Below are 115,343 nucleotides of genomic sequence, written 5' to 3'. Positions count from 1 at the left end.
GCGTATTCGCCGCGAGCCCTGTCGAGCCTCCCAGGGTGAGCGTCGGGAAGTAAGCGGCTTTTGCTACGCCAATCTGCGCGTTGGCGGCGGCCATGTTGCGCTCGGCGGCGGCTACATCGGGGCGGCGCTCCAGGATGGCCGACGGAATCTCCAGCGGGATGTCCGGTATGGTCGGCAATTCATAGAAGTTGGTTGCCTTTTGGGTCGGCAGGGAGAATTCTGCCGGCGGCTTGCCGATCAGCACCGCAATGGCGTGCTCTAGCTGGGCTCGCGAGACCTCCGCGTCAAGCAGGAGCGCCTGCGCCTGCTTGAGCTGTGTTTGCGCGGAAAGCACATCGGAGCGCTGTGCCACGCCCACCGCGTACTGGTTTTCCGTGAGCTTCAGGAAACGCTCGTAATCGGCCACGGTGCGTTGCAGCACGGCCTTTTGGGTGTCCGTGACCAACAGTTGAAAGTAGTCCTGCGCGAGTGTCGCCTGCGCAGAGAGCAGGGCTGCGGCGAGGTTTCCGGCGCTGGCTTCGGCACTGGCCTTGTTTGCCTCGACATTGCGGCGGATGCTGCCCCACAGGTCCAGCTCCCAGCTTGCGTTGAGCGACAGGCTCTGCGAGTTGAGCAGGCTTGGGTTGCCGACTGACAGGCTGCCGTCCGGGTTGACGGTGGTGCGCACTGAGCGGCTGCGCGTGGCCGAGGCACTCGCTCCTAAGGTCGGAAAGAAGGATGCCTGCGCTGACTGCACCAGCGCCTGCGCCTGGCGATATTGCGCCTCAGCCACCGCGATGTTCTGGTTGGCGGCGGCCACCTGTTCTTCTAGAGCGTTCAGTTGTGGGTCGTTGAAAATCTCCCACCATTTGCCGCGGGCGATGGCGTCGCTCGGGTTGGCGACCTTCCAGTCGCCGGCTTCCTTGTACTGCTGAGGCACCTCGGTGTCGGGGCGCTGGTAGTCGGGGCCGACCGCGCAGGCGGTCAGCAGTGCGCAGGCAGCCAGCGCCGTCGCGCTCAACAACGTGCGCGGCAGCAGGCGGGGTGTGCGGTGGGCTTGATTGCCTCTTTTCATCATGTCGAGCTTCCTTGCGAACCCAAAGAGGGCAACGGTGTGTCTTTCGTGCGGCCGGCGCGGCGCAGGCGCAGGCGGTCCAGCGCCAGGTAGACCACTGGCGTGGTGTAGAGCGTCAGGATCTGGCTGACCAACAGGCCGCCGACGATGGAAATACCCAGCGGCGTGCGCAGTTCGGCACCGTCGCCGTGGCCGAGTGCGAGCGGCAGGGCGCCAAGCAGTGCCGCCATCGTTGTCATCAGGATCGGCCGGAAGCGCAGTACGCAGGCGTGGAAGATGGCATCAGCCGGGCTCATGCCCTGGCTGCGCTCGGCCTCCAGCGCAAAGTCGATCATCATGATCGCGTTCTTCTTGACGATGCCGATCAGCAGGATCACGCCAATCAACGCAATGATCGAGAAGTCCGTATCGGTAATGATCAACGCCAACAGCGCCCCCACGCCGGCCGACGGCAGCGTCGACAGAATCGTGATCGGGTGCACGTAGCTCTCGTACAGAATGCCCAGCACGATGTAGATCGTGATGAGCGCGAACAGGATCAGCACCGGCTGGCTGGAGAGCGAATCCTGGAACGCCTTGGCGGTGCCCTGGAAACTGCCGTGCACGGAGGTCGGCACGCCGATGCGGTTCATGGTGTCCTGAATCTCCTGCGTGGCAGTGGACAGCGACGCTCCAGGCGCGAGGTTGAACGAGATGGTGCTGGCTGCAAACTGCCCTTGGTGGTTGACCGCCAGCGCCGTGTTGGTTGGCTCGTAGTGCGAGAAGGTGGACAGCGGCACCTGCGCGCCGGACGACGTGATGACGTAGATGTCGCGCAGGCCTTCAGGGTTTTGCCAGTACTGTGGCGCCGCTTCCATCACCACCCGGTACTGGTTGAGCGGGTTGTAGATGGTGGACACCTGGCGTTGGCCGAATGCGTCGTTCAGCGCATTGTCGATATCGGCGGGGTTGATGCCTAGCGATTTGGCCTTGTCGCGGTCGATCACGAGCGTGGTTTGCAGGCCCTTGTCCTGCGTATCGGTGTTGACATCCACCAGCGACTTGGCCTGCATGAGCGCCTGCTTGATCTTCGGATCCCATTCGCGCAGCTCATTGAGGTCGTCCGCCTGCAGCGTGTACTGGTACTGCGCATTGCTGGCTCGGCCCCCCACGCGAATGTCCTGCACCGATTGCAGGAACAGCGTGGCACCCGGCTCCTGCGCAAGTTTGCCGCGCAACCGGTTGATGACTTGGTCGGCCGACAATTTGCGCTCGGCCAGTGGCTTGAGTTGAAGGAACATCTGCCCGGTGTTGCGCTGGCTGCCGCCGGTGAAGCCCACCACGTTTTCCACGGCCGGGTCTTGCCGCACGATGGTGATGAAGTCCGTCAGCTTGGTGCGCATGGCCTGGAACGAGATCGCCTGGTCAGCCTGGATGAAACCGATAACGCGGCCCGTGTCCTGCTGCGGGAAGAAGCCCTTCGGCACGATGATGTACAGATAGACGTTCAGACACACCGTCGCAAACAGGATCAGCAGCGTGAGCCAGCTATGACGCAGCGCCCAGGCCAGTGAGTTGCGATAGATGTCGAGCAGTAGGGTGAAGAAGCCTTCGGTCTTGCGGTGAAACCAACCGTATTCCTCTTCGTTGGCGGGCTTGAGCAAGCGGGCGCACATCATCGGGGTGGTGGTAAGCGACACCACCAGCGACACCAGAATGGCCACCGACAGCGTCACCGCAAACTCGCGGAACAATCGGCCGACAATGCCGCCCATCAGCAGCAGCGGAATGAACACGGCAATCAGCGAGAAGCTCATCGACACGACCGTGAAGCCCACCTCGCGCGCGCCCTTGAGCGCGGCCTGCATGGGCCGCATGCCGTTTTCGATGTGCCGTGAGACGTTTTCCAGCACCACGATGGCATCGTCGACCACGAAGCCGGTCGCCACCGTCAATGCCATGAGCGAGAGGTTGTCGAGGCTGTAGCCGCACAGGTACATCACCCCGAAGGTGCCGATGAGCGATACCGGCACGGCCACACTGGGGATGAGCGTAGCCCGCACGTTGCGCAGGAACAGGAACACCACCATGATCACCAGCGCAATGGACAGCACAAGCGTGCGTTCCACGTCTTTTAGCGAGGCGCGGATGGTGGGGGTGCGGTCCATCATCACGTCCAGGTTGATCTGGGCGGGAATGGTGTTGCGCAGATAGGGCAGCGTCTCGTTAATGGCGTCGACGGTGTCGATGATGTTGGCGCCCGGCTGCCGGCTGATGATGAGCAGCACCGAGGCCTTGCCGTTGGCCGAGCCGTAGTTGCGGATGTCCTGCACGCTGTCGGTCACTTCTGCCACGTCAGACAGTCGTACCGGGGCGCCATTGTTGTAGGCGATGATCAGCGGCTTGTATTCGGCGGCTTTCTTGGCCTGATCATTGGCAAAGATCGTCCACACGCGATCGCCGGATTCCACCATGCCCTTGGGCCGGTTGGCGTTGGTGGAGGTGATGATGGTGCGCACGGTCTCCATCGAGATGCCGTACTTGTTCAACGCGGCCGGGTTCAACTCCACGCGCACCGCCGGCAGCGACGCGCCGCCGATGGTCACCTGGCCCACACCAGTGATTTGCGACAGCTTCTGCGCCAGGATACTTGACGCCGCGTCGTACAGCTCGCCGCGCGACATGGTGTCCGACGTCAGCCCAAGAATCATGATCGGCGCGTCTGCCGGGTTGACCTTGCGGTACGTCGGGTTGCTCGGCAGGCCAGACGGCAGCAGGCTGCGCGACGCGTTGATCGCGGCCTGCACATCGCGTGCCGCGCCGTCGATGTCACGCGACAGATCGAACTGCAGCGTGATGCGTGACGAGCCCAGCGAACTGGACGACGTCATCTCCGTAATGCCGGCGATGCGGCCGAGCGAGCGCTCCAGCGGCGTTGCCACGGTGGCAGCCATTGTCTCGGGGCTGGCGCCGGGCAGCGAAGCACTGACCGAGATGGTTGGAAAATCCACCTGCGGCAGCGGCGATACCGGCAGTAAGCGGAACGCCGCCATGCCCGCCAGCGCCACGCCAATGGTCAGCAGTGCCGTGGCAACCGGCCGTGCGATGAAGGTGGCGGACAGGTTCATGGCTGGCTGCCCGGTTGATCGGCGCCTGGTGTGCCGCGGCTACGGGCGGCCGTGCGGCGCTCTCGCCAGTTGCGCAGGCGCAGTCCCAGGCCGTCGAATGCCAGATAGATGACCGGCGTCGTGAACAGCGTCAGCACTTGGCTGACCAGCAGGCCGCCCACCATGGTGATGCCCAGCGGCTGGCGCAGCTCCGAGCCCACACCCGTGCCGAGCATCAACGGCAGCGCGCCCAGCAGGGCTGCCATGGTCGTCATCAGAATCGGCCGGAAGCGCAGCAGACACGCTTGGTAGATCGCATCGCGCGGCTTCATGCCTTGCTCGCGCTCGGCCTCCAGCGCGAAGTCGATCATCATGATCGCGTTCTTCTTGACGATACCGATCAGCAGGATGATGCCGATGATGCCGATGATGCCCATGTCCTTGCCGGCAATCAGCAAGGACAGCAGCGCACCCACACCGGCCGAGGGCAGCGTCGATAGAATCGTCACCGGGTGAATCGTGCTTTCGTACAGCACGCCCAGCACGATGTACATCGTGATGATGGCGGCCAGGATCAGCCAGAGCTGGTTGGACAGGGCGGCCTGGAATGCCAGGGCCGCACCCTGGAAGCTGGTCGCCATGCTGAGCGGCAGGCCGATTTCCTGCTCGACAGCCTTGATGGTTTCCACAGCCGCGCCCAATGATGCACCCGGCGCCACGTTGAACGAAATGGTGGCGGACGGAAACTGACCCTGATGATTAACCACCAACGAGCCCGGTTGTTCGACCACCGTGGCAAAGGCACCCAGCGGCACCTGCTGCACTGTCGATCCGTTGCTGGATGGCACATGGAGGTCATACAGCGACTGCGGGCCGGCATGCATGCCCGGGTCGTTTTCCAGCACCACGCGGTATTGATTCGACTGCGTGAAGATGGTCGACACCAGGCGTTGGCCGTAGGCGCTGTACAGCGCGCTGTCGACCGCCGCCATCGTGATGCCGTACACCGCTGCCTTGTCGCGGTCCACCTGCACATAGGCGCGCAGGCCGTTGTCCTGCAGGTCGCTCGCCACATCGCGCAGTTCGTGGGTCTGCTTCAGGCGCTCAACCAGCTTGGGCACCCATTTCGACAGGTTTGCCGGGTCCGGGTCTTCCACCGTGAACTGGTATTGCGTGCGGCTGACGCGGTCTTCAATCGTCAGATCCTGCACCGGCTGCATATATAGCGAGATACCGGCTACCTTGGCCAGCTCGGGCTGCAGGCGCTGGATGATTTCGCTCGCATCGGCGTCGCGCTGGTCCTTCGGCTTGAGGTTGATCAGCATGCGGCCGCTGTTGAGCGTGGTGTTCGTGCCATCCACACCAATGAACGACGACAGACTTTCCACCGCCGGGTCTTTCAACACCACTTCGGCCAGCTTCTGCTGGCGCTCGGCCATTGCCGAGAACGAGATCGACTGCGTTGCATCCGAAATACCCTGGATCACGCCCGTGTCCTGCACCGGGAAGAAACCCTTGGGCACCACCACATACAGCACGCCCGTCAGCACCAGCGTGCCAATGGCCACCAGCAGCGTGCTCTTCTGGCGGTCGAGCACCCACTGCAGCATGCGGCCGTAGTGCGCGATGATGTTGTCGAAGAACGCGCCGGCAGCGTGATAGAAGCGGGTCTGCTCCGCTTCGGGAATGTGCTTGAGCAGGCGTGCGCACATCATCGGCGTGAGCGTGAGCGACACCACTGCCGAAATCAGAATCGACACCGCCAGCGTGATGGCGAATTCGCGGAACAACCGGCCCACCACGTCGCCCATGAACAGCAGCGGAATGAGCACCGCAATCAGCGAGAAGGTGAGCGAGATGATGGTGAAGCCGATCTGCTTGGAGCCCTTGAGTGCCGCCTCCATGGGCGGGTCGCCTTCTTCAATGTAGCGGGCGATGTTCTCGATCATGACGATGGCATCGTCCACCACAAAGCCCGTGGCAATCGTGAGCGCCATCAGCGTCAGGTTGTTGATCGAGAACCCGGTCAGGTACATCACGCCAAACGTACCCACCAGAGACAGCGGCACCGCCACGGCAGGAATGACGGTGGCCGGCACGTTGCGCAGGAACAGGAAGATCACCATCACCACCAGCGCCACGGCCAGCATCAGCTCGAACTGCACATCCGAAACGGAGGCACGGATGGTGGTGGTGCGGTCGGTCAGCAGCGCCACATCCACGTTGCCGGGCAGGGTGTCCTTCAACTGTGGCAGCAGGGCCTTGGCGCGGTTCACCACCTCGATCACGTTGGCGCCCGGCTGGCGCTGCACGTTCAGGATGATGGCGGGCGTGGTGTTGGCCCAGGCGGCCAGCTTGCTGTTTTCGGCACCGTCGATGATCTGCGCCACATCGGACAGGCGAATGGGTGCGCCGTTCTTGTAGGCGACGATCATCTTGCTGTACTCAGCGGCGGACTTGAGCTGATCGTTGGCGTCGATGGTGGATGCCCGCATCGGGCCGTCGAAGCTGCCCTTGGCGCCGTTCACGTTGGCCGTGCCGATGGCGGTGCGGATGTCATCGATCGACAGACCCAGCGACGCCAGTGCCGACGTGTTGGCCTGAACGCGCACTGCCGGCCGCTGGCCGCCGCTGATGCTCACCAGGCCAATACCCGGTAATTGCGAAAGCTTTTGCGCGATGCGTGTGTCGACCAGGTCTTCCAGCTTGGGCAACGGCATCGTGTTGGAGGTGATCGCCAGCGTCAGGATCGGCGCATCTGCCGGGTTGACCTTGCTGTAGATCGGCGGCATCGGCAGGTCGGTCGGCAGGAGGTTGCCGGCTGCGTTGATGGCCGCCTGCACTTCCTGCTCGCCAATGTCGAGCGAGAGCGACAGATCAAACTGCAGCGTGATGACCGAGGCGCCGCCCGAGCTGGACGATGTCATCTGCTTCAGGCCTGGCATCTGGCCGAACTGCCGCTCCAGCGGTGCGGTGATGGACGATGTCATCACGTCCGGGCTCGCGCCCGGATACAGCGTTGTCACCTGGATGGTCGGGTAGTCGACCTCGGGCAGCGCAGAGAGCGGCAGCATCCGGTACGCCACCAGGCCCGACAGCAGGATGGCGACCATCAACAGGGTGGTCGCCACGGGCCGGAGGATAAAAATTCGGGAGGGATTCATGCCAGCTCGGAACAGAAGACTTCGTCAGGCGAGTGCGCGAGGCACGGCTTACTGCTTGGCGGCAGGCGCGCTCGCAGCGGGCGCCGAAGCGCCACCCTGGCCACGGCGATGGCGACCACCCTGGTGGGTCTGGCCCGCAGCAGGGGCGCTTGCCGCATTGGCCGCACCAGGTTGGATCACTTCCACAGGCGCACCGTCGCGTAGCTTGTCGGCGCCGTCAATGACTACGCGCTCGCCGGGTTGCAAGCCAGAGGTGACCGAGACGCGCTCGCCTTCGGTCACGCCCAGCTTGACCACACGCAGCGTCACATTGCTGTCCTGGCCGACGATGTAGACAAACGTGCCTTGCGTACCGCGCTGGATGGCGGCGCCCGGCACGATCACCTGGTCGTGCAGCGTATCGACGCGCATGCGCACGTTGACGAACTGGTTGGGGAACAGCGCGGCGTTCTGGTTCGGGAACTGTGCGCGCAGCTTGACCGTGCCAGTGGTGTTGTCGATCTGGTTATCCACCGTCATCAGCGTGCCATGTGCGAGCACCGTGGTCTGCGCGCGGTCCCAGGCGTCCACCGGCAACTTTTCGCCGGACTGCAGGCGTGGCATGACCTTGGGCAGGCTGTCTTCGGGAATGGAGTAGATGACCGTCATCGGGTCGATCTGCGTGATGACGACGATGCCGTTGGTGTCCGACGCGTGCACAATGTTGCCCGGGTCCACTTGGCGCAGACCTACGCGGCCCGACACCGGCGCAGTGATGCGCGTGTAGGACAGTTGCACACGGGCGTTGTCGACGTTGCCCTGGTCCAGTTTGACCGTGCCTTCATACTGGCGCACCAGCGAGGCCTGGGTGTCCACCTGTTGCTTGGAGATGGAATCCTGCGCGGCCAGCGTCTGATAACGCTGCAGGTCAAGCTTGGCGTTCTGCAGCAGAGCTTGGTCGCGGGCAAGCTGGCCCTGTGCCTGCAGCAATTGCGCCTGATAGGTGGCCGGGTCGATTTCAGCCAGCAGGTCGCCGGCCTTTACGTTCTGCCCCTCGGTAAAGTTGACGCGCACAAGCTGACCGTCCACACGGCTCTTGACGGTCACGTTGGCCACGGGCGTCACGTTGCCCAATGCCGAGATCACCACATTGATATCGCCCTTCGTGGCGGTGGCCACCATCACGGGCATCGGCTTGTTGGCCATGGCTGCGCCGCGTCCACCCGAGCCGCCTCGGCCCGCGCCACCGGGGCCGCCGGCGTTGCGGTGCGTCGCGTGCCAGACCGCATAGCCGATCAGCACCAGGATGACGAGCACCACCCAGATCCCCCAGCGACGGCGTTTGCCGCCCTCGCGCGGGGGCGGCAACAGCGTCGGCGAGACGCCATCATGCGTCTCGTGCGTGCCGCGGTCCGCATCTTTATGACCGGCGTTTTTATTGTTGCCGCGTTCAGGGTCCATCGCCTCGGACATGTCGTGCTTCCTGGTTGGATCAATATGGGGACGAGCGCACATGATACCCGGCGCCCATTCCAGTCAGACCGCAGCTTAAAGGCATCGTCTTTGCGCAGAATTAGTCGCGCCGCGGGTTGTATTACGCCAGATTACAAACCTATTCGGCTGTTACCGCGCGAAACAATATGGCGTTAGTGCATCGACGCTTCGCGCGCGTGACAATCGTTATCATGAGCACACTTTCAAGCGTCCCCCTCCAGACATGAGCGGCACCAAGATCCTTGTCGTCGATGACGACGTCGAACTGCGCGACCTGCTGCGCGAATACCTGACCCAGCAGAGCTTTGCTGTCTCGGTGATGCACGACGGCGATGGTCTGGCCGCCCGGCTCGAGCGCGAGCGCCCGGCGCTCGTGGTGCTCGACCTGATGATGCCCAAGGTGGACGGCTTGTCAGCCCTGCGTGATCTGCGCGCCCGCAACGACGACGTGCCAGTCATCCTGCTCACGGCCCGCAGCGACGAGATCGACCGCATCATCGGCCTGGAGATCGGCGCGGATGATTACCTCGGCAAGCCGTTCTCGCCGCGTGAACTGTTGGCGCGCATCAACGCCGTGCTGCGCCGCCGCCAGGCGGTACCGGCTTCTGCACCTGAAGACCGTGACAGCTTCGCCTTCGGCCCGTTCAAGCTCAACTTCCGCATGCGCACGCTGTTCCGTGGCGATCGCGCCCTGTCCATCAGCGACACGGAGTTTGCGCTGCTTAAGCTGCTGATTGCGCATGCCATGCAGGTGCTGACGCGCGAGCACATCGTTGAATTGATGTATGGCCCGGGCAGCGGTGTGTCCGACCGTGGGATCGACGTACAGATCTGGCGACTGCGCCGCGTGCTGGATGAAGATGCCCAGCGCCCGCGCTACATCCAGACCGTGCGCGGCCGCGGCTACACCTTCGTGCCGGACGAGCGGGAAGAGCAGGACGTGCGCGATGAAGTTCAAGGCTAGATTCGACACGCTGTTCGGCCGGTTGGCCGGGCTGATCGTGGTGGTGCTGGTGCTGAGCCATTTTTCGTGGCTCGGCGTGCTGCGCTCCGAACGGCGCGAGCGGCAATACCAGGCGTCGGTCGATCAGATGGCCTTCCAGTTGCAGGCCTTCCAGGCGGTGATGGATGGCCACCTGCGCGCGAAGTTGCCAGACCTAGTGGTCGAAACCAATGAAGCGCCTGCGGGTGATGCGCTATCGGCATCGGACAAATCCGCAGAGCTTGCGCGGCAGCTTGCCCGCCGCCTGCCCGCTGGTACGGAATTGCGACTGGAGGCCGCGGCCACCCCTCGGGTGTTCGTGCGTTTTCCGCAGCGCGACAAATGGATCGCGATGCCGCTCGTTTGGGTGCATGCGCCGCCCACCATCTCGGCCGTGGTGCCGGGGGTGATGGTGGTGCTGGCGATTGCCATTGCGTTTTCATTGTTTGCCGCCTGGCAGATCCAGCGCCCGGTGCGCGCGCTGGCCGAGGCTGCGGGTGCGCTGGCACGGCGCCGCTATGTGGCGCCGCTCAAGGAGCGCGGTCCGTACGAGCTGCGCCAGTTGACCGACCAGTTCAACCACATGGCCGCCGATCTTTCGGCCACCGATGAAGAGCGCAACACCATGCTGGCCGGTATTGCGCATGATTTGAAAACGCCACTCTCGCGCCTGCGCCTGCGTGCTGAGATGCTGGCTGACCAGAAGGCTGGCGCCGGCATCGAGCGCGATGTTGAATCCATGTCGGCCATCGTGGAGCAGTTTCTCGCCTATGCGCAGAGCGGTGATAGCGAGGCGCGTGAGGTGACGGTCGATCGCCATCTGCGTGGGCTGGTGCAGCCGTTTGCCGAGCAAGGCAAGCATGTCGCGTTGGACTTGCACGCGGGGGACCGCTTCCGCCTTAAGCCGACGCACCTGGAGCGCATCGTCGTGAATCTGCTCGACAACGCGTTTGCTTACGGTGCGCAGCCCGTCAACGTCTGCACGGCATCGGATGAGCGCGGCTTTACGCTCACGGTGGAAGACCATGGCGCGGGCATTCCCTCGGCCGATTTTGATCGGGTAATGCGTCCGTTCGTCCGCCTGGACCCGGCGCGCGGCGGCAACGCGCACTGCGGGCTGGGTCTGGCAATTGTCGATCGGCTGGTGCGACATCTTGGCGGCGACCTGTCGATCGGGCCGGCTGCGAGCGACGCCCCGACGCCGGGTTTTCGCGTCACCATGCGGTTTCCCATGCCGGCCGCGGCAGCCTGACCGCCTGACATACGGGCCGGCGGTTTCGTAAGCTATCCTTAGGCGGTCAAGCACGTTTGTTGCGTGCGCAGCACCAGAACCCTCGGGAGGAAACGCATGGATCGCGCAGTCTGTCTCGCCACGGTTGTTGAGGATGCCGGCCAAGGCCGCCGCGCTGCCGTTGTTGCCGCGTTGATACTGGCAACGGGGCTGGCGGCCTGCTCGTCGCCGATGCCACCCTGGCAGCCGCCGCGCACGACCATCCAGCCTGCACCGTCGCCCATGTCGGCCCCTGTCTCGCAGCCGCCGCTCGCGCGACCGGCACCGGTTGTGCCGGCCATGCCGCCTGCCGGCACAGCAACCGAGCCGCCGCGCTCCAATGTCGGCATGGCCAATCCGGCTTCGGAGTATTGCCTGCAGCGTGGTGGGCAGCTTGAGTTTTCCACCCGCGCCAACGGCGCCGAAGTCGGCACCTGCGTGAGCCCTGGCGGAGACGAGTGCGAGGAGTGGGCGTTCCTGCGCGGCAGTTGCACTTGGTAAGACACCGCGCACGCTAAAAAATAGGGCCGCAGATGCGGCCCTTTGCTTTTGCGTTGACGAGGCGTCGCGCGTGCTTACCGGCGCGCCACCACCACCTTGTCGGCGGATTCGGCTACCACTCGCATTGGTACGCCGTCGGCCTGCAGCCTTTGCCACGTCACGCGGCGCATGAAGGCGTAGGCAGGCGGGCCGTCGGTCCAGCGCTTGATCCATTCATCGGTGGTGGCGACCACCTTGTCCGGCTCCAGGCCCGCGCCCATTTCCAGCTCATCAAAACCGGAGACCAGCGTCATCGGGCGGCCCAGGTAATAGATGGCGGTCTGGTCCAGCCACTCAACCGAGTAGAACGGCATTTCGGCGGGAATCGGCCCGACGGCGCGCTGCGTCTTCTCGATGACGTCACGCGCGGACAGCGCATCGCGGAAGATCTCGGTGGCATTGAGCACGCGATCCCAGCAGAACAGCGCGCAGAGCGATAGCACGATCACCGCCAGCGTGTGCCGCTGCCAGCGCAGGGCCATCAGCGCTGCCACCGTGCCGACGGCCAGCATGACCATGACGCTGCGTAGCACCGGCATGGCCTGCGCTACCTGCTCGGCTGGCATCTTGGCGCCCGCCTTGGCTCCAATCAGGGGCACCGCAAACCATAACCCGATGGCAATCAGCAGGTTCACGCCCAGCGCCCACGCGACGGCGCGGGTCGGCATCTTTTCCAGCGCCAGGGCCAGGATGATCGCCAGGGCCGGGAAGGCCGGTACGATGTAGCCCGGCAGCTTGGAGCTTGAGACCGAGAAGAACAGAAAGATCATCGCCGTCCACGCGATCGACCAGCGCATCAGGTCGAACTCCCGGGCGCCAACAAACAGATCGGCCACGCGCCCAATGCGTCTGCCGATTACCGTGAAGAGCAGTGGCGTCCATGGCAGCAACCCAGCGGCACCCACCGCAATGAAGTACCACCACTTGCCACTGCGATGGTGCTCGTTGGTGAGGAAGCGCTGGAAGTGCTCGTGGATGAAGAAGAAATCGAAAAACTCCGGGTTGCGCTGCTGCACGATCACGAACCACGGCACCGTGGCGATCAGGTACAGCGCCAGGCCCGGCAGCCAATGCATCCGGCGGATCAGCGCCCAGTTGCGCGTCATCAGTAGGTAAGCCACGCCGATCAGCCCTGGCAACACCAGCCCGATCAGGCCTTTGGTGAGCGTGGCGCCGGCCAGCGCCAGCCACACCACCAGCATCCAGCCCAGGCGCCCACCGCGCGATGCGCCTGGCCGCTGCGCCAGCGCGAAGCCGCACGCGCCCACGGTCAGGAAGAAGCCCACACCCATGTCGAGCGTGATCACCTGCCCGAACAGCAAGTACAGCAACGAAGAAGCGAGGATCGCCGCCCCCGTTGCTGCCGCGCGTCCGCCGCGATAGACCGCCAGCGTCCACGCCGTCATCAGGATGCCGCCCAGGCCAAACAGGAGCGGCCACAGGCGCGCGCCCCAGGCGTTGATGCCGAACGCCTGGAACGTGGCGGCCGTCGTCCAGTACTGCAGGGGGGGCTTCTCGAAGTATTTGAGGTCGTTCAGGCGCGGCGTCACCCAATCGCCGGAGACCACCATCTCTCGCGGGATCTCCGCATAGCGGCCCTCATCCGGGCGGAACAGGGTGGAGCGCTGGAACAGGTCGTCCGTCCAGAGCGCCAGAAACACGGCGATGAGCGCGACAACAAGCAGCGCCATCCACGGCGAACGAGGGCGGGAAGAAACAAGGCGGGATTCCATGCTGGGGGTAAACTTCGCGGGCACGGTCGGAAAGGCTAGGATTCTAGTCGATGCCGGATTAGCAGATGGTTAGCCTCGGCACGGCATATGGCTTGCATTGGCCAAACACCTTCAAATTTCCCACGCAATACGCATGAGCAAGGCCAAGCTCGACACCTATCTCAACGATCGCCTTGACTGGAACCTGCTGCGTACCTTTCTCGCCATTGCGCGGGAGCGCAGCATCAGCCGTGCAGCGACACGCTTGCACCTGACGCAGCCCGCCGTGAGCCAGGCCCTCAAGCGGCTGGAAGACCAGCTCGGCATGCAACTGATCGACCGCCAGGCCAACCCCATCGAGATCACCCGCGCGGGCGAGGAAGTCCGCCAGATCGCGGAAGAGGTCTACGGCACCATTTCGCGCCTGTCGCAGGCCAGCGGCGAGGGCGGCCACGGGATCGCTGGTATGGTGCGTGTTGCCATCGTCAGTGGGTTGGACTTTCCCGACTACGACGCATTTCTTGGGCGCTTCCACCGCGACTATCCGCGCATCGAACTCGAATGTCAGGAAATGCGCAGCGCCGATGTGGTGCGCAGCCTGGAGTTGCGCACGGCCACGCTGGGCCTCTCACCCAAGCGGGCGCTGCCCAAGAAGATCGAGCACCGGCTGTTTCTGCGCCAGCGCTATGCCCTGTTCTGCGGGCAATACCACCTGCTGTTCGGCAAGACGGATGTGCAGATCGCCGATCTGGCCGGCGAGAAGTTCGTCTCCTTTACCGGCGACAAGATTGGCGATCCGCTTTCCATGCTCACGTTCTTTCGTGATGAGATGGGCCTGACTGGGCCGGTGGTCGGCTCGTCATCAAGCATGTGGGAAGTGCGGCGGCTGATCGTGGCGGGCTTCGGCATCGGCTGCTTGCCCGAGCACGTGGCGCAGGACGACGTGGACCAAGGCCGTCTGCAGCGCTTGCCGCCTGAAGACGGTGTGGCCGATGTCGACATGCACCTGCTGTGGATGGCCGACCGCAAGTTCAGCGCGGCGGAAGCGGCGTTCCTGGAAGCGCTGCACCGGTTTATTGATGCGCGCTATCCGGAGTCGGCAGGTAGTCAGTAACCGCGCGCGACGTCAACGACGTTGGCGAGCGCTTCGCCTTTCATCAGGCGCCGCACGTTCTGCGCGACCTGCAGCCCGATGGTGTCGGAACTGGCAACCGATGCCATGTGCGGTGTGACGATCAAATTGGGTGCGCGCCAGAACGGGTCATCCGCCGGCAGGGGCTCGTTCGGGAACACGTCGACGATGGCGCCGCCTAGGTGGCCACTGTGCAGCGCTTCCAGCAGATCAGCAGCGGCAAGGTGTTCGCCACGTCCCACATGAATCAGCTTGGCGCCCGGTTTGAGGCGCGCGAACGTGCCGGCGTTCAGCAAGCCGCGCGTTGCATCGGTGAGCGGCAACAGGCAGATCAGGATGTCGGTCCCTTCCAGGAACATCGGCAGACCCGCCGCACCGCAATACACGCCAATGCCGGGCAGATCACGCGACTGCCGCGCCCAGCCGCGTACGTTGAAGCCCAGGCGGTGCAATTCTCCGGCCACGTGTGCGCCGATCTCTCCCAAGCCCATCACGCCGACGGTGCAAGCTGATGGATGCTGTTGCTCTGGCCGGAGCCACGTTGCGCAGCGCTGGTTGGCGAGCACGCGATCCAGTTGCCGGTGGAAGTGCAGCACGCCCCAGGTGACGAACTCCGCCATGCCCCGCGCGTGCTGCGGATCGACCACGCGGCACAACGGCACGGCGGGTAGGGTTGGATCAACAAGGATGTTGTCGACGCCGGCTGCGATGCTGTGCACGAGGCGTACGCGCGGCATCGCGGCGATGGCGCCCTGCGGCGGGTTCCAGCAGACGGCGACTTCTGCATCCTGTGCAGCGGGCTCGCCGTGCATGCGCACGTCCAGCTCCGGGGCCGCGCGCAAGATCGAGGGCACCAGGTGCGACATGTCGTAGTCGCGGCTGATGAGGGCGAGGGTGGTCATGGTGATCAACTGCGGTAGTCGGAGCGGGAGGTGTCGATCAGCCGCAGCGCCGCCAGCCAGGCGCGGCGTGCAATGACGGGCGACTCCTCCCGATTGAACTGCGCGGCGGTGCGCTGGCGTACCGCCTCGGGCGGAAAGCGCAGCGGGGTACCGCCGGCCAATGCCTGAATCTGCGCCTGGCAAGCACGTTCCAGAAAATAGATTTCATGGAACGCGTCGGCGGCCGTGTTGCCGCCAGCCAGCAGGCCGTGGTTGCGCAGGATCATCGCCTTGTGCTGACCGAAGTCGTGCACCAGGCGTTCACGCTCGCCCAGGTCCAGCGCAATGCCTTCGTAGTCGTGGTACGCCAGCTTGCCGTAGAACTTGAGCGCATGCTGGCTGATCGGCAACAGGCCATGTTCCTGGGCGGAGACTGCAATGCCCGCCGCCGTATGCGTATGCACCACGAAATGCAGATCGTCGCGCGCAGCGTGGATGGCCGAGTGGATCGTGAAGCCCGCCGCATTGACGGCGTAGTGCTCGGGGTCTGCATCGGCGCGTTCGTCGATGACGTTGCCGTCCAGGTCGATCTTGACGAGGTCCGACGCGCGCATCTCTCCAAACAGCACGCCGTAACGATTGATGAGGAAGGTCGGGCGGCCGTTCTCGTCAGGCAGGCGTGCGGTGATGTGCGTGTCGATCATGTCCGTCATGCGGAAATGGTCAATCAAGCGGTACAGCGCGGCCAGATCGGTGCGGACCTGCCATTCGACATCGGAGAAGGCCGCTGGGCGGCGCGTGTGCAGCGAAACGTGTTGAGCTTCCATGGGAATGCGTATGGAGGTGGACATCAATTCGTGGCGAGCGCGGCCGTTTCTTCCGGCTGCGTGCCGTCGCGATAGCGGCCCAGGCCGACGATGCCGATCAGCGAGATGGCGGACAGCACGGTAAAGAACAGCGCCAGCGGCAGCCATTCCCCCTTGTAGCGCTCAGCCAGCATCGTGCCGATCAGCGGCGTGGTGCCGCCGGCGATCATGGTGCAGACCTGATAGGCGATCGAGATGCCGGAGTAGCGTACGCGCGTCGGGAAGGCCGGGGTCATGAAGCCTGCGATGACGGCGTACACAGCAGAGAGTGTGACCACCGCGAGCGTGATGCCTGCCACCATCGCCACCGGGTTCTGCGTGCTTACCAGCAGGAACATCGGATACGGCGTGAGCATCGAGATGCATGCCGCCCACGTCAGGAAGCGTGTGTCGCCGTAGCGTTGCGCCAGCAGTGCCGACACCGGCTGCGACAGCAATTGCAGGATCGTCACGACGAACAGGCAATCGAGAATCAACGCCTTCGACATGCCCAGGTACGTGGTCACGTACGAAATCATGAAAGTGTTGGTGAAGAAGAAGCCGGCCGAGCCGATGGTGGTGGCCATGGCCGCCAGCACGATCGGGCGCCACGCCGTGCGCAGCACCTCGCCCACCGGGTTCTTGAGCACCTCGTTGTTCTGCTTCATGCGCTCGAACTCGGGCGATTCCTTCACGCCCATGCGGATTGCCACGCCCACGAGCAGCAACACGAAGCTCGCCAGGAACGGCAGGCGCCAGCCCCAGGTGATGAAGCTCTCATGGTCGAGCGACGACACCAGTCGGAACGACAGCAGCGACAGGATCAACCCCACCGGGCTGCCCATCTGCGGGAACGAGGCAAAGAACACGCGCTTGGCCTTGGGCGCATGCTCGCTCGCCATCAGCACTGCGCCGCCCCATTCGCCGCCCACCGCAATGCCTTGCAGCACGCGCAGCAGCACCAGCAGGATCGGCGCCCAGATGCCGATGGTGGCGTAGCCCGGCAGCAGGCCGATGCCCGTGGTGGCAATGCCCATCAGGAACATCGTCACCAGCAGCATCTTCTTGCGGCCGATGCGGTCGCCCAGATGGCCGAACACGGCGCCAGATAGCGGTCGCGCGATGAAGCCCACGAAGAACGTTGCGAACGACGCCATCGTGCTCAGGAAGTGGTTGCTGCTCGGGAAGAACACCTCGCCCAGCACGAGCGCGGCGGCGGTGGCGTAGGTGTAGTAGTCGTAGAACTCGACGGCGGTGCCGATGAAGGCGGCAGTGGCTGCGCGTACCGGTTGGTGCGTTACGGTGGGTGACTGCGATGACTGTGACATGGGGCGTCCTCCTTTATTGGGCGTGCCCGCCGCCACGTCGCCGGCGTTCATGCGCTGGTCTGTGCCGTGGGGGGCGGGGTGTCGGTCGTCAGCCGATGCCGCCATTTATGCGCATCAACGCGGATGCCGGCAAATTCGCATTTTTGATTCCCCGTATTAGCCGCGCTTATGCCCTGAGATCGGGCGCTGTATGCGGCAATAGCGCCATCGCGGTGCAGGCGGCTAGCGATCAACGTGCTTCATGCAGGCTTCGCGCCAGCCGTATTTGTGTAATTTATATGCCGGATAAACATTCGCAATTTGACGCTTCTTCCGCCGCTGCCAGATAAAGATGCCTGGAAGCGCCGAGCCGGTCGGCGCGCAAGCAAAGGAATGGAGACATGTTGAAGGTCAACGGGGCGCGACTGTGGTCGAGCCTGATGGAAATGGCTGCGGTCGGAGCCACGCCCAAGGGCGGCGTGCGGCGTTTGGCGCTCACGGAAGAAGATGCAGCGGGCCGTGCATTGTTTGCGCGCTGGTGCGAAGAGGCCGGAATGACGCTCAGCACCGATCGTGTCGGCAACCTGTTTGCGCGCCGTGCGGGCAAGTCGGCCGATGCGCGACCGGTGGCCAGCGGCAGTCACCTCGACACGCAGCCGGAAGGCGGCCGCTTTGACGGTGTGTATGGCGTGCTGGCTGCGCTGGAGGTCGTGCGCACGCTCAACGACGCGCGAGTCGAGACCACCAAGCCGATTGAGATCGTCGTGTGGACCAACGAGGAAGGCGCGCGCTTCACGCCGGCCATGCTGGGCTCCGCCGCATTTGCCGGTGTGATGCCGCTCGAGCAGGCGCTGACTTCGCGCGATGCGCAGGGCATTTCGGTTGCCGACGCTTTGGCGGCCACCGGCTACGCAGGCGAACGCGCCATCCCCGGCGAGCCGTTCGATGCCTACTTCGAGGCGCATATCGAGCAAGGCCCGATCCTGGAGGAGAACGGTGTGCCGATCGGTGTCGTCACGGGCGGGCAGGCCATCCGCTGGCTCGACGTGCGCGTGCAGGGGCAGGCCGCGCACGCGGGCACGACGCCGATGCGCTTTCGCCGCGACGCACTGTTCGCAGCGGCTGAGATGGCGACTTCGCTGGAAGCGCTGGTCGATGATTTTGCGCCACGCGGTCTGGCCACGGTTGGCGAGATCGGCATCCTCAATGCCTCCCGCAACACCATTGCCGCTGATCTGGCCTTCACGGTGGACCTGCGCCACCACGAAGACGCCCGCATCGCAGAAATGGAAACCGCGCTGCGTGAGCGCTTTGCTGAGATTGCCGAACGTCGTGGCCTGACGGTGCAGATCGACCTGCATTGGGTGAGTCCCGCCACGCCGTTCGATGCCGACTGCGTGAAGGCCGTGGCCGATGCGGTGGCGACGCTCGACTACCCGCACCAGCGCATCGTGAGCGGCGCGGGGCATGACGCCATCCACATCGCCAAGCATTGTCCGACGGCGATGATCTTCATTCCGTGCGTCAACGGCCTGAGCCACAACGAGGCCGAAGACGCGCTGCCCGAAGACGTCACGCGCGGCGCCGACGTGCTGCTGCATGCCGTGCTGGCGCGGGCGAAGTAAAAGTCTCACCGCTTCCGCCATCCTTGTCCGACCCATCAGTAGGGTCGATGCGTTGCAACTTGTTGCGGTAGCATGGCGCCTGCCGACACTTTTGTCGGTTTAGTACGTCTTCAGGGCGGGGTGGAATTCCCCACCGGCGGTATGCGGGCAAGGTGTTTGCGCCCGTGAGCCCGCGAGCGCCCGGTATGCGCTGCGCATATCGGGGTCAGCAGATCCGGTGAGATGCCGGGGCCGACGGTCAGAGTCCGGATGGAAGAAGATGTGCGGAACAACACGCTCCCGCGGTAGGGGCGCGCTCGGGCTTTGCCGAGTGCGGCCGCTGCACGGGCGTGTTTGTCTGCTTGCCCTGGAACGTCTTGTCGCCAATCTCAGCGAGGAGCGTTTCCATGTTGTCCACTCAGCAATCCCCTGTGGTCCACCCGCCCGCATTGCCTACCAGCAATGTGATGCTTGACGCCATCGACGCGCGTTTCGATCCGGCCGACATGCCTGCGCGCATGGCTGCTGCGCTCGATGCCGTGCGGCTTGGCGTGCCCGTCGTCGTGCTCGATGATGCCGACCGCGAGAACGAGGCCGATCTGATCGTTGCCGCAGACAAGCTCACGCAGGCCAGCATGGCCATGCTGATTCGCGAATGCAGCGGCATCGTCTGCCTGTGCCTGACGGCGGAGAAGAGCGCATCGCTCGGCCTGCGCCCGATGGTGGAAGACAACTGCAGCCAGTACGGTACGGCGTTCACCGTGTCGATCGAGGCACGCACGGGCGTGAGCACTGGCGTGTCGGCGGCGGACCGCATCACGACCATCCGTGCAGCGATTGCGCCGGACGCCGATACGCAATCCGTCGTCAGCCCCGGGCATGTGTTCCCGCTGGTGGCGAAGGAGGGTGGGGTGCTCACGCGGCGCGGCCATACCGAAGGCTCGGTCGACCTTGCGCGTCTGGCGAGCTTGCCGCCGGCTGCGGTGCTATGCGAACTGATGCTGCCCGACGGCACCATGGCGCGCCGTGATGACGCGGTGCGCTTTGCCGATCAGCACAACCTGCCGGTGCTGACCATCGAAGACATCGTCCGATATCGGGAGCAGATGGAGCGCGCGGTCAGCTTTGCCTGACGCAATAGCCGGCCGCGCTAGAGAGGTGACGTTGACTACCGCTTGAGCGCGGCTGCTTCCTTGGCGAGCGCCGTGATGCCTGACCAGTCGCTGGCAGCGACCTTGTCCTTGGGTACCATCCACGAGCCGCCCACACACACTACGTTGGGTAGCGCGAGGTAATCGGGCGCGCTCTTGGGCGTAATGCCGCCGGTCGGGCAGAAGCGCACGTCACCGAACGGGCCGTGGATCGACTTGAGCATCGGGATGCCGCCTGCCGCCTCGGCCGGGAAGAACTTCAGCGTGGTCAGGCCGAACTCCAGCGCCAGGATCAGCTCGGACGGTGTCGCAATGCCCGGCAGCCAGTCGAGGCCGGACTTGGCCTGCGCGGCTGCCAGCGCGGGCGTGATACCCGGCGATACAGCAAACACAGCGCCGGCCTCTTTTGCTTGCGCAAAGTGCTCCGGCCGCGTGAGTGTGCCAGCGCCAACGATGGCATCGCTGCCCAGGTCCTTGGCAACCGCGCTGATCACATCCAGCGCTACCGGCGTGCGCATCGTGATCTCGAACGTGCGGATACCGCCCTCGTACAGCGCGCGGCACACCTTGACGCCTTCATCGACGGATTGGAACTGCAGCACCGGAATGACCGGGCCGGCCAGGACGACGGAATCGATACCCACAACGTTCTCCTAGTTCAACGACACAACTAACAAGCTTAGACGACGGTCGACAGCGCCAGAGTCAACAGCAGCGCCACGATCGAGATGATGGTTTCCAGCACAGTCCACGTCTTGAAGGTTTGCGGCACGGTCAGGTTGAAGTACTCCTTCACCAGCCAGAAACCGCCGTCATTCACGTGTGACAGGATCAGCGAACCGGCGCCGGTGGCGAGCACCATCAGCTCCGGCCGGACGGCCGCGCCAGAAGCTGCCGCGATCGGGGCGACGATACCGCAGGCGGTGGTCATGGCCACGGTGGCCGAACCGGTGGCAATACGGATCATCACGGCCACCACCCAACCCAGCAGCAGCGGCGAGAGGCTGGCGTCCATCGCCACACCCACGATCGCCTTCGACACGCCCGAGTCACGCAGGATCTGGCCGAAGCCGCCGCCTGCGCCCACCACCAGCGTGATCGTGGCGATCGGCGCCAGGCACTCGTTGGTGAACTTGAGGATGGTTTCGCGGTTGAAGCCGCGTGCCTTGCCGAAGGTGTAGAAGCTCACGATCGCGGCAATCAGCAGTGCCATGACCGAGTTGCCGGCCAGCTTCAGGATGTCGTTCGCAAGCGTCTTGGGCGCGGCAATCAGATCTGCCCAGCTGCCGATCAGCATCAGCACCACCGGCAGCAGGATCGTGAACAGCGTGATGCCAAAGCCCGGCAGTTCGCGTTTCTGATCAGATTCAACAAACTGCGCGGCCAGCGGGTTGTTCTCATCCGGCTTGACGTAGCGCGAGACCAGCATGGCCCACACCGGACCCGCCAGGATGGCGGTCGGCAGGCCGACGATCAGCGCGTACAGGATGGTCTTGCCGATGTCTGCTTGGTAGGCGGTCACGGCCAGCAGTGCGGCCGGGTGCGGGGGGATCAGGCCGTGCACCACCGACAGGCCCGCCACCATCGGCAGGCCAACCATCAGGATCGGCGTGCCCGTGCGCTTGGCCACGTTGAAGGCAATCGGAATCAGCAGCACGAAACCGACTTCAAAGAACACCGGCAGACCGATGATGAAGGCCACCACCATCATCGCCCAGTGCGCATTCTTCTCGCCAAACGCATTGATGAGCGTCCTGGCGATGCGCTCGGCACCGCCGGATTCCGCCATCATCTTGCCAAGCATGGTCCCTAAGCCCACCACCAGCGCAATGTGGCCAAGCGTATTGCCCACGCCGGTTTCGAACGCCTTGACGATATTGCCCATCGGCATGCCGACCACCACGCCCAGCGCGAGCGAGACGACGATCAGCGTAACGAACGGGTTCAGTTTCTGGACGGCAATCAGGTAGATCAGCGCGACCACCGCCAGCGCGGCGGTCAGCAATAGCGAGTTGCCTTGCATCGGGACCATCGGGTTTCCTCCTCAGGGATATTCACGGCTCTTGTTGTTAAGACGCCCCGTCGTGCAGGGCGCCCCTTTTGAAATGCGCTTGACTTGCGAGTTACGGCTTCTTGTAGGCCACGCAATCCACTTCGACCTTGCAGTCGATCACCATGCTCGACACGACGCAGGCGCGCGCTGGCGGGTTGGCGCCAAAGTATTCCTTGAACACCTTGTTGAACGACTGGAAGTCACGCGGATCATCCAGCCACACGCCGCAGCGCACGACGTGCTCGGGGCCGTAGCCGGCCTCGGCCAGGATGGCGAGCACGTTCTTGATGGTCTGGTGCGATTGCTCAACGATGCCGTTGCCGACCACCTCGCCGTTCACCATGGGCGTCTGGCCCGAGACGAACAGCCAGCCGTCTGCGCCGGCGGCACGGGCAAAGGGGAGATGCTGGCCACCGGTGCCGGTGCCGCCTTCGACGCCAATTCGGGTAATCGTCATAGCTACGTTCCTTTCTTTCAAACAGGTACAGAAATTCAGTGAAGTTCAGCGGAGGCAACTGCCTGCACGCGCGGCCCGCGCTTGAGGAAGCGCCCGGCGCGATTCGGCTGCACGGTGCCCTCGCGGTACGACAGGTGGCCGTTGACCCAAACCGCCGCAATGCCAGCCGCCGGTTGCTGCGGGTCGGTAAAGGTGGCGACATCGCGCACCGTTTCCGGGTCGAACAGCACGAGGTCGGCCCAGTACCCTTCGCGTACTAGGCCGCGTTCGGCCAGGCCGAAGCGCTCGGCGGACTGGCCTGTCATCTTGCGGATGGCGGCCGAGAGGGAGAGCAGCTTGCGCTCGCGGCTGTAATAGCCGAGCACGCGCGGGAAGGCGCCCCACAGGCGCGGATGCGGCTTCGGATCATTCGGCAGACCGTCGGAGCCGATCACCGTGGCGGGGTGCGTGATGATGCGATCCAGGTCTTGCGGCGACATGTTGTGGTAAACGGCGCCCGCCGGCTGCAGGCGGCGGGCGGCGTCCATCAGGTCTGTGCCCCAGGCGGCGGCAATCTCCTTGAGCATCTGTCCGGCCATGCCCGGATGCGGTTCCGACCAGGTGATGAAGATGTCGAATTCGTCCGTCACCTGCTTCAGGTCCAGCGTGGACGAACTGGCGGTGTACGGATAGCAATCACAGCCCACCGGCTGATAGCGCTGCGCGCCTTCGATCGATTCCAGCACCTCACCTGCGCGGCCCCAGTTGGCGGCGCCCGCGCACTTCAAGTGCGAGATCACGATGGGCACGCGCGCATGCTTGCCGATGCGGTAGGCCTCGTCCATCGCGTCGAGGATGGCCGCAAACTCCGTGCGCAGGTGCGTGGTGTAGATGGCGCCGGCTTCGGCCAGCGGTTCGGCCAAGCCCATCACCTCTTCGGTCGTCGACGCAAACGCGTTGGCATAGGCCAAGCCTGTGGACAGACCCAGCGCGCCGTTGTCGAGCGCCTCGCGCAGTTGCGTGCGCATGCCTTCGACTTCATCGGCGGTGGCGGGGCGGTCCAGGCGGTCCAGATGGTTGTTGCGCAGCGCCGTGTGGCCGATCAGCGCGGCCACGTTGACTGCTGGTTGCGCGCGCTCCACGGCTTCTACATACGACGCAAACGTCGAATACGCAAACGCGCTGGCGGGCCCGAGCAGATTCATCGGGTCCGGCGGGTCGCCCTTGAGCGTGGCCGGCGATGCGCTGATGCCGCAGTTGCCGACGATGACCGTGGTGATGCCCTGCGACACCTTGCATAGCATGTCAGGTGTACGGATCACGTTGGTGTCGTCGTGCGTGTGCACGTCGATGAAGCCAGGGGCGAGCACGCGGCCTTCGCCGGCGATTTCCTCGTCGCCCAGCCACGCGGTGGAATCCGACGTGGCGATGGCAGCAATGCGTCCATCGATGATGGCTACGTCAAACAGCGTGGCCTCGGGTTCGTGGCCGCTGCCGTCGACGATGCGGACCTGGCGGATGACGCTGTCGTATTGTTCCATGTACTGCTCCTGCTCAGTCTCCGAGCGGCTGGCGATTGCCGCCGCCGCGATGCGCATCGAGCACGTACTTGATGCGCCGTAAGAGCTCCTTGCTGCGATCGGCCTGTTGCAGCGCAACCTCGGTCGCCAGCAGGTCGATCATCATCATCATGGCGTAGCGCGATGACGACGGCTTGAAGATGAAATCGGTCTCCATGGACTGGATCGGCAGCAAGACATCGGCCAGCGCCGCCACGGGTGAACCGATGGCCGTGATGGCAACGATCTTGGCGCCGTACTCGCGCGCGATGGTCACGCTGTCGATCACCTCCGGCACGTGGCCGGTCACGGAGAACACCACCACCACATCGTCCGGGCTGAGCGTGGCCGCAACCATCCGCTGCAGCATCGAATCATGATAGGTGGTGACTGGCCGTCCCAGGCGGGCAAGGCGGTAGCGCATCTCGTCGGCCATGGTGGTCGAGCCGCCGCCCATGCCGAACACCGCGATCATGCGTGCCTTTGCCAGGGCCTCGGCAGCGTTGCGGAATGCCTCGGGCCGCACCAGGGCGCGGTTGGCTTCCAGCACGTTGGTAATGTCGGCCAGGATGCCGTCTGCGCTGGAGGGCGGGCGGTCTGCGCCGCCATCCAGAAAGCGCTGGCCGACTGCGGCTGCCTGCGCTAGCTTGAGTTTGAGTTCGCGCACGTCGCGGCAACCCATCGCTTTGGCGAATCGGGTGACGCTGGCTTCGCTTACGCCGGCGCGTTCGGCCAGCGTCTGGATGCTGCCGGCAGCCGCTTCGGCAATGTCACCCAGCACCGTCTGCGCGACCTTCTGCTCAGCGGGGCGCAACTCGGCGGCACGCTGAGAGATTCGGGTGACGATGTCCATCGGTTCGCGCATTGGTTCAAGCATGCAGGGCTCCCGGTAGTTGTCCGGATAGCAGCAAACGGAGTGCTTTGGTACTTTGTAACAGGCTGGCCCGGAGAATAATTTCGCCGCTATCATTGTGTCAACCCGATGTTTACCCCCAAAGGAACGCGAGTCGATTCCCATGAGTGATACAAAGTACCAAGGAGACGCCAACGCCGTCGTCAACCCGCTCGATAAGGGTCTGGGTGCGTTGGAAACCGCTTGCGCGCCGGAGCAGATCGCTGCGCAGCGCTGGAACGTATTGAGCGAAGACCTGAACCTGCCGGTGGCGGTGCTTTCGCAATCGCGCCTGGAACACAACCTGGCCTGGATGCAGCGTTTCGTGGGTGAATACGGTGTCAAGCTGGCGCCGCACGGTAAGACAACGATGGCGCCGCGCCTGTTCCAGCGCCAACTGGCGGGCGGCGCGTGGGGCATCACGCTGGCAACGGCGCACCAGACGCGCGTTGCCTACGCGCATGGCGTGCGCCGCGTGCTGATGGCCAACCAGCTGATCGGCAAGCGCAACATGGCTATCCTGGCTGAGCTGCTGGCCGATCCGTCGTTCGAATTCTTCTGTCTGGTGGATGCAGCCGATCAAGTGGATCAGCTCGCCGCTTTCTTTGGCAAGGCGGGCCGCCCGATCCAGGTGTTGATCGAACTGGGCGTGCAGGGCGGTCGTACCGGTGTGCGCGATGAGGCGCAACTGCAATCGGTGCTCGATGCACTCACGCATGCCAATGGCGCTGTCAAGCTGGCGGGCGTGGAAGTGTACGAAGGCGTGATCAAGGAAGAGGCTGACATCCGTGCCTTCCTGCAGCGCGCTGTGAAGGTGATTGGTGATCTGGCCAAGGCCGGCCGCCTGCAACGCACGCCAGCGGTGCTGACCGGTGCCGGTTCGGCCTGGTATGACGTGGTGGCCGAGGAATTTGCCAAGACCGATATCGGCCAGCCGCTGGATGTGGTGCTGCGCCCCGGCTGCTATCTGACGCACGACGTCGGCATCTACAAGGCCGCGCAGGCGCGTATCGACGCCAACAACCCGATCGCGCACAAGATGCGCTCCAGCCTGCTGCCCGCGCTGCAACTGTGGGCTTACGTGCAATCGGTGCCGGAAGGCGAGCGCGCCATCGTGGCGCTCGGCAAGCGTGATGCCGCATTCGATGCCGGTCTGCCGCTGCCGGTGCTGCATTTCCGCCCGGGTGACAAGGCACCGTCAGCCACGCCCGCGCATTGGGAAGTGACCGGCATGATGGATCAGCACGCCTACCTGAAGATCGCCCCCGGCGACGACATCAAGGTCGGCGACATGATCGCCTTCGACATCTCGCACCCGTGCCTGACGTTCGACAAGTGGCGCCAGATCCCCGTCATCGACGATACGTACAACGTCGTTGACGTGGTGCAGACGTACTTCTGATCGGGGCGCGCATATGGCAGACATCCTCGCCTATGGCGAAGCGCTGATCGAGTTCAACCAGGCGGATTCCGGCAGCACGTCGTGGAACTTCGGTTTCGGCGGCGATACATCCAACTTCTGCATTGCCGCGGCGCGGCAGGGCGCACGCACCGGCTACATCAGTGCAGTGGGCGGTGACCGCTTTGGTCAGGCGCTGCGTGCGCTGTGGCAAGCGGAGGGCGTTGATCACACCTACGTGTATACCGATGCGCAGGCGCCCACGGGCCTGTACTTCGTCTCGCACGACGCGCGCGGCCATCATTTCGACTACCTGCGTGCGGGTTCCGCCGCCAGCCGTTTCCAGACGGCGAATCTGCCGCTGCAGGCGATTGCGGCGGCCAAGGCGTTCCACCTGTCGGGGATCAGCCTGGCGATCAGCGATACGGCTTGCGATGCTGGTCTGGCAGCGATGTCGCACGCGCGGGCGTCGGGCGTGCTGGTGTCGTTCGATACCAATCTGCGCTTGCGCCTGTGGCCGCTGGCCCGTGCCCGTGCGGTGATGCGCGAGGCCATGCGCACGTGCGACCTGTGCCTGCCGAGCTGGGATGACGTGACTGTGCTGCTCGACTGTCATGACCGTGATGGCATCGTCGATACGCTGCTTGGCTGGGGTGTCAAGCTGGTGGCGCTCAAGATGGGCGCGGAAGGCTGCTATGTGGCGACGCCCGAGTCGCGCACGCTGGTGCCGCGGCATACGGTTGATGCCATTGATGCGACTGGAGCGGGGGATTGCTTTGGTGGCTCGTTTGTTGCGCGCATCGTGGCGGGGGATTCGCCGATTGAGGCGGCACGTTATGCCAATGTGGCTGCAGCCATTTCGACCACGGGCTATAGCGCTGTTGCGCCGATTCCGCGTGCGGATGCTGTGCGTGCGGCGTTGGCTTTGGGGCAGGCTGCTTAGGTTGATGTTGGTGGTGCGCTGGTGTTTCGTCCCCTGGCGGGGCCGACTCACTTTCTTTGTCTTGCCAAAGAAAGTAAGCAAAGAAAGGCGCGCCCGATGCGGCGACCCCCTCCTTGAATTTCTGTCGCAAGGAGGGGAAGGGGAAAACTCGCTGCGCTCAAACAGTTCCCCTTCCTTTTTCCTCCTTGCGACAGAAATTCAAGGCGCCGCATAGGGCAGGGTACGGCCAAACCGTCTGGTGCCTGTGTTGGCGCTCGTGACCGGCTAAAGAAAAACGCCACCGCGTTGTTTGCGGTGGCGTTTCCTTTTGGGACTTTGCTATTTACTTGGCCGGTACCAGATGCACACGTGACTCCGTGGCTGCCTCTACTGCCTTGCGCGAATACAGCAGCGGGAAGTACTCGCCCTTGAGCCACATCGGCGCGAGGTCGCGGTAGTGCGGGCTGTCGGGGTTGCCGGATTGGCCGGGCAGGTTGACGGCGCGTGAGTTGTCCCAGTTGCCAACATCCACGACCGTGCGGAACGACGGTCCGTTGGTCTGCAGGAAATCGTTCGCGCGGTACGTCGACTGGTTCGGCGTGTAGGCGCTGCCGCCTTCTGGTGTCGGGCCAACGTTGAGCTTGGCGCGCGTGGCCTCGTCGACGATGGCCGCAAACGGGTGCGCGTTCAGGTTGTGATGCAGTGCGCCCCAATTCCACGCCTGTGGGTTCGGGCCCTGGCGCTTGACCATGTCGGCCCAGGCGTCCTTCAGGCTGGCGAGCAGCACGGCGTCACGCTTGGCAGCGGCCTGTTGTGGGTCTTCACCGAATTTGTGTTCGCTGCCTTGCGGGTGTTCCAGCGTGTCGAGCATCACTGCCGTATCGGGGGCGCCCATGGCATCGGCGCCTGCCTTGGTCAATACCGCATTCTTGAACGCGCGGCCCAGGTGGTGCGTGAACCAGACCTCATGCAGCGCAGCCTGTGGAGAGTCCGCCAGCATGGTCGCGTTCCAGCCCTTGAAGAGGTTGAGCGCGGCCTGAGTGTCGGCATCGTTGGACGACAGGGGGTTAAGCAGCGTCATCAGCCGGCGCGCGGGAATCGACACCATGTCATTCTGCAAGCGCATCGAATCTTCAATCGATACCTTGTCGAGCTTGGCCAGGACTTCATCAATGCGTGCGTGGCGCGAGCCGTTGGTCCACTCGAAGCCAAGCTTGCGTTCGCGGTACGGATAGTCGGCCGGCAGGTTCATCTCGTTGGACGAGGTGAAGTAGCCCGACTTCGGGTTGTAGGTGCTGGGCAGTTGGTCGCCGCGCCAGAAGCCGGCCCATTCATAGCGGCCATCGCCGGGCACGGGCAGCAGACCATCCCAGTTCGGGCGGATGGGGGCGAGGCCGCCGGGTACCCATCCGATGTTGCCCTTCGTATCGGCATAGACCTGGTTCTCGGTGGGCGCGCCCCAGTTCAGCATCGATTGCTTGAACTGCGCGAACGTGCGCGCACGCATGTAGCCGACCGAACCGAAGTAGGGTGACATCCCCGGCGAGAGCCATGCCGAACGCACGGCATACGCCCGGTGCTTCTCGGCATCGACGTAGATGACGGGGCCGTGGCGCGTGAAGGTGAGGTCGATGGCGCGGGGCTCACTGCCGCGCACCTTCATGGTTTCGTGCAGCACCTTGAAGGGCTCCCAGCCGCCGTTGTAGCGGTACTCGCTGTTGTTGGCCGGGTTCAACTCATAAACGTAGAGGTCTTCCTGGTCGATGTTGAAGATGGTCAGACCAAAGGCGACGTGCCCGTTATGGCCGATCGACACGGCTGGCAGCGACGGCTCGCCCGCGCCGATGATGTCGAGCGTGGGCGTGCTGACGTGGGCGATGTAGCGCAGGCTCGGCGCGGAGTAGGCGCGGTGCGGGTCGTTGGCCATCACGGCGCGGCCGGTGGTGGATTTGCCTGGCGCGATCACCCAGTTGTTGCTGCCCTCCATGGTCTCTTCGAGGTTGGTGGCAACGGCCATGCGGGTGCTGTCGATGTCGACGCCCTTGAGCGATTCGGGCGTCAGTTTCACGCCCTGCGTGGCGAGCGTGAAGACCTTGAGCAGATCCTTCGGCAGGCATGGGTCCAGGCCCTCTGGCAACTGGGTTTGCCATGCGGGTTGCAGGCCGAAGCGGATGGTGTCGTCGGCCAGGCTGGCCTTGCAGGCCACGTTGGCGCGCGCCACCTCCGATTGCAGGTTGCGCGTGAGGCCGTGGCTGCGGATGCGCACCACGTCTTCCGGGGTCCAGTGCGCAGGCGTGTAGTTCAGCTTGCGGAACTCGAACGGCATCTGCTCCGGGTGCTTGGCCAGCCAATCGACATAGGCGTTGATGCCGGCAACGAAGCGCGTGGCGATGCGCTGCGCATCGGGGCTGTAGTGGTTCCATTCGACCTGCATGTCCCCGCGATAGAGGAACAGCCGCGCGGCGCGATCCTGTTCCACATAGGCGGGGCCGAACACTTCGGAGAGCTGCCCCAGGCCGCGGCGGCGCCACAGGTCGATCTGGAACAGGCGGTCGCGCGCGGCATTGAAGCCTTGCGCGAAGAAGCCGTCGTCTTCGCTCTTGGCATAGATGTGCGGCACGCCCCAATGGTCGATCAGGATGTCGGCGGGCTTGGACAGGCCGGGCACGGCGATGGTCTGCGCGGCGGCTGAGTTGGCCGGTTTGGCCGTGTCCTTGGCGATAGCCTGTGCAGACATGCCGAGCGCAATGGCAGACAACACAACGGGAAGTGAACGGATGGGCATGGCGATGCAGTCTCCTCTCTGAGCCCGGAATGCCAATGCAACCCAAGGTGGGGCGCAGGATTCAGGCGTTCTTATGGGTACAACAGACAGCCGCGCGACGGACGAATGGCGAGCTGATGGGAAGGGCGAGCTGGCCGATCAGTGAAGCTGGGTGGGAACGGCTAGGGGAGAGATGCCCACCGATCGGCGCAGACCCCCAGTATGCGGAGGTGCTCACACTCGCGCCAATGACTTTTGTTCGATCAACCATTCCGTCAAGGCATGGTTGCGCGCAGGTCAGGCCAGTCGGCTAAACCAAGGTCTGCGGGCCGCTCTTACGTACGACGCACGTTGGCGGCCAGCACGTGACCCAGCTCCCCGGGGAAGATCGGCTTGGTGATGACGGATTGGTAGCCGGCCTCCTTGGCCGCTTTCAACCGGATCGGGTCAGCAAATGCGGTGACGGCGATGGCGGGCAGGTCGCTCATGCTGATGCCGTGGACACATAAGGCACGTACCGCACGCACAAGCTCCAACCCGTCCATGCCGGGCATGGCCAGATCGCTGACCAGCGCGTCAAAGGGGGCGTCTGCGGGGGACTGCTCCAGCGCATCAAGTGCCGCTGCGCCATTGGATACGGTAACAACCTCGGCGCCGTAGCGCTCGAGCATCAGCGCAATCACGCCGAGCGATTCGGGGTTGTCGTCCACGGCCAGCACGCGCATGCCGTCCAGCGCCGGGGCCGACGTGCCGGAGACGAAGCCGGGCATGCGCCCAGTCTGTTCGTCCGGCTGCGTGGCATGCAGTGGCAGCGTGACGGCCATCGTGGTGCCGTGATTGGCACCGCTGCTGGCGGCTGTAATGCGCCCGTGATGCAGCTCGACCAGTTGCTTGGCGATCGCCAGCCCCAGCCCCAGCCCACCGTGGCGCCGCGTGTTGGACAGGTCTGCCTGCTGAAAGCGGTCGAAGATATGCGGCAGGAACGCGGGTTCAATGCCGATGCCGGTATCGCGCACCGTCGCTACCACGCCTTCTGGTGCCGGGTGTACCGATAACCGGACGTGTCCACCTTCGGGCGTGAACTTGACGGCGTTGGCCAGCAGATTCCAGAACACCTGCTTCAGGCGCCCCGCATCGCCTTGCAGCATGGGCACGGGCAGGTATTCCGTGTCGATGCTGATCTGTTTCTGGCGCGCCATCGGCTCGATGGTTTCGCGCGCACGTTCCAGCACGTCGGCCAGATCGACTTCTCCAATTTCCAGCGGCACCTTGCCCGACAGGATGGCAGACATATCGAGCAGATCGTCGATCAGGTGGACCTGCGTGCGGGCGCTGCGCTCGATGGCTGCCAGCCCGCGCTTGAACATGGCTTCGTCATACGCACGCATGTTCAGCAACTGCGCCCAGCCCAGCACGGCATTGAGCGGCGTGCGCAGTTCGTGGCTGACAGTGGCAAGGAAGTCGTCTTTCAGGCGGCTGGCGCGCTCGGCTTCCGCACGCGCACGCGATTCGGCTTCGAGCAGCTGCGCGCGGCGGGTTTCGGCCTGGCGGCGTTCGCTGATGTCGATCACGGCGTTGGTCAGGCCGATGATCTCCCCCGTGTCATCACGCAGGGGCATGACCACCACGTCGTAGACCACGCGCTGGGTGTGCCGGCGGCGGAAAGCGAATTCCACCCGCGTGGGCGTACCGCTGGCAATGACGCGCTGGCCGGCTTCTGTCAGGCGTGCGGCGGCACGTCGGCCGAACACTTCGCGCACGGTGCGTCCCATCAGTTGCTCAGGTTGCAGACCGAACACGGGGTTGTGCACCCAGGTGAAGTGCATCGTGTTGTCGACGTCGTAGAGCGAGATGGGCGAGGCCTGCAGTGCTGCCAGCAGGCGCTGTTGCGACACGCGTTGGAGCGTTTCGGCGCGGGCGCGGCGTTCGGCGCCGGCACGCGCCCGACGCAACTGTTCGCACAGCAGGCAGATCAGCAGCGCGCCCGCAGCAAACACGCTCAACTGCACAGGCGTGAGGTTGATGGGCGGCACCGCTTGCAGCTCGACCAATCCGGCAAACAGCAACGCATACGTGGTAATGGCCGCGATGCCTGGCCAGAAGCCGCCGTACCAGGCGGCAATCGTCACCACCGGAAACGCCAAATAAAACGGTAGGCGAATGCCCATGGCCGATTCCAGCATCAGCCGCCCTAACGTGCCCACCGCGGCCGCGCCAATCGCCACCAGCCAGGCAGATGGCCGGATCGCCGGCGCGGCGCGCAGCCCGCTACCGCTGAACGGCCCAGGATCGGCGATCCGCTCGGCCGGCCCGGATGGGCGTGCGGGGCGTGCAAGGTGCCCGGAGCGCGCAGCGCGCGCATCCAGAGGGCGAGAGGGGGAGTGCAGGATGAACTTCACGATCGGGCGCAGCGGCATCGGGCGGCCAAAGGTGACTCAGCATATGAACTGGCCGCCGCTGATGCCATCGGGGTTTCGCTGACATGCCTGCCAGAGGGTGGCCGATTTAGCACTCGATTTCTGCCCGGGCCAGTATTGGCGCGGGTGTGCAGCCTTATCCCCCTGAAGAGGGGGGCGCCGGGTGTGCGGGGTGCGGGTCGCGTAGGCGGTCTCGATTCGTCAGGTCGGGAAACAGGCGCATCCAGACCGCGACCACCAGCAGCGTGCCGATTGCGCCCATCACCACCGAGGGGACCGGCCCCAGCAGCCCAGCCACCATGCCCGACTCGAACTCGCCCAACTGGTTGGACGCACCCACAAAGACCGAGTTGACCGCACTCACGCGCCCGCGCATCGCATCGGGCGTATCGAGTTGCACCAGCGAGGTCCGGATCACCACGCTGATCATGTCCGACGCGCCCAGCACCACAAGCGCCAGCATCGACAGCGGCAGCCAGCGCGAAATTCCGAACACCAGTGTTGCCAGCCCAAAGACCGCCACGGCAGTAAACATCACCCTGCCCACGCGCCGCTCCAGCGGCCGATGCGCGAGAAAGAGCGCCATACCGAGTGCGCCCACTGCCGGCGCAGAGCGCAGCAGCCCCAGCCCCCACGCCTGCGTGCCCAGGATATCGCGCGCATAGATCGGCAGCAGCGCCGTTGCGCCGCCCAGCAGCACCGCGAACAGGTCGAGCGAGATGGCGCCCAGTACCACCGGCCGCCCCTTGATGAAAGCGATGCCCGCGAACAGCGACTGCAGACTCACCGGCGTGCTGACCGGAACCACGCGCTCCATGCGCACAAACGCCAGCAGGACATGCGCAAGCAGAAAGAGCCCGGCTGCCGTGGCATACACCACCGGCGCGCCGGCCACATACAGGAAGCCACCCAGCGCCGGCCCCAGGATGACACCGGTTTGTCCGGCCGAACTGGACAACGCCACGGCGCGTGGCAGTGCTTGCGGCGGCACCAGCGATGGCAGCAACGCCTGCAATGTCGGTGTCTCGAACGCGCGCATTGCGCCGATCACGACCACACACAGGAAGATCGACTGCACGCCGGCGTGCCCGTTGAACGCCATGATCGACAGCGTAATGGCTACCAGTGCCTCGATGGCCTGGCATGCACGCACCACGCGGCGCCGGTCGTAGCGATCGGCGATATGACCTGAGGCCAACACCAGCACTACCGAGGGCAGGAACTGGGCAAGGCCCACCAGTCCGAGCACATAGGCGCTGCGTGTGAGGTCGTAGATCTGCCAGCCGACCGCCACACCGAACATCTGGTAGGCGAAGGTGGTGGACAGCCTCGTGAACCAGAACAGCCGGAAGGCAGGATAGGAGAAGGGCGCGTGCGACAGCGCTGTCGCTGATGGGGCAGGCGCGGAAGACGAGGAAAGGCCGGCGTCGCCAGACACGGTGAATGCGCGCCGGAAACCGGCGATCTGCAAAAGTGATGAACGGGATGCCCGCCATCGTAACGGATCTCGGCCGCCAGTGTCCGGCCGCGCGGGCGCTGGATTGGCGAAACGGCCGGCAAACCATTACAGGCGCTTTCACCATGACCGGCGCCAGCCAACCAAGGAGCATTTGACTGAACTGCGTGCTCAGATGGTCAGCATGACGCTGAGCAGTTGGCGTGCAACGGCCTTGAAGTCGCCCTGCGGTGAATAGGTGGACAGGGATTTGCCCTGATGTTTGACCGTGACGATGCCGTTGCGGGCCGAGTAGGTGGCCTCGATGCGGCGCCCGCCGCGTTCGATATGGAAGGCGACAGTCTCGGCCAGCAGGCGTGAGGTGTCGGAAGACGCGGTCGACGATGCAGACGACGTGCGGCGGAGCGGGGGCGTGGCGATAGCTTGTTGGGCGGGGTGGCGCATTGCGCCTCCTCTAGGGGACACGGGTGAACTACCTAAGGCACGTTCTGTGCCAGCGGCAGGACGCCGTGATGTCATACAAAAGCCGCGCAGGGTACCTGCGCAATATGACAGTTCAAGCAGAGGTCTCGGCTGGGTTTGACGCGCTGCGTCGGTCGGCGTGACAGGCTTTGTCAAATTTGTAAACGCAATTAACCGCCAAGCTTTTGATTTGCCCACCAAAAAATGGGCTGGCAGAGTGCGGCGGCACCAGCCATTCTGGTAAGTGACGTGGCGCACGCTCTGTCGTGGGCGCGTTCTGCGTGCAGTCTGCAGGAGACCTTCTGCACGACACCCAGACCAACATGGAGGCGATATGGGTTCCCATACCTACAAGATGATCGAACTGGTGGGGTCTTCGCCGGAGTCGAGCGATGCGGCCATCCGCAATGCCATCGCCCGGGCCGGCGAGACGCTGAAATACCTTGACTGGTTTGAAGTGCTTGAGACGCGAGGCCACCTGGTGGACGGCAAGATTGCCCACTGGCAGGTGACCATCAAGGTGGGGATGCGGTTGGAGAGCCTGGCGAGCGAGAAACCTGCCGGCAAGAAGAAAGGCAAGTAGGTAAAGAAAAAGGCAGCCCGGAGGCTGCCTTCTTCACGAGGACTGCGCTGCAGGCGTTATTGCGACTGCGAGAAGTCCAGCGCGTTGGTCAAGTCGCCCATCGGCTTGTTGCCGTTGGCCACCAGGCCGTCGTCACGCTGCTTGATGCCCGGCAGCGTCGGCAGGGCAAAGCGGTGCGTGATCAGGCGCAGCACCGAAGCCGTGTCGTACTGAGTGTGGTCAACGAAGCCCTTCTTGGCGAACGGCGAGATGATGATCGCCGGGATACGCGTGCCCGGGCCCCAGCGGTCAGCCTTCGGCACCGTGGCGTGGTCGTAGAAACCGCCGTTTTCGTCATACGTCACCACGATCACCATGTTCTTCCACTGCGGGCTCTTCTGCAGCTGGGCGATCACGTTGGCGATGTGGGCGTCACCGTCGGCCACGTTGGCATAACCGGCGTGCTGGTTCAGGTTGCCCTGCGGCTTGTAGAACGTCACGGCCGGGAGCTTGCCTGCGGCGGCATCTTGCAGGAAGGCGGCGTCGTAATCCTTCAGGTGGGCTGCACGCTCGGCGGTACCGGTGGTGGTGGCGGGGTCGAAGCGCGTGAAGTAGTTGAACGGCTGATGGTGCGGCTGGAACTGGATCGTGCCGCCGTAGATCACGCTGCGCGTGGTGTTGGGTGCGTCGGCCAGCGCGGCGTTCCAGGCGCCAGCGTACCAGGCCCAGTTCACACCCTTGGCGGTCAACAGGTCCCCGATGTTGGTGGTGGACTGCACCGGCATCGTCGAAGCCTTGGTCGGGTCAGCATAGGCAGCGTTGCCGCTGGCCACGCCGTTACCCGACGGCTGGTACGGCGGCTGCATCGTGTTGACTGCGTACGAGTTGCCGTTGCTGTCGATTGGGGTCAGGCTGCCGTCGCCCGGGAAGGTCGGCGAGCCTGCCATCACGGAACTGGCGCTCGGTGCCAGTTGCGGCGTGCCGTTGGCGTCGACGGACGCGATGGTGGCAGGGCTCTTGAAGGCAGGCGAGTTCTTGACGTTCGGGTAGATCGGCGCGCACGCGCAGATCAGGTACTGGTGGTTCAGGAACGAACCACCGAAGGCGCCCATGAAGAAGTTGTCAGCCAGCGTGTATTGCTTGGCGATGTTCCACATGGCCATCTTGCTGCCGTCGTAGTAACCCATCGACAGGCCACCCGCATCAGCAAAAGCGGCGAACTTGTCGTTCTTGCCGCCGTTGATCTGCATCTGGTTCTGATAGAAGCGGTGCCAGAGGTCGCGCGTGATGACGTTCTGGCCGACAACGGTGCCCGAAGTACCGAAGCCAGACGGACTGTCGATCTGGAACATCTGGTTGGGCATGTTGGCGGATTGCGCCTGCGTGACCTGCACGGTTTGCCCGGCAGCGGTCACACCGCCCCAGGTCGGCGGCAGCGTCGGCAGGACGGAGCCGTCGAAGTCCTTCTGTGCAACGGCAGTGCCCGTCGAGGTCGGGTTCACACCCGGAATGCCGTTGGCGCCCGGGAACAAGCCATAAAGGTTGTCAAAGCCGCGGTTTTCCGCGTAGATCACGACGATGGTCTGCACGTTGTTGTTCAGCGCCATGCGCTTGGCAACGCCGTCGCGGATGCCCTTGTTGATGTCGCCGCCGCTGGCCACGGCATCGGCAATCAGCGCGATGGCCTGATCGATTTCAGCCTGCAGAGCCGCCTTGATGTTGGCGTCGCTTTCCTTGTTGTGGTCTTCCAGCAGCTTGTCGATCGTCACGCCCAGGCGCGCGGCCAGGGCTGTCTTGGCAGCGTTGATGTCGCCGCCGTTGCTGTCCATCAGGGCAGCCAGTTCCGTCGAGATTGCGCTGACCACGCCAGCGGCGCCGGCCGGTGCGCGGAACACCAGCGGTTGCGTGATGGCATTGTGGGCACCCGTAGCCGGGTCGTTGCGGAAGGCATCCGTGCCGACTTCCACCGTGATGGCGCCCGTGCCGGCGAGCGTGTACGCGCCGTTGGCATCGGTATAGGTGCTGGCTTCACCCGAATCGCACTTGCCGTTGTTGTTGGCATCGATACAGACCTTGGCATGCTCGAAGTAGCTGCCCGTCACCACGCCCGAAGTGGACTGGGTGGAGGCGCTGTTGTTCGAGTCGCTGCCGCCACAGGCGGACATGCTGGCCGCGACCAGCGCGGTCAGCGGCAGAAGACGGAATGCTCGGCTCATGATTTCCCTGGATTGTTGTGTGGGGGACGAAAGCGAGCCGGAGTCTGGTCTTCCTGTGTGACAAGTTGATGATGAAAACGTTGGCCTGAAGCGAGTCTCGGTCCAATTGACCGTGATAACCATCATCAGGAGGAGCAGGGGCACCACCGAACGTTTGAAGACATTTGCCACCATGAACGTTCTCCAAGGGCTGACGTGACAGACGTTTGACGACATCAAAGTGTCATCGCGCGCATGCTAAGTTGCAAGGCTCCCAATATTTCGTCCATCGCCAATGCGCCGCCTTCTGCCTGTTGCCACGTTTCGCGTGATCGCTGTTTCGGCGCTTGCGCTTGCCGGGTTGGCTGCGTGCGGACGCGGCGAACCGTCCTCGGCGCAGGCGGCGACGGCCGCCTCGGTTCCGTCGGCTTCCCCGCCAGTAGCCAAGCCGGTGGCAGCTTCCGCACCGGCTGCACCGGCCTACGAGAAGGCCTTCTACACGATGATGGCGACACGCCGCCCATCGGTGCCCGCCATGACGGCACTGGGCAAGGCGCTGTTCTTTGATCCAGCACTGTCTGCCTCTGGCAAGCAGGCCTGTGCGAGCTGCCATAGCCCCACGCACGCCTACGGCCCGCCGAACGATCTGTCCGTGCAGTTGGGCGGCGCCGACATGCACAAGACCGGCGTGCGCGCCGCGCCGTCGTTGCGCTACATCCAGAATGTGCCGCCGTTCTCCGAGCACTTCTACGAGAACGACGGCAACGATTCCGAAGACCAGGGCCCGACCGGCGGCTACACCTGGGACGGTCGCGTGTCCTCCACGCACGATCAGGCGCGCATTCCGCTGCTTTCCGCGCACGAGATGGCAAACGGTACGCCGGCTGCCGTGGTTGCCAAGCTGCGCAGCGGCCGCCACGCGCAGATGTTCCGCCAGGTGTTCGGCGACGACATTCTTGACAATGAGGACACCGCCTTCCGCGCCGCGCTGATGGCGCTGGAGGTATTCCAGCAGACGCCGTCGGAGTTCTATCCGTACGACAGCAAGTACGACGCGTTCTTGCGCAAGCAGGTCAAGCTGTCGCCGCAGGAGATGCGCGGCCTGCAAGTCTTTGCCGATCCGGCCAAGGGTAACTGCGCCTCGTGCCACGTGAGCGCCATCAAGCAGGACGGCGCCTTCCCTGCGTTCACCGATTTCGGCCACATTGCCGTGGGCGTGCCGCGCAACCGCGCGCTGCCGGCCAATGCCGATCCGGCGTTCTTTGACCTTGGCCTGTGCGGCCCCGACCGCACCGACCTGAAAGACCGCACCGACTATTGCGGCCGCTTCCGCACGCCGTCACTGCGCAACGTGGCGCTGCGCAAGACGTTCTTCCACAACGGCGCCATCCATACGCTGGAAGACGCCGTGCGTTTCTACGCCCAGCGCGATACCCAACCGCAGAAGTGGTATCCGCGCAAGGCCGACGGCACGGTTGATAAATTCGACGATCTGCCGGTCCAGTATCGCGCCAACGTCAACATGGAGCCGCCCTTCGGTGGCAAGCCAGGCGACAAGCCGGTGCTCTCCGAGGCCGACGTGCGCGACATCGTTGTCTTTCTCAAGACGCTGACCGATGGCTACCGCCCCGTGCAGGCTCAGAAGCCGGCCGGGCGGGCCGCCCGGGTTTCCCACGTGGCGCAGCGTTGAGCGCATAGGCGGTCGGCCCATTTGTTGCGTTCTCTGCCGCAGCGCTGGCCATGCGTGCGCTGCGGTTATCATCGGCAGATTGCGTTTGCGCTGTCACTGAATCTTCCCTATGACCTGGCTTGCTGACCCGTCCATCTGGATTGGCCTGTTCACCCTTGTGGTGCTCGAGATTGTTCTCGGCATCGACAACCTCGTTTTCATCGCCATCCTCGTCAACAAGCTGCCGCCTGCGCAGCGTGATCGTGCCCGGATGATCGGCCTGGGGCTGGCGCTGGGGATGCGGGTGGTGTTGCTCATGGCCATCTCATGGCTGGTCGGGCTCACCAAGCCGCTGCTGACGATCGGGCCGGTGGATCTGTCGGGGCGCTCGATCATCCTGCTGCTGGGCGGGTTCTTCCTGCTGTTCAAGGCCACGTCAGAGCTGCACGAGCGCCTGGATGGCGAGCCTCAGGACGAGAGCCACGGCACCGGCCACGGCAAGTTCTGGAACGTGATCGCACAGGTGGTGATTCTGGATGCGGTGTTCTCCATCGACTCCGTCATCACCGCGGTGGGCATGGTCAATGATCTGCCGGTGATGATTGCCGCCGTGGTGATCGCCATGGGCGCCATGCTGTTTGCGTCGCGTCCGCTGACGAACTTCGTCAACGCGCATCGCACCGTGGTGGTGCTGTGCCTGAGCTTCCTGCTGATGATCGGTTTCAGCCTGGTGGCGGAAGGGCTGGGCTTCCATATTCCGAAGGGCTATCTGTATGCGGCCATCGGTTTCTCGATCCTGATCGAGTTCTTCAACCAGGTGGCCCAGCGCAACACCGTGCGCTACGAGCGCCGCCGTCCGTTGCGTGAGCGCACTGCAGACGCCGTGCTGAGCCTGCTGGGCGACCGTCGCGGTACCCCGGCCGATACCGAGGCCCACGAAACTGCGCCCCATGCGGATCAGCCCGCGCCCGAGGCCGTGTTCCGCCCCGAAGAGCGCAGCATGGTCAGCGGCGTGCTGGATCTGGCCGAGCGCTCGGTGCGTTCGATCATGACGCCGCGCCATGACATCTCGTGGGTGGATCTGGGAGCCGATGCGGCAACCACGCGCAAGCTGTTGCTGGCGGTGCCGCACAACCAGTTTCCGGTCTGCCGAGGCGGGTTGGATGATCTGGTGGGCGTGGCTCGTGCCAAGGACTTGATGGGTGACCTCGACACGCGCGGCACCATTGACGTGGAGCGCTCGGTCAAGCCCGCGCTCAAGGTGTCGGATAACGTCGGCATCCTGCGCCTGATGGATCTGCTCAAGCGTGCGCGCGGGCGCATGCTGCTGGTGATCGATCCCCTGGACGTAGTGCAGGGCGTGGTGACGCCCATCGACGTGCTGGAAGCCATTGCCGGGGAGTTTCCCGACGAAGACGAGCGCCTTGACGTGGAGCAGGCGAGCGAAGGCTGCTGGGAGGTGGCTGGCGAGGCCGACCTGCGCCAGCTCGAAGACGTGCTGCACGTCGACTGGCTGCTCGACGAAGGTGGTGGTGCCACGAGCCTTGGCGGCTACCTGTTCAACCAATGGGATCGTCTGCCCGAGGTGGGCGACACGCTGGTGCGCCACGACCTGCGTTTCGTCATCCTCGAAGCCGGTAGCCGCCGCATCGTGCGCGTGCGCATCGAGCGCATGGAAGAGGTGACGGCGCCCGACGCCGAAGCCTAAGCCACGTATTCCGGCGCCGCCGCACTCAGCAGGCGGGGCGCCGAGACACTCATCCCGGCAGCCGTCAGCGTTGCCGCCAGCGTTTCCAGCAGCGCATACACGTCTGCCGCCGCGTTTGCGTGCATGGCTTCTACCACGATCAATGCGCTCGATGTCTCTGCGCGGACGGCCGAATCGCCGCTCTGGCGGTGGCACCAGCGGCGCGCGTGTGCGTGGTTGGCGCCGTCGGCAAAGATCACCTCATCCGCATCGGGCTGCTCGGTTTCGCCAGCGAAGGTGAGATAGCGCTCGTTACCAGTGGCGCGGCGGACGGTCAGATGCCCGTCGATGGCCATTGCATCAAACACCGCCACCGGAATCGCAAACGCCAGCGAGGCCGCGTTGCAGACGTCGATCAGCGGGTGCAGTTGCGGCAGCGCGTCGTCTTTCCGGAAGCGTCGCAAGAGCGATTCTGCGGCGCAGCGGTATTGCGTGGGTTTTAGCCCCATGCGCGAGAACGCGCGCCGCCACGCCTGGATTTCGGGCAATTCGCCTTCCGGTGTGCCCGCCAACCGGACGCGGGCGACCGATAGCAGCCGGGCGATTTCCGTATCAAAGCGAGCATCCTGCCGGACACCCTTGACGGACAGCACGCCGGGCACGAGTTCGGGAAAGTCTTGCCAGATCTGTGGAGCATGAACGAAGCGCATGGTCAGATGGATTCCTTAGGGCGGGAAGACGTTGGTGCAGATGAACGCGCCAGGGCGAGGCTCAGTACCGCCGCCAGTACGCATGCAATGCCGGTGATTTGCTGAACGCTGACCACCTCACCGAGCAGTACGGCGGCAAAAACGACTGCGGCCACCGGCGCGAGGGCCGTGAAGAGCGCGGCCTCTGCGCCGCTCACGCGTGCCGCCCCTGCATACCAGAGCACGAAGCCGCCGACGGTGGGCACGATGGCGTAGTAGGTAACCGCGGCCAGTGCATGCGTTGCCTGTGTGGAAGCATGCAATTGCCATGGGGTCTCCCACAGGGCTGGAAGCAATGCTGTCAGCAAGCCAAACAGGCTCATCGACGTCGATAACGCCAGCGGCGGCACGGGTGTGCGCAGCCGCTTGTTGAGCAGGATGAACAGCCCTTCACACACCACCGCGCCAATCACCAGCATGTTGCCCGCCAGCGGATGCGCAGCGTCGCTACCGGGTTGGAAAGCGATGGCCAGCACGCCCGTCGTCGCCAGTGCAATCGCCCCCAATACCGCGCGCCCTGGCCGTTCGCCCAGCACCACAATGGCAATGAGCGCAGATACCACCGGCAACGTGCCGATGATGACGCCTGCATCTGCCGCCGACGTATGACGAAGCCCCGAGATCAGCAGCGTCGTGTAGCCCACGCTGCCAGCTGCCGCCTGCAGGAACAACAGACCCCACTCCGTGCGTGAAAGTGCCGGCCAACGCGCACCCGTTAAGTGCATGGCAACGAGAAACAGCGGCAGCGCCATCGCAAAGCGCAACGCCGTGGCGGTGAATGGCGGGAGCCCGGCAGCGATGATCTTGCTGGCCGCAACCGTGCTGCCCACCAGCACCATCGCCAGTGCGAGGTAGAGGCAGCCTTCGAGGCGTCTGGACATGTCGAACCCTGCGTCTGTGAAAGACCGCAGGATGGCGGCGCCCGAAGCGCGCGTCTTGAACGAAATTGCAGGGAAGAGAGCGGCCGGTTACCGCGTCGCCGCCACCATGCCAGGCGATACGCCGTATTTGCGCACGAACTGGCGTGTCATATGGCTCTGGTCGGCAAAACCGCAGGCTGCAGCAGTCTCTGCCAGCGGCAGGCCCTGGGCGATCAGCCGGCGCGCGAGGGCAACGCGCCGCTGCAATTGATAGGCATGCGGCGTGAGGCCCGTGACACGCGCAAAGCCGCGCAACACCTGAAAGCGGCTGAGCCCGGTGTCTTGCGCCAGGTCGAGCAGGGAGACCCCGGTGGCTGGGTCATCGTCGATGCGCATGCGCGCCATGCGGATGGCGTCGGGGGCATCGTTGGCGTGGCTGTTGACGGTGTGCAGCGCATCGGCCAGTACCGATAGCAGCAACTGTTCGCGCAGCAGTGCATCGCATTGCGTGGCGGATGCCGTCATCTGCGTGAACAGCAGGCGCACGCGCCGCGCCAGGTTGGCATCGCGCGCGACCGGGCGGTTGAACTCCATATTGTTCTTGCCGATCTGCAGGTCATGCGCAAGTGTGCCGATCGTGCCCGGGTCGAAGTACAGCATGCGCCAGGCGCGGCCTGCATCGCCGATCGGGGTGCCGTCGTGCACCTCGGCCGGATTGACCATGATGACGTCGCCCGCACCGGCTTCAACCATGCCGCGCCCGCTGAACGACTTCTGTGCACCCCGGTCGACAATGCCGATGCCGAACTGCTCGTGCGTGTGGCGCGGGAACGTATGGCCGGAATCTGCGGCAACGGCCTCCACGCCGTACATGGTGCAGCGGAGCATCGAGAACGCGGGGCGGGCCGGCCGGCTGGGCAAGGCGGGTCTCCTGGGTGCGGGACGAATGCCGCAGGATAGCGTGCTTTGCGGGGGCGGGTGAGCGATGCGACAGATCGCGGCACGTGCGCGCGGCGCCATCTTGAAACGCCGTGGAACGTGTTCTTCTCATTTCGCTCAATTTCTGGTGCCATGCGGTTGTTATCCTCAAGGCATCCCGCCCGGGGTCACCCGGTAAGATGACGTGAAGCCTGACGTCCGGCCATGCGGGAATCGTCCCCGCTGGCGCGGGCGACAGTGTTTGCATCGATCCATGCGTCCGTCTTTCGGCATTACCTCCAAGCTGTTCGTTGTGCTGTTCGCGTTGAGCATCGTCGTGGCGCTTGCCATGGGTGCAGCCGTGCGGTGGCGCTTCGACGCCAACTTTCTTGAGTACGTCAACACACGCGAGGCGGAGCGTATGACCGTGCTCGCCCGCGGCGTTGAAGCGGCTTACGCCGAGCACGGCAACTGGGAATTCCTGCGCAACGATCGTCAGGCGTGGTTCCGCCTGCTGCGCCGTGAAGGTGCCCGTGCCCGTGCCAATGGCATGGGAGGCGAGCACCTCGACCCGCCGCCCGGTCGACACTTTGATCCGCTGCCGCCCGATATGGGGCGTGGCATGCCTGCGCCGCCGGATGTTGCGCGCGCCGGCAGCCTGCCTCCGCATCCGCCAGGCGAGCCGCCGCCGATGCCCCGGTCGCCGATCTGGCTGTTGGATGCCGAGCGCCACGTCATCATTGGCGATGGGCCACCGCTGGGCCCCAACGCAAAATGGCATGAACTCCGTCACAACGATCTGACGATCGGCTGGTTGGCCATGCCGCCGCGCATGCGTGTGCCCGAAGGTGCAGACCAAGCTTTCCTGGGGCAGCAACTGCGGGCGACATGGATCATCGCCGGATTGTCGGTGCTGCTGGCCGCGCTGGTGGCGGTATTGCTTGCGCGTGGGCTGCTTGCGCCAATGCGCCGGCTGACCGACGCCGCCCGCCGCATGGCCGACGGCGACTACGCCACGCGCGTTGATGTGCATTCGCGCGACGAACTTGGCGGGTTGGCGGCAGACTTCAACCACTTGGCGGCATCGCTGGAGGCCAATCAAAAGATGCGCCGCCAGCTCACTGCCGATATCTCGCACGAGCTGCGCACACCGCTGGCCGTGCTGCGCGGTGAACTGGAGGCGATGCAAGACGGCGTGCGTCCGTTGACGGTCACCTCGCTGGCCTCGCTGCAGGCTGAAGTGGCCACGCTCAGCAAGCTCATCGACGATCTGTACGAGTTGTCACTGGCCGACGTGGGGGCGCTGGCCTTCCACATGGAAGCGCTTGATCTGGCCGATGCCGTGTGCAGTGCCGTGCAGGGCTTTACGCCGCGCCTGATGGAGAAGGGCATCGCGTTGCAACTCGATCTGCCGAGCGTGCCTTCGCAAGAGGCCATGGTCAACGGCGATCCGCAGCGCCTGCGTCAGGTCATGCAGAACCTGCTGGAGAACACCCTGCGTTATACCGATGCCGGCGGCACATTGCGCGTGCATGTCCACCAGGACGGCCAGTGGCAACAGATCGACGTGCAGGACAGCGCGCCGGGCGTACCCGAGGCGATGCTGCCGCGCATCTTCGACCGGCTCTTCCGCGCCGACCCTTCTCGCAGTCGTGCGCAGGGCGGCGCAGGGCTGGGCCTGAGCCTGTGTCAGACTATTGTTGCCGCGCATGGTGGCACCATTGAGGCTAGGCCCTCGCCGCTGGGCGGGCTCTGGATCATCATCCGCCTGCCCATTCTTGATCTGCTTGATCCGCTTGCTGACCATGATTCTGATCATTGAAGACGAACCCAAGCTGGCCGCACTGACGATCGATTATCTGCGTGCCGCCCACTATGAAACCGAGTGGTTGGCCGATGGTACGAACGCGGTGCAGCGCGTGCGCGAGGCCATGCCCGAACTGGTGGTGCTCGACCTGATGCTGCCCGGAAAGGACGGTCTGGAAATCTGCCGTGAAGTGCGGACCTTCAGCGAGGTCCCCATCGTCATGGTGACGGCGCGCGTGGAAGAGATCGACCGCCTGCTCGGCCTCGAACTCGGTGCAGATGACTACATCTGCAAGCCCTTCAGCCCGCGTGAACTGGTCGCGCGCATCAAGACCATTCTGCGGCGCGCGCAGCGCGGCGGCGGCCTGCCCGAGAGCGCGCTCGTGATCGACGGCTCCGCGTATTCCGCCACGCTGCGGGGCCAGCGCCTGGATCTCACGCCCGTGGAGTTCCGCCTGCTCGCGGCATTGGCCGGTGCGCCGGGGCGCATCCTCTCGCGCGCAAATCTGCTTGAGCAGATCTACGACGACCACCGCATCGTGACCGACCGCACGGTCGATACGCACGTCAAGAATCTGCGCCGCAAGATGGAGTTGCTGAGCCCCGGCACCGACATGATCCACTCCGTCTACGGTGTGGGGTATCGGCTCGACGCTTGATGTGTTTGATGCGGCTGCATGCCGATTGTGGCGTAACAGGCGTTAAAGAAAACTCCTCTGTTTGCCCACCTTTGGTGCGACACCGATGGCTACAGTGAGCATATGGCTGGCGTGTTCGGCCGATATTCTCATCAGGAGCCTCATCATGATCGCTGTGACTTCCCGCCGCCTGGTTGCCGTTGCTGCCGGGCTTTTCTTGTCTTGTGCTGCGCTGGCCCAGACTGCCGCCCCCGACGCAACACCCATGTCGCCGATGCCTGGGCATGGGCCGGGCATGATGCAGCACGGGCAGGGCCCGATGGGGCCGCACGGTATGGGGCGCCACCACGGTGGCGAGTTCTTCCTGCGTGGCCTGAAGCTGACCGAAGAACAGCGCGACAAGATTTTCGCCATCAAGTATGCGCAGATGCCGCAGGAGCGCGAGCAACACAAGGCCGTCGCACATGCGCGTCGTGACCTGCGTCAGATGGTGATGTCCGGCCAGTACGATGAAGCACGCGTTCGCACGCTGTCCGAAGCGCTGGGCCGCGCGGTTACCCGCGAAGCCCAACTGCGCGCGCAAGCCGGCGCCAAGATCATGCAGGTGCTGACGCCTGAACAGCGCAAGCAAGTCACTGATCGCGAAGCGCGGCGCATGGCCGAGCTTGAGCAGGGCGAAGATGCACCCGCGCAGGAACTGGCGGCAATGTAATCAGGCTTGCCTGTGGGGCTGCCGCCGCTAGCGGTAGACCACCACGGGCACATGCGCGTAGGTCAGCACCTTGCGCGTTTCATTGCCGATCAGCAATCGGCCCATCAAGCTACGGTGCCCGTGCGATGCCATGAAGATGACGTCGCACGCGTGCCGCTTCGCCGCATCCAGAATGCCAAGGTAGGGCTCGGCAAATTGTGAGACATCGCTGTCGAACTGGATGCCTTCTTCCTGGGCGCGCTCGGCAATGCGGTCGATACAGTCTTTCGCGTGGCCTTGCACCTGCTCCATGTAGTGCGCGTGTGGACACTCGCCCACCCCGGCGGAATACGCCATGTTGGGGAATTCTTCGATGCAGGTGTAAGCGGTCAGGCGGCAGCCTGTGGCGCGCGCGAGTTTCAATGCGCCGTCGATTGCCTTGCGGCATTGCTCGGAGCCGTCGGTCGGCAAAAGGATATGGGTAAACATGGTGCTCTCCATGGGGAACCCACTTCCAAACTACTGCACTGCACACGACACCTCTATCGTGGAAAACGCTAGGCCGGGCGCCACTCTTCAGCGGTTGCTGAAATACGGTCGTTCGTTTTTGGTGCGCACGACAGGCGAGCTACTTGCCTTGCCAAGCCTGCCGATAGCGCGAGGGCGACGCCCCGAGTTGAGCGGCAAAGCGCCGGCTGAAATGGCTCGGGCTGGCAAAGCCGCAGCGCTCGGCAATCGTTGCCAGCGACAGGGTGGTCGATCGCAGCAGGTCTTGTGCACGCGCAATGCGCTGCTGCAGAACCCACTCGTGAGGTGCGACTCCAAACGATGCGCGAAACATCCGCGCGAAATGGAATTCCGACAGATTGGCTTCGGCCGCCAGCTCCCCAATCGACAGCAGCGCGTCCAGCTCGGCTTCAATGCGTGCGGAAATGCGGCGGCACACGTGCGGCGCCAGCCCGCCGCGCACCGCCAGCGCACGCGTGCGGCCTTGTGTCTGTACGAGATATGACAGCGTATCGTTGGCCAGCGCGTTGGCACACATACGGTCGTCCAGGTCGGTCCAGTCGAGTTGAGCGATGCGTGCGCACGATTGCGCGAGGCGCGCGTCTTCAATGAAGGTGCGGTCGTGCAGGGTAAACAGGCGCGGCTCGGCGTCGAGCAGACGTACGGCATGCCCGGCCAATGCGTCGGGTGCGAAGTACAGATGGACGAAGCGCATCGGCTGCTCGATCACCCAGGCCGACTCGTGCTCGGCCGGCAGCATGCACACACGGCCCGGCGCGCCAAACAAGTTCGGCAAATCCTGCCGGTGCGTGGTGTAGCCGCCTTGCAGGTACACCGACAGTGTGTGGTGGCCCGGCTGGACGTAGCGCGCCTCGTCGTGCTCGTTGCACCAGATGGCAGCGGTTACGCCATCGCCCAGATTGGCAACGCGCTCCAGCGATGCGCGCGACCCGCGTGCAAGCGTGCCGAAGACGCTGGCGTCTGCGGTCACGCGTGGGTCAGGCGAAGTGGGGTCGAGGGTGGGGCGCACGCGTCGATGTTACCAACGATCGCGCCGCCGGTGAGGGGCGGCCTCGGCCGCTAGCCTGGGCAGAGTTCGTGCGCCACTGCACCCGCCAGGCCCACGCCATCCACGCGCTGCCAGTTGGCGTCGTTGGCGAACTGCTTCTCGATGACGGTCATGGCGCCCTGGTACAACTTGGCACGAGAGACAGAGAACTGCCGGCTGCGGCAGTCGACGGTGTAGAGAAAATCGGCCATGTCGCCGCGGAAGGCGCCGAACATGCGCTGCAATGAACGCATGCCCGCGCGATTGGATGCCTCCACGCGCACCCAGGCACTGACGGGGCCGCTGGGCATGCGCTGGATGCTGCCGGCATCCAGCGACGCATAGCTATCGGGTTGATCGGGCAGCGTGATCCAGCGTTCGGCGCCGATCACGCTGAAGGCGGTCATGGCCAGTGCGGCCAGCATGCCGGCAAGCACACCGCGCGCGATTGCGGTGCTGGTCATCGCGGCTTGGCGTTGCCGGGGACTGGAATGGCGACGGCGTCGGAGTGGCTGCAGGCCATGGTCACGCCGGATTTTTCGAAGTCGACCATCACAGCGCCAGGCTTGTCGGCCCGGCTGGGCGTGCCTGCCAGACTGCCCGAGAGGCGCTGCATGATGGCCTGACAGGTGGGGGCCTTGCCTTCCTTGCCGTTCTTGGCGGTCGTAGTCGAGGTCGGTGCGGGGGGCTCGGCAGCAGCCGGTGCACTGGTGGTAGCTGCGTTGCGCGGCACGCTCGGCTGTGCTGAGGCATGCGCGCGCGGCAGTATCACTAGCGCGGCCAGTGTCGCTACGGCAATCAGCAATCGCGTGGAACGCCGCAACACAGGCGATGCCGACGGCGATCGGGACGTGGGGGAAAGAGACGGCATGACGGTCAAAGCACGGGGGTCAGAATGCGCCTGTAAAGCAATGCGGGCAGGCGGGATCACTGGAGTGTAACGGCACTTCGTGTCGAAACTTGACGCGGCAAACTGCCCCATCGTCCGTCTGAAGGTGATTCACCCTGCGCAAATGATTCACGCAATCGACATAATCGACCGATGTCGAGCCCGGCGCGGAACATTCACGTGCGTGTTTCGACCAACCAATATGCCGGGGAGATTTATATGCACCATCCGTATCACGGTGCGGTGCATCGTAGATCGCCAGCGCACCCAGACGGGGCAAGCAGCAACGGGGTTCGTGCGGTGCCAAAAAAAGGCGCCGAAAAAATGGGGTGGATTATAAAAAGGGATGGAATACCCTGCCTTTTCCGCTCTTTGTTTTTCTGGGCGGGACACTATTATTTAAAGCATGGAAGCGATGCCGGGGCAGCTATGTGCCCGGCGCTTCATGGGTCGGTTCTCCTCTCTGGAACAGATCGACACGGTCCAGAGATTTCAACCCGCGCCTCGTCAACTGAGCGCGGGTTTTTCTTTGGCGATGGTGCCCGCGCTCAGGTGATCGTGCAGAGCGCTCTTCAGTTTTCTGCCGGCTTGCCGTTGTGGATAGGGTCGAAACGTGTGTAGGCTGCGCTTTCCACTGCAGTCGCTGACCAAGCAACCGTATCCCCGATGAACCGTTCCCATCCGGCCGATGCCGGAGCCCTTCCTGTTGCCGCGGAGCTGGCCCCGGAGGTCATGTCACACCCGGCAACGGCACCTGTTACCCCGGCGCAGATCGCAGCCGAAGAGCAGGCTGCGGGCACGGATTTCGATGCGCTGGCGCGCCTGTCGTCCGATGCCGTGCTGCTGACGGTGGAAGGGCGTGTCGTGCGGGCCAATCCTGCCGCTGCGCGTCTGATGAATGCGCAGGCGCCGGAGCAGCTTGAAGGCGCACAGCTTGCCGGGCTGATCCACCCGGATGACGTGGGCCAGGCCGTGCCGCGTCTGGCGCGCATGGTGAGCGGAGGCTTGGGGGCCCAGCCCGTCGAGCACCGCTTGGTGCGGGCCGACTACACCCATGTGCTGGTTGCGAGTGAAGCCGCCGCGTGCGAGCACGAGGGTCAACCGGCTGTGATGCTGGTGCTGCGCGAGGCCGGCTCGCGCCACGCGCTTGAGCGCCACGCCGTACAGGCCCGTGCCGAAGCCTTGCAAGCACGCCGCCTGCTCGCCTCGGAGAACGCTGTGCTAGCGCAACTCGCTTCCAATGCGACGCTGTCGACGGTGCTGCGCCACTTGTGCCTGTACGTCGAGCAGGTCTACCCGAATGCCATGGCGGCGGTGCTGCTGCTGGATGCCGACAAACCGGACGAAAGCCAGACCCTGCGCATCGCTGCTGCGCCCACGTTGCCCGCGGCTTACGCGGCGACGCTGGAGAACTCGCCCGTCGGCCCCGATGCTGGTGCATGCGGCTGCGCGGTCTACCTGGGCAGTGCCGCCCTCATTGGCGATATCGCAACCGACCCGCGCTGGCAGCATGAGCGCACCGCGGCACTGGCTGCGGGCTTTGCGGCGGCCTGGGCGTTGCCGATTCGCTCTTCTCGTGGTGACAAGCTGGGCGCGCTCACGCTGTTCTATCGCCAGCCATGCCTGCCCAGCGAAGAAGAGCTGAATTTCCTCGACGATGTAACCCACCTGGCTGGCGTCGCCATTCAGAAAGACACCATCGAGCGCGGCCTGGCCGAGAGCGAAGAGCGTTATCGCCTGGCGATCTCGCACCTGAACGAGGGCGTGCTGATCCAGAATCTGGATGGCGTGGTGCTGGCAGCCAATGCCAGCGCCGAGCGCATCCTGCGCGTGCGTGCCGGACAACTGGTCGGGCGGAACCGGCTGGACCCACTACAACGCGTGATCGACGAAGATGGCAGCGAGATCGCGCACGATGTCCTGCCTTCGCAGCTCGTGAAGCGCAGTGGCGAGCCGATTTTGGGGCGGGTCTACGGGCTTCTGCTCAAGACCGGCGAGTTGGTATGGATTCGCGAGAACATCATCCCGATCCGTCGCCAGGGCGAGCCGGTGCCCAGCAGCATCATGCTGTCGTTCGCCGATATCACCGACATCAAACGCGCCGAGCAACGCCTGCGCCATCTTGCGGCGCATGACGCGCTGACGGGCCTGACCAACCGCAGCTTCTTTATCTCCCACCTGGAAAACGCCATCGAGCGCGTGCGTGACGAAAGCCGCGAGCTCGCGTTGTTCTTCCTGGATCTGGATCGCTTCAAGAGCGTGAACGACACCGCTGGCCATGCCTGCGGCGACACGCTGCTGCAGAGCGCTGCCGCACGCCTGACCGACTGCATCGGCCCTGGCGACGTGATCGCCCGACTGGGCGGCGACGAGTTCGTCATCCTGATCGAGCAGCGCGTCGAAGGTAAGCGCATTGCGCTGCTGGCCGAGCGTTTGCTGCAAACCATGCGCGAGCCGTTCGATACCGTCAACGGGCGCTATTACCTGGGCGTATCGATTGGCGTGGCGCTGTATCCGCACGACGGCATTTCCGGCTCGGACCTGCTGCGCTCGGCCGATGCGGCCATGTACCGTGCCAAGCAGAATGGCCGCAACCGTGCACAGTTCTACACGGCCGAGCTCAACGCCCGCCTGCAGCGCCGCTACTTGCTGGAGAATGCGCTGCGCGACGCGCGCGAGAACAACGAACTGCAACTCGTCTATCAGCCCAAGTACGACCTGGCCAGCCATCGGATCGTTGGTGCCGAAGCGCTGCTGCGCTGGAACAGCGCCAAGCTGGGTGCCATCTCGCCGGTCGAGTTCATTCCGGTGGCAGAAGAGACCGGCCTGATCGTGCCGATTGGCGAATGGGTGCTGCGCCGTGCATGCGAACAGGCGGTGACGTGGTACGAGGCACTGGGCTACGACTTCCGCATGGCGGTCAACTTGTCAGCGCGTCAGTTCCAGGCCGGTGATGTGGTGCCGATGATCGAGCAGACGCTGGCCGAGACCGGCCTGCCGCCCACCGCGCTGGAAGTGGAAATTACCGAAAGCCTGCTGATGGGCGGTGCAGACGAAGTCCGCCCGATGTTCGACGCGCTCACGGCGCAGGGCATCCGTATTTCCATCGACGATTTCGGCACGGGGTACTCGTCGCTGTCGTACTTGCAGCGTTTCCCGATCAGCAACGTGAAGATCGACCGCTCGTTCATTACGGGCATTCCGCATGATCCGGATTCGGTGGCGCTGACCGAGGCCATCGTCGCCATGGCACGCGCCCTGGGTATGACCGTTACGGCGGAAGGCGTGGAAGACGCCGATCAGGTGGAGTTTCTCGCCAAGGCTGGCTGCCAGGAAATCCAGGGCTACTACATCGGCAAGCCCGTCACGGCGGAAGGCTTTGATCGGCTGCTGCGAGCACACCTTTCAGTGGTGGATGCCGGCGTGCGCGCGGCGCTTGGCTGAGCGCTCGGCTGGCCATCCGGGCTGACTGTTCGCGCCAGCCTTCCTGCCATTCGTCGCAAACTGCTCCCATGTGCGGAATGCGGCGCCTAAGCTGGCGTCATTCCAACAGGGAGACCGCCATGCTCGAATCGATCACCTCCATCGTGTCGCACACGCCCACCTGGGTGTTCGTGGTGTTTGTCGTGCTGATTGCGTTTGGCCTGCGCCAGACGCAGCCCCGCGTGGTGTCGCGCCGTCGCCTGATCGTGCTGCCGCTGGTGGTGGCTGCGTACTCGTTCTACGGTGTGGTGATGGCGAGCCACGGCAGCGCGCTTGCGCTGGCTGCATGGCTGGCCGCCATTGCATCGGCCTTCCTGCTGACGCGCCTGATGCCACCCAGCGGCGCCGTCTCCGAATCGGCCGCCACCGTGCGCGTTCCCGGCAGCTGGGTGCCGATGGTGGTGATCCTGGGCCTGTTCACAGCCCGCTACGCTTACAACGTGATGCTGGCGATGCATCCGGAAGTGTTGCAATCCGCCGGTTTCATGACGCTGTTCAGCGCGTTGTTCGGGTTCCTGGGCGGGCTGCTGCTCTCGCGTTCGGTGCTGATGCATGTGCGGACGCCGCACCTGATGGCGGCTTGAGCTTGCCTCGCCCGACGATGCGCCGATCTGCCCCTGATCGGCGCGATGTGACCCGAATCGGCGTTAACATCCGCATGTTGCAATCTCCATCCACGACGAGACGACATGCTGGAACTCGACGGCACCATCTGGCTGCGCGCCGGTGAAGACAACTGGGGCGGACATGGCCGAATCGAACTGCTGTCCGCCATTGGGCAGACAGGCTCCATCACGGCGGGTGCCAAGGCCGTAGGCCTTTCCTACAAGGCCGCCTGGGACGCCATCGACACCATGAACAACTTGGCCGGCGAGCCGCTTGTGGTACGTACCACGGGTGGCAAGGGTGGCGGCGGTAGCGTGCTCACGCCGCGCGCGCAACGGCTGATCGACAGCTTCCGCATGCTGGAGGCCGAGCACCGCCGCTTTGTTGAACGTCTGGATGCTGCAGCCCAGGCTGCCAGCGAAGACCTGAGCGTGCTGCGCCGCCTGATGCTGCGCACGAGTGCGCGCAATACGCTGTTCGGCACGGTGGAGTCCGTGGCCCCTGGTGCCGTCAACGATGCGGTCACGCTGCGCTTGCCCGGTGGTCAGGCCGTGGTGGCCACCATCACGCAGGAAAGTACGCAGACGCTGGGGCTGGTGCCGGGCGTGCAGGCTGTTGCGCTCATCAAGGCGCCAGCCGTGATGCTGCTGCGCCGAATGGGCGATGGTATGGCCGAGTGGCGGCTCTCTGCGGAAAACCAGTTGCCGTGCGTGGTAACGGAAATTCGCGACGGCGCGGTGCAGGCCGAGGTGCGTTTGCGCCTGCTGGATGCGAACGCTGCGTCTGCGGGAGAAACCGTGCTGGTGGCCATGCTCTCGCGCACGGCGGTAGAAACGCTGGCTCTGGCTGAAGGTGTGGAAGCCGTGGCGGTGTTCGAAGCGTCGAGTGTGATTCTCGGTTTGGCCTGAGCCTCATGGCCGCGCTCAAGACGCTGCTGATCGTCTATCACTCGATGACGGGCGGCACGCGGCAGATGGCGGAAGCCGCGCAGGCCGGCGCCGCCGCGGAGGGCAGTGTTGCGGTACGCCTGCTCCAAGCGACGCAGGCTGGCCCCGGCGACGTGTTGACAGCCGATGGCTACCTCTTTGCCACACCGGAAAACCTGGCCGCCATCAGTGGGCAGCTCAAGGATTTCTTTGACCGCAGCTACTACCCCGTGCTCGACCGCATCAATGGTCGCCCGTACGCTTGCCTGGTCTGCGCTGGCAGCGATGGGCACAACGCTGCGCGGCAGATCGAACGCATCGCCACCGGCTGGCGGCTCAGGCCCGTGGCCGAGCCGATCATCGTCTGTACCCACGCGCAGGCGCCCGAGGCCATCCTGGCCGCCAAGCAGATCGGTGCAGAAGATTTGGAGCGTTGCCGCGCACTGGGCGAAGCCCTGGCGACAGGGCTGGCGCTGGGCGTGTTCTAGGACTGGCGGTTCGCGACCGCCGTCAAGTGCGGATACGGCGACAGTGGCGCCGCCTCGGGCGAGCGCACCGCATCGGCCACGACACGGCCATCGCGCAGTTCGAACACATGGTCGCCGAAGATCTCCACGTCCGCGGGATCGTGCGTGATCATCAGCATCGGTACATCCAGCCGCTGCTGCAGCGCCGATAATTCTGAGCGCATGCGCGTGCGCAATGCCGGGTCCAGCGCGGCAAAGGGCTCGTCGAGCAGCAGCATGGAGGGCCCGGCGATCAGTGCCCGGGCGAGCGCCACGCGTTGTCGCTGTCCACCGGATATCTGCGTTGGGTAGTTGGCGGCGACCGCCTCCAGTTCGAAGGTCTCGATCCACTGCTGCACGCGTGCGTCGTGCTGACCATTCAGGCGGCGAGGCGGATTGAACCACCCGCGCTTGAGCCCAAAGCCGATGTTCTGCGCCACCGTCAGGTAGTTGAAGAGGGCGTAGTCCTGGAAGAGGTAGCCGACGCGGCGCTCCTGCGTGCTGAGGTTGACGCCATCTGCGTGGTTGAACAGCGTGCGGCCATTCAGCACGATGCGGCCCCGGTCAGGCGTCATCAGGCCGGCGATGGCGCGCATGGTGAGGCTCTTGCCGGCGCCAGACGGGCCGTAGAGCACCACGCGTCGGCTGTCGGAGCGCACGGCAATGTCCAGCGAGAACACGCGCGCAGCGCTCGTCAGTGTTTTCTGTATGACGAGATCCACCATCGCAGCGGGATTGGCGCTCATGCCGGTTGCTCCTGCAGGCTGGGTGCGCGGCCTTGCAGCAGACGGCTGGCAACCACCAGCACGACGATGCAAGTGAGCGAGGTGATCAACACCAGCGTGTTGGCCGTGGCATCGTCGCCGGCCTGCACGGCTTCATAGATGGCGACCGACAGCGTCTGCGTGCGGCCAGGCAGGTTGCCGGCAATCATGAGCGTGGCACCAAATTCACCCAGTGCACGCGCGAACGCCAGCAAGACACCGGCTGCAATGCCGCGCGCAGCCAGTGGCAGCGTCACGCGAAAGAACACGGCGGCTTCCGGTAGGCCGAGCACGCGGGCAGCATTCTCCAACTGGTGATCGACGCTTTCAAATGCGGCACGCGCTGACTTCATGACCAGCGGAAACGCGACGACCGTCGAGGCAATGACCGCCCCTTGCCAGGTGAAGACCAGCTGGATGCCCATGCTGTCCAGCCATCCGCCGATCGTGCCACGCCGGCCCAGCAGCACCAGCAGGTAGTAGCCCAGCACGGTGGGTGGCAGCACCAGCGGCAGCGTCAGCACAGAGTCGATCAGGTCACGCAGGCGGCTGCGCGTGCGCGCCAGCGCGTAGGCTGCGGCTACGCCCAGGATGAGGTTGAGGGCGGTTGCCCAGCCCGCCACTTTGAGGGAGAGCAGCAGGGGCGTCCAAACGGAATCGGTCATGCGGATGCGTGGTGTGCCAGGGGGGGGCGTGGAGGGCGAAGGGGCCGGCGGGTGCGTTTAGCGCAATATAGAGTTGGTTATAACGACTGGTCAATCCGTTGCGCTTGATGCCGCACATGAAACGCGGGAAATACCCTTGGCCAGAGACGGAGGCGCAGCGTAGGCACGCAGGGTGGTGCCGGATCCTCAGGTGCGCGCCCGGCTAAACAGCCACGGCTGGCTACGACCAATGTCATGTCGGCGGTTGCCCGGGTTGCGGCGCGCCACGGTATGTGGGTGGGTCATCTGAGCATGGCTCTGCAGTTGCTGTTTGCCAATGTGAGATGACGTTCAATCAAAACAAATTGTCGTTCAATCAAAGGTATTTGAATTCAGACCCCCCGAATGGGTGGGTGCGGCAGGCTGATATCGCTTTTGCATTCCTGTAAAATTCAATCTGTGCTAGCGCATTTGAAATCGCTTGAGAAGTGTGTACATCTGCTTTGGTAGTGCGGTGTGGGCCACTTCATCAATCATGCCATGGCAAGCAATTTAGGCGCATTCGCCATGTTTTGATGGCTAATTAGATATTAAATGCCTTGCGTGGGGTGGTGTAGGTAATTCGGGGGTATCACTTCATTTGGAAGAGCGCGTGGCGATGGAAAGCGGCTCCGCACCACAATAATGAGCGTTGGCATGCTGCAAATATCTTGTGTTGCCCGGAGTTCTTGGGCATACACGGCATTCGCCGTGAGTTGATCAGGATAGCGCCGTATTCCAAGAACGGATGATAAGGAGCCTGGTGTTGGCCGCGTTGCGTGCGCGTGCAGGTTGCTCACGGCGCTGCTGGCAGCGCGCGGTCGGGAATGGCGTGTGGAGCGGCGGCCATCTCTCCTGGTATTGAGTGCGAATTGCGACGAAATGACGCGGGCAGTGCTTTGGGGAATTAAAAGGCGGCAATGCACGCGATTGTGCTTTTTCGGTCGTCGCTGTCAAACAAATATCCTAGTGCTTTCTCAATATGTTGTTTGCTTCATAACTTGATCGGTATCCAGCGGCTGTGAAGAAACGCTAACTGAATAATCAACAATTGTTGGAAAGCCAGTACTCCCCACAGGTTGGTGGAGACGTGTCAGGGGTCTTGGGCTAGTATGCGCATCGCTGTACCCACCGAGACGCGCTGGTGCGCGGGCATGGGGGGGTATGAGAACAAGAAAAATAAGTAATCAAATCAATAAAAAGGTTTAAGCCTTGGGTTGGTGGTCGGACGATGTTGGTCTGTTCTATTGGTGACGGGGAAGGTCATGAAACAACGCACGATGGTGATGCGCAGCGAATCCTGGCAAGGGATTGCTGCGCTCACTTCCATCACACGGAAAGGGACGACGTCCCCTCTGCCAACACACCCGTGCCGCTACGGCACGCGGGCTGACTTCCTGTTCGGCCCGACCTGATTCTCTGCTGACATTTTCCAGGCCCAGGAGCGCTGTGCTCCAGGGTTGACTTGGCGCGCGCCGCTGCGCGCCCGGCGTGGTGTTGCTGCCCTTGGCGCTGCACAGCGGGCTGTACGTGGTCGAGTCAACCGATCGATTGGTGATTGGGCCAAGCATTTCGGATAGGTGATTTAGCGCTACGTGCGCTCGTGGGTGATCTCTGCACGCCCGCACTCAACCTTTCTGCTGAAGTCGTTGTGAGCCGGGTGATGGCCGCTGGCGTTGCATGCGAACGCTGGTGCCCTGTAATGTCGCGCCCCGCTTGGATTGAGAACCGTGGCTGTTTCGCTTCGCGGCCATTGCCGACCGTAGCGATGCATTTGCAAGAGCGAGAGAACGAATCCTGATGTCAACCAAGATCCTTTCCATCTTCGGTACGCGGCCCGAGGCCATCAAGATGGCACCGGTGGTCAAGCAACTCGAGCAGACGCCGGGCGTGGAGTCCATCGTCTGCGTGACGGGGCAACACCGCACCATGTTGTCGCAAGTGCTCGACCTGTTTGGTGTCCAGCCGCATCACGACCTTGCGCTGATGACCGGCAACCAGACACTCAACGGTCTTGCCTCGCGGCTGATTGCCTCGATTGACGAAGTGCTTGCCACTGAGAAGCCGGACCGCGTGCTGGTGCACGGCGATACCACCACTGCCTGTGCCGCCGCGTTGGCCGCGTTCCACCGGCAGATCCCGATCGGGCACGTGGAAGCGGGCCTGCGGACCGGAAACCTCGCGCAGCCATGGCCTGAAGAGATGAACCGCCGCGTGATCGACGTGATGAGCGACCTGATGTTTGCGCCAACCGACAGCTCCAGGATCAATCTGCTGGCGGAGTCGCTGTCGGGGCGCATCATCGTGACGGGCAATACCGTGATCGACGCGCTCTATCTGAGCGCCGCGCGCATCGATGCTGACGCCGCACTGCGTGCGCAACTCGATCAGACGCTGGCGTTTCTCGATCCTCAGCAACCAGTGGTGCTGGTCACCGGCCACCGCCGCGAGAACTTCGGGGCAGGTTTTGCGGAGATCATCGCTGCGCTGGGCGATCTTGCGCGCAGCAATGTCGCGCAGATCGTCTATCCGGTGCACCTCAACCCCAACGTCAGCGGACCGGTTCGGCAGGCACTCAGTGGTGAGTCCAACGTGCACCTGATCGAGCCGCTGGACTACCTGACCTTCGTGCGCTTGATGCAGCGCTCGGCGCTCATCCTCACTGACTCGGGTGGTATCCAGGAAGAGGCGCCTGCGCTGGGCAAGCCGGTGCTGGTGATGCGTGACGTGACGGAGCGTCCGGAGGCGATTGCAGCTGGTACGGTACGCCTGGTCGGTACGCAGCGCGAAACGATTGTGCGGGAAGCGCGCATGGTGCTGGATTACCTGGCAGTCGGCGAGACGTTCGCTGGCCGCTCCAACCCTTATGGCGATGGTCACGCATCGGCCCGCATCGTGGCTGCACTAACGGGGCAGCCGTTCAAGGAATTCAACGCCGACGGCGCTGGGCATCCTCCCATCGCCGTGGCTGCCCCTGAACCCCTGCTGCGGTAACGCACCCTCAATCATTGCGAGACTATCGACGTGAATTCTGAACGCTCTTTTCGCGGCATGACACGCGCTTCGCTGGCAACGTTTGCGGTTGCCATGCTGGTCGCGGGCGGTGCTCAAGCTGCGCCGGACGACGTTGGCGCGGCACTGGCTCAGCTCTCGCAGGGGCATGTCGTGACGCGCAGCCTGTCGCTGGCCGATGTTGGCATGCGCGAGCCGCTGGTGCTGCAGGCGCCGGATGCCATCCGCGAGCTGTACCTGCCGGTGCCCGCCAACCTGCCGATCTCCGATGCAACGCTCCAGCTTGACGGCAGCTACATGCGCGCAGACGGCGGTCGCACCACCATGCTCGTGTCGCTGGACGGCGCACCGGTGCTGGCGCGCGGCTTTACCCAGTTTCAGGGTGATGCGACGGCCAGCCTTGGTGTTGATGGCGGCCCGCGGCCCACGGGCTTCGTCCGTCTGGGGCTACAGTGGTCGTCCGTCATCAACGACACCATCTGTACCGACCAGACCGCCATCGGCAACGTGCTGCGGATCACCCCCACGTCGCGGCTCGTCTATCGCTTTGATCCGGCTGCGGTCAAGGACTTGCGCACCGCGTGGAGCGCATTGCCGACGGCACCGACCGTCGCGCTGAGCGCAAACAAGGTGGCGGCGCCGGCGTACGACGTGAGCTGGCGAACGATCGCGCTGCTCCAGGCAGAGAACAAGCGTCCTGTTGTGCGTGCGTGGCCTGTTGTGGGGGATACGGTTGACCTGACCGGTGTGAGCGTGCCCAAGGCATTGCAGGCGGCGCCGGCATTTGCCGCGCTGGCGGCTGGCGGCCAGCGCAAGCTGACCAACCCGGCGGAGGTGGGCGCGTTCGTGCTGCTGGCGTCGCGCTCGGCATTCGCGCCAGACATCGTGGTGGCGGATGACGCGTTGCGCGCGAGCCTGAAGGCATCGCTGGATGCATTGCGCGCGCAGGTTGCCGCAGTCTCCGCGCCGGGTGCCGAAGCCTTTGACCAATGGCGTGCGCAGACCTGGGCGCCCATCACTGAGCCGTTGGCAGCAGGTGAAGTCCGGCTTGCGCATCTGCCGGGGCAAGTCGTGATCGTGACGGGCGATGTTGGCGGGGTGGCCGCATTGGCTGCGGCATGGCGGCCGATCGATACCTCCAACCGAATCGTGGTGCACCAGTTGGAAGGCGCACCGCACGCGTATGGCGACAAGGTTGCGCTGTCGCTGCTGGGCGGCGAGCCCCGGACGATGGAGGTGCTGGGCCGTGCAACGTGGGATGCCAGCTTTGACCTGAGCACCGTCTCCGGCCAGGGCAAGCTGCCGGGCGAAGTGGTGCTCGACATTGCGGCAGCGCCGTCGGCCAGTGTGAGCGGTCAGGTGGCGTCGGTCTATTTCAACGGCATGCTGATCGGCTCGGAGCTGCTCAACCAGAACGGCCGTGTGCAGCGCATTACGGCGCGCATTCCGCGCTACGCGCTGGGGGCATCGAATCTGTTGCGCGTGCTGTTCCAGCGCCCGCCTGAAGACGGCTGCCGGGCCCGTCTGCAAGGCTATCCGGTGGCCGTACTGCCGAGCAGCCACGTGACGCTGGAAACCGCCAGCCTGGACCCGGACTTTACCGGCATGGTTGCGCGCTTTGCCTCGCAGGCCAACGTGATCGTACCGGCCGCCTATCTGGGGGATGCAGCGGCAACGCTGCCACGCGTTGCACGCCTCGCCAACGCCGCCGGGATCGCACCCACGCGTAGCCAGCTCACAGCGGTTGCGGATAACGAGGCGGCTACGCCCAAAGACACCTTCCTGGCAATCGACGTGCCCCTGCGCGACGAGACCGGCCGTGCCGTGCTGTCAAAAGATCGCCTGACGTTGACGACAGCCTCCGACAAGCTGCTGGCCGATGTTTCGGGCCTGACCAACCTCGGCATCGTCCAGGTGGCGAAGGCGGGCAGTGCGACAGGCGTGGTCTACCGCACGGTCGGGCCGGTGGCGCCGGTATTGCCGGCCACGCTGCGCCTGTCGCGCGGCGACGTGGCGGTGGTGGCCAGTGACGGCATCGCCCGCGTGTTCGACACGCTGCACCCTGGTGAAGTGCTGCCCAGCGATGACGATCGTCCGCGCCTGACCAAGAGCTTCTGGTCGTGGGCAGGGCCGGGCGTCGTGGTGCTGGTGTTCCTGATCCTGCTGGCGGTGGCGGGCTACGCACGCCGGCGTCGTCAGTCCAAGTCGTGACGTTCGAGGTCATCCAATGGTATGCGGGCCACCTGCTGGCCCAGTACTACCACGGGCTGGAGTTGCTGGCCATCGTGGTGGCGGTGCTCATCCTGATTTCGAGTCTCGACGATCTGTTCATCGACGTGTGGTACTGGATACGTGAGGTCTATCGCTTCTTCACGGTCAAGCGCGTGTACACGCCCCTGACGGCCGAGCAGCTCAAGGCCCGTGCCGAACAGCCGATCGCCATCATGGTGCCGGCATGGCTGGAGTACGACGTGATCGCAGCCATGATCGAGAACATGGTGGGCGTGATGGACTACCGCAGCTACATGGTGTTTGTCGGCACGTACCAGAACGACGCGCAAACCATCAATGAAGTGGAGCGCATGCGCCGTCGCTACAAGCAGCTGCGCCGCGTGGAAGTGCCGCACGATGGCCCGACCTGTAAGGCCGACTGCCTGAACTGGGTCATCCAGGCCATCTTCAAGCACGAGCGCGACCACAACATCGAGTTTGCCGGCGTGGTGCTGCATGACAGCGAGGACGTGCTGCATCCGCTGGAGCTGCGCTTCTACAACTACCTGTTGCCGCGCAAGGACATGATCCAGCTGCCGGTGGCATCGCTGGAGCGGAACTGGTTCGAGCTGGTGGCCGGCACCTACATGGATGAATTTGCCGAGTGGCACGGCAAGGACCTCGTGGTGCGCGAGAGCCTGGCAGGTACGGTGCCGTCGGCCGGCGTCGGGACCTGCTTCTCGCGGCGCGCGCTGCTGGCCCTTGCGGCCGAGACAGACAACCAGCCCTTCAATACCGAAAGCCTGACCGAGGACTACGACGTGGGCGCGCGGCTGGGCAAGATGGGCATGCAGTCGATCTTTGCACGCTTTCCTGTGCAGTTCAGCATGCGTCGCAAATCGTGGTTCGGCCTGGGGCCAGAGCGCGAATTCACACTCACCATGCCGCTGTGCGTGCGCGAGTTCTTTCCCGATACCTTCCGCACGGCCTACCGGCAGCGGGCGCGCTGGGCACTGGGCATCGGCCTGCAGGGCTGGAAGCAGACCGGCTGGACGGGCGGGCCGGCCAACCGCTACCTGCTCGCGCGTGACCGCAAGGGCATCGTCACCGCGTTTGTCGGCATTCTGGCCTACGTGCTCATCGTGCAGTTTTTGCTGTTTGCGGTGGCAGACCAGTTTGGATGGATGCCCGAGCTGATTGCCTCGCCGCTGTCGAAATATGAATGGCTGGGCACGCTGCTGTGGTTCAACGCCATCGCGCTGACGCTGCGTGTGGTGCAGCGGGTGTATTTCGTCACGCAGCTCTATGGGTGGGAGCACGGTGTGCTGTCGGTGCCGCGCATGATCGTCGGCAACTTCATCAACTTCATGGCGGTATCGCGGGCCTGGAAGATGTTCCTGACCCATCTGGTGACCGGCAAGCGGCTGGCATGGGACAAGACCATGCACGATTTCCCGTCGGAAGACGGCTTTACCGGCGAGCGTCCGCGGTTGGGCGAACTGCTGGTGACGTGGCAGGCGATCGGGCAGGAGAACCTGGACCAGGCGCTGCAGGACGCGCATGCCCGCCAGGCGCCCCTGGGCCGTGTGCTGATGGCCAAAGGCTGGCTGGACGACGAAACGCTCGCCGAGGCGATTGCCTTCCAGGCGGACCTGGAGCGCGGAGCACTCGACCTGGGGCAACTGCGCGCGCATGCGCATTTGCTACCGCTTGACACTGTGATCCGCCACCGCGTGCTGCCGCAGGGCGAAGACGCTGCCGGACGCCTGGTGGTGCTGGTCGCCAGCCCACTGCAGGACGCGGAGCTTGCGCAGGTGGCAGCCGAACTGCAGCGCGACGTGGTGCAGCGGATCGTGCGTGAAGGCGAAATTGCCATGGGCCTGCGCCAGTTGCGCGGCATGAGCGTGGTTGACGCAGGCGCATTTGCGCCGCATGCCGCTCAGGCAGACGGTACCGCCCCGGCGCGTGGCGTGCCGCTGCTGGGCGATCTGCTGATCGAGCGTGGCCATGTGCTGCGCGAAACATTCGATGCCACGCTGCGCGACTACAGCCCGCATCGCGACGGCCGTATCGGCGACTACATGGTGAGCCGCGGCGTGATCTCGCCCGAGGCACTGGACGACGTGATCAAGGAGCAGCACCGCCTGGGCGGCGTGCTGGCGGCAGCGGCATGAGGCAACCGAACGTGATACCCGCACGCGCATTCCAGCAACGTCTTCCGGCGCGCTTGGTGACGGCCGCGTTGGCGAGCGCACTGTGCGCCCCCACGCTGCTGCATGCCCAAGCGCATGACACCAAGCCCTTGCCATTGGCGGGTGCCGCCTATCGCGTCGCACAGCAGGCCTACGACGCCTGCAAGCGCCGCGCGTACAGCAGTTGCGTCGCACTGGCGCGCGAGGCGATTCGGCAGCGGCCCGACGTCATGTCGCTCCATCTGTTGCTGGCGGACGCACTGGCGGCGCAACGGCAGTATGCGCAAGCCGAGCGCGTGCTCAATGGCGCTACCGCGCGTTTTGGCCCGGACCGGCAGCTTGCCGAACAGCGCAGGCGCGTTGCCGCCTTGCGGGCGCCTGCCAATACGGCCGGGCATGGGCAGGCCAAGGACGAGGAGGGCGGTCCGCTGCTGACCGGCGACGCGCTGGAGGCCGCGCAGAACGCTTATAAGGCATACAACGCCAAGGACTTTGCCGGTGCCGCGCGCTACGCCAACGAAGTCACTGCGCTGCGCCCCGATCTGAAGCGCTTTCGCCTATTGCTGATCGACGCCTCCAGCGCGGCCGGCGATGACGCCGCTGCGTGGAACGCCGATATGGCTGCCGTCCGCCAGTTTGGCGACAGCGAGCCGTTGCGCATCCGCCGCGAGTTCATTGGTGTTGGCCTGGGTATGAAGGTGGCGGAGGAGGCGCTCAACGCGCGCCAGTCGGGCGATACAGCGCGCGCCATCGAGTTGGCACGCCAGGCGGTCGTTTATGCGCCGGCGCGTTTCGACTACCGCTTGCAACTTATCGACGGGCTGCTGGCCACGGGCGATCTGCCTGGCGTAGAGCGGGCCATGGATGACGCCATTGCCTACGACGATACGGAAATCATGGCCTGGACGTTGCGCGGCTATGCACGCGCGGCGCAAGGCAAGTCGGAGGCAGCAAACGCTGACCTTGCGCAGGCGCTCAAGCAAACCGATGCCACCGCCGCGGTGCGGCGTTCGATGCAGACCATCGTTGCCGATATCTGGCTGGCTCAGGGCGAGCCGCAGCGCGTGATCGACATGCTCGGCACTCTCAAGCCGATTGATGACGACACGGATTCGCTCATCACCATGCGCGTGCATAGCGCGCGCCTGCAGCTGAAAACTGTGCAGACAACGGCGCAGGCCGCAACGGCCGCGCCGGCTTCGCCCGCCGAGACGGCCGCACAACGCGTGGCCGTGGCGGCGCGCCCGGTCATCGACTGCGCCAGCAGCGAGTTCGGGTCGGACTGCGATCTGTATCCGGCAGACCCCGGCTTTGTGCCGGCGCAGGCCGCTGCCCGCGCCGCTGAAGCGAAAAACACCAAGGCGGCGCTTGAGTTCGCCCGTCAGGCCGTGGAGGCTGCTCCGCAGGATGCACAGCACCGCGTTGATCTGGTCAACGCGCTGATCGACGCCAAGCAGGAGCGAGCAGCGACAAGCGAATCGAAGGCGATCGTTGACGATGGGCTGCTCGATGCCTTGCCCCCGCTTTCCGCCGCGTACATCGCGCAGCGCGCGGGCGATGACAAGGTTGCCTCCGACCTGTTCGAGCGCGCGGACCAGATCACGCCGTTGTCCGTGGACGAGCGTACGGATGCCGCCTATTCGGCTCTGGCGGCGCGCCGTAACCAGCTTGCCATCGCACATTTGGAACGCGCCATCGATGAGGGTCTGGCGCAGCCGGAGGGCGACGACCCGCCGCCCACGCCGCAGGCGATGCTCGACATGCGCGAAGCGCACGCAGAAGCCACGCGCAACTGGGGCTTTGATGCCACGCTCAGCTACCGTGGCGGCGGTATGCCATCGGGTCCGCTGCTGGCCACCACGCCCGGCGACGCCAACGCCTGGCAGGCGGGCCTGGAGGCGTACTGGCGCCCATTGGGTCCGCTGGGCGATCGGATGTTCGAGGTCTATGCCCGCGCCTTCGAGAGCTTTGGCGTCAAGGGAGGGGAGTCCAGCGGTGCCCAGACACTGCAGGCCTCAGTGGGCGCGCGCGTCAAACCGTTTGCCGACGTGAACGCGATCTTCGCCATTGAGCGCGTGATTCCGATCGGCTCCGCCGCCAACGGCGATTGGCTGGCGCGTGCAGCCTATTCCGACGGCTTCGGCACCGAGCGCCGCATCGATGTCCCGTCGTGGTGGACCGGCCGCCTGTACGCAGAAGCCGGGCGCTACCTGCAGGCCGGCACCAACTACGCCACCGCCAACGCCGAGTTCGGCCGCACCTACCGCATCGACAGTGTCAGCCCGCGCTGGACGGTGTTCCCGTACGTGGTTGTTGGTGCGGACTACGACAGCAGCGTCAACAGCAGTGTGCCGATTGGCGCGGGGGTGGGAGTGTCCACGCGCTACGTCTTTCGCGAGAGCAAGTACGACGCGCCGCAGTCGTACGTCGACCTGTCCTTGCAATACCGCTTCAAGCTGGCTGGGGACGACCGGGCCCGCGGAGTGTTCTTCAACGCCATCTATTCCTATTGATCCTATGCAACGTCGCATGACATTGACCGACCTGATGCGCGCGCTGGGCACTGTGCTCGTGCTGGGCGTGCCCGCTTCCGCGCACGCCGCCGCGCAGGATGTTGCCAGCCTGTACGGCCCGCAGCCGCCCGCCAACGCCACGTATGTGCGCGTAGTCAACCTTGCCGCCCAGCCGGCCCGCGTGACGCTGCCGGGCAGCGAAGCCGCGCAAACGCTGGCAGCCGGCGCGTCGACGCGCTTGAGCGTGGTGACCCCAGGCACGCCGTTGCGTGTGACGGTCGATGGCCGCGAACCTGTGCAGGCAACTGCCGCAGATGCCGCAGGCGCAGCGTCAGCCAGTGACGCCACCGCCGGCCAGGCCATCACCGTGATGCTCACACGTGAGTCGCAAGGCTGGCGCGCCACGCGTGTGGCCAATCCGCAGGAGCGCCTGGATGCCATGCGCGCCACGCTGCGTGTCTACAACGTTGCAGGTGCCTGCACGGGGAAGATCGCCGTGGCCGACAACGGCCCCACCGTGTTTGCGCAGGTGCCTGCGGGCACGCAGCAGGCCCGCGCCATCAACCCGATTGCCGCTCGCCTGACGGGCAGCTGCGGCAACGCCACGACGGCGCCGCTTCAGTTGCCCACGCTGGCTGCGGGTGACAGCTACAGCCTGTTTCTGGCGGGCGATGCTGCCAAGCCTGTACTCACCGGCGTGCGCGATGACATCGCTTGGCCGCCTGCCAAGAAGTGAATCTCACCAACGAACTTGAAGGCCACACCATGACCGTATCGCTTCGTTCGCCACTCGGCTTCGACAGCCAGACCATCGATGCCCGCCGCCGCCGCGTGCTGTTCTCACTGGGTGCAGCACCGTTGGCCGGTGCACTGACCGGGTTGCCGAGCCTCGCCCTTGCCGTGCAGGGTGCGCAAGCGCCCGCCACCAAGGCTCAGACCATCATTGAAGGGCGCGACCGCTGGCTGTTCCCCGGTTGGGAGAGCCTGGCCGAAGACGATACCGGCGGCTGCCTGCAAGCGCTCGATCTTATTCGCAAGGCGGCCGACAAGCTCACCGCCGCCGATATCCGCACGGTGATCGTCATCGCACCGCTCAAGGCCCGCGCCTATGCCGACAAGCTGCCCGATGGCATGACGCTGTCACCGGCGGTGAAGGGCCGCTACGCCGCATTGGCTGCCCATGCCGGCAAGATCGGGCTCGACATGGTTGACGCGGAGGCCGCGATTGCCACCGTCAACCCGACCGACGACACCACGTTCATCCGTGCCGACTATCACTGGTCTGCACGTGCGGCCGAGGCCAATGCCGCCGCAACCGCCAAGCTGCTGCAGGCGCGCGGCTTGTTTACGGAGCGCACGGGTGGCGGTACCCGGCTTGGCAAATGGACCGAAGAGATCAGCTACGGCGATCTGGCCGACCTGTTGCCGCCGGAAAAGAAGAAGGCGGTCGGCAAGGACCACTTCTTCGTTCGCCAGGCCGGCAACAACAAGGACTTGCTCGACAGCGCACCGTCTGCGGTGCAGGTGGTTGGCAACAGCATGGTGCAGCCGTACCTCGGTTTTCCGCAGAAGCTCTCGAACGCCCTCGACACCCCCGTCGGTTTGACCTGGACGTTCGGCAACGTCGGCCCGTGGAAGACGTTGCTCAACTATCTGGAATCGCCCGCGTTCAAGTCCGCCAAGATCAAGGCGCTGGTCTGGCAGTTCAATGAAGGCCAGATGATGAACGGTCCGAATGCGGCAACGCAGTGGGATGCCGCCTCGATCATGGCGGAAGACGCGTGGCTGGCCCGGCTGGACAAGGCGCTTGTGCGATGAGTGACGGGCTCGCACGTTCTTCGGCAGCCGCACTGCCCGGCAAGGAGCCGGCAGAGGCTGTGCTGCCGGATCGGTCCATGCTCTGGCACCGGGCTTTGGCCTGGACCGTGGCGGTGCTTCTGGCCGTCGGCCTTGGCATGGCGGCGGTTGCACTGGCCCGGCAGGCCGACAACGGCGAGCCGTTCAATTGGGCCGGATGGCGTGACGGCACGCTGGGCCACCAGATTGAGAGTGCCATCGACGTGCCGTATGCACGCACGCTGCACCGCTGGCAGGCGGCACTACGTTACCGTGTGCTGGGCGATCTTGGCCCGCAGGTGCGAGAGGGCTGCCCAGGCTGGCTCTTCTACGCCGATGGCTTGCGTCCGCCACCGGCCGCAACCGGACAGGTGCGGCAGGTTGGCATGCCCGGTGCCGATGCGCTGCTCGATGCGCGCATCGCGACGCTGCGCCGCTATGCCGATGCCCTGCGCAAGGACGGCATCCGCTTGGTGGTGGTGACGGTGCCCGACAAGGCGCGTGTAGAAGTGCAGGCGCTGTGCGGCCTGCATCAGGACGCACGCATGACACAGCGCCTGACTGGCTGGCAACAGGCCGTGGATGCCGCGGGTGTCACCCGTGTGGAACTGTTGCCTGCGTTGCAGCAGGCAGCCCCGGCGTACTTCCGTACCGATGTGCACTGGAACGCCGATGGCGCGCAGGCCGCCGCCAATGTCATCAGCGCGGCCGTGCTGCCGTTGCTGGGCGGGCGAGGGGAGGCACGCTTCGACCATCAGCAGGGTGCGGTCGAGCCGCGTGTCGGCGATCTGCTCACGCTGGCGGGCCTTGGCGACGTGTCCGATGCGTGGCGCCCGGCGCCCGATCAGGTGGCGCCGCAAACCATCAGCGCGGTGCATTCGGGTGGCTTGCTCGACGATGCGCCGCCGGTGGAAGTCATGCTGGCGGGCAGTTCGTTCTCACGGCGCAGCGAGTTTGCGGGGCGCCTGGGCGAACAGCTCGGCCGCGAGGTCTGGAACGTGAGCCTGGACGACGGCCAGTTCGACCGTGCCATGCAAGCCATGTGGGACAAGCGCGCAACGTGGCCCAAGAGTGTGCGCGTACTGGTGTGGGAAATGTCGGAAGACGCGCTGCACCTGCCGGTCAAGACCCTCCCCAACGGCGCCAGCCATTGAGGCCGAGATGCTATTCAACTCGTTCATTTTCCTGACGCTGTTCCTGCCGGTTTCGATTGCCGGCTACTACCTGCTCGGCGCACGCGCGCCGCGCGCGGCGTCAGTCTGGCTGTGTGTGGCGTCGTTCCTGTTCTACGGATGGTGGAACCCGTCGTTCGTGCTGCTGCTCACGCTGTCGATCGCCTTCAACTTTGCAATGAGCTGGCTGATCCTCAGCAACCCCGCGGGCTCGCGTGCACGCCGCGCGTGGCTGGCCTTCGCCATCGTGGTCGATCTGGCGGTGCTGGTGCGCTACAAGTACCTGGCAGCATTGATCGGGGTTGTGGTGAATGCCGCCGACATCATGCCGGCCGGCTGGGTTGCCGTGGCGATGGAGGACGTGGCGTTGCCGCTGGGCGTGTCGTTCTTCACCTTCACGCAGATCGGCTATCTGCTCGACTGCAATGCCGGCATCGTCAAGGAGCGTGATCCGCTGGGCTTCATCCAGTTCGTCACGTTCTTCCCGCACCTGATTGCCGGGCCGATCCTGCACCACAAGGAAATGATGACGCAGTTCGCGCGCCCCGAGACGTACCGGTTGCGCGCGGAGAACCTGTCCATCGGCCTGACCATGTTCACCTGCGGGCTGGCCAAGAAGCTGTTGCTGGCCGATACGATTGCGCCATATGCCGACCACGGCTTTGCCGCGCCGCACGAGTTGCAGATGCTGGCCGCCTGGGGCGCCTGCCTGGCCTATGCGATGCAGCTGTACTTCGATTTCTCGGGCTACTCCGACATGGCGATGGGGCTGGCGAAGATGTTCGGGGTGCGCTTCCCGCTTAACTTCAACTCGCCATTCAAGGCCGGCAGCATCATCGAGTTCTGGCAGCGCTGGCACATGACGCTCACGCGCTACCTGACCAGCTACCTTTACTACCCGCTGGCCATGCGCATCAATCGCGCACGCATGGTGGGCGGCAAGTCGACCGGGCGGCTGGCGCAGCGCTCGGTGGGCGGTTTTGCGGCCACCGTGGCAGTGCCGACCTTCTACACCATGGGCCTGGCCGGGGTGTGGCACGGCGCCGGGCTGCAGTACTTCATCTACGGCCTGCTGCATGCGGCCTTTCTGAGCGTCAATCATGGCTGGCGGGCGTGGCAGGCTGCGCGGGCGCCGGCCGGTGCGCCGGCACAGACAGCGGCGCCCACGCGGCTGCGTCATGCGGCCAATGTGCTGCTGACCTTCTTTGCGGCGCTGGTGGCGTTCATCTTCTTCCGTGCCCACGGCGTGCATGACGCGCTGCAGATGCTGGGCGGCATGGCTGGCGTGCGCGGCATCGAGCCGCTTGGCTGGCCCGCCTGGGGCGAGGCCGGCATGAGCGGCCTGGAGTGGCTGCGCATCGTGCTGGGCCGCTCCACGCTGGCGCTGCAGATCGTGGTGATGCTGGCCATCGTCTGGTGCCTGCCCAACGTGCATCAATGGATGGGCCGTTTTTCACCCGCGCTGGAGCGTCCCGCCAATGCGGCTGCTGCGCGCTTTGGCTGGCGGCCCTCGCTGCGCTGGAGCGTGGTCATCGTCGCTCTGCTGCTGTTCTGCATGGCGCAGTTGCACGGTGAAGTGCGTTTTCTCTATTTCCAATTCTGACCGCGCTTAGTCGCAATCATGACCATGACTCAAATCGAAACCCTGCAGGCCGATGTGAAAGCGCTCGTAGAGAGCGTTGTGATGCGCACGGTCGAACCCAGCACGCCACTGATCGAATCGGGCCTGGTCGATTCCGTTCTGGCGGTCGAGATCGTGATGGCGGTTGAAGCGCAGTTTGGCGCGCGCGTGCCGCCTACGGAAATTGCCGAGCATCTGGCTTCGGTCGATGCGCTGGCAGCTTATATCCAATCCACCAGATAGGAGAGGGCGATGCGGCTTGATCTCAACACGGGTACGTTTGTCGATACCGGGCTGCGGCCCGACCACGATGCGGTGATCGGTGCTGACCGCACGCTCACCTGGCAAGCGCTGGCGGCAGAAGCGGCTGCCTGGTGTACGCAGGCACGCGCCGCAGGCTTTGCCGCCGATGTGCCGGTCATCATTCGCGGGCACAAGGAGGCAGCGTTCTTCGTTGCCATTGCCGGTGCGCTGATGCTGGGCGCGCCCTTCGTGCCCGTCGATACGATCTACCCGGATGAGCGCATGGACCGCATCGCGCGCACGCTGGGCACGCATGCCTACTACGACGCGCGCACCGCAACCTTCGAGCCGCTGCCGCACGCCAGCAGCCCGCAACCGCTGCAAGAGAAAGGGCTTGCCTACGTGTTGTTCACCTCGGGCACCACGGGTGAACCCAAGGGCGTGCAGATCGGCCGGGAAAGCGTCCACACTCTGATCGACTGGATGGCGCATGACTTTGCGCTGGGCACGGCACCGGTGTTCCTGAACCAGGCACCGTTCAGCTTTGATCTGTCGATGTACGAGGTGATGGCCACGCTCGCGCTGGGCGGCACGGTGGTGCTGGCCTCGCGCGAGGCCATTACGCAGGGCGATGCGTTCTTGAAAACGCTTGCCGCGCACGGCGTGACGACGTGGGTGTCGACGCCGTCGTTTGCGCAACAGCAGTTGCTGCAACCGGATTTTTCGGGGCAGGGGCTGCCCACGCTCGATACCTTCCTGTTCTGCGGCGAGGTCCTTTCGGTCACGCTGGCACGGCACTTGCGCCAGCGTTTTCCAAAGGCGCGCATCATCAACACTTACGGCCCCACCGAAGCCACCGTGGCCACCACCTGGATCGTGGTGGACGACGCCATGCTTGCCGGCGCAGACAAGTTGCCCATCGGCTACCCCAAGCGCGGCAGCGAGGTCTTTGTGCAGGATGGCGAACTGTGCATTGCCGGGCCGCATGTGATGCGCGGTTATCTCAACCGGGAAGACCTCAACGCCACGCGCATGTTCTCGCACAACGGCACGCGCGGTTTCCGTACGGGCGACCTTGGGGCGGTGGATGAGCTTGGCCGTCTGTTCTGCCATGGCCGGATCGACGATCAGGTCAAGGTGGGCGGCTACCGCATCGAGCTGATGGAGATCGACGCAGCACTCGGCAAGCTGCCCGGCGTGCAGAACGCCGCTGCCGTGCCACTGCGGCGGCCCGATGGCTCGGTGGCACGCATTGTCGGTTTCGTGCAGCCGGCATCGGGCGAAGGGCAGTTGCCGGAGCCGTTGCCATTTCCGCCACACGACTGGAAGGCATCGCTGGGTGAGGCGCTGCCGCCGTATATGATTCCGTCGGAGTTGATCCCGCGGCAGACGTTGCCGGTGTCCGTCAACTTCAAGATTGACCGCGCCAAACTGGCACAGGATTACCGTGACATGCAACTCAACCCGATCCGCCACCCCGAGGGCAAGCACAATGGATGAACGCCGTCCTTCCTGGCGGTGTGCCGCGCTGGTCGTGGCGCTGGCCCTGTCAGGGGCGTTGACGGGCGGGGCGGCCGCGCAGGAGCTTGCCGGCGAGCCACTCGCGCAGGGTATCGTCTGGCAGCCGGATGCCCTGCACAAAAATCCGAAAGGGACTTGGGACAGGCTCGGTGTCAGCAACCTGCTGGTGCAATGGACGGCTGTGGACGATGCGGCCTTCGTGCCTGGCGCCAAGACATCGGACATAGTGCACGCGCCGGATTGGGCGCGCATCGCCGCCGAGCCCTGGGCGCGCAACGTCATCGTCGGCTTGGCCGGCGCATTTGATGAAACCTGGGCGCGTGCCCACGTTGAAGAGCTTGCTGAGCGCTCGCGGCATCTGGTGGCGGTGCGCCCGCCTGTCAACGTTGAGGGCTGGTACTTCCCGGTTGAAGTCGACCCTACCTGGAAAGACATGGCGCGGCTCAGGCGCGCGCTGGATCGGTTGCCGCGCCCGCTGTGGATCAGCGTGTACGACCATAGCGAGCTCGGCGCCCAGCATTTTGCCGAATGGGTTGCGCGCTGGCTGCCTGCCGATGTGGGCGTGTTCTGGCAGGACGGTTGCGGTGCATTCAAACGTGATCCGGCCACCGCGCGCGCCTATGCGGATGCGCTGGCTGGGCGCTTTGGCACCGAGCGGGTACGTGTGATAGCCGAGGCGTTCCGCCCCAAACGCCGCGGCGGATTCCGTCCCGCCACGGCCTATGAGTTGGCGCCGCAACTGGCGCACTACCAAGGCTTCAAGGTCTACCTGTTCGACGGGCCGCACTACGTGTCGCCAACGCTGGTGGATGGCCTGCTCAAGCACCCGATGCGCAGTACGCCAGGATTGGCGCTGGACGCGCCACCTAAGGTCGCGCCCGGGCAGGATTCGTAGGCGCGCAAAGCGCTGCGGTGATTCCGAGGGGGCGGGTCGGCGTCTGCGAATTTCAGCTAAAAAAAGCGCGGCCGAAGCCGCGCAGAGTCTCGCTTTCCAGAGAGAGAAGAGCGTCTTTACTGCTGCGCCACCGTTGCCGGCTTCGCCTGTTCTGTCGGCAAATCACCCCAGCCACCACCCAGCGCCTTGATCAGCCCCACCGTGGCATTCACACGGCTGCCGGCGAGTTGCACGCCGACGCGCTCAGCAGACAGCATGTTGCGCTCCGCATCAATCACATCCAGATAGTTGACCGAGCCCGCGTTGTAGCGCGTGCGCGAGAGTTGCGCAGCGCGCGTGGAAGCGCGCACGGCATCGTCCTGGGCTTTGGATTGATCGGCCAGCAGGCGCAGGTCAGAAAGGTTGTCTTCCACCTCGCGGAAAGCGACGAGCACGCTTTCACGGTAGTTGGCGACGTTCTCTTCGTACGCTGCACGCGCCTGCTTCACACCGGCGCTGCGTGCACCACCGTCAAAGATCGGCAGCGACAGTGCGGTGCCGACCAGCGGCCCGAGAATCCACGTGCGGCTGCCCCACTTGAGCAGGTCACCGATGTCGTGCGACTCGTAGCCGAAGCCGCCCGTAAGTTGCAGTTGCGGGAAGAACGCCGCACGCGCCACCCCGATGCGCGCGTTGGCGGCAGCCATCGAGCGCTCGGCTGCGGCCACGTCAGGGCGACGCTCCAGCAGGGCAGAGGGCAGGCCTGCCGGCACGCGCACGTTGGCGGCCTGTAGCGGGTCGGCTCCCATCGAGAAATCGGCGGGTGCCTTGCCCAGCAGCGTTGCCAGTGCGTGCTCCAGGACCGCGCGACGACGCTGCACGCCAATGCGATCGGAGCGCGCGGTGGCCAACTCGGCATCGGCGCGGGCGACGTCTAGCTCGCCAATGTCACCGGTCTTGAAGCGGCGCTGCACGAGCTTGAGTGCTTCTTCGCGGCCGACCAGCGTGCGGGCCAGTAGGGCTTCTTCCGCATCAAGCGTGCGCAGGCTGAAGTACGTTTGCGCCACGTCGGCCTGCAGTGACAGGCGGGCCGCGCGGTACAGCGCTTCCACCCGCTCGGCGTCGGCGCCGGCTGCATCGATGTTGTTGCGTACGCGGCCGAACAGGTCGACCTCATACGCCACGGTGGCCTGTGCACGCCAGTACGTTTGCGGCTGCACGGGTGCGCCCACGGGCAAGCCCGCTGATGCTGCGGAAGCCCGCTGGCGCGTCGGGCCAAAGCCCGCATCCAGTTCTGGGAACAGCGATGCACGATTGGCCTGCACAAAGGCGCGCGCCTGGTTCACGCGTGCGGCGGCGGCGGCCAGCGTGGGGCTGGCCTCGGCCGCCTGTGCTTCGAGCTTGTCGAGCGTCGGATCGTTGAAGATCTTCCACCACGCGCCGTCGGCGGGCAGGGAGGGCTCGGCGGTCTTCCACTTGCCTTGTTCGCCGGCGGCCAGCGAGGCATCTGCGGTTGCTGACGCTTCCTTGAAAGCCGTGGGTGTGCCTACGTCCGGCTTCTCGTAGGTCGGCGCCAGCGAGCAGGCCGCGAGGAACAGCGCGGCAGCCAGTGCCAGCGGGGTCCAGCGGCCAAGCCGCGTGGCCTGACCTGTGTGTTGTTTAAACGCGTTCATAGCGATGTCTTGATTAGTGTTGACCCGACGGCAGCGGCATGGCGTTGCCATCCAGGTCCAGATCGCGATCCGGTGCGTCTTCCGAGCGCTGGGCGCGGCGTGTTGCCAGCGTGCGTAGCAGCACATAGAACACCGGCGTGAGGAACAGGCCGAACAGCGTCACCCCCAGCATCCCCGCGAACACGGCCACGCCCATGGCATGACGCATTTCCGCACCGGCGCCGGTCGACACCACCAGGGGCACCACACCCATGATGAAAGCGATCGACGTCATCAGGATGGGGCGCAGACGCAGGCGGCAAGCCTCGATGGCGGCTTCCACGATGGAGCGTCCTTGCAGCTCAAGCTCGCGCGCAAACTCCACGATCAGGATCGCGTTCTTGCACGCTAGCCCCACCAGCACCACCAAGCCGATCTGCGTGAAGATGTTGTTGTCTCCATGCGAGAGCCACACGCCCAGCATGGCGGCAAACAGGCTCATCGGCACGATCAGGATCACGGCCAGCGGCAGTGTCAGGCTTTCGTACTGCGCCGCCAGCACCAGGAACACCAGCAGCACGCAGATCGGGAAGATCCACACGGCGGAGTTGCCAGCCAGGATCTGCTGATACGTCAGGTCCGTCCACTCGAAGCGCACGCCCTTGGGCAGCGTTTCGTGCGCAATGCGCTCCACAGCCGCCTGTGCCTGGCCCGAGGAGAAGCCCGGCGCCGGACCACCGTTGATATCGGCAGCGGTGTAGCCGTTATAGCGCACCACCATGTCCGGGCCGAAGCCTTGCGACACGCGCAGCAGAGAAGACAGCGGCACCATGTCGCCAGCAGCATTGCGCGTCTTCAGCTGCAGGATGTCTTCAGCATGGGCGCGGAACGGCGCGTCTGCCTGCACCTTCACCTGATACGTGCGGCCGAAGCGGTTGAAGTCGTTCACATACAGCGAGCCCAGGTAGACCTGCATGGTGTCGAATACGTCCGTCACGGGCACGCCAAGCTGTTTGGCCTTCACGCGGTCCAGGTCGGCATTCAACTGCGGCACGTTGATCTGGTAGCTCGAGAACGACGGGCCGAGTTCCGGTGTCTTACGGGCCTTCGCCATGAAGGCCTGCGTGGCGGCAAAGAGCTGCTCGTAGCCGACCGAGCCACGATCTTCCAGCTGCAGCTTGAAGCCACCCACCGTGCCGAGACCCTGCACCGGTGGCGGCGGGAATACCGCGATAAACGCGTCCTTGATGGCGCCGTACTGCTGGTTCAACTGGCCCGCAATCGCACCGCCCGACAGATCGGCGCTCTTGCGCTGGTCAAATGGCTTGAGCGTGACAAACACAATGCCGGCGCTCGGGCTGTTGGTGAAGCCGTTGATCGACAGGCCCGGGAAGGCCACGGCGCTTTCCACGCCAGGGTGCTTCAGGGCGATGTCCGACATGCGGCGGATTACGTCTTCCGTGCGGTCCAGCGAGGCGCCGTCCGGCAGTTGTGCGAAGCTCACCAGGTACTGCTTGTCCTGCATCGGCACGAAGCCGCCCGGTACCTTGTTGAACAGCACGGCAGTCAAGCCGATCAGCGCCAGGTAGATGCCGAGCATCACGGCCTTGCGGCCGATCACGCGCGAGGTGCTACGGCCGTACGACTCCGACGCGGCACCAAACACACGGTTGAACGGGCGGAAGATCCAGCCCAGCCCCTTGTCCATCGCACGCGCCAGCCAATCCTTCGGCGCGTCATGGCCCTTGAGCAGCAGCGCAGCCAATGCCGGCGACAGCGTGAGCGAGTTGAACGCCGAGATCACGGTCGAGATCGCAATCGTCAGCGCAAACTGCTTGTAGAACTGACCTGTCAGGCCCGTCATGAAGGCCAGCGGCACGAACACGGCAATCAGCGTCAGGGCAATGGCGATGATCGGGCCGCTCACTTCACGCATGGCCTTGTACGTGGCCTCGCGTGGTGATAACCCTTCGGCGATGTTCCGCTCGACGTTTTCCACCACCACGATGGCATCGTCCACCACAATCCCGATCGCCAGCACCAGGCCGAAGAGGGATAGCGCATTGATCGAGAAGCCGAACATCAGCATCAGGCCAAACGTACCGATGATGGACACCGGCACGGCCAGCAGCGGAATGATCGACGCACGCCACGTCTGCAGGAACAGGATCACCACGAGCACAACAAGCGCCACCGCTTCCAGCAGCGTGTGCGTGACGGCTTCGATACTCGATCGGACGAACTGCGTCGGGTCATAAACGATGCGGTAGTCGACGCCTTCAGGAAAGTCCTGCTTCAGTTCCTCCATCGTCTTGCGCACGTCATCCGAAATCTGCAGCGCGTTGGAACCCGGCGCCTGGAAGATCGGAATGGCCACAGCCTGCTTGTTGTCCAGCAGCGAGCGCAGGCCGTATTCCGACGCGGCCAGCTCGATGCGGGCCACGTCACGCAGATACGTCACGGCGCCGTTGGGCGAGCTCTTGAGGATGATGTCGCCGAATTCCTGCTCGGTCTTCAGGCGGCCCTGTGCGTTGACGGACAGTTGCAGGTCCGTGCCCGGCACCGAGGGCGAGCCGCCGATCACGCCGGCAGCCACCTGCACGTTCTGGTCACGGATGGCGCGCACGACTTCGTTGGCCGTGAGGCCACGCTCCGCCACCTTGTTCGGGTCGAGCCACACGCGCATCGAGTAGTCACCCGAGCCGAACAGTTGCACCTGGCCCACGCCGCTGATACGTGCAAGGCGGTCCTTGACGTTGAGCACCGCGTAGTTGCGCAGGTACGTCATGTCGTAGCGGTCATTGGGCGAGAGCAAGTGGACCACCATCGTCAGGTCGGGGCTGCTCTTGATGGTGGTCACGCCCAGGCGCTGCACCACGTCGGGCAGGCGCGGCAGCGCTTGCGACACGCGGTTCTGCACGAGCTGCTGTGCCTTGTCTGGGTCCGTGCCCAGCTTGAAGGTGACGGTCGTCGTCATGTTGCCGTCGCTGTTGGCTTGCGACTGCATGTACAGCATGTTCTCGACGCCGTTGATCTGCTCTTCGAGCGGCGAGGCCACGGTTTCGGCAATCACCTTCGGGTTGGCGCCCGGAAACTGCGCGCGCACCACCACCGAAGGCGGCACGACCTCGGGGTATTCCGAGATCGGCAATCGCCAGATCGAGATGATCCCGATCAACAGGATCAGCGTGGAGAGCACGCCCGCAAAGATCGGGCGGTCCACGAAGAATTTAGAGAAGTTCATGGCCGAAGTTCGGTATGTGTGCGATGAGGTTCAGACGCAATCAGGCGCGGTCAGCAGGCAGGCGTTGCGCGGTGGCTGCGGTCTTTGCATTCGCGGCCTTGGCTTCAGCCTTGGCGGCAGGTGCTGCGGGGGTATCGGCTTTGGCTTCGGCAGGCGCTTCGGGTTGCGCACCTGGCAGCACCACACGCTTGGTGACCAGGCTATCCATGGTCACGACGTTGGGTGCCACGGCGTCGCCCGGGCGCACGCGCTGGATACCGTTGACGACGATCCGATCCCCCGCCTTCAGCCCGGTCTTCACCACGCGCAAGCCATCAATGGACGCACCCACTGTGACAGCGCGGTAGCTGGTCTTGTTGGCGGCATCCACCACCAGCACGAACTTCTTGTCCTGGTCCGTACCGATGGCCTTGTCGCTGATGAGGATGGCGTCGTGCGGCGCGCCGGTGCTCATGCGCACGCGGGCGTACAGGCCCGGCGTGAGGCGGCCGTCGGCGTTGTCCAGCGTGGCGCGCACGCGGATCGTTCCCGAGCGCACATCCAGCCGGTTGTCGACAGACTGGATAGCGCCTTCGCGCGTGTAGCCGTCTTCATTGGCCAGGCCGATATAGACCGGCGTCTTCGCGCCCTGGGCCGCCTTGGCCGAATAGCGCAGGTAGCTCTGCTCGTCAGCATCAAACGCCACGTACATCGGCGAGACGGACACCAGCGTCGTCAGCACTGGCGCGCTGGGCCCGGCTGCAACGATGTTGCCGACGGTGATTTCCGCGCGCGACACGCGGCCCGAGACCGGCGCCACGATGCGCGTGTACTCCAGATTCAGCTTGGCAGCATCCAGTGCGGCTGCCGCGCCCAATTGGTTGGCTTGCGCCTCACGTGCCGCGTTTTCCTTCTCTTCGAACTCGCGGCGGGCGATGGCGTTGTCGGCCACCAGCTTTTGCGCACGATCGAGTTCCGACGTGGTGTAGGCCACGCGCGACTTGGCGGCGGTCAACGCGGCTTGCGTGCGCGCCACCTCCGCTGCGTACGGGCGTGGGTCGATGGTGAACAGCGGGTCGCCCTTCTTGACGATGCTGCCGTCCTTGAAGTGGACCGCCGTGACGGTGCCGCTTACCAGCGGGCGGACTTCGACGCGTTCAACGGCTTCGATGCGGCCGGAAAACTCATCCCACTCCGCCACGTTGCGCGCGACGACGGGTGCCACATCCACTGGCGTGGCGGCAGGTGCGGCCGGCTGCTGCGATGCGCCGGCACTGGAAACAAGACCGTAGGTGCCCACGGCTGCAACACCGAGGACAGCGGCGACCGAAATGGCGATGGTGCGTTTGGACAGGCTCATGATGTCTCTCGATTTCGTTGGGTAAGCAAAGAGAAGTGACTCTGAATGGCTCGGGAAAGCACTTGGAGCACAACGGGCCGCAGCGTAGAAACACGCGCGCGGCCTTGCACTCCATTTCTTGTTGTTGTGGGTTCAGCCAGGCCTGTTGCTGGTCGGGCCGGTCGGGTCAGGCGGGGTGCGGTCTGTGCTGTTCTTGCCGTCCGCACGTACGCGGCGCTTGGCGCGCACCGCAGCCTGACGCGTCATGCCAAGGTGCCAGCGCAGGAAACACGTCATCTCGTCTTGCGCGACCGCACTCATGGCGATCGAGTCATGACACGCCTCGTTCACGCGCACGACCTGCGTGACCACGCCTGCTTCGATGAGGGCACCGGCGTAGCGCTCGGCTTCCGTGCGCAGCAAGTCTTGCGGGGCAGTCAGCAACAGGGCCGGCGGCAGACCCTGCAGCCGGCGCGACTCCACCGGCGCAGCATACGGGTGCACACGTTCGGTCGGGCGGGGCAGGTACTGGCGATAGCAATCCGCGCAGACTTCGGCCGCGTTTTTACCGTTGGCGTCAGCGTTGGCGAGGTGGTCCGGGCGCACGCGGGCCATGGTCGGGTCCAGCATGGGGGCGATCAGCACCTGCGCACGCAGGTTGGGGCCACCGCGGTCACGCGCGATCATCGTCAACGCGGCCGACAGGTTGCCGCCCGCATCGTGCCCGGCCACGGCCATGCGGCGGCGATCGATGCCCCACGCAGCGGCATGCTCAGCCATGCAGCACAGCGCGGCGTATACGTCTTCGGGCGCGGCAGGGAAGGGCGCCGCCGGTGCCAGCGAATAGCCGACCGTTACCACCACCGCGGGCAGCGTGGTCGCCAAGTGGCGCGCCGGGGCGTCCGCATCGTCAATCGAGCCATTCACGAAGCCACCGCCATGCAGGTAGAGCACGGCCGGTTGGCGCAGCGGCGCAGCTTCGTCAGGGTGAAATTCGGGGTGAAACACGCGTAGCCGGATACGGTTGGCGTAACCCTGCGTCCAATAATCCTCCGCCCGCACCTCGCGTGACAGCACATCCACTGTGGCGGGTTTTTCGGTCAACGCTCGTTGCTCAGGCAACGTGCATGTTGCACTGCGCAAATGGTGATTGCCTGCAACATTTGTGGCGCCGTTGGCGCAGAGCGATTGCTTCGCGTGAACATCGACCGAAGCCGGTGAGGTGGCGAGCGAGCGATCCGAAACAATCAGACGCGGTGGAGAAGAACCCATGATGTCAGGCGGGGCTTACCTTTATGGATAACCCGGATGTCGATGGGCTGAATGATGGTGATTAGACGATCGCGGATAAATGCCTATAATCGGACATCACTATTAGTCACAGCCGAACAATCAAAATCCATGGTTGTGCTACAAAGTGGCATTGCTCGAGGCCGATCTTATTGCGCTGCAAAATCCCTGCGCGCAGCAATGTTTATCGATCGAGCCAACCGGGTGCACCCCTTTCAGATTCCACAGGTCCAGCCCAGCGCATTGCCGTTCTGATTCCGGCAGTGCGCCCGCCCCGTGGAGTCCGACCTTCAGGAGCCGCAGATGGATCGATTGCAGGCCATGCAGGTTTTCACGCGCGTTGTGGAAGCCAGCAGTTTCACCAAGGCTGCCGACAGCCTTCAATTACCTCGTGCCACGGTGACGAACCTGGTGCAAAGCCTTGAGGCGCATCTCGGCGTGCGTCTGCTCCACCGGACCACGCGCCGCGTGAATGTCACTGCCGATGGTGCGGCTTATTACGAGCGCTGCGTGCGGCTGCTCGGAGACCTGGAAGAAACTGAAGCTGCGTTCTCGCAGAGCGCATCGGGGGCGCGCGGCACGTTGCGCATCGACGTGCCCGGCTCGATTGGCAAACGGTTGCTGGTGCCGCGTATCCGTGATTTTCACGACGCGTACCCCGATCTTCAGCTCGAGATCGGCATGAGCGACCGCACCGTCGACCTCGTGCAGGAAGGCGTGGATTGCGCCGTGCGTGTGGGCGAGTTGCAGGATTCCAGCCTGGTGGCGCGCCGGGTCGGCCAATTGTCGATGGTGAACTGCGCCTCGCCGGAGTACCTCGCGCGGCATGGCACGCCCACCACGCTGGAGGATCTGCAGGATCACACGGCGGTGAACTACTTCTCGCCGCGCAACGGGCGCCGCATGGATTGGGATTTTGTCATCGATGGCCAGAAGCAGATTCACAAGGTGCGCGGCATGGTGTCAGTCAACGACGCGGAATCCGCTGTGGCATGCGGGTTGCACGGCCTGGGCCTGATGCAGACAGCGCGCTTTCTGGTGTACGAGCACCTGATGTCTGGCGCGCTGGTGGAAGTGCTGCCGGACTACGTCTCGGAGTCGTTGCCGGTGTCGGTCATCTATCCGCACAACCGTCATCTGTCGCCCAAGGTGCGCGTGTTTGTGGACTGGGTTGCCACGCTGTTTGCCGACCATCCGTGCCTGCAGCTCAAGGAAAGTCCACGGTTGCAGATTGTTAGCGCCGCTTGAACAGTCTTTTTCTGGAAGGTGCATTTATCAGTCGGGAGCAACGATCTATTCTGGGTTCCAAGCGCAACAACGAGCGCAACCGAACAAGGAAACGATCATGAACTCCCGTCTCTCCTCCCTCTTTTCCCGCCGCGCTGCATTGGCCCTGGTGGCTGCGCTGTCGGCGTCCGCAACCCTGCTGTCGGCCCAACCGGCAGCCGCTGCGGAGCAGCCCAACTTTGATGCACCGGCTGCCACGCAGGCTGGCCGGTTCGATCCGTACACGCAAGGCGCTGATCGCCAAGCCGATACGTATGGCTATCTGTCGCGCGCCGGCGACCGCTTCGACCCCTACAGCCAAGGTGCCGACCGCCAGGCTGACACCTACGGCTACTTGTCGTGGAATGGTGATGCGAGCTATCCGAAGGATGGCGCCGCCTCGCGCGTTTAAGCAGTCCCTGCCGTTTTTCTCCTCCTCCCTGTTTGCGGCGTGACTTGTTGAAGTCACGCCGTTTTTTATTGCGCTCAGCGCACTTTCCTTGAAGGCGTATCCGGCGCTGGCATGCCGATCTGGCCCATCTGCCGGCGGCATCAATGTTCCATTGAACATTCTCGTTCGAAGTCAAAAGGCGTCACAAAATCCGGTCCCATATCCAATCCGACATGGGGACCGTCATGACCATCGACCTCGCGAGCGCCATGCTCGACTCGATCCGGACGACGCGCGCTAACATCGCCGGCGCCGACGAGCCAACCGCCGGGGGCGGTGCCGGCTTTGCCGATCTGCTCAAGCAGGCGGTGCTGAACACCGACAACCAGCAGCACCAGGCCAACGATCTCGTGACTGCCGTGGAGACGGGCGCCAGCGACGACCTCGTCGGCGCGATGCTGTCGAGCCAGCAAGCCAGTCTGTCGTTCTCGATGATGGTTCAGACGCGCAACAAGCTGATGAGCGCGTTTGACGACATCATCAAGATGCAGATCTGACGGGGTCGCGACGGTGCTAGATCAGCTCAAGACCCTCACTGCGCGTTTCGCGCCCGACGGTGGCTTTCGCCTGCCGTCTTCCGCCGCACTTGCCAAAGTGCTCCCGATCGTCGTACTTGCGATCTGCCTGACGGCGCTGGCCATGATGGTGATGCACCACCGCGATGCCCAGTACAAGCCGCTGTTTGGCGCGCAGGAATCGATTAGCGCGTCCGACATGATGGCCACGCTCGACGCCGAGAACATCCCGTATCGCATTCACCCCAATAGCGGTCAGGTGCTCGTGCCCGAACAGAAGCTTGGTGCGGTGCGCATGCTGCTGGCCGCCAAGGGTGTGGTCGCCAAGCTGCCCGAAGGGCTCGAACAGGTAGATAAGAACGACCCGCTGGGCGTGAGCCAGTTCGTGCAGGACGTGCGCTTCCGCCGCGGCCTGGAAGGCGAACTCACGCAGAGCATCATGTCACTCGACCCGGTGTCTGCGGCGCGCGTGCATCTGTCGATCGCCAAATCGACGTCGTTCATTCTTTCCGATGGTGATAAGAGTTCGGCGTCAGTGGTGCTGACGCTCAAGCAGGGGCGCCAGCTCTCGAAGGAGCAGATTGCGGCCATCGTGGCGATGGTGGCGGGTAGCGTGGCCAACCTGGACCCGGCGGGTGTGACAGTCGTCGATCAGGCGGGCCGTCATCTGTCTGCGCAGATCGATACCACGTTGGGCAACACCGCAGCGGACAACGAAATCGGCGCACGTGTGCGTGAAGACACGCTGCGCAATATCCGCGAGCTGTTGGCATCGACGCTGGGCGACGGCAACTTCCGCGCCAGTGTTGCGGTGGAGGTGGATCACGACCGCGTGGAAGAAACCCACGAGCAGTACGGCGAAGCCCCAAAGGTGACGCAAGAAGCGATTCGCGACGAGAAGGACATCGGTCAGGCCGCGCTTGGCGTGCCGGGCTCGCTGTCGAACCGTCCGGCGCCACCGACGGCGGCAAGCGCTCCCGAAGCCCCGCATTCGGCCAAGAACGCACAGACCCGTCAGTACGCGTACGACCGCAATGTTGTGCAGATCAAGCGTGCGCCGGCTCGTGTCAAGAAGCTCAACGTGGCCGTTGTGTTGAACAACGCGGCCGCGCCGGGTGGCGCAAAAACGTGGTCGCCTGAACAGCTCGCGCATGTCGATCAGATCCTGCGTAACGGGCTCGGCATCGACAAGGGCCGTGAGGATGCGCTGGTCGTGTCGTCGCTCGATTTTCGCAGTACGCCGGTCGACACACCGCTGCCGTGGTGGAAGCAGCCCGACAACATCGTGACGATGGGCACGTGGGGTGCCTGGGTATTGGGTTCGCTGTTCGCCTTCTTCTTCGTGTTGCGCCCGCTACTCAAGGTGCTGCGCACCTGGGCCAATGGTGGCCGCGATCCGCAACAGGACGCCACGCAGGCCGCCGTTGCACCGGCTGCACTCGATGCGCCGGGCACCGCAGACGCCGCTGCCTTGCCGCACGACACGCAGCCGCTGCTGTTGGCCGACGCCAACCTGCCGCCGGTTGGCTCCGATGTCGACGTACTGATCGAACACCTGAAGCACCTGGCCGGCCAGGACCCTGACCGTGTTGCTGAAGTCATCAAACCTTGGATTCGAGACCATGACCACGACCAATAACGCGATGGTGGCCGCCGGCAGCAGCTTGCCCGCATCACATGAGGCGCCCACCGCACCGAACCTGAGCACAGTGGAGCGCGCAGCCATCATCTTGCTGAGCATGGGCGAGGAAGCCGCCGCCGGCGTGCTGCGCTGTCTGTCACGTGAAGAACTGCTGGGTGTCACGATGGTGATGTCGCGCATGCAGGGCGTGAAGGTGGACGCCGTGCAAATGACCATCGAACGTTTCTTTGCGGACTTTCGTGCGCAGAGCAGCGTGCGTGGCGCGTCGCGCTCGTTCCTGCAGCGCTCGCTGGATCTGGCGCTGGGTGGCGTGGTGGCCAACAGCGTGCTCAACAAGATCTACGGCGATGTGATCGGCCCGAAGATGGCCCGCCTGCAGTGGGCGCAGCCGCAATGGCTGGCAGATCGCCTGCGCGATGAACACGTACGTATGCAGGCGATGTTCCTGGCCTTCCTGCCGCCTGAGCAGGCCAGCGCCGTGATTGATGCGCTGCCGGACGCGCAGCGCGAACAGGTGCTGCTGGATATCGCACGCCTGAAAGAGATTGACCATGACCTGCTGCGCGACCTCGAAGCCGTGGTCGATGGCTGTATCGCCAACCTCGGCACGCAGAGCACAGCGGTGGAGGGCGTGCGTCAGGCGGCGGAGATCATCAACCGCATGCCGGGCGACCGCGCACGACTCGTGGAACTGCTACGTGCACGCGATCCGGAGCTCTTCTCGCTGGTGGAAGACCGCATCTACGACTTCTCGCTGATTGGGCAGCAGAGCGACGAAGCCATCGCCGTCATCCTCGAACAAGTGGACATGGAGCTGTGGGGCGTTGCGCTCAAGGGCAGCGATCCGGCAGTGCGTGAGGCGCTCATGCGCGCCATGCCGCGCCGCTCGGTGCAGGCGTTCGAAGAGATGCTGCGTCGTACCGGCCCGGCGCCGGCCAGCCGTGTTGAGGCCGCACGCCGCGAAATCATGGCGCAGGTCAAGGAACTGGCCGACGAAGGCGATATTGAACTGCAGCTCGTCGCGGAGGACGTGATCCGATGAGGGCATATCGCCGCTACGCATTCCCGCCGCTGGCGCAAGTGCGCGCGGCACACGGGCGGATCGACCCGCTGGCGCAACCGGACGACGTCGCCTTGCTGGCGGCACCGCTGCATGAGCCATTGGCCGAGGCGCTGCTCGATGAGGCCCGTCAGGCCGGCTACGACGCCGGACACGCCGACGGTTTTGCCGCCGGAAAAAAGACAGGCGCCGAGCGCGCGCAACAGGACACCCGTGCGCGCTTCGAAGCGCTAGCAGCGCCCGTCGACGCACTGGCCGCCGGCTTTGCCGGCGCGCAGCAGGCGTATCGCGCCGCTGTGCGCGCAGAGGTGGCGACACTGGTGGGTGACGTTGCTCGCCAGGTCATCCGCGCGGAGCTCGATGCACGCCCCGAACAGATTCTCGCCTTCGTGGACGAGGCACTCGATACGCTGCCCAAGGCGCCGGAGTCGGCGGAAGTGCGACTCAACCCGGACGACTACGCGCGCATTTCCGCAGCCGCGCCGCAGCGCGTGCAGGGTTGGCACCTCGTGCCCGACGAACGTCTTGCCCCCGGCGAGTGCCGGGTCAAGGCTGGCGATGTGGAGATGGATGCGGGCTGCGGCCAACGGCTGGCTGCCTGCATTGAACGGGTCAGCGCGCAGCTCGCGCTGGCCGATGCCGCCGAGGCAGCACCTGCCGCGGACCAAACCGGAGACCACGCATGAGTCACACCGCACTCGGGCATGTCAACCTGGCTGACGTTCCCGTCGCCCGTCCGGTGGGGCGGTTGTCTGCCGTTTCCGGCTTGCTGCTGGAGGCCACTGGTTATGCGTTTGAAACTGGCCAGCACGCGCGCATCGAAACCACGACCGGCTCGTGGTTGGACGCGCGGGTGGTCGGCTTTCGGCAGGGGGTGTCGTACCTGATGCCGTTCCGGCCCGCTGAGGGCCTGGCCGCGGGCGCACGCGTCTTTGCTGAGGACGGCGGGCGTTCGCTTGCCATCGGTCCGGCCTGGCGTGGCCGCATCATCGACGGCCTGGGTGAACCGATTGACGGACGCGGCCCGCTGACGGGCGAGGCCTCGCTCAACCTGGAGCCTCCTCGCATCAACCCGCTACGCAAACGGCCCGTTGCCGGCACGCTGGATGTTGGCGTGCGCGCCATCGACGGCATGTTGACACTTGGCCGTGGGCAGCGCGTCGGCCTGTTTGCGGGCAGCGGCGTCGGCAAGAGTGTGTTGCTTGGGATGATTACGCGCCAGGCGGCGGCAGATGTCGTCGTGGTTGGCCTGATTGGCGAGCGCGGCCGTGAGGTGGGTGAGTTTGTTGAACACGCGCTGGGGCCGGAGGGTTTGTCCAAGGCCATCGTCGTGGTGGCGCCGGCAGACGAATCCCCGCTGATGCGCCTGATGGCGACTGAACTCTGCCACGCCATCGCCGCGCATTTTCGAGACGCAGGCAACAACGTCCTGCTGCTGGTTGATTCGCTCACGCGCTACGCCATGGCGCAGCGTGAACTCGCGCTGGCATTGGGCGAGCCGCCCGCCACGCGCGGCTATCCACCATCGGTGTTCGGCCTGCTGCCGCGCCTGGTAGAGAGCGCAGGTAACGGTGAGGGCGAAGGCAGTATGAGCGCCATCTACACCGTGCTGGCCGAAGGCGATGACGAGCAGGACCCCGTGGTCGACACCGCCCGCGCGATCCTCGACGGTCACATCATGCTCTCGCGCGATCTGGCATCGCAGGGGCATTACCCCGCCATTGACGTGCTGCGCTCGGTCAGCCGCTGCATGTCACTCGTAGCACCGCGCGAGCAGCAAGCCGCAGCACGCAAGGTGCGCGACATGATGGCCCGCCACGCCAGCGTGCGCGACCTGATCCCCCTGGGCGGCTATGTCGAGGGCGCAGACCCTGCGACCGACCACGCGGTCGCCATGCACGAATCCATCCTGGCATTCCTGTGTCAGGCGCAAGACGAATCGTCGTCGCGTGAGGCAACGCTTAACACACTCGCGGAGTTGGTCGTATGAATACAGAGCGTACTGTCGCCGGGCTTTCCCGGCTTGCCGCGCTGCGCGCGCGCGAGGTTGACCGGATCGGCGCAGACGTCGCCGCGCGAGATGCGGAAGGCGCGCGCTACCGCCGTCACCTCGCACAGATGGCAACGTTGCTGCAGAACACCGACACCAATGCACCAGCGCATCCGGCGCACGCCATGAATGGTGCGCGCTACCGCGCAGCGTTGGCAGACATGATCCACCAGCACGAGCGCGAGCTTGCACACCATGATGCTGCGCTTGCATCGCTGCGTGGGGAGCTGTGCGCAGCGCGGTTGCATCACGAACGTATTGACGTCGTACGGCGCAAGAAGATCGCCATGCTCGACGCTGTGCATCGCTCGAATGAGCGCAAACGTGAAGACCAACAGGCTTCCCAGGCTTGGCTGCGTCAGCGGCTGGCACAGGGGAGCGCCACTTCCGCCCCATCCTGATCAACCTACGAGGAGTGCCATGTTCAACATCGGAGACCCCGCGACCAACGCGCAAGCGTTCACCGATCTCTATATGCAGAATGCGCTGCTGCGCCTGAAAAGCCAGAAGGCGACCAACGCAGCTCAGCAAGACGCCTTGGGCAAGCTGCGCAATGCACTGAGTTCATTCCAGACGTCGCTGCTCAGCCTGTCTGGGGCCAGCAGCATCGTGAAGCAAAAGGCAACGCTGTCGAATCCCTCACTGGGCAGCGCAACGGTGGGCGCAAGCGCACAACCCGGCAGCTACTCGTTCTTTGTCGAACGACTTGCCTCCGCACATCAGATTGCGTACCAGGGCGTGCCGCCCTACAAGGCCGAAGACGCCGGCACGCTGAAGGTGGCATTGGATGACGGCACGTCATTCGATGTGGACTTGTCGGGTGCCAAAGCCGATGCGAGCGGCAATGTGTCGCCCGCCGAGCTTGCGCGTGCGATCAATCAGTCACCTGACAACGCCGGCAAGGTCGCGGCGTCGATCGTCACGATCAACGGCGAGCAGAGGCTCGTGCTTACGTCGGGCCAGACGGGTGAGGCTGGGGGTATCACGCTCGATACGAGCGGCGTCGACGATCCCGCACTTGCCGCTGTGCTGAGTGGGCGACCGCAGGAGCTTGCCGCCGCCAGCGATGCCGTCTTCCGGCTCGGCGGTGAAAGTGGCGAGGAGATCAAGCAGGCGTCAAACACGTTTACCGGCATTGAAGGCGTTTCTGTCACCTTTACCCAAGCGATGGTGCCCGGTGATGCGCCACTGCGTCTGGAAGTTGAGCTCGACAAGAGCGGCACGACCGAGGCGGTGCAGGCGTTTGTGGATGCCTACAACGAGGTCATGAACGTGCTGGCCGAACTGACCAAGACGAACCCAGACAACCCCGCAGAGGCCGGGCCGTTTGTGGGTGACGCTGGCGTGCGAGGCCTGCAGCAGCGCATGAACGACCTTTTGCGCGGCGCAGTGGGCGACGCGCGGCTGATGGATTTTGGCATCTCGGCAGACCGCAACGGCAAGCTGTCGCTCGATACGGAAAAGCTTGAGGCAGGGCTGGCAAAGAACCCGAAAGGTCTGGACGCACTGTTTGCTGACGGTGACACCGGCATCGCAAAGCGTATGGACGACTACCTGAAGACCTGGACGTCGTCTGTGGATGGCCATCTCAAGCGCCGTCAGGACTCCAGCGAGGTCGTTGAGAAATCATTGAACAAGAAAGAGCTTTCGCTCGATGCGAAATACAGTCAGGTCTACAACCGGTACTTGGCGCAGTTCACGCGAGTCTCTGAGCTGCAGAGCCGGATGGAATTCACGATGAGTCTACTCGAGAGCCTGCCCGAGATTGGCGGAGGAAAGAAATGACGACACAACACGGCTACGGTGACTACCAGACTGCGAACCTCGCGGGGCAGGTGGCGAGCGCCTCGCCCGTGCGGCTCGTGATCGTGCTGATGGACGGTCTGCTTGACGAGATGGCACGTGCGCGTGCGCACATTGAGGCCAAGCGCTTTGAGGCGAAGGGACACAGCCTGAACAAGTGCATCGGCATGCTGCATGGCCTGACAAGTGCGCTGGATTTTGATACGGGCGGCGACGTGGTGGTGAACCTTGCCCGGCTGTACGAATACTGCTCTTGGCGGCTGAACGAGGCGGGAATCGCGCTGGATCCGGCAACGATCGATGAGGTTTCCGAGCTGATCCGCACGGTGCGGCAAGCGTGGGAAGGCGTCGACCAACGATTTGGATAACTACGACATGGACCAGACCGACTATCTGTTGAGGCTTGCGTCGCGTATGCGTCAAGCGACCTTGAAGCGCGATATTGATGCCATCGAACGCCTGAACCGCGAAGTGCATGACGTCGCCGCCGCCATGGGGCGTGACATTGCCATGAGCAAATCCGAGCGTGAATCGCTTGCGTTGCTGAAGGTGGCACATCAGGCCGCTATTGCGCTGATCACGTCGGAATCCAAGCGGCTGATCGAGACAATGGGCGGGCTCCGGACGCACCGTGCGGGTTGGGAAGCTTACGCGGCCGTGCAACGGAGCGGGCGATGATGCTCGGGATGCTGGCCGTCGGCGACATCTCGCTCGCCGCGATGCACACGAGGCAAGCAACTGCCCCGGTGCCATCGAACGTGGGTTTCACACTGGGCGATATGAAGATGGCTGCCTTTGACGGTGTTCCTGCAGACGAACTTGCCGCCGATGTGGGGACAGCGGAATTCGCTTCGCTGGATGCGTTGGTCGCGCAGATGCTGGCGCAAGTGGTGGAAGCCGATGCGCCGGTTAGCGTGCCCCCGGCCTTGCAGGATGGCACGCATGTGCCGTCGCACTTGATGCAGGCGCTGGAAGCGCGCGGCGAAACCGAAGCTGCACAGAGTGGTGACGTAGCTCAGCGTGCGGGGGAGTTGGGTGTTGCACTGCGCATGCCGCAGGCAGCCACGCCGAGCGTTGCGCTTGCACAGCACGTTGCGGTTGAAGCCGCCATGCCTGGCCGTGTGGGAACGCAGGTAGCAGAGCGCGTTACCGCCGAACGCCAGTTGAGTGCTGCACCAGCGGAGCGTGTGCGCGGTGCGGGAGTTGATGCATTGACACAGGTTGGAGCATCGCCCGCCACGACTTCGCGCCTTACAAACGATGTGCCGTTCCCGTCAGCCACCACGATGGTGGTGCCAGAAGGCTCCCTGCGCTTGGGCGTGGTGGTGGCTGAATCGGCGGCGGACCCGGCGCAGCAAGTCGCTCGCAACACGGAGCCCACACAGGCGCAGCAGAAGTTGCTTGACGCGCTTGGTGAGCGCCTGAGCGTGCAAACGCACCAAGGCATGCGGCACGCTGTCATCCGGCTCGATCCCTACATGAGTGGATCGGTGCGGATCGAGCTGCGGCAAGAAGCACATGGCATGGCTGTTCATCTGTCGGCCACCAATCAGGAGGTTGTCCGTCAGTTGCAGGCAATTGGCGAGAGCCTGCGCCAGGATCTCGGCGCGCGGAATGGCGCCGACGTGACCGTGCAGGTGTCGGCGAGCCGGCATGGCCAAGCAGAACAGGATGCATCCGGCGGGCGCGAACGCCATGCACGCGACCACGGACAGGAGCATGCGCCGGGTCGTGGGCTCGCATCGGCGGGCGGCGATGGTGCATTTGAACAAGCGTCGCGCGATGTGGCGCGCATGCAGAAGGAATCGACATGAAGAAGAACTTGATGATTGCCGCAATCGCGGTCGCGGTGGTGCTGGCAACAGCGGGTGCCACGGCATTCACGATGAGCCGCATGAATGGAGCGAGCGCAGCTTCTGCCGCGCCGGTGGTTCCTGCGCCCGCGCGCAATGCAATCTCTGACGAGGCGCGTTATGTGTCGCTAGAGAAGCTGGTCGTGATGCTACGCAATGATGGCCCTGGTGCCCGCCCGCGCCATCTCGTGATGGATCTGGTGTTTGTTGCCGCTAACGCAAAACAGGAAAAGGCTGTGCGCGAGCAACTGCCGATCCTGCGCGCAACGGCATTCCGCGCGTTTGCCGAGCACACGCCGGACGAAGTGGTGCGCATGCATCCGGACGACTTTGAGGCCGCTCTGGACAAGGAATACGCGGCTGCATATGGCCGGACCAATCGCATGCCGTTCGAGCAGGTGCTGGTAACGAAGGCCATGATGGACTGAAGCAGATGAGCGCGATGACCCACACCGAATACCAGAGCATCCAGTGCGCAGCGCAGGCACTGACTCCTGCATCTGAGGCCCGCTGGATGGCCCACTACGCACCACTGGTCAAGCGCACGGTGCGCAAGCTCAGCTCGCATGCAACGGGCGGCATGGATCTGGACGATCTTGAGCAGTTGGGCCTGATGGGCCTGCTTGAAGCTCTGCGCCGCTATGGCGAGCCGGACGACGAATTTCAGCACTTTGCGCTGGTGCGCGTGCGTGGGGCAATTCTTGATGAGCTTCGCCGCCAGGATTGGCGCCCGCGCGCGACACGCCAGAGCGCACACCGCATGCGGAGTGCGGAGCGCACGCTGCGCCGCAAGCTGGGTCGTGATCCGACTCGCGATGAGCTGTGCGAAGCGCTGGGCGTGGATGGCGATGCATTCGATCAAATCCTGCTCGACGATAACGCGCAGGAATTCGTCAGCTTTGACGCGATGCTGGAAGACGGTGCTGTACATGGCGCCGACGACGGCATTGAACGTCAGATCGTGGTGCGGCAGTCTCTGGAGAAGGCATTGGGCCTGCTCGATGAGCGCGAGCAGACCGTGATTCAGCTGTACTACGAGTTTGACCTGAGCCTGGCCGAGATCGGTGCGGTGCTCGGACTGACATCGGCACGTGTGTGCCAGATCAGCAAGAAGGCGCTGATGAAGATGCGAGAGCATCTTGGACAGCATTGATAGGGCGCTCGCCGTCGTGACCGCGCGGCGGCAACACAGGAAAAGATCATGCAACAGATATTTGGCATTCTGGTCGTGATGGCCTGCGTGTTTGGCGGCTTCATGTTCATGGGCGGCAACTTCGACAAGCTGTGGCAGCCGGTCGAGCTGCTGATCATTGTTGGTGCGGCGGCGGGTGCAATGGTGCTCGGCAACCCCCGTCACGTGCTGGTTGAGATGGGGGCGCAGCTGCGCAAGGTCGTCACGATCCGCAAGCGCGCAACGAACAAAGAATTTCAGCGTCAGCTTCTGCTGCTGATGTATGAGCTGCTCAACCTGGGCCGCGACCTGAAGGCGCTCGACAGCCACGTCGAGGCACCGGCAGACAGCCCACTGTTCCAGCGTTATCCGCTTGTGCTTCAGGACCCGCCGCTGCTGGCCTTCATCGTCGACAACTTCCGTCTGATGGCGATGGGAAAAATCAGCGCGCACGAGCTTGAAAGTGTGATGGAGCACGAACTGCTTGCCATCCATGAAGATCTTGAACAGCCGTCGCGCTCCATGAAGAAGATTTCGGATGCGATGCCGGGGTTCGGGATTGTCGCGGCCGTGCTTGGCATTGTGATGGCAATGAACAGCATCAACGAAGGCGCCAGCGCCGGTGAGCTTGCCGAAAAAGTGGGCGCGGCGATGATCGGAACCTTCATCGGCATTTTCTTCTGCTATGGCGTGCTTGACCCACTCTCGAACCTGATCAAGCAGGTCGTCAAGGCAGAGATGTCCGACCTCGAATGCGTGAAGGTTGTGCTGATTGCGTTTGCTGCCGGCAAGCCCGCGTTGCTCGCTATCGATTCCGGGCGCCGCGTTATGCAACTGACGGACAAGCCGAGCTTCTTGCAGCTTGAGGGCTGGATCGGCAGCCTCGACGGAGTCCGCGCGTGAGCTCGAACCCTGACCTGACATTGACCGAGGCTGGCGCGAAGACGGACACGGCGCTACCGAAACGCGGGCGCCGGGGCGCGGAGCATGGTGACTTGATCATCAAGCGCGCGGCCAAGCGCGGTCACGATGATGACCATGGCGGTACCTGGAAAGTCGCGTTTGCCGATTTCTGTCTTGCGCTGATGTGTCTGTTTCTGTTGCTGTGGGTGCTGGGCGCACGCAATGAGGAAGAGACCAGCCTCAAGCTTATTGAGATGGCAGACAGTGTTGCCTATGAGGGCAGTTCTGGTGTGCTGGATGGCACACCCGCGGCGCCGCCTTCTGTCACTCCCCGGGAGGAGTTGGCACCGCGCGGCCAGGACGCATACAGCGCGGACACTGCAGCACCTGCAACGATGCCTGCCGAAACGGAAGCAGCATTGCGTGCGCTGGCAGAACGTGTTCGCCAGGTGGGCGAAGACATTGGCCTGCGCGACAACCTGCAAGCGATCATTACGCCGCTCGGCTTGCGTGTGATGCTGCACGATACCGACGAACAAGGTGTGTTCGTGAGCGGTGGAGCAACGCCATCAGCGCTGTTCCGGCCGATGCTCACTAAGCTGGGCGCACTCATGGGTGCGGTCGGTAACCCGCTGCTGGTGATTGGCCATACCGATTCGGTGCCATATCGGGGCCGGGGGTTCAGCACGCGGTCGAACTGGCATTTGTCCACAGACCGCGCCATGGCGGCCCGGCGCGGTCTGATTGAAGGGGGCATGACTTCATCGCAAGTGCTGCAGGTGGTCGGCATGGCCGATCGCGCACCGTTGGTGGACAACCCCCGTGCGGCGACCAACCGCCGGATCGAATTCCTGGTGCTCACGCCGCAACGCGCTCACGCGATCAAGGCGATGTTTGGGCTGCCGGGGCAAGTCGTGCCCCTCGTCGAGGGCGTTAACGCGGCATCGGGAGGGGATCCGGAGGCCGCACAGATTGGCGTGCGGATCGAAGCCGCGCGAGAACACGAACAGAATTTAATGGGTGCGGAAAATCGGTCGTCTTGAGGGTTCAGGTGTCTATTGAATCTTTAAAGGCCGAGTGGCCGTAAGGTGAAATCATGCGAATCGCAAATGCGGCGGGCCTGCCCGCAATCAATGAACCGGACAGCACCTCGCGCGCCGACGCGGTGAAACGTACGGAAGCGCCTGTTCCGACCATCGGTGCCGCCGATAGGACCCGCGACCGGGAAGCGATCGAGGCGGCGCGTGCCGCACTCGACCGCACGCCGGAGGTGGATGCCGCACGCGTTGCGGAGATCCGCGCGGCATTGCAGGCCGGTGAGATCCGCTTCGATGCGGCAAAGCTCGCAGGTGTGATTCAGAGATACCACGGAGGACATGAATGACGGTAAAAGGCAATCCTCGCCAACTCGTGGCCGACATCGTTGCTGATGGCGTCGGTTACCGAAAGCTCGCGCAACTGCTGGATGACCAGTTTGCCGCGGCGCTGCGGCTCGACGCCGCGCTGCTTGGCCAGCTCGCCAAAACGATTGCTGCTGAGGCAGATTCGATCGATGCACGTCGTCGTCATCGCGTTGAACTGCTGGGCAATGCGCCCGGCGCGGTCCAAGCATTCGGTGAACGCGCGTTGGCAGGGGAGCGGCACACGGCACAGCGGAAGTCCTTCATTGCGCGCTGCAATGAACTGAATGCCCTGACGGCCCGCTGCAAGGCGCTGGGAGCGCGCAATGGCGCGCTGCTAGCCGCACAGTACGAAGCGATGCAACGCCTCATGCACGGAGAGCGCCATGTCTATGTCCCTGCGTGACATAGCGCTGCGGTCAACGCCTTCCACGCCATCGGCTGCGCCGGCGCCGTCAGTCGCTCAGGCTTCGCTTGCTGCCGGCGCACGTTCGCGTGCGTCGGCCGCGAGCTTTGGGTCGTTGTACACCTCACTGAGCCGCGATATCAACGGTTCGATTCGCAACGGCTTTGAGCGGACGAGTACTTCGCAACTGTCGTCGCAGGCCGTGCAGTGGCACGAAGCCATGCGCATGCGCAACGAGGCGGCAAAGGCCGAGCGCACCACCAACGGCAAGGCGCTGACGTCTGCCGCATTCGTGACCACGGCCGGGCCGGTCGACCCGGATCGACAGGCTTTCTTGGCAAAGATCATGCCGCACGCCCGGCGCGCGGGTGAAACGCTCGGCGCTGCGCCGGAGCTGATCGCCGCACACGCTGCGCTGGAATCAGGTTGGGGGGCCAAGCCGCTGACGAATGCGCGCGGCGAGACCACGCACAACCTGTTCGGCATCAAGGCAACGGGCAACTGGAAGGGCGCATCGGCGGCGTCCACCACCACGGAATACTTGGGTGGCGTTGCAACCAAGGTGGTGGAGCATTTCCGCGCGTATCCAACGTACGCAGGCGCGTTTCGCGATTACGCGGCGCTGCTGAAAAATTCACCGCGCTATGCCGATGCGCTCGACGCGGGCAGTGACGCACGCCAGTTCGCACGCGCGCTCAAACGGGGCGGCTATGCAACCGATCCGGCCTATGAGAACAAGCTCGTGCAGGTTGTGGAGCAGGTGAGGAAGCTCTTCCGATAACGGCAGCGTTCCTGGGCAATCCCTACTTTGCCGTGCCGACCGGCTCAACGATGCCGGCGCCGGTGATGCGCGCCGTGATGACCTTGCTCGTGCTCACGTTCTTCACGCGGATCACGTCATCGATGGCGCCGTCCTGCATGGCGGTGCCCGCGCTTGTCACTTCGATCGGGCCGGCATTCGCCACGATCTGCACTGCCTGCCCCCGGCGGACCACCACCACCCCTTTCAATATGCGTGCCTGAACGACTTGGCCGGCTTTCAACGCGCGCCGAGGTGCTCGCCCGACAACGGCAGCTGGGTCGAGCAGCGCATCGGGGGTGAGTGCCAGATCACGTACTTCAAGTGCCACATCATCCGCCGTGAGCGGTTGATTGGCCAGCAGCGCGGACGCTGTGACGACTACCGGCGTCTTAATGTGGGCATGCACCACATAAACGCTCGCGCGTGACGTGCCCGGGCAGCGCACCGAAAAGCGCATTCGTGTGAGCACCTTCGTGTCGGCAGGGGATACGTTGTAAGCCTCGCCGCACGCAGGGGCAGCCCGGCGCGGCGGCACCACCGTCACCGAGGTGTCTGCGTCGGTAAGCCGATGTTCTTCAACGTAGCGCCCGATCCATTCCTGCGCCGCCTGCTCAACCTGCGCGGCGGCTGGATCGCCAGCAAGTGGCAGCGCCTGTGCAGACGCCGCCCCCGCCAGGCTCGATAGCGCGAACACAGCCACCATCGTGGCCGCTGTTGGGGCCATTACCGTCGCCATTCGTGCGATCTGTCGCAAAACACAGGGTACGGGCATGTGGGCTTCCGTTTGTGAACGTGGCCCGATTATAGGAAAGATGTGCTCACGCCGTCCCATGCAAAACGGTTCGTTTGCCCCCGTCTCAATTCCCCGTTCAACGTCTGTACAACTTCTTCGCCGCGCATTTTCGATCCGCATAACCTCCTGTCTGTCCGATGACCAATCCGCCGCCAGCGCCAGCGCTGTGCGGCTTCTTCCGGAGGCAAGCAGCCAAGATGGGACTGAATTTGGAAAACGCGCTCGGCGTCCACCCCGCGGCATTGAAAGTGCGCGCGGAACGCACGAAGCTCCTCGCATCCAACCTCGCCAACGAGTCGACGCCCGGTTATCAGGCGCGCGATCTCGATTTCCGCGCGAGTCTGGACCAGGCACTCGCCAACGATGGGTTCGAGGCCGCGTTGCAGTTCGGCGGTAGCGACCCGAAGTACCGCGTGCCGAGCCGGCCCTCGCAAGACGGCAACACGGTGGAGCTCGGCGTCGAGCAAGCCGCGTTCTCGCAGAACACGGCCGATTTCCAGGCGAGCCTGACCTTCGTCAACATGAAGATCAAAGGCCTGAAGGCCGCGATCACCGGGAATATCTGATGAGCTTCAAAGACATTTCACAGATCGCCGGTTCGGCGATGACCGCGCAGACCGTGCGGCTCAATACGATCGCAAGCAACCTCGCCAACGCAGGCACGTCCGGTACGGAAGACACTGCGTACCGCGCCCGCAAGCCGGTGTTCGCATCGGTATTTGAGAACGGTGGTGCGCGCGTGCAGGTGCTCGATGTCATTTCCACCGACGACGCGCTCACGACGCGGCACGAGCCTGGGCACCCGCTGGCCGATGAAAACGGCATGGTGTACTACTCGAACGTCAGCCCGGTCGAGGAAATGACCGACATGATGGCCGCGTCGCGCGCTTTCTCCACCAACGCCGAGGTGCTCACGCGCCTCAAGGGCATGCAGCAAGACTTGCTGCGCATGGGCGAGGGCTGACCAGGATGAATATCCAAAACAACGGCACGCAAGCCAACAACGGCGCAGGCGTGGGTGACGGTGCATCGCTGCCGGGCGCCAACAAAGATTCGGGCAGCCTGTCGAACATGTTCACCACACTGCTGATCGCGCAGATCCAGAACCAGGATCCGCTCGCCCCGATGGAAGCCAGCCAGTTCGTCACGCAGTTTGCGCAGATGAGCCAGGTGGAAGCCATGCAGACGCTGGCTCAGATCAGCGCCGCGACGGCCGCCATGCAGGAAAGCATGCTCGTCGTGTCGCTTGGCTCGCAGGTGGGTTCGCTGGTGCGTGTGCGTGCCGATTCCGTCGAGCTGGATGGCGAGACCGTGCGCGGCGGCTTTACGCTGGACTCGTCGGCCAGCGATGTGGAGCTCATTCTGACTGGCCCTGACGGCACAGAGCACAAGATCCCGCTGGGCCCGCGCGAGGCCGGCACGGTCGATTTCGAGATCGACCCGGCTGAACATGATCTGCCGCCCGGCGACTACAAGGTGCGCGTATCGGCCGACACCGGCGAAAAGCCCGACGTTGAACTGACCGGAGAACTGCAGAGCGTGCGCCTAGGCGCCGACGGCCGCGTGATCCTGTCTGTTGCCGGTGTTGGCGACGTTGACACCGCTGATATCACCCGCTTCCTTGGTCGTCCGCAGAAGAAGGAACAAGCCCACGAGCAAGAGCGAGAAAACGGTCTCTTTCCCATCCCCTTTCTGAATAGGTTCCTGTCATGAGCTTCAACATCGCACTTGCTGGCATCAATGCAATCAACGGCCAGCTCAATCAGATCAGCAACAACATCGCCAACAGCGGTACGGTTGGCTTCAAGTCCGGCCGTGCGAACTTTGCGTCGAGCTACATCAACGCCATGCCATCGGGTGTGTCGATCGGCTCGACCTCGCAGTCGATGAGCATCAGCGGCAACCTCCTGCCCACCGGCCGCGGCATGGACGCCGCCATCTCGGGCAAGGGCTTCTTTGTCTCGCGTGATACCGACGGCTCGATGGTGTATTCGCGCGCCGGCATGTTCGACGTCGATAAAGACGGCAACGTGATCGACTTCATGCTTCGTCGCGTGCAGGGCTATGGCGAGAGCGGCGCGCTGGGCGACCTGACCGTGCCCACGGGCGGGATTCCCGCAGAGGCCAGCAGCTCACTGGAGTACGTCGGCAATATGTCTGCCGACTGGAAGGAGCCCAGCGTCACGCCATTCGATAAGGACAACCCGCAGTCGTACAACGGCATGTCGGCCACCACCGTGACCGATTCGCTCGGCCGCGAGCACACCGTGACGCAGTACTTCGTTAAGGGCGCCGGCAACGATATGCAGGTGTACTACGCCATGGATGGTGAAGACGTTGGTCTGCCCACATTCCTGAGCTTTGACACCGAGGGCAAGATGGTCATGCCGATCGGCTCCGTGGATCTGGACCTGGGCACGCCGACTGGCGCGGCCCCGTTGTCGATCGCCATCAGCTACACCGGCACGACCATGTTTGGCGGAGACCAGAGCACCGCGAAGAACCGCGCGGACGGCTACAAGTCCGGCACGGTGACGGGCGTGTCGCTGGCCGAAGACGGCTCGATCCAGGTGCAGTACAGCAACGGCAAGAAGCTATCGGCGGGTCAACTGGCCATCGCTACGTTCCAGAATGAAAACGGCCTGGTGCCGGTGGATGGTTCAGCCTGGCAGGCCAGCGGTGCTACGGGTGAGCCGCTGCTTGGCACAGCGGGTGTGGGCATGGCGGGCAAGCTGGCCGTGGGCGCGGTCGAGCAGTCGAACGTCGACATGACCTCCGAACTGGTGAACCTGATGGGCGCGCAGCAGAACTACCAGGCCAACTCGAAGGTGCTGTCCACCGAGAACGAAATGATGCGCACGCTGATGCAGGCGCTGTAACGCGATGGATGCATTTATCTATACCGCGATGACCGGCGCAGACCACTCGCTGCGCGCGCTCAACGTTCGGGCCAGCAACCTGGCAAACGCGCAGACGGCGGGCTTTCGCGCCGATTTGGCGACCGTCACCAGTGAGGCAGCGCAGGGCTATGGCTACGACTCGCGTCATCACGCCGCGCTGACGGCAACGCACGTCGACCACACGCCCGGCAAGCTTAACGAGACGGGCCGCGCGCTGGACGTGGCGATCAGCGGCGCCGGTTATCTGGCGGTGGAGACCGACGACGGCGTGGCTTACACGCGCACCGGCTCGCTTCGGCTCGAAGGCGATGGATCTCTGACGCTGAACGGCCGCACGGTGCTGGGCGACGGTGGCCCCATCGTGCTGCCTGAGCACGACACCCTGACGATCGGCACGGACGGCACGATTTCCATCGTTGCCACCGGTGAGCAGGGCACGCAAGACGTCGGGCGCCTGCTGCTGGTGAACCCCGAGCCGGCAGACCTGATGAAGAACGCGCAGGGCCTGATCGTGTCGCGCAGCGGCACCGAGTACGGGGCGGACGCCAACGTCGCCGTCAAGGGCGGGCATCTGGAAGGCAGCAACGTGTCTGCGGTCGAGGAAATGATGCAGACCATGTCGCTCACGCGCTCGTTTGAAATGCAGATGAAGCTCTACAAGGTGGCGGACGAAATGGCCGACGCCGGTAACCGGTTGATCCGCGGTTAAGCGGATGCAGGCGACCCAATCAACACACAACGCTAAAGGTCAACTATGAATCCCGCATTGTGGATCAGCAAAACAGGCATTCAGGCGCAGGAATCGAAGCTGCAGACAATCGCGAACAACCTGGCCAACGTCAACACTGTCGGCTTCAAGCGCGATCGCGCGGTCTTCGAAGATCTGTTTTATCGCACCGAGCAACAACCGGGCGCGCAAGTTGCGGACAACGCGACGGCACCGGGCGTGCAACTGGGCAACGGTACCCGGCTGGTCGGTACGCAGAAGGTGTTCACCTCCGGTGCTCTGCAGACGACTGGTCAGACGCACGACGTAGCCATCGTTGGTAACGGCTTCCTGCAGGTCGAAATGGCCAACGGCGAGGTGGGCTATACCCGTGCGGGCCAGCTCCGGCGCAACCAGGAAGGGCGTCTGACCAATGGGCAGGGGCTGCCGATCGTGCCATCGATCGACATTCCCGCCGATGTAACGGGCCTGACGATTGGCGAGAACGGTGTTGTGTCAGTCACGACTGGCGCAAACACGACGCCGACCGAGATCGGCCAGCTGCAGCTCGCCAACTTCTTGAACCCGGCCGGCCTGCTCGCACTGGGTGACAACCTGTACGCCGAAACCAGTGCCAGTGGCCCACCGAACGAAGGCGAGCCGGGGCGCGACGGGTTGGGCACGCTCAAGCAGGGCGCGCTGGAAGGCTCGAACGTGACGGCTGTGGAAGAAATGGTCGAGATGATCGCTGCGCAGCGCACCTATGAGATGAACACCAAGGTGTTGTCCGCTGCGGACAACATGATGCAGTACCTCTCTCAGGCGGCACGATGATGAACGCCGCCCGCTTGCTCGCTGCATGTGCTGCGCTGGCCGTGCTGGCCGGTTGCGCCACGGGGCCACTGCACGACTACGACCGTTCGCCAGAAGTGGACGACATGCCGGACACCGCATTCGAGGTGCGCCGTGGGTCGGCGGGTGGCGTGCTGGTGCCGGATCAAGCGTGGTCGCTCACCTCCGATATACGCGCATTCCGCTCCGGCGATGTGCTTACCGTCGAGCTGGACGAAACCACGCAGGCGAGCAAGAAGAGCGGCACGCAAGTCGGCAAGAACAGCAGCGTAAGTGCGAGCAAACCATCGGTCTTTGGCGTGGAGCTGCCGTTGGATGCCACTTTGGGTGCCAAGCGCGGCTTTGACGGTACGGGCTCAAGCTCGCAGCAGAACATGCTGCGTGGCTCCGTCACCGTGGTGGTGCAGCGTGTGCTGCCCAACGGCCTGCTGCAGGTGCGTGGTGAAAAACGCCTCGTGCTGAACCAGGGGGAAGAGACCGTGCGGCTGTCGGGCTATGTGCGCGCGGCCGATATTGACGCAAACAACCGCGTGTCGTCGCAGCGTGTGGCCAATGCGCGGATCCACTACGCGGGCCGCGGCTCGCTGGCCGACGCCAACCAACCCGGCTGGCTGACGCGTTTCTTTAACAGCCCGTGGATGCCGTTCTGAGCCTATTCAAAGGATTTGCTATGAAACTGACCCGTCTCGCCAGTGTTGCCGCCGCCTGTTTGATTGCGATGACCGCAACGGTTTTCGGTCCTGTGCGCAACGTGCATGCACAAACGGTCGGCGCTCTCGTCGATGTAGAGGGCGTGCGTGAAAACGCGCTCGTCGGCTATGGCATCGTCGTTGGGCTGGCTGGGTCGGGTGACGGCACGCAAGCCAAGTACACCACGCAGTCGCTGGCGAATATGCTCAAGCAGTTCGGCACGCGTCTGCCGGAGAACGTCAACCTGCGCTCGCGCAACGCGGCGGCTGTCATGGTGAGTGCGACCTTTCCGCCGGGCTATCGGCGCGGTCAGACGATTGACGTGACCGTCTCGTCGCTGGGCGATGCCAAGAGCTTGCGCGGCGGTACGCTGCTGATGACGCCGCTGCGCGCGGCTGACGGCGATGTCTATGCGCTGGCGCAGGGCAACCTGGTGATTCCAGGCCTAAATGCACAGGGCCGTAGCGGGTCGAGCGTCACCATCAATACGCCCACCACGGGCCGCATTCCGAAAGGAGCAACGATCGAGCGCGAAGTGGCGACGGATTTTGCAGAAACGCCCAGCGTGCGCCTGAACCTCAAGCGGCCGGATTTCCAGACGGCGTCACGCATTGTCGATGCCATCAACCAGGCACTCGGTGGCGAAGTGGCGAGCACGGCAGATGCGACCTCGGTAGACGTGGCCGCGCCTCAGGGGCCGAGTCAGCGCGTTGCGTTTGTCGCCAAGCTGCGCGCACTGAAGGTTGGGCAAACAGAGGTGGCGCCGCGCATCGTATTTAACTCGCGCACAGGCACCGTCGTTATCAGTCAAGGGGTGACTGTCAAGCCCGCTGTTGTTTCGCACGGGGCGCTGAAGGTGACGATTGCCGAAGGCACGGCAGTCAGCCAGCCGAACGAATTTGCGCGTGGCACCACGGTTGCCGCGCCGGTTAGCGAGATTGATGTCTCGCAGCGCGGCGGCAACGCCTTCCAGTGGAAGTCCGGTGCAAGCTTGCAGGCGATTGTCGACACGATCAACCGCACCGGCGCGACTCCTGATGACCTGATGGCGATTCTGCAGGCGCTGTCCGAAGCCGGCGCGCTGACGGGCGAGCTGGTGGTGATCTGACGAGGAACCAAGCAATGACACACGATTTCATGCCGATTTCACGCGCGTCCAATAGCGCTACAGGCGCCGATGCGAGCGCTATCCGCCCGGCCGAAGCCACGGATCGCCAGAAAATTGAAGCCGCTGCCGTGCAGTTTGAGGGCATGTTCATCGCCCAGATGCTCAACGAGATGAAGAAGGCAACTGACCAGCTCAAGGCGGACAACGGCTTTGATGACAAGTCCAGCGATTCGATGCTCGACTACGCAAACCGGGTTGTGGCTGATGCGATTGCGCATCAGCGGGCGTTCGGCATTGCCGACACGCTGGTCGCACAGATGCTACCGCGCGAGACCGCGAGCACGAACGACTAACGCGCTTTGGGCGCATTCAACGGATAACGGAGCACGTACATCATGAACATCACCCGAATCGGCCTGTCCGGCACGCTTGCAGCGCAGGCTGGGCTCAACATGTCGGCGCGCAACACCGCAAACCTGCTGACGCCTGGCTATACGCGCCAGGGCGTGATGCTGATCTCGCGCGTTGGTGGCGGTGTTGACGTGGGCTCGCTGATCCGCTTTGGCGATCACTACAAGACTGAGCAGAAGTGGGCATCGAATGGCCCGGCTGGCCAGTATGGCGTTGGAGAGTCGTATTTCCGCCAGCTTGAGGAGGTGATGGGCCTGGAAGACGGCAGTGTCAAGGCCGGACTCGACCGGTTCTTCGGCGCGCTTGATGAGGCCAGCGCCGACGTCACCAACCCCGCGCTGCGCCAGCAGGTGTTGATGGCAGCGAGCGGGCTGGCCACGAGCTTCAACAATCTGCAGCAAATGATGCGCGGCCAGCTCGACACGCTGCGCCAGCAAAGCGCAGCCACGGCAGATCAGATCAACGGCCTGAGCGCATCCATTGCGGACCTGAACCGGCGCATTGCCGATGCCGAGGCGATGGGTGGTGCGCCGTCCGAGCTGATCGACCAGCGCGACCAGGCGATCGACCAACTGGCCGCCCTGGCCGAGATTCGCACGGTGCGCCAGCCGGATGGCACGATTGACGTGAACCTCGTGGGTGGCGCGCCGCTCGTGGCGGGGTCGCAAGTGGCCAAGCTGGGTGTCGAGACGCTGGCAGATGGCACGTTTGGTCTGACCTACGAGCTTGGCGGCACGCAGCATGCGCTGGACGGCAGCAAGGTGGGCGGTTCGCTGGGTGGGCTGTTCACGTTCGCACAAGATACGCTGCTGCCGCAAATGGAGGCGATGCGCTCGCTTGCGGGCGAGATTGCCGATCGCTTCAACACGCAGATGCAGGCCGGCTACGGCATGGATGGCCAGCCGGGCCAACCGCTGTTCACGTTTGATCCGGTCACGGGCCGTTTGACGGTCAATGACATGACACCTGACCAGCTTGGCTTCTCGTCGGACCCGAGCGCACCTGGCAACAACGACAACCTGCTCAAGTTGATCGGCCTGCGCTCCGAGAAGATCAACCTGCCGGGCTTTGGTGAAACCTCGCTTGGCGACGCGTACACGATGCTTGTCGGCAAGCTTGGCGCTCAAGCCCAGCAAAACCAGTCGATGCTGGCGATGGCGGGTGAGGTCCGCAAGCAGTCGGAAGAGGCATGGCTTGCGGTGTCGGGTGTCAGCATGGAGGAGGAAGCCGTCAACATCGCTGAGTACATGCAGGTGTATTCGGCCAACATGAAAGTCATCTCTGTCGCGAATGAGTTGTTTGACGCGACGATCAAGAGCTTCTAAGGAGAACACCATGCGTATCACCAACCAGCAACTCGGCAACATGATGCTCTCCACCTTGCGGGCGTCGAGCTCCAAGGCCGCTGACCTTACGTCCAAGATGACGTCAGGCCAGCGTGTGCAGCGTGCGTCTGACGACCCGATTGCCGCCGTGCGGCTGCTGATGCTTGAGCGCGACACGTCGTTGACGGCACGATATCGCAAGAACATTGACACGCTGACAGTGCGCCTGCAGAAGAACGAAGCCCATCTGGACGGCATGCTCGACACCATGATGTCGGCCAAGGACATGTTGACAGCCGCCGCCGACGGCAGCCACAGCGCGCCTGACCTGAACGCCATGGCGGGCCCGCTGCGTACGCTGCTCGACAACCTCAAGCACGCCGCCAACGCAAAGGACAGCGATGGCAACTACCTGTTCTCCGGCACGCTCACGGGCACGGCCCCGATTGCCTACGATCCGAGTGCACCCGCCGGCAGCCGATATACGTATGCGGGCAACGCCGAGACGCAGAGCGTCGTGATCGGACATGGCGTGACGCAAACCGCCAACGTGACGGTCGATCAATTGGCTGAGGTCATGAACAAGCTCGAAGCCGCAGTCGATGCGCTTGGCGATGCGAACGTCGATCCGAACGACCCCGCGCTGCGGGACATCGTGACGGCGGCCCTCGATGCCACGTCGAGCAAGGGTGTGGATGCGCTGTCCGCGAAGATTGCTGGCCTGGGTGGTGCGCAGAACACGCTTCAACTGATGGACGACAACCATTCGGCGCAGCTCATTGCCAATGGGCAGGCGACGCAACTGGTGGGTGAGCTGGATTTTGCTGAGGCCTACGACCAACTCAATAACTACATAGCAGCCATGAAGGGTACGTACCAGATTTACGGCCGCATGAAGCAGTTGTCGCTGTTCGACGCCATCTGAGATCGTCGCCATGGATACGCGACTGAGCACACAGGGCATCGAGCGTGCGCATTTGGGACGTAGCAGCGATGCTACGGTATCCAGCCATGCACGGCGCGGGGCGGACGCGGCGCAGGCGGCCCAGGCATCGGCTGCGCTGTCTGCCAGCGCGCAAACGCTGCCGATCCCCAAAAGCAAGCTGATCGGCCCCCCCCTGTTGCCTGGCGCGGCTGCCAATTTCACGGCCAGCCAGGCCCAGCTGAATACCGATGTGACCGGCGTGCAGCGCGCGTTGGCCTTTGCCGATGCGGCTGCCGTGCACTTGCATGGACTGAAAGCATCGTTGAGCGCCGCGCTGAGCGGTGCGCCGCGCGCCGGTGACGATCCGGCGGCCAGGATTGCTAGGTTCGATGCGCTTTGGCGTGAGCGAGCGGCGGCAACAGGTGGCGTGCTCGACGCCCAACTCGCTGTGCGTCCAGCGGGGGACGCGACACGAACCTTTCGCCTGCGCGGGCTTGACGTTGAGCAATGGCGCCGCGGTAGCCCAGAGATGCTGACGTTTCACCCCGCAGGGCTGGGTAAGCAAACAGCTTCGCTCACGTTTGGCGACGACACGCTGGAGCCCGCTGCGTTTGCGCGGCGACTGGACCGTGCGCTGGCCAGCAATGGTATCCGCGTAACGCTGGCGGCAGATGGGCAGGTCGACTTCACGGTTGCAGAATCCCGCTGGCCGGTTGTGCGTGACCAGATGATGCTGCGCGGCGCAGGCAAGCGCTTTCCGGGTGGTCGACCAAGCCGTGCGCGCGCTGATGTGGCGCCGGAGGCTGTGGAGCCTGGGCGCTGGAAGGCCGGTGACCGAGCATCGCAACGTGTGGCATTGCGCGAGGTTGTGCTTGCGCTTGAAGGCCTCGGTCAAGCGCAGCAGACGCTGCGCGCGGAGCTCGACGTCGCTTCCAAGGGCGTGCGGGAAGGAACGGGGCGCGCAGCCAGAACGCTGGCCAACGATGCGGCCCAATCGGTGACGGCAGAACTCTCGCGCACCGGCGACTACAACGTGCTGTCGGCCGTCTCGGCAACGCTCTCGGGCCTGAGCCGCGCACGCGTTGAAACCTTACTCAAGGCCTGAGCACAGGGTGCGGCGTTGCCGGAATCGTCAACAGCCAGTTGATCATCAAGATTCTGTTGAACATTGTTCAGCGTCGCTTGTGAATCAGTGACTCTGACGGGGAGATCCACTTCCCGAAAGGAGACATCGGCGATGAAGCACTCCCCCCGTTTGTTCCGCCCGCGCTTGAGCGCCGGCACGCAAATCCTTCTTGCGCTCATCCTTGGTATCGCAGCGGGCCACTTTATTGGTGAGCCGGCCAAGATGCTGCAACCGTTGGGCGACGTGTTCATGTCGCTGATCCGCATGTGCGTGATCCCGGTCGTGTTTGTGTCGCTCATCAACGGCATTACCTCGTTGTCCGATCTTGCCGCCATGCGCCGGATCGCCTGGAAATCGATCGCCATCTATGCGCTGCTGATGTCTGCAACGGCCGTACTCGCAATGAGCACGGCAGGGCTGTTCGAAATCGGCAGGGGTTTTGATTTGCCCGTTGTGGTGGACGCCACGGCGCTTGTCGAGCCGACCAGCCTGAAAGATGCGCTGTTGTCGGCCATTCCCTCCAATCCATTCAAATCGTTTTCCGATGGGGCACTGCTGCCGACCATCGTGTTCGCTATCTTCTTCGGCCTGGCGATCAACCTGTCGGGCGAACGCGGTGAACCCGTGCACGGCTTTTTCGACAGCCTGTCGGCCGTCGTCTTCAAGCTGATCGGTATGGTGCTCAAATTTGCGCCGGCTGGCGTGTTCGGGCTGATGGCCTATGTGACGGCTGACCATGGTTTCTCGGCGCTGGGCCATCTCGGCTCGCTTGTGGCGGTCAACTATGCGGTGCTGGTGGTGGTGATGCTCGTCATGTGCAGCATGTTGCTGGCCGTGTTTGGCCTCAACCCGTTGCCATTCCTGCGCAAGATGCTGCCGGTGCAGCTCTTCGCGTACTCGTCGGCAAGCAGCGCGGCTACGCTTCCGCTCAACATGGAGACCTGCCAGACGCGCCTGGGTGTCGACGGCCGCATCGCAAGCTTCGTGCTGCCGCTGGGCTCGACCATCAACATGGCCGGTCTGGCGAGCTACCTGGGCACCGTGGCGATTTTTGCCAGCAATGCCTATGGCATCGAGCTGTCGATGGGGCAGATGGTGATGGTGGTCGTCACGACCACGCTCGCCTCGATTGGTGCGGCTGGCATTCCGGGCGCGGGCCTGGTGGTGATGAGCCTAGTGCTGACGGCGGTTGGGTTGCCTCTGGAGGTGATCGCTGTCATCGCTGCTGTGGACCGGCTGATCGACATGTGCTGCACGTCCGCCAACGTGACGGGCGATACGGTGACGGCCGTGGTCGTGGCGCGTGCGGAAGGTGCGCTGGATATCGACAAGTACAACCGCGCGTAAGCAATGTAAGAGGCGGGGTACGGTGCAGCCAACGGCGCCGCGCTCCCATACCAACAGGCCACCCAGGGTGGCCTTTTTTTCGTGTTGCGTTTCCTTCAGGTGCTTTCCTGGGCATCGGCTGTGGTTGTAGAGCCTGCTGTTGTTGCAGGTCTCTACTGGCACGGCTGAAATAGGAGGCGTGCGAAGGCCGCGAACACTACGAGAAGCGCAGCCCCTCAAAAACTGGGGTGAGCAGACCCCTGATGTTGTCGGCGTCTCGATCTGGCGTGCAGAGAACAACCGGTTCGAATATGGCGACCCGGCCACCGGAAAATCACGGCGCCAGAAGGGTGGCGCCGGCCATGTCCTTTTCTCCGAGGGCAACGCCGACCAGGTCCGCGTTCGACAACGGAAGCGTGCTGGTACGTCGGCTGAAACACTGAATGCGCGTGAGTTCACCGACTCCCGAGAGGCGCCGCAACATAGGAATGCGGGCAATCCGACGGTCCGGAGTGATGTCGTGCATACGCCCTAACGCTGGCGCGCATGCGATCCGCTTCAGCCAGCCCAGCCCCGCACGATAGCGAACCTGCGTCCATCGCACCCATGCAAAAAGGCCCGCGGCATTGCTGCAGCGGGCCTTTTGCATGCTGGTCCAGACCGGCGTCTTACCCCAGCGCGCCAACGACGCTGACTTCCTTGTTCTCCGGAATTTCGTTGTACGACAGCACGGCCAGCCCTGGTGCAAACAGCTTGGCGTAACGCGCGAGTATCGGCCGGATACGCGGAATCACCAGAAGCAGCGGGGTCAGGCCCATCTGCTTCATCTGCTCGGTCACGGCGGGCATGTGCGTCTGCAGTTGCGAGAGCACATTCGGCTCGACCGGGAAGTTGTCGATCGGGGCGCGCACGCCGGATTGCTCCGAACGGCTGAGCGCACTCAACAGGATGTTCTCTAGTTCGGTCGTCAGGCTGAAGCCCTTGAGCTCCGCTTGCTGGCCGTTGAGCCCCGCCACGATCTGGCGGCGTAGCGCGCAGCGGACCTCGGCAGCAAGCAGCAACGGTTCCTTGGTGGTCTCGGATGCCTCCACCAGCGTGGCGGCCACAGTCTCGATGTCCTTGATCGACACGTTCTCAGCCAGCAGCGTTCGGAAGACCTTGCGCAGTTGGCTGTGCGTCAGCGCCTTGCCCAAGGCATCGCTCAACACTGGTGCAATGGTGGTCAGACGCTCGATGATGGCCGTGACGTTGTCGTAGCTGAACAGCTCGGGCAGGGCTTCGCGCACCAGCTTGCTGGCGTGCGTGGCGATGACCGTGGCGCAATCGACCACTTGGTAGCCGAGGCCGAGCGCATGTGCCTTCTGTTCGGGTTCGATCCAGGTCACGGGCATGCCGTAGGCCGGGTCCACGCCAGGCGTGCCATCGAGCTCGCCGTACACGGTGGGTGACGGAATGGCCATCATCTTGCCGGGCTGCACCTGCGCTTGGGCCAGTGCGGTGCCGTTGAGCATGATGGCGTAGCCGGCAGGCGGCAGGCTCATGTCGTCACGCGCGCCAATGGGTGGCAGCAGAAAGCCGAGCGATTCTGACAGGCTCTGGCGCGTGCCCTGCAGGCGGCGCACGAGCGGCGCACCTTGTGTACGGTCTACGAGCTGTACGAGCTTGTAACCCAGCGACACCGAGAGCGCATCCACGTACGGCAGGCTGCTCCAGTCCAGCGTTTCCTCACGCGGGGCGGCCAGGGCGGCCTCCATCGTGCGAGCGGTTTCGCTGGCGCTTTCTTCTTCCGCCGGAGAGGGGCGCCGCGCCATTTTCCAGCCCACATAGCCCAGCACAGCCGCAAAGCCCAGGAACACCAGCGTCGGCATGCCCGGAATCAGGCCCAGCGCAGCCATCAGGGCAGCGGCGCTGAACAGTACAACGGGCGAAGCCAACAACTGCTGGCCGACTTGTTGTTCGAAATCGCGCGAGTCGTTGATTCGGGTGACGATCACCGCAGCGGCGGCCGACAGCAGCAGCGCAGGAATTTGCGCAACCAGGCCGTCACCGATCGTCAGCAGTGCGTATTGGCGGAAGGCGTCGGCGGTGGACAGGTCGTGCATCATCACGCCAATCACCAGACCGCCGATCAGGTTGATGACGAGCACCAGAATGCCGGCGATGGCGTCCCCACGCACAAACTTCGAGGCACCGTCCATTGCGCCGTAGAAGTCGGCTTCGGAGGTGACGTCCTTGCGGCGCTTCTGGGCCTGCTCCTGCGTGATGACGCCAGCGTTCAGATCCGCATCGATGGCCATCTGCTTGCCGGGTAGCGCATCAAGCGTAAAGCGTGCCGACACTTCCGAGATCCGCTCGCCACCTTTGGTCACCACGACGAAGTTGATGATCATCAGGATCACGAACACCACCAGGCCGACCACGAAGTTGTTGCCGATCACCACGTTACCGAACGACTCCACCACCTGACCGGCCGCGGCCGTGCCCGTGTGGCCGTTGAGCAGCACCACGCGGGTGGAGGCCACGTTCAGTGTCAACCGCATCAGCGTGGCGGCCAGGATGATGGTCGGGAATGCCGAGAAGTCCAGCGGCCGCTTGACGGTGACGGCCACCATCACGACGACGATGGCCAGCACGATGTTGAACGTGAACATCATGTCCAGCGCGATCGGCGGCAGCGGCAGGATCACCATCGCAAGGATGGCGAACACGGCAAGCGGCACGCCGAACTTCATCCGCTTGAGCATACCCAGGTAGGGGGCGAGTGCGTTCATCAGGATTGGGCCTTTTGCAAATGGTCAGGAATATCGAAATGGTTCGGTAGCATCGGCTCCAGGCCGCGCTTGCCGTGGCGGAACGCCTTGATCTGCAGCACGTAGGTCAGCACTTGGGCGACGGCGCGATACAGCGCGGCCGGAATCTGCTGGTTCACCTGGCTGGTGTGGTACACCGCACGCGCCAGCGGCGGCAGTTCAATCACCTCAATGCCGTGTTCTTTCGCCACGTCGCGGATGAAGAGCGCCGTCTCGTCGATGCCCTTTGCAACAACGTAGGGGGCGTGCGCCCTGGATTCGTCGTACTTCAGCGCCACGGCGTAATGGGTTGGGTTCATTACCACCACATCGGCCGTCGGCACGGTCTTTCGGATGCCCTGGCGTGCAAGCTGGCGCTGGATCTGACGGATCCGGCTCTTCACTTCCGGCTTGCCTTCGGACTGTTTCATTTCGTCCTTGATGTCGCGCTTGCTCATGCGCTGGCCGCGCATGAAGATCATCCACTGCACGGGCACGTCAATCAGCGCGAACAGCACGAGCATGCCGGCCATCGCCAGCGCTGAATTCAGAAACAGGTCTGCACCCCCGGCCAATGCGTTGGCAAGCGGCGCGCCTTGCAGCTTGGCAAAGCCAACCAGGTTCACGCGGCAGACGATGACCAGCGTCGCGATCAACGCCATCGCCTTCACCATCGTCGTACCGAACTGGATGTAATGCTTGCCTGACACGAGCCGCTTGATCCCCTCAATCGGGTTCATGCGGCTCATCTTCGGCATGAAGTTCTTGCTGCTCATTACCCAGCCGCCCGGCACTATCGAGGCGATGATCACCGCCGCTGGCACCGCCACCAGCGGCGCGAGCATCTTGCCAATGAGCAGCAGCGTGGCCGGAAACAGCATGGAAGCGGTATCGCCCAGTGCGCCGTCGGCCGACAGATCGGCAAACGACAGTGCGAACAGCCGACGCAGGTCGATCAGCCAGCCAGGCGCGAGCACGACAATCAGCTTGAGCGCCACCAGCACGCCGACTGCGGTGCCAATGTCGCGCGAGCGCGCCACCTGGCCTTCTTTCTTGGCCTTGCGCAGCTTCTGCGGGGTGGCTTTTTCGGTCTTGTCGCCTTTGGACTGCTGGCTCATCAGGCCCCCTTAGCCAACGTGGGCGACATCGACGGCATGGCTGGCATGACGGGTTGCGCCTTGATGAAGAAGGAGAGGAATACCGACACGTTCATGGCCCCATCTGGTGAGTTGGCACCATTGTCGACGTGTCATGACGGAACCTTAAGAAGGTTGGACAGACCTTGAACGGAGGGGCAGGCACCTTCTACATGTGGCGCAAGCGCCCTGATTGGGGGCTTATTGTGGCGTGTGGCGCACGGTCGAGCGCTGGGCTCGTCACATGCGCTTGGCTGGCACCACCGGCATGGCCAATTGGTCGTACAGATCCAGCACATGCGAGATCATCCGGCCGTAGTGGTCCGGCAGCGACGGCAGCAGCAGCGTCAATAGCAGCAGGCCGAACATCGTCGTCACCGAAAAGCCGAGCGAGAAGAGGTTGAGTGAGGGGGCCGCGCGATTCAGCAGGCCCAGCCCGATTTGCACCACCAGCGTGGCAAACATCACGGGCAGCATCAGCGCAACGGCGGCTGAGAACATCCAGCCCGCCGCAAAGGCCAGGCGCCTGAGCGCTTCCATGTCAAACGCAAAGCTGCCGACCGGCCATACGGTAAAGCTGCGAGCGAGTACGTGCGTGATGACCAGATGACCATCCACGGCGAAGAACAGCAGGATGAACACGACATACATCATGCTCGTCACCACGTCGGTCATCTGCCCGCTCAACGGATCGTTGATCTGAGCCATCGACAGCCCCATCTGCGACGACACCACCGCGCCAAACATCTGCAGCACCGCCTGCACGAGATGGAACATAAAGCCGAGCAGCGCGCCAATCAGCACCTGCTCGGCCATGGCGACCACGCCTTGCATCGACATTGGATCAATTGCAGGCATTGCCGGCATGGCCGGCTGCACCACGAGCGCAAGCACCAGCGCAATCAGCGCGCGGATGCGCAGGGGAACGGCCGCCTCGCCCAGCATGGGGGCCGCAGTGAGCGCGGCGGCGATCCGGCAGAACGGCCAGACGATCGCGCTCGCAAGCGGCAAGAGCTTGGCGAAGGCGATTTCCACCGTCAGCCTGCCAGTTGCGCGGCACGGCCGAAGATCTCGACCGTGTAGTGCATCACGCGGTCTGCGACCCACGGGCCGGCCAGCGCCAGCGCCAGCAGCGTCACCACCAGGCGTGGCAGGAAGCTCATGGTTTGCTCGTTGATCTGCGTCGCCGCCTGGAATAGGGCGACGAGCACACCGGTAATCAGGCCCGGCGTGATAAGCGTCAGGATGATGACCAGCACCAGACGCAATGCATCAATGGCCATGCTGGCGGCAAGATCGGGTGTCAGCATCAGAGCGCCCTCACACTGGTGATGAGTGTATTGACCGTCAGCGACCAGCCATCCACCAGCACGAACAGCAGCAGCTTGAGCGGTAGCGAAATCACAAGCGGCGACAGCATCATCATCCCCATTGCCATCAAGACCGAGGCGACGATGATGTCGATGACCAGGAACGGAATGAACAGCATGGCGCCGATCTGGAACGCGGTCTTCAACTCGCTCAGCACGAATGCGGACAGCTTGACCAGGAACGGCTGCGCTTCGGGCTTTTCAATGTGTTCGGTGCCGGATAGCTTGGCCATTTGTGCGAGCGTGGCCTTGTTGGTTTGCGCCAGCATGAAGCGCGAGAGCGGTTGCTCTGCCGTCTGCAGCGCCACCTGCATGCTGATCTTGTTCTGATCATACGGAACGAATGCCTTCTGCCAGATCTCTTCGCCCACCGGGCGCATGGTCAGCATGGTCAGCACCAGTGCGACGCCGGTCACGATGCGCGCCGGCAGGCCCTGCTGAAGCCCAAGCGCTTGCTTGAGCAGCGATAGCACGATCACATAGCGCAGGAAGCTCGTCATCGTCATCAGCAGCGCGGGCAACAACCCGAGCAGCGTCATCAACACGAGGATCTGCGTCTTGACAGTGAAGCCTTGGCCATTTGCGCCGCTCGTTGCGAGCGTCAGCGCATCGGCCTGCGCAAGCGTTGGCAGGGCGAGTGCCACCAGTGCTGCGCCCGCGCACGCGATCGCGCGGCGGCGCACGGGCTGGCGCGCAGGTTGGCAAGTCAGCAGGGCGGCCGTCATGGTGCTCACGAGGCGAGAGATTTCAGATCGTCCAGATCGACGATCCGCAGGCCGTAGTGCTCGCCCGACACGACAACCTCTGCCGTGCCGATCTGCGCGCCGTTGACCTTGATGACGAGCGGTTCGCCCGCAAGGCGGTCGAGCTCCACGGTCGAGCCGGGCTCGAACGTGAGCAGGTCCGCCAGCGGTACGGTGGCAGAGCCGACTTCCAGCGTCAGGCGCACCGGAATGCGGCGCAGCATGCGCATCGGGTCGCGTTGCGGCGCAGCCTCCACGGCGGTTTGCGATTCGTCGCCGATGTCAAATTCATCCAGTGCGGCGGCCAGGTCGATGTCGTTGTGCGAGGTCATGTCTTGGGTTACTCCACGGGTTCGAAAGCGGTGATGCACACAGCGCCTTGCTGCTCGGCAAGCGCGGCGCGATAGAGGCGGACGTCGCCCACCAGCACCTCAGCGGTCTCGGGCAGGCGTACCGGTAGCACGTCGCCGCTGCGCAGCTTGAGCAGGTCGTCCAACGGCATGTCTTTGGTCAGCATGCGCACGGTGAGCTGCATCGGAATGCGCACGCCAGCGGGCGTGCCGTCGGCAACGGGCGTCGTTGCGTGCGGGCGCTGTGCGTCAAGCCGCGCAAACAGGCGGATCAGCCAAGCGTCGTCCAGTGCGAATTCGAGATCGCCTGAAAGGTTGCGCGCGGGCTCCTGGATCGTGATGCGCACAACGCGCGCACCCACGCTGGGGGACCCATCCGTGGTTGGAGAGAACGCGTCTGCCCGGTCACCGGTAATGGCCGTTGCGAAGGCGGTCAGCAGTGCACCGTGCATTTGCGCGGCAAAGCGGCGTTCTGTGCCCGATTCCGGCCCCGGATCAGCCGACGCGGCCGCATCGAACGGTGTGTCGTAATGGCATGCCAGCAGCGCAAGCATCAGGTGGCGGGTGGCGCGCACCGCAATCGCCCCGTTGTCAGACGTATATGCGTGCCAGCCGGCGGCATCGCGTGGGCGAAATGCACCGATGGCGATGTGTGTTGCCGTGAACTTGGTGCCACGACGCAGGTTGAAGCGCTCGTGGAAATAGTGGTCGATGCACCGCTGCACCTCGTGCAGGACATCGTCGAGCAGGTGATACGGCCGGCCCAGCGTGCACGGATCGAGCACGATCTGCGCCGCGGGCTGCACGTTGCGGGAGGAAGTGGGCAATGCCTGCACGTTCATGGTTCCGTTTGGGTGGGATGGCGCCATTGTCGTCAGCCCATGCTCAAAGGCGCAGAAGGTTGTACAGACCTTGAACAACAAAAAAGCCAACCCGCTTGTGGCGGGCTGGCTTGGTTTCCAGCGGGTTGCGGCGGTGGCCGCGCGTGCTTACTGGATCAGCGACATGACCATCTGGTTCATGC

At 64.2% G+C, this 115,343-nt stretch carries 101 protein-coding genes and 1 riboswitch (1 of these 102 running past the window's edge); of the genes, 61 read left to right on the top strand and 40 right to left on the bottom strand.

Annotated elements, in window-relative coordinates:
- The 4 genes in view from R2N11_RS20085 to R2N11_RS20070 are tightly spaced (at most 48 nt apart) and all read right to left on the bottom strand, a layout consistent with a single transcriptional unit that may run on beyond the window.
- Positions 1-1,054, bottom strand: partial view of an efflux transporter outer membrane subunit gene (locus R2N11_RS20085; protein WP_316682198.1) — the 5' portion only. Its footprint begins 479 nt before the window's first position; only the first 1,054 of its 1,533 coding nucleotides appear in the window; the start codon lies at positions 1,052-1,054; its stop codon lies off the left edge, out of view.
- Positions 1,054-4,161, bottom strand: a complete 3,108-nt coding sequence (locus R2N11_RS20080; protein ID WP_199031170.1) for a multidrug efflux RND transporter permease subunit — start codon at positions 4,159-4,161, stop codon at positions 1,054-1,056. The genes R2N11_RS20085 and R2N11_RS20080 overlap by 1 nt, the downstream gene beginning before the upstream one ends.
- Entirely contained in the window at positions 4,158-7,304 is a 3,147-nt protein-coding gene (locus R2N11_RS20075) for an MdtB/MuxB family multidrug efflux RND transporter permease subunit (RefSeq protein WP_316682151.1), read from the bottom strand. Before R2N11_RS20075 ends, R2N11_RS20080 begins: the two co-directional genes overlap by 4 nt.
- A 48-nt stretch (positions 7,305-7,352) precedes the next feature.
- Positions 7,353-8,756 carry an MdtA/MuxA family multidrug efflux RND transporter periplasmic adaptor subunit gene (locus tag R2N11_RS20070; RefSeq protein ID WP_199031172.1) on the bottom strand — a complete coding sequence of 468 codons (1,404 nt, stop codon included), beginning with the start codon at positions 8,754-8,756 and terminating at the stop codon, positions 7,353-7,355.
- Positions 8,757-9,000: 244 nt separating this feature from the next.
- On the opposite strand from R2N11_RS20070, the gene R2N11_RS20065 reads away from it, so the two are divergent.
- The 3 genes from R2N11_RS20065 to R2N11_RS20055 all read left to right on the top strand — a co-directional run bounded on the left by R2N11_RS20065 (position 9,001) and on the right by R2N11_RS20055 (position 11,530).
- Entirely contained in the window at positions 9,001-9,741 is a 741-nt protein-coding gene (locus tag R2N11_RS20065; protein WP_199031173.1) for a response regulator, read from the top strand.
- Positions 9,725-11,011 (top strand): ATP-binding protein, encoded by a 1,287-nt coding sequence (locus R2N11_RS20060; RefSeq protein WP_199031174.1) that lies wholly within the window; start codon positions 9,725-9,727, stop codon positions 11,009-11,011. The genes R2N11_RS20065 and R2N11_RS20060 overlap by 17 nt, the downstream gene beginning before the upstream one ends.
- 96 nt (positions 11,012-11,107) lie before the next feature.
- Complete coding sequence (locus R2N11_RS20055) at positions 11,108-11,530, top strand: putative hemolysin (RefSeq protein WP_199031175.1); 423 nt, start codon at positions 11,108-11,110, stop codon at positions 11,528-11,530.
- A 74-nt stretch (positions 11,531-11,604) separates the two neighbouring features.
- On the opposite strand, the gene R2N11_RS20050 is transcribed toward R2N11_RS20055, so the two are convergent.
- Positions 11,605-13,260, bottom strand: coding sequence for an ArnT family glycosyltransferase (locus R2N11_RS20050; protein WP_199031176.1), 1,656 nt, complete (start codon positions 13,258-13,260; stop codon positions 11,605-11,607).
- Positions 13,261-13,435: 175 nt separating this feature from the next.
- On the opposite strand from R2N11_RS20050, the gene R2N11_RS20045 reads away from it, so the two are divergent.
- Complete coding sequence (locus R2N11_RS20045) at positions 13,436-14,395, top strand: LysR family transcriptional regulator (protein WP_316682150.1); 960 nt, start codon at positions 13,436-13,438, stop codon at positions 14,393-14,395.
- Here R2N11_RS20045 and R2N11_RS20040 read toward each other — a convergent pair.
- From R2N11_RS20040 to R2N11_RS20030, 3 genes are read right to left on the bottom strand one after another with little or no spacing between them, the layout of a single operon-like run.
- A complete protein-coding gene (locus tag R2N11_RS20040; protein ID WP_316682149.1) occupies positions 14,389-15,315 on the bottom strand; it encodes a 2-hydroxyacid dehydrogenase in 927 nt (308 codons plus the stop codon). The genes R2N11_RS20045 and R2N11_RS20040 overlap by 7 nt on opposite strands.
- 5 nt (positions 15,316-15,320) lie before the next feature.
- The gene (locus tag R2N11_RS20035; RefSeq protein WP_199031178.1) at positions 15,321-16,121 is read right to left on the bottom strand and encodes a class II aldolase/adducin family protein; all 801 of its coding nucleotides are present in this window, start codon (positions 16,119-16,121) and stop codon (positions 15,321-15,323) included.
- Between the two features lie 23 nt (positions 16,122-16,144).
- The gene (locus tag R2N11_RS20030) at positions 16,145-17,467 is read right to left on the bottom strand and encodes an MFS transporter (protein ID WP_316682148.1); all 1,323 of its coding nucleotides are present in this window, start codon (positions 17,465-17,467) and stop codon (positions 16,145-16,147) included.
- Positions 17,468-17,847: 380 nt separating this feature from the next.
- On the opposite strand from R2N11_RS20030, the gene R2N11_RS20025 reads away from it, so the two are divergent.
- Both R2N11_RS20025 and ribB read left to right on the top strand, forming a co-directional pair.
- Complete coding sequence (locus R2N11_RS20025; protein ID WP_316682147.1) at positions 17,848-19,071, top strand: Zn-dependent hydrolase; 1,224 nt, start codon at positions 17,848-17,850, stop codon at positions 19,069-19,071.
- Between the two features lie 102 nt (positions 19,072-19,173).
- A riboswitch (FMN riboswitch) is annotated at positions 19,174-19,336 on the top strand.
- 121 nt (positions 19,337-19,457) lie between these two features.
- The gene (gene ribB / locus R2N11_RS20020; RefSeq protein WP_316682146.1) at positions 19,458-20,183 is read left to right on the top strand and encodes a 3,4-dihydroxy-2-butanone-4-phosphate synthase; all 726 of its coding nucleotides are present in this window, start codon (positions 19,458-19,460) and stop codon (positions 20,181-20,183) included.
- 35 nt (positions 20,184-20,218) lie between these two features.
- On the opposite strand, the gene R2N11_RS20015 is transcribed toward ribB, so the two are convergent.
- The 5 genes from R2N11_RS20015 to R2N11_RS19995 form a co-directional block, all read right to left on the bottom strand.
- On the bottom strand, positions 20,219-20,845 hold the full coding sequence (locus R2N11_RS20015) for a bifunctional 4-hydroxy-2-oxoglutarate aldolase/2-dehydro-3-deoxy-phosphogluconate aldolase (protein WP_199032156.1): 627 nt from the start codon (positions 20,843-20,845) through the stop codon (positions 20,219-20,221).
- 35 nt (positions 20,846-20,880) lie between these two features.
- Positions 20,881-22,233 (bottom strand): GntT/GntP/DsdX family permease, encoded by a 1,353-nt coding sequence (locus R2N11_RS20010; RefSeq protein WP_199032157.1) that lies wholly within the window; start codon positions 22,231-22,233, stop codon positions 20,881-20,883.
- A 91-nt stretch (positions 22,234-22,324) separates the two neighbouring features.
- Positions 22,325-22,711: a RidA family protein gene (locus R2N11_RS20005; protein ID WP_009240594.1), complete on the bottom strand. Its 387-nt coding sequence runs from the start codon at positions 22,709-22,711 to the stop codon at positions 22,325-22,327.
- A gap of 35 nt (positions 22,712-22,746) precedes the next feature.
- Complete coding sequence (locus tag R2N11_RS20000) at positions 22,747-24,231, bottom strand: D-aminoacylase (RefSeq protein WP_316682145.1); 1,485 nt, start codon at positions 24,229-24,231, stop codon at positions 22,747-22,749.
- Positions 24,232-24,244: 13 nt separating this feature from the next.
- Positions 24,245-25,114 carry a MurR/RpiR family transcriptional regulator gene (locus R2N11_RS19995; protein WP_316682197.1) on the bottom strand — a complete coding sequence of 290 codons (870 nt, stop codon included), beginning with the start codon at positions 25,112-25,114 and terminating at the stop codon, positions 24,245-24,247.
- A gap of 151 nt (positions 25,115-25,265) precedes the next feature.
- On the opposite strand from R2N11_RS19995, the gene R2N11_RS19990 reads away from it, so the two are divergent.
- Together R2N11_RS19990 and R2N11_RS19985 are read left to right on the top strand one after the other, a co-directional pair.
- Positions 25,266-26,543 carry an amino acid deaminase gene (locus tag R2N11_RS19990; protein WP_316682144.1) on the top strand — a complete coding sequence of 426 codons (1,278 nt, stop codon included), beginning with the start codon at positions 25,266-25,268 and terminating at the stop codon, positions 26,541-26,543.
- 13 nt (positions 26,544-26,556) lie between these two features.
- A complete protein-coding gene (locus R2N11_RS19985; RefSeq protein WP_199032160.1) occupies positions 26,557-27,483 on the top strand; it encodes a sugar kinase in 927 nt (308 codons plus the stop codon).
- A gap of 322 nt (positions 27,484-27,805) precedes the next feature.
- On the opposite strand, the gene R2N11_RS19980 is transcribed toward R2N11_RS19985, so the two are convergent.
- The 4 genes from R2N11_RS19980 to R2N11_RS19965 all read right to left on the bottom strand — a co-directional run bounded on the left by R2N11_RS19980 (position 27,806) and on the right by R2N11_RS19965 (position 34,543).
- Positions 27,806-30,247, bottom strand: a complete 2,442-nt coding sequence (locus R2N11_RS19980; protein WP_316682143.1) for a penicillin acylase family protein — start codon at positions 30,245-30,247, stop codon at positions 27,806-27,808.
- A 314-nt stretch (positions 30,248-30,561) separates the two neighbouring features.
- On the bottom strand, positions 30,562-32,643 hold the full coding sequence (locus R2N11_RS19975) for a hybrid sensor histidine kinase/response regulator (RefSeq protein WP_430715462.1): 2,082 nt from the start codon (positions 32,641-32,643) through the stop codon (positions 30,562-30,564).
- Between the two features lie 136 nt (positions 32,644-32,779).
- The gene (locus tag R2N11_RS19970) at positions 32,780-34,081 is read right to left on the bottom strand and encodes an MFS transporter (protein ID WP_316682141.1); all 1,302 of its coding nucleotides are present in this window, start codon (positions 34,079-34,081) and stop codon (positions 32,780-32,782) included.
- Positions 34,082-34,270: 189 nt separating this feature from the next.
- Positions 34,271-34,543: a hypothetical protein gene (locus tag R2N11_RS19965; RefSeq protein ID WP_316682140.1), complete on the bottom strand. Its 273-nt coding sequence runs from the start codon at positions 34,541-34,543 to the stop codon at positions 34,271-34,273.
- Between the two features lie 352 nt (positions 34,544-34,895).
- On the opposite strand from R2N11_RS19965, the gene R2N11_RS19960 reads away from it, so the two are divergent.
- A complete protein-coding gene (locus R2N11_RS19960; RefSeq protein WP_064806855.1) occupies positions 34,896-35,144 on the top strand; it encodes a dodecin in 249 nt (82 codons plus the stop codon).
- A gap of 56 nt (positions 35,145-35,200) precedes the next feature.
- Here the strand turns inward: R2N11_RS19960 and acpA are convergent, their stop codons facing one another.
- Positions 35,201-37,339 (bottom strand): acid phosphatase, encoded by a 2,139-nt coding sequence (gene acpA / locus R2N11_RS19955; RefSeq protein WP_199032674.1) that lies wholly within the window; start codon positions 37,337-37,339, stop codon positions 35,201-35,203.
- A gap of 274 nt (positions 37,340-37,613) precedes the next feature.
- On the opposite strand from acpA, the gene R2N11_RS19950 reads away from it, so the two are divergent.
- Both R2N11_RS19950 and R2N11_RS19945 read left to right on the top strand, forming a co-directional pair.
- A complete protein-coding gene (locus tag R2N11_RS19950) occupies positions 37,614-39,008 on the top strand; it encodes a cytochrome-c peroxidase (protein WP_316682139.1) in 1,395 nt (464 codons plus the stop codon).
- A gap of 109 nt (positions 39,009-39,117) precedes the next feature.
- Positions 39,118-40,695 (top strand): TerC family protein, encoded by a 1,578-nt coding sequence (locus R2N11_RS19945; RefSeq protein ID WP_316682137.1) that lies wholly within the window; start codon positions 39,118-39,120, stop codon positions 40,693-40,695.
- Here the strand turns inward: R2N11_RS19945 and R2N11_RS19940 are convergent.
- The 3 genes from R2N11_RS19940 to R2N11_RS19930 all read right to left on the bottom strand — a co-directional run bounded on the left by R2N11_RS19940 (position 40,692) and on the right by R2N11_RS19930 (position 43,171).
- Positions 40,692-41,384 (bottom strand): B3/B4 domain-containing protein, encoded by a 693-nt coding sequence (locus R2N11_RS19940; protein WP_316682136.1) that lies wholly within the window; start codon positions 41,382-41,384, stop codon positions 40,692-40,694. The genes R2N11_RS19945 and R2N11_RS19940 overlap by 4 nt on opposite strands.
- Positions 41,385-41,386: 2 nt before the next feature.
- Positions 41,387-42,304 carry a DMT family transporter gene (locus R2N11_RS19935; protein WP_316682135.1) on the bottom strand — a complete coding sequence of 306 codons (918 nt, stop codon included), beginning with the start codon at positions 42,302-42,304 and terminating at the stop codon, positions 41,387-41,389.
- Positions 42,305-42,391: 87 nt separating this feature from the next.
- Positions 42,392-43,171 carry an AraC family transcriptional regulator gene (locus R2N11_RS19930; RefSeq protein WP_316682134.1) on the bottom strand — a complete coding sequence of 260 codons (780 nt, stop codon included), beginning with the start codon at positions 43,169-43,171 and terminating at the stop codon, positions 42,392-42,394.
- Between the two features lie 304 nt (positions 43,172-43,475).
- Between R2N11_RS19930 and R2N11_RS19925 the strand changes: the two genes are divergently transcribed.
- The 3 genes from R2N11_RS19925 to R2N11_RS19915 all read left to right on the top strand — a co-directional run bounded on the left by R2N11_RS19925 (position 43,476) and on the right by R2N11_RS19915 (position 46,357).
- Positions 43,476-45,023, top strand: a complete 1,548-nt coding sequence (locus tag R2N11_RS19925; protein WP_316682133.1) for an ATP-binding protein — start codon at positions 43,476-43,478, stop codon at positions 45,021-45,023.
- Positions 45,007-45,666, top strand: coding sequence for a response regulator (locus R2N11_RS19920; RefSeq protein WP_199031917.1), 660 nt, complete (start codon positions 45,007-45,009; stop codon positions 45,664-45,666). Before R2N11_RS19925 ends, R2N11_RS19920 begins: the two co-directional genes overlap by 17 nt.
- A gap of 145 nt (positions 45,667-45,811) precedes the next feature.
- A complete protein-coding gene (locus R2N11_RS19915; RefSeq protein WP_316682131.1) occupies positions 45,812-46,357 on the top strand; it encodes a Spy/CpxP family protein refolding chaperone in 546 nt (181 codons plus the stop codon).
- A 27-nt stretch (positions 46,358-46,384) separates the two neighbouring features.
- Here R2N11_RS19915 and R2N11_RS19910 read toward each other — a convergent pair whose 3' ends face one another.
- The 4 genes from R2N11_RS19910 to R2N11_RS19895 all read right to left on the bottom strand — a co-directional run bounded on the left by R2N11_RS19910 (position 46,385) and on the right by R2N11_RS19895 (position 48,624).
- Positions 46,385-46,825 (bottom strand): universal stress protein, encoded by a 441-nt coding sequence (locus tag R2N11_RS19910; protein WP_199031915.1) that lies wholly within the window; start codon positions 46,823-46,825, stop codon positions 46,385-46,387.
- Between the two features lie 139 nt (positions 46,826-46,964).
- Positions 46,965-47,873 (bottom strand): helix-turn-helix domain-containing protein, encoded by a 909-nt coding sequence (locus R2N11_RS19905; RefSeq protein WP_199031914.1) that lies wholly within the window; start codon positions 47,871-47,873, stop codon positions 46,965-46,967.
- A 50-nt stretch (positions 47,874-47,923) separates the two neighbouring features.
- Positions 47,924-48,355: a hypothetical protein gene (locus R2N11_RS19900; protein WP_199031913.1), complete on the bottom strand. Its 432-nt coding sequence runs from the start codon at positions 48,353-48,355 to the stop codon at positions 47,924-47,926.
- Positions 48,352-48,624 carry a glycoprotein gene (locus R2N11_RS19895; protein ID WP_316682129.1) on the bottom strand — a complete coding sequence of 91 codons (273 nt, stop codon included), beginning with the start codon at positions 48,622-48,624 and terminating at the stop codon, positions 48,352-48,354. The genes R2N11_RS19900 and R2N11_RS19895 overlap by 4 nt, the downstream gene beginning before the upstream one ends.
- Positions 48,625-49,446: 822 nt before the next feature.
- Between R2N11_RS19895 and R2N11_RS19890 the strand changes: the two genes are divergently transcribed.
- The 4 genes from R2N11_RS19890 to R2N11_RS19875 all read left to right on the top strand — a co-directional run bounded on the left by R2N11_RS19890 (position 49,447) and on the right by R2N11_RS19875 (position 54,283).
- Positions 49,447-52,224, top strand: coding sequence for a sensor domain-containing protein (locus R2N11_RS19890; RefSeq protein ID WP_316682127.1), 2,778 nt, complete (start codon positions 49,447-49,449; stop codon positions 52,222-52,224).
- 119 nt (positions 52,225-52,343) lie between these two features.
- Complete coding sequence (locus R2N11_RS19885) at positions 52,344-52,847, top strand: DUF6622 family protein (protein WP_316682125.1); 504 nt, start codon at positions 52,344-52,346, stop codon at positions 52,845-52,847.
- Between the two features lie 105 nt (positions 52,848-52,952).
- Positions 52,953-53,777 carry a TOBE domain-containing protein gene (locus R2N11_RS19880; RefSeq protein WP_316682124.1) on the top strand — a complete coding sequence of 275 codons (825 nt, stop codon included), beginning with the start codon at positions 52,953-52,955 and terminating at the stop codon, positions 53,775-53,777.
- Between the two features lie 5 nt (positions 53,778-53,782).
- On the top strand, positions 53,783-54,283 hold the full coding sequence (locus R2N11_RS19875) for a flavodoxin family protein (protein WP_199031908.1): 501 nt from the start codon (positions 53,783-53,785) through the stop codon (positions 54,281-54,283).
- Here the strand turns inward: R2N11_RS19875 and R2N11_RS19870 are convergent.
- Both R2N11_RS19870 and modB read right to left on the bottom strand, forming a co-directional pair.
- Positions 54,280-55,047, bottom strand: a complete 768-nt coding sequence (locus R2N11_RS19870; RefSeq protein ID WP_316682121.1) for a sulfate/molybdate ABC transporter ATP-binding protein — start codon at positions 55,045-55,047, stop codon at positions 54,280-54,282. The two genes, R2N11_RS19875 and R2N11_RS19870, sit on opposite strands and share 4 nt — an antisense overlap.
- The gene (gene modB / locus R2N11_RS19865) at positions 55,044-55,730 is read right to left on the bottom strand and encodes a molybdate ABC transporter permease subunit (RefSeq protein ID WP_199031907.1); all 687 of its coding nucleotides are present in this window, start codon (positions 55,728-55,730) and stop codon (positions 55,044-55,046) included. Before modB ends, R2N11_RS19870 begins: the two co-directional genes overlap by 4 nt.
- Positions 55,731-57,548: 1,818 nt before the next feature.
- On the opposite strand from modB, the gene wecB reads away from it, so the two are divergent.
- From wecB to R2N11_RS19810, 11 genes are read left to right on the top strand one after another with little or no spacing between them, the layout of a single operon-like run.
- The gene (gene wecB / locus R2N11_RS19860) at positions 57,549-58,742 is read left to right on the top strand and encodes a non-hydrolyzing UDP-N-acetylglucosamine 2-epimerase (protein ID WP_199031905.1); all 1,194 of its coding nucleotides are present in this window, start codon (positions 57,549-57,551) and stop codon (positions 58,740-58,742) included.
- A 57-nt stretch (positions 58,743-58,799) separates the two neighbouring features.
- Positions 58,800-60,971: a cellulose biosynthesis cyclic di-GMP-binding regulatory protein BcsB gene (locus tag R2N11_RS19855; protein ID WP_316682120.1), complete on the top strand. Its 2,172-nt coding sequence runs from the start codon at positions 58,800-58,802 to the stop codon at positions 60,969-60,971.
- Positions 60,968-63,145 (top strand): glycosyl transferase family protein, encoded by a 2,178-nt coding sequence (locus R2N11_RS19850; RefSeq protein WP_316682119.1) that lies wholly within the window; start codon positions 60,968-60,970, stop codon positions 63,143-63,145. The genes R2N11_RS19855 and R2N11_RS19850 overlap by 4 nt, the downstream gene beginning before the upstream one ends.
- Positions 63,142-65,676, top strand: coding sequence for an NfrA family protein (locus R2N11_RS19845; RefSeq protein WP_316682117.1), 2,535 nt, complete (start codon positions 63,142-63,144; stop codon positions 65,674-65,676). Before R2N11_RS19850 ends, R2N11_RS19845 begins: the two co-directional genes overlap by 4 nt.
- Before the next feature lie 16 nt (positions 65,677-65,692).
- Complete coding sequence (locus R2N11_RS19840) at positions 65,693-66,412, top strand: alginate O-acetyltransferase AlgF (protein WP_199032839.1); 720 nt, start codon at positions 65,693-65,695, stop codon at positions 66,410-66,412.
- Positions 66,413-66,441: 29 nt separating this feature from the next.
- A complete protein-coding gene (locus tag R2N11_RS19835) occupies positions 66,442-67,494 on the top strand; it encodes an alginate O-acetyltransferase AlgX-related protein (RefSeq protein ID WP_316682116.1) in 1,053 nt (350 codons plus the stop codon).
- On the top strand, positions 67,491-68,666 hold the full coding sequence (locus R2N11_RS19830; protein ID WP_316682114.1) for an alginate O-acetyltransferase AlgX-related protein: 1,176 nt from the start codon (positions 67,491-67,493) through the stop codon (positions 68,664-68,666). Before R2N11_RS19835 ends, R2N11_RS19830 begins: the two co-directional genes overlap by 4 nt.
- Positions 68,667-68,673: 7 nt before the next feature.
- Positions 68,674-70,287, top strand: a complete 1,614-nt coding sequence (locus R2N11_RS19825; protein WP_316682112.1) for an MBOAT family O-acyltransferase — start codon at positions 68,674-68,676, stop codon at positions 70,285-70,287.
- 18 nt (positions 70,288-70,305) lie between these two features.
- Entirely contained in the window at positions 70,306-70,548 is a 243-nt protein-coding gene (locus R2N11_RS19820) for an acyl carrier protein (protein ID WP_430715461.1), read from the top strand.
- A gap of 9 nt (positions 70,549-70,557) precedes the next feature.
- Entirely contained in the window at positions 70,558-72,048 is a 1,491-nt protein-coding gene (locus R2N11_RS19815; RefSeq protein ID WP_199032834.1) for an AMP-binding protein, read from the top strand.
- Complete coding sequence (locus R2N11_RS19810; RefSeq protein WP_316682110.1) at positions 72,041-72,964, top strand: alpha-amylase family protein; 924 nt, start codon at positions 72,041-72,043, stop codon at positions 72,962-72,964. Before R2N11_RS19815 ends, R2N11_RS19810 begins: the two co-directional genes overlap by 8 nt.
- Positions 72,965-73,080: 116 nt before the next feature.
- Here R2N11_RS19810 and R2N11_RS19805 read toward each other — a convergent pair whose 3' ends face one another.
- From R2N11_RS19805 to R2N11_RS19790, 4 genes are all read right to left on the bottom strand, one after another.
- Positions 73,081-74,616, bottom strand: a complete 1,536-nt coding sequence (locus R2N11_RS19805) for an efflux transporter outer membrane subunit (protein WP_316682109.1) — start codon at positions 74,614-74,616, stop codon at positions 73,081-73,083.
- 13 nt (positions 74,617-74,629) lie between these two features.
- Positions 74,630-77,839, bottom strand: coding sequence for an efflux RND transporter permease subunit (locus R2N11_RS19800; protein WP_199032965.1), 3,210 nt, complete (start codon positions 77,837-77,839; stop codon positions 74,630-74,632).
- Between the two features lie 40 nt (positions 77,840-77,879).
- Positions 77,880-79,178 carry an efflux RND transporter periplasmic adaptor subunit gene (locus tag R2N11_RS19795; protein ID WP_199032966.1) on the bottom strand — a complete coding sequence of 433 codons (1,299 nt, stop codon included), beginning with the start codon at positions 79,176-79,178 and terminating at the stop codon, positions 77,880-77,882.
- A 132-nt stretch (positions 79,179-79,310) separates the two neighbouring features.
- Positions 79,311-80,429 carry an alpha/beta hydrolase gene (locus R2N11_RS19790; protein ID WP_316682108.1) on the bottom strand — a complete coding sequence of 373 codons (1,119 nt, stop codon included), beginning with the start codon at positions 80,427-80,429 and terminating at the stop codon, positions 79,311-79,313.
- 321 nt (positions 80,430-80,750) lie between these two features.
- On the opposite strand from R2N11_RS19790, the gene R2N11_RS19785 reads away from it, so the two are divergent.
- The 19 genes from R2N11_RS19785 to flgJ all read left to right on the top strand — a co-directional run bounded on the left by R2N11_RS19785 (position 80,751) and on the right by flgJ (position 95,748).
- Positions 80,751-81,695, top strand: coding sequence for a LysR family transcriptional regulator (locus R2N11_RS19785; protein WP_316682107.1), 945 nt, complete (start codon positions 80,751-80,753; stop codon positions 81,693-81,695).
- 97 nt (positions 81,696-81,792) lie between these two features.
- Positions 81,793-82,125, top strand: coding sequence for a hypothetical protein (locus tag R2N11_RS19780; protein WP_199032520.1), 333 nt, complete (start codon positions 81,793-81,795; stop codon positions 82,123-82,125).
- A 224-nt stretch (positions 82,126-82,349) separates the two neighbouring features.
- Positions 82,350-82,661, top strand: coding sequence for a flagellar hook-basal body complex protein FliE (gene fliE / locus R2N11_RS19775; RefSeq protein ID WP_233177122.1), 312 nt, complete (start codon positions 82,350-82,352; stop codon positions 82,659-82,661).
- 13 nt (positions 82,662-82,674) lie between these two features.
- Positions 82,675-84,318: a flagellar basal-body MS-ring/collar protein FliF gene (fliF, locus tag R2N11_RS19770; protein ID WP_316682106.1), complete on the top strand. Its 1,644-nt coding sequence runs from the start codon at positions 82,675-82,677 to the stop codon at positions 84,316-84,318.
- A 4-nt stretch (positions 84,319-84,322) separates the two neighbouring features.
- Positions 84,323-85,363, top strand: coding sequence for a FliG C-terminal domain-containing protein (locus R2N11_RS19765; RefSeq protein ID WP_199032523.1), 1,041 nt, complete (start codon positions 84,323-84,325; stop codon positions 85,361-85,363).
- Positions 85,360-86,067, top strand: a complete 708-nt coding sequence (locus tag R2N11_RS19760) for a FliH/SctL family protein (protein WP_316682105.1) — start codon at positions 85,360-85,362, stop codon at positions 86,065-86,067. Before R2N11_RS19765 ends, R2N11_RS19760 begins: the two co-directional genes overlap by 4 nt.
- Complete coding sequence (locus tag R2N11_RS19755) at positions 86,064-87,371, top strand: FliI/YscN family ATPase (RefSeq protein WP_199032517.1); 1,308 nt, start codon at positions 86,064-86,066, stop codon at positions 87,369-87,371. Before R2N11_RS19760 ends, R2N11_RS19755 begins: the two co-directional genes overlap by 4 nt.
- On the top strand, positions 87,368-87,832 hold the full coding sequence (locus tag R2N11_RS19750; RefSeq protein ID WP_199032516.1) for a flagellar FliJ family protein: 465 nt from the start codon (positions 87,368-87,370) through the stop codon (positions 87,830-87,832). The genes R2N11_RS19755 and R2N11_RS19750 overlap by 4 nt, the downstream gene beginning before the upstream one ends.
- 19 nt (positions 87,833-87,851) lie before the next feature.
- Positions 87,852-89,216: a flagellar filament capping protein FliD gene (fliD, locus tag R2N11_RS19745; RefSeq protein ID WP_316682104.1), complete on the top strand. Its 1,365-nt coding sequence runs from the start codon at positions 87,852-87,854 to the stop codon at positions 89,214-89,216.
- Entirely contained in the window at positions 89,213-89,602 is a 390-nt protein-coding gene (gene fliS, locus R2N11_RS19740) for a flagellar export chaperone FliS (RefSeq protein WP_199032514.1), read from the top strand. Before fliD ends, fliS begins: the two co-directional genes overlap by 4 nt.
- 7 nt (positions 89,603-89,609) lie before the next feature.
- On the top strand, positions 89,610-89,912 hold the full coding sequence (locus R2N11_RS19735) for a hypothetical protein (protein ID WP_199032513.1): 303 nt from the start codon (positions 89,610-89,612) through the stop codon (positions 89,910-89,912).
- The gene (locus R2N11_RS19730) at positions 89,909-91,048 is read left to right on the top strand and encodes a flagellar hook-length control protein FliK (protein ID WP_316682103.1); all 1,140 of its coding nucleotides are present in this window, start codon (positions 89,909-89,911) and stop codon (positions 91,046-91,048) included. The genes R2N11_RS19735 and R2N11_RS19730 overlap by 4 nt, the downstream gene beginning before the upstream one ends.
- Entirely contained in the window at positions 91,045-91,515 is a 471-nt protein-coding gene (locus R2N11_RS19725) for a flagellar basal body-associated FliL family protein (protein WP_199032511.1), read from the top strand. Before R2N11_RS19730 ends, R2N11_RS19725 begins: the two co-directional genes overlap by 4 nt.
- Positions 91,516-91,529: 14 nt before the next feature.
- Positions 91,530-92,240, top strand: coding sequence for a FliA/WhiG family RNA polymerase sigma factor (locus tag R2N11_RS19720; RefSeq protein ID WP_316682102.1), 711 nt, complete (start codon positions 91,530-91,532; stop codon positions 92,238-92,240).
- 48 nt (positions 92,241-92,288) lie between these two features.
- Positions 92,289-93,161: a flagellar motor stator protein MotA gene (gene motA, locus R2N11_RS19715; protein WP_199030126.1), complete on the top strand. Its 873-nt coding sequence runs from the start codon at positions 92,289-92,291 to the stop codon at positions 93,159-93,161.
- Complete coding sequence (locus R2N11_RS19710; RefSeq protein ID WP_316682101.1) at positions 93,158-94,204, top strand: flagellar motor protein MotB; 1,047 nt, start codon at positions 93,158-93,160, stop codon at positions 94,202-94,204. Before motA ends, R2N11_RS19710 begins: the two co-directional genes overlap by 4 nt.
- Positions 94,205-94,257: 53 nt before the next feature.
- A complete protein-coding gene (gene flgM, locus R2N11_RS19705; protein ID WP_316682100.1) occupies positions 94,258-94,545 on the top strand; it encodes a flagellar biosynthesis anti-sigma factor FlgM in 288 nt (95 codons plus the stop codon).
- Positions 94,546-94,571: 26 nt separating this feature from the next.
- Positions 94,572-94,967, top strand: coding sequence for a flagellar protein FlgN (locus R2N11_RS19700; RefSeq protein WP_316682099.1), 396 nt, complete (start codon positions 94,572-94,574; stop codon positions 94,965-94,967).
- A complete protein-coding gene (flgJ, locus tag R2N11_RS19695; protein ID WP_233176872.1) occupies positions 94,948-95,748 on the top strand; it encodes a flagellar assembly peptidoglycan hydrolase FlgJ in 801 nt (266 codons plus the stop codon). The genes R2N11_RS19700 and flgJ overlap by 20 nt, the downstream gene beginning before the upstream one ends.
- A 22-nt stretch (positions 95,749-95,770) precedes the next feature.
- On the opposite strand, the gene flgA is transcribed toward flgJ, so the two are convergent.
- A complete protein-coding gene (flgA, locus tag R2N11_RS19690; RefSeq protein ID WP_316682098.1) occupies positions 95,771-96,493 on the bottom strand; it encodes a flagellar basal body P-ring formation chaperone FlgA in 723 nt (240 codons plus the stop codon).
- Positions 96,494-96,759: 266 nt separating this feature from the next.
- On the opposite strand from flgA, the gene flgB reads away from it, so the two are divergent.
- From flgB to R2N11_RS19625, 13 genes are all read left to right on the top strand, one after another.
- The gene (gene flgB, locus R2N11_RS19685; RefSeq protein WP_199030122.1) at positions 96,760-97,128 is read left to right on the top strand and encodes a flagellar basal body rod protein FlgB; all 369 of its coding nucleotides are present in this window, start codon (positions 96,760-96,762) and stop codon (positions 97,126-97,128) included.
- Complete coding sequence (flgC, locus tag R2N11_RS19680; RefSeq protein WP_199030121.1) at positions 97,128-97,526, top strand: flagellar basal body rod protein FlgC; 399 nt, start codon at positions 97,128-97,130, stop codon at positions 97,524-97,526. The genes flgB and flgC overlap by 1 nt, the downstream gene beginning before the upstream one ends.
- Positions 97,527-97,531: 5 nt before the next feature.
- The gene (locus tag R2N11_RS19675) at positions 97,532-98,275 is read left to right on the top strand and encodes a flagellar hook capping FlgD N-terminal domain-containing protein (RefSeq protein WP_316682097.1); all 744 of its coding nucleotides are present in this window, start codon (positions 97,532-97,534) and stop codon (positions 98,273-98,275) included.
- Positions 98,272-99,441 (top strand): flagellar hook protein FlgE, encoded by a 1,170-nt coding sequence (locus R2N11_RS19670; RefSeq protein ID WP_316682096.1) that lies wholly within the window; start codon positions 98,272-98,274, stop codon positions 99,439-99,441. The genes R2N11_RS19675 and R2N11_RS19670 overlap by 4 nt, the downstream gene beginning before the upstream one ends.
- A 4-nt stretch (positions 99,442-99,445) precedes the next feature.
- Positions 99,446-100,171, top strand: a complete 726-nt coding sequence (locus tag R2N11_RS19665; protein ID WP_316682095.1) for a flagellar basal body rod protein FlgF — start codon at positions 99,446-99,448, stop codon at positions 100,169-100,171.
- A gap of 45 nt (positions 100,172-100,216) precedes the next feature.
- Entirely contained in the window at positions 100,217-101,002 is a 786-nt protein-coding gene (flgG, locus tag R2N11_RS19660) for a flagellar basal-body rod protein FlgG (protein ID WP_199030117.1), read from the top strand.
- Positions 101,002-101,670 carry a flagellar basal body L-ring protein FlgH gene (gene flgH / locus R2N11_RS19655; protein WP_199030129.1) on the top strand — a complete coding sequence of 223 codons (669 nt, stop codon included), beginning with the start codon at positions 101,002-101,004 and terminating at the stop codon, positions 101,668-101,670. The genes flgG and flgH overlap by 1 nt, the downstream gene beginning before the upstream one ends.
- A 20-nt stretch (positions 101,671-101,690) precedes the next feature.
- Positions 101,691-102,818 carry a flagellar basal body P-ring protein FlgI gene (locus R2N11_RS19650; RefSeq protein ID WP_430715460.1) on the top strand — a complete coding sequence of 376 codons (1,128 nt, stop codon included), beginning with the start codon at positions 101,691-101,693 and terminating at the stop codon, positions 102,816-102,818.
- A gap of 14 nt (positions 102,819-102,832) precedes the next feature.
- A complete protein-coding gene (locus tag R2N11_RS19645; protein WP_199030115.1) occupies positions 102,833-103,171 on the top strand; it encodes a hypothetical protein in 339 nt (112 codons plus the stop codon).
- Positions 103,172-103,213: 42 nt separating this feature from the next.
- Positions 103,214-104,554 (top strand): flagellar hook-associated protein FlgK, encoded by a 1,341-nt coding sequence (flgK, locus tag R2N11_RS19640; protein WP_199030114.1) that lies wholly within the window; start codon positions 103,214-103,216, stop codon positions 104,552-104,554.
- A gap of 10 nt (positions 104,555-104,564) precedes the next feature.
- The gene (gene flgL / locus R2N11_RS19635) at positions 104,565-105,479 is read left to right on the top strand and encodes a flagellar hook-associated protein FlgL (RefSeq protein ID WP_316682094.1); all 915 of its coding nucleotides are present in this window, start codon (positions 104,565-104,567) and stop codon (positions 105,477-105,479) included.
- 10 nt (positions 105,480-105,489) lie between these two features.
- Positions 105,490-106,584, top strand: coding sequence for a hypothetical protein (locus R2N11_RS19630; RefSeq protein ID WP_316682093.1), 1,095 nt, complete (start codon positions 105,490-105,492; stop codon positions 106,582-106,584).
- 132 nt (positions 106,585-106,716) lie between these two features.
- A complete protein-coding gene (locus R2N11_RS19625; protein WP_316682092.1) occupies positions 106,717-107,952 on the top strand; it encodes a dicarboxylate/amino acid:cation symporter in 1,236 nt (411 codons plus the stop codon).
- A gap of 313 nt (positions 107,953-108,265) precedes the next feature.
- Here R2N11_RS19625 and R2N11_RS19620 read toward each other — a convergent pair whose 3' ends face one another.
- The 8 genes from R2N11_RS19620 to R2N11_RS19585 form a co-directional block, all read right to left on the bottom strand.
- Positions 108,266-108,580 carry a hypothetical protein gene (locus R2N11_RS19620; protein WP_316682091.1) on the bottom strand — a complete coding sequence of 105 codons (315 nt, stop codon included), beginning with the start codon at positions 108,578-108,580 and terminating at the stop codon, positions 108,266-108,268.
- Positions 108,581-108,599: 19 nt separating this feature from the next.
- Entirely contained in the window at positions 108,600-110,702 is a 2,103-nt protein-coding gene (locus tag R2N11_RS19615) for a flagellar biosynthesis protein FlhA (RefSeq protein ID WP_199030109.1), read from the bottom strand.
- Positions 110,702-111,838: a flagellar type III secretion system protein FlhB gene (gene flhB, locus R2N11_RS19610; protein ID WP_316682089.1), complete on the bottom strand. Its 1,137-nt coding sequence runs from the start codon at positions 111,836-111,838 to the stop codon at positions 110,702-110,704. The genes R2N11_RS19615 and flhB overlap by 1 nt, the downstream gene beginning before the upstream one ends.
- A 258-nt stretch (positions 111,839-112,096) precedes the next feature.
- On the bottom strand, positions 112,097-112,891 hold the full coding sequence (gene fliR / locus R2N11_RS19605; RefSeq protein WP_199030107.1) for a flagellar biosynthetic protein FliR: 795 nt from the start codon (positions 112,889-112,891) through the stop codon (positions 112,097-112,099).
- A gap of 2 nt (positions 112,892-112,893) precedes the next feature.
- Positions 112,894-113,166, bottom strand: a complete 273-nt coding sequence (locus R2N11_RS19600) for a flagellar biosynthetic protein FliQ (protein ID WP_199030106.1) — start codon at positions 113,164-113,166, stop codon at positions 112,894-112,896.
- Positions 113,166-113,951, bottom strand: a complete 786-nt coding sequence (gene fliP / locus R2N11_RS19595) for a flagellar type III secretion system pore protein FliP (RefSeq protein ID WP_199030105.1) — start codon at positions 113,949-113,951, stop codon at positions 113,166-113,168. Before fliP ends, R2N11_RS19600 begins: the two co-directional genes overlap by 1 nt.
- 5 nt (positions 113,952-113,956) lie before the next feature.
- Positions 113,957-114,301 carry a flagellar motor switch protein FliN gene (gene fliN, locus R2N11_RS19590; protein ID WP_199030104.1) on the bottom strand — a complete coding sequence of 115 codons (345 nt, stop codon included), beginning with the start codon at positions 114,299-114,301 and terminating at the stop codon, positions 113,957-113,959.
- An 8-nt stretch (positions 114,302-114,309) separates the two neighbouring features.
- Complete coding sequence (locus R2N11_RS19585) at positions 114,310-115,161, bottom strand: FliM/FliN family flagellar motor switch protein (protein WP_199030103.1); 852 nt, start codon at positions 115,159-115,161, stop codon at positions 114,310-114,312.
- Between the last annotated feature and the right edge of the window lie 182 nt (positions 115,162-115,343).

This window comes from Ralstonia flaminis (assembly GCF_958415495.1).
GTDB lineage: Bacteria > Pseudomonadota > Gammaproteobacteria > Burkholderiales > Burkholderiaceae > Ralstonia > Ralstonia flaminis.
Note: the sequence above shows the minus strand (reverse complement) of the source record. Positions and strands in the feature narration are given on the sequence as shown.

Coding starts and splice junctions, on each gene's coding strand:
- R2N11_RS20080 (WP_199031170.1), bottom strand. CDS start 4,161: ATGAACCTGTCCGCCACCTTCATCGCACGGCCGGTTGCCACGGCACTG.
- R2N11_RS20075 (WP_316682151.1), bottom strand. CDS start 7,304: ATGAATCCCTCCCGAATTTTTATCCTCCGGCCCGTGGCGACCACCCTG.
- R2N11_RS20070 (WP_199031172.1), bottom strand. CDS start 8,756: ATGTCCGAGGCGATGGACCCTGAACGCGGCAACAATAAAAACGCCGGT.
- R2N11_RS20065 (WP_199031173.1), top strand. CDS start 9,001: ATGAGCGGCACCAAGATCCTTGTCGTCGATGACGACGTCGAACTGCGC.
- R2N11_RS20060 (WP_199031174.1), top strand. CDS start 9,725: ATGAAGTTCAAGGCTAGATTCGACACGCTGTTCGGCCGGTTGGCCGGG.
- R2N11_RS20055 (WP_199031175.1), top strand. CDS start 11,108: ATGGATCGCGCAGTCTGTCTCGCCACGGTTGTTGAGGATGCCGGCCAA.
- R2N11_RS20050 (WP_199031176.1), bottom strand. CDS start 13,260: ATGGCGCTGCTTGTTGTCGCGCTCATCGCCGTGTTTCTGGCGCTCTGG.
- R2N11_RS20045 (WP_316682150.1), top strand. CDS start 13,436: ATGAGCAAGGCCAAGCTCGACACCTATCTCAACGATCGCCTTGACTGG.
- R2N11_RS20040 (WP_316682149.1), bottom strand. CDS start 15,315: ATGACCACCCTCGCCCTCATCAGCCGCGACTACGACATGTCGCACCTG.
- R2N11_RS20035 (WP_199031178.1), bottom strand. CDS start 16,121: ATGGAAGCTCAACACGTTTCGCTGCACACGCGCCGCCCAGCGGCCTTC.
- R2N11_RS20030 (WP_316682148.1), bottom strand. CDS start 17,467: ATGTCACAGTCATCGCAGTCACCCACCGTAACGCACCAACCGGTACGC.
- R2N11_RS20025 (WP_316682147.1), top strand. CDS start 17,848: ATGTTGAAGGTCAACGGGGCGCGACTGTGGTCGAGCCTGATGGAAATG.
- ribB (WP_316682146.1), top strand. CDS start 19,458: ATGTTGTCCACTCAGCAATCCCCTGTGGTCCACCCGCCCGCATTGCCT.
- R2N11_RS20010 (WP_199032157.1), bottom strand. CDS start 22,233: ATGGTCCCGATGCAAGGCAACTCGCTATTGCTGACCGCCGCGCTGGCG.
- R2N11_RS20005 (WP_009240594.1), bottom strand. CDS start 22,711: ATGACGATTACCCGAATTGGCGTCGAAGGCGGCACCGGCACCGGTGGC.
- R2N11_RS20000 (WP_316682145.1), bottom strand. CDS start 24,231: ATGGAACAATACGACAGCGTCATCCGCCAGGTCCGCATCGTCGACGGC.
- R2N11_RS19995 (WP_316682197.1), bottom strand. CDS start 25,114: ATGCGCGAACCGATGGACATCGTCACCCGAATCTCTCAGCGTGCCGCC.
- R2N11_RS19990 (WP_316682144.1), top strand. CDS start 25,266: ATGAGTGATACAAAGTACCAAGGAGACGCCAACGCCGTCGTCAACCCG.
- R2N11_RS19985 (WP_199032160.1), top strand. CDS start 26,557: ATGGCAGACATCCTCGCCTATGGCGAAGCGCTGATCGAGTTCAACCAG.
- R2N11_RS19980 (WP_316682143.1), bottom strand. CDS start 30,247: ATGCCCATCCGTTCACTTCCCGTTGTGTTGTCTGCCATTGCGCTCGGC.
- R2N11_RS19975 (WP_430715462.1), bottom strand. CDS start 32,643: ATGCCGCTGCGCCCGATCGTGAAGTTCATCCTGCACTCCCCCTCTCGC.
- R2N11_RS19965 (WP_316682140.1), bottom strand. CDS start 34,543: ATGCGCCACCCCGCCCAACAAGCTATCGCCACGCCCCCGCTCCGCCGC.
- R2N11_RS19960 (WP_064806855.1), top strand. CDS start 34,896: ATGGGTTCCCATACCTACAAGATGATCGAACTGGTGGGGTCTTCGCCG.
- acpA (WP_199032674.1), bottom strand. CDS start 37,339: ATGAGCCGAGCATTCCGTCTTCTGCCGCTGACCGCGCTGGTCGCGGCC.
- R2N11_RS19950 (WP_316682139.1), top strand. CDS start 37,614: ATGCGCCGCCTTCTGCCTGTTGCCACGTTTCGCGTGATCGCTGTTTCG.
- R2N11_RS19945 (WP_316682137.1), top strand. CDS start 39,118: ATGACCTGGCTTGCTGACCCGTCCATCTGGATTGGCCTGTTCACCCTT.
- R2N11_RS19940 (WP_316682136.1), bottom strand. CDS start 41,384: ATGCGCTTCGTTCATGCTCCACAGATCTGGCAAGACTTTCCCGAACTC.
- R2N11_RS19935 (WP_316682135.1), bottom strand. CDS start 42,304: ATGTCCAGACGCCTCGAAGGCTGCCTCTACCTCGCACTGGCGATGGTG.
- R2N11_RS19930 (WP_316682134.1), bottom strand. CDS start 43,171: ATGCTCCGCTGCACCATGTACGGCGTGGAGGCCGTTGCCGCAGATTCC.
- R2N11_RS19925 (WP_316682133.1), top strand. CDS start 43,476: ATGCGTCCGTCTTTCGGCATTACCTCCAAGCTGTTCGTTGTGCTGTTC.
- R2N11_RS19920 (WP_199031917.1), top strand. CDS start 45,007: ATGATTCTGATCATTGAAGACGAACCCAAGCTGGCCGCACTGACGATC.
- R2N11_RS19915 (WP_316682131.1), top strand. CDS start 45,812: ATGATCGCTGTGACTTCCCGCCGCCTGGTTGCCGTTGCTGCCGGGCTT.
- R2N11_RS19910 (WP_199031915.1), bottom strand. CDS start 46,825: ATGTTTACCCATATCCTTTTGCCGACCGACGGCTCCGAGCAATGCCGC.
- R2N11_RS19900 (WP_199031913.1), bottom strand. CDS start 48,355: ATGACCAGCACCGCAATCGCGCGCGGTGTGCTTGCCGGCATGCTGGCC.
- R2N11_RS19890 (WP_316682127.1), top strand. CDS start 49,447: ATGAACCGTTCCCATCCGGCCGATGCCGGAGCCCTTCCTGTTGCCGCG.
- R2N11_RS19885 (WP_316682125.1), top strand. CDS start 52,344: ATGCTCGAATCGATCACCTCCATCGTGTCGCACACGCCCACCTGGGTG.
- R2N11_RS19880 (WP_316682124.1), top strand. CDS start 52,953: ATGCTGGAACTCGACGGCACCATCTGGCTGCGCGCCGGTGAAGACAAC.
- R2N11_RS19875 (WP_199031908.1), top strand. CDS start 53,783: ATGGCCGCGCTCAAGACGCTGCTGATCGTCTATCACTCGATGACGGGC.
- R2N11_RS19870 (WP_316682121.1), bottom strand. CDS start 55,047: ATGAGCGCCAATCCCGCTGCGATGGTGGATCTCGTCATACAGAAAACA.
- modB (WP_199031907.1), bottom strand. CDS start 55,730: ATGACCGATTCCGTTTGGACGCCCCTGCTGCTCTCCCTCAAAGTGGCG.
- wecB (WP_199031905.1), top strand. CDS start 57,549: ATGTCAACCAAGATCCTTTCCATCTTCGGTACGCGGCCCGAGGCCATC.
- R2N11_RS19855 (WP_316682120.1), top strand. CDS start 58,800: ATGACACGCGCTTCGCTGGCAACGTTTGCGGTTGCCATGCTGGTCGCG.
- R2N11_RS19845 (WP_316682117.1), top strand. CDS start 63,142: ATGAGGCAACCGAACGTGATACCCGCACGCGCATTCCAGCAACGTCTT.
- R2N11_RS19840 (WP_199032839.1), top strand. CDS start 65,693: ATGACATTGACCGACCTGATGCGCGCGCTGGGCACTGTGCTCGTGCTG.
- R2N11_RS19835 (WP_316682116.1), top strand. CDS start 66,442: ATGACCGTATCGCTTCGTTCGCCACTCGGCTTCGACAGCCAGACCATC.
- R2N11_RS19830 (WP_316682114.1), top strand. CDS start 67,491: ATGAGTGACGGGCTCGCACGTTCTTCGGCAGCCGCACTGCCCGGCAAG.
- R2N11_RS19825 (WP_316682112.1), top strand. CDS start 68,674: ATGCTATTCAACTCGTTCATTTTCCTGACGCTGTTCCTGCCGGTTTCG.
- R2N11_RS19820 (WP_430715461.1), top strand. CDS start 70,306: ATGACCATGACTCAAATCGAAACCCTGCAGGCCGATGTGAAAGCGCTC.
- R2N11_RS19815 (WP_199032834.1), top strand. CDS start 70,558: ATGCGGCTTGATCTCAACACGGGTACGTTTGTCGATACCGGGCTGCGG.
- R2N11_RS19810 (WP_316682110.1), top strand. CDS start 72,041: ATGGATGAACGCCGTCCTTCCTGGCGGTGTGCCGCGCTGGTCGTGGCG.
- R2N11_RS19805 (WP_316682109.1), bottom strand. CDS start 74,616: ATGAACGCGTTTAAACAACACACAGGTCAGGCCACGCGGCTTGGCCGC.
- R2N11_RS19800 (WP_199032965.1), bottom strand. CDS start 77,839: ATGAACTTCTCTAAATTCTTCGTGGACCGCCCGATCTTTGCGGGCGTG.
- R2N11_RS19795 (WP_199032966.1), bottom strand. CDS start 79,178: ATGAGCCTGTCCAAACGCACCATCGCCATTTCGGTCGCCGCTGTCCTC.
- R2N11_RS19790 (WP_316682108.1), bottom strand. CDS start 80,429: ATGGGTTCTTCTCCACCGCGTCTGATTGTTTCGGATCGCTCGCTCGCC.
- R2N11_RS19785 (WP_316682107.1), top strand. CDS start 80,751: ATGGATCGATTGCAGGCCATGCAGGTTTTCACGCGCGTTGTGGAAGCC.
- R2N11_RS19780 (WP_199032520.1), top strand. CDS start 81,793: ATGAACTCCCGTCTCTCCTCCCTCTTTTCCCGCCGCGCTGCATTGGCC.
- fliE (WP_233177122.1), top strand. CDS start 82,350: ATGACCATCGACCTCGCGAGCGCCATGCTCGACTCGATCCGGACGACG.
- R2N11_RS19765 (WP_199032523.1), top strand. CDS start 84,323: ATGGTGGCCGCCGGCAGCAGCTTGCCCGCATCACATGAGGCGCCCACC.
- R2N11_RS19760 (WP_316682105.1), top strand. CDS start 85,360: ATGAGGGCATATCGCCGCTACGCATTCCCGCCGCTGGCGCAAGTGCGC.
- R2N11_RS19755 (WP_199032517.1), top strand. CDS start 86,064: ATGAGTCACACCGCACTCGGGCATGTCAACCTGGCTGACGTTCCCGTC.
- R2N11_RS19750 (WP_199032516.1), top strand. CDS start 87,368: ATGAATACAGAGCGTACTGTCGCCGGGCTTTCCCGGCTTGCCGCGCTG.
- fliD (WP_316682104.1), top strand. CDS start 87,852: ATGTTCAACATCGGAGACCCCGCGACCAACGCGCAAGCGTTCACCGAT.
- fliS (WP_199032514.1), top strand. CDS start 89,213: ATGACGACACAACACGGCTACGGTGACTACCAGACTGCGAACCTCGCG.
- R2N11_RS19735 (WP_199032513.1), top strand. CDS start 89,610: ATGGACCAGACCGACTATCTGTTGAGGCTTGCGTCGCGTATGCGTCAA.
- R2N11_RS19730 (WP_316682103.1), top strand. CDS start 89,909: ATGATGCTCGGGATGCTGGCCGTCGGCGACATCTCGCTCGCCGCGATG.
- R2N11_RS19725 (WP_199032511.1), top strand. CDS start 91,045: ATGAAGAAGAACTTGATGATTGCCGCAATCGCGGTCGCGGTGGTGCTG.
- R2N11_RS19720 (WP_316682102.1), top strand. CDS start 91,530: ATGACCCACACCGAATACCAGAGCATCCAGTGCGCAGCGCAGGCACTG.
- motA (WP_199030126.1), top strand. CDS start 92,289: ATGCAACAGATATTTGGCATTCTGGTCGTGATGGCCTGCGTGTTTGGC.
- flgM (WP_316682100.1), top strand. CDS start 94,258: ATGCGAATCGCAAATGCGGCGGGCCTGCCCGCAATCAATGAACCGGAC.
- flgJ (WP_233176872.1), top strand. CDS start 94,948: ATGTCTATGTCCCTGCGTGACATAGCGCTGCGGTCAACGCCTTCCACG.
- flgA (WP_316682098.1), bottom strand. CDS start 96,493: ATGGCCCCAACAGCGGCCACGATGGTGGCTGTGTTCGCGCTATCGAGC.
- flgB (WP_199030122.1), top strand. CDS start 96,760: ATGGGACTGAATTTGGAAAACGCGCTCGGCGTCCACCCCGCGGCATTG.
- flgC (WP_199030121.1), top strand. CDS start 97,128: ATGAGCTTCAAAGACATTTCACAGATCGCCGGTTCGGCGATGACCGCG.
- R2N11_RS19675 (WP_316682097.1), top strand. CDS start 97,532: ATGAATATCCAAAACAACGGCACGCAAGCCAACAACGGCGCAGGCGTG.
- R2N11_RS19670 (WP_316682096.1), top strand. CDS start 98,272: ATGAGCTTCAACATCGCACTTGCTGGCATCAATGCAATCAACGGCCAG.
- R2N11_RS19665 (WP_316682095.1), top strand. CDS start 99,446: ATGGATGCATTTATCTATACCGCGATGACCGGCGCAGACCACTCGCTG.
- flgG (WP_199030117.1), top strand. CDS start 100,217: ATGAATCCCGCATTGTGGATCAGCAAAACAGGCATTCAGGCGCAGGAA.
- flgH (WP_199030129.1), top strand. CDS start 101,002: ATGAACGCCGCCCGCTTGCTCGCTGCATGTGCTGCGCTGGCCGTGCTG.
- R2N11_RS19650 (WP_430715460.1), top strand. CDS start 101,691: ATGAAACTGACCCGTCTCGCCAGTGTTGCCGCCGCCTGTTTGATTGCG.
- R2N11_RS19645 (WP_199030115.1), top strand. CDS start 102,833: ATGACACACGATTTCATGCCGATTTCACGCGCGTCCAATAGCGCTACA.
- flgK (WP_199030114.1), top strand. CDS start 103,214: ATGAACATCACCCGAATCGGCCTGTCCGGCACGCTTGCAGCGCAGGCT.
- flgL (WP_316682094.1), top strand. CDS start 104,565: ATGCGTATCACCAACCAGCAACTCGGCAACATGATGCTCTCCACCTTG.
- R2N11_RS19630 (WP_316682093.1), top strand. CDS start 105,490: ATGGATACGCGACTGAGCACACAGGGCATCGAGCGTGCGCATTTGGGA.
- R2N11_RS19625 (WP_316682092.1), top strand. CDS start 106,717: ATGAAGCACTCCCCCCGTTTGTTCCGCCCGCGCTTGAGCGCCGGCACG.
- R2N11_RS19620 (WP_316682091.1), bottom strand. CDS start 108,580: ATGCAAAAGGCCCGCTGCAGCAATGCCGCGGGCCTTTTTGCATGGGTG.
- R2N11_RS19615 (WP_199030109.1), bottom strand. CDS start 110,702: ATGAACGCACTCGCCCCCTACCTGGGTATGCTCAAGCGGATGAAGTTC.
- flhB (WP_316682089.1), bottom strand. CDS start 111,838: ATGAGCCAGCAGTCCAAAGGCGACAAGACCGAAAAAGCCACCCCGCAG.
- R2N11_RS19600 (WP_199030106.1), bottom strand. CDS start 113,166: ATGCTGACACCCGATCTTGCCGCCAGCATGGCCATTGATGCATTGCGT.
- fliP (WP_199030105.1), bottom strand. CDS start 113,951: ATGACGGCCGCCCTGCTGACTTGCCAACCTGCGCGCCAGCCCGTGCGC.
- fliN (WP_199030104.1), bottom strand. CDS start 114,301: ATGACCTCGCACAACGACATCGACCTGGCCGCCGCACTGGATGAATTT.
- R2N11_RS19585 (WP_199030103.1), bottom strand. CDS start 115,161: ATGAACGTGCAGGCATTGCCCACTTCCTCCCGCAACGTGCAGCCCGCG.